This is a genomic window from Burkholderia sp. BCC1972, from assembly GCF_905339605.1.
Taxonomy (GTDB): Bacteria; Pseudomonadota; Gammaproteobacteria; order Burkholderiales; family Burkholderiaceae; genus Burkholderia.
Genome location: NZ_CAJPGH010000015.1, coordinates 1 through 115,343, shown reverse-complemented (window position 1 = coordinate 115,343; position 115,343 = coordinate 1). Strand labels below are relative to the sequence as shown.

Below are 115,343 nucleotides of genomic sequence, written 5' to 3'. Positions count from 1 at the left end.
AGCGGGCTGTACCGCGCGGGCGTCGGCGTCAGTGCGTACGAGCTCGACCTGTTCGGCCGCGTGCGCAGCCTGTCCGATGCGGCGCTCGCCGAGTATTTCGCGACGGCCGAGGCACGGCGCACAGTCCGCATCGGCGTGATCGCCGAAGTGGCCGGTGCGTATGTCTCGGAACGCTCGCTGCACGAACAGCTTGCGCTCGCGCAGCGCACGCTCGACGCGCGCGAACGCATGGCCGCGCTCACGCAGCGCCGCTACGCGGCCGGCACGAGCGACGCGATCGAGCTGCGCTCGGCCGAGATGCTGGTGGCATCGGCGCGCGCGTCGCAGGCCGCGCTGCAGCGCGAGCATGCGCAGGCCGTGCGGGCGCTGCAATTGCTGGCGGGCGATTTCGCGCGCAACGTGCCCGGCGATGCGACCGCGCTCGACGGGCTGGCGATCGCGCCGGTGGCGCCCGGCGCGCCGAGCGAACTGCTCGAGCGGCGTCCGGACATCCGGCAGGCCGAGGCGCGGCTCAAGGCCGCGAACGCGCAGATCGGCGCCGCACGCGCGGCGTTCTTCCCGCGCATTGCGCTGACGACCGACTACGGCTCGGTCAGCGACGCGTTCTCGAGCCTGTTCGCGGCCGGCACGAGCGTGTGGACGTTCGCGCCGCGCATCACGCTGCCGATCTTCGCGGGCGGCCGCAACCGTGCGAACCTCGACGTCGCGAATGCGCGCAAGCACATCGCGGTCGCCGAGTACGAGAAGACGGTGCAGACCGCGTTCCGCGAAGTGGCCGACGCGTTCGCCGCGCGCGACTGGATCGATCGCCAGCTTGCCGCGCAGCAGGACGTGTATTCAGCCGACGGCGCGCGGTTGAAGCTCGCCGAGCGCCGCTATGCGGGCGGCGTCGCGACGTATCTCGAACTGCTCGACGCGCAACGCAGCACGTACGAGTCGGGGCAGGAGCTGATTCGGCTCAAGCAGCTCAGGCTCGCGAATGCGATCGCGCTGTACCGCGCGCTCGGCGGCGGCTGGGCGCCGGCAGCGGCGGAGGCCGCGGCTTCCGCGTGATGGGTGTGTCGTCGCCAGGCGCTGCCGTGTGCCGGGTGACATGACGGCGGCCGTACGATCCGACGTGCGGCCGCCGCTTCGATAGTCGTGCGGCCGCCGTAGCGCCGATCGCTATCGGTGCATTCCTTCGCTGTCCAGCGAACTACTTCGATGTTCTTCATCTCGCGGCGGGGCGGAAGTGCGCCTTCTGCGGCAACCCGCATCCGGCGGCCGGCCGTATCGCCCACCGACGCAAACGTATGCGCCGCATCTTCGTCTTTCCATCTCGTCCATCCAGGCCGGCGAATCGAGTTCCGATTGCTGCGCATTCATGCGATTTACGATCGTGAATTGATGATCGAATTAATCAATGAATTGGAATTAATGAGGGCGGCAAAGTGTCGCAGCAAAACGTTTGTATTCTTTTCGCAATCGTTTGCGCGGCAAATTGGCATTGATGAAATACCCTGGTTAATTTCCTGTCAGTTGAAAATGATTTGATATGGGCGTTGCCGCTGAGCAACGATGGCGGCATTGGACAATATTTTGTCTTTGGGGTGATGGATATCGGTCAGAGTCAATGCCGGCAAGGGCAGGCGGGTCGCGGTCGGTTATCGGAAGAAATTTCCCTTAATCTTCAATTGGTTCCGGAAAACTAAAAAGGACCGCGGATAAAAAGGTGCTGGATTGAAAATCGGGTGGAAATAATGTGATCCCGGAGGGGTGAATCGAACATTGTCAGATGCATTTGACAATGATTTACAGAAATCTTTCATGATTATCTCGATAATGCCGCCTCGTGTCGGACGGGAGCCACCATGCGCTGCCGTTTGTGTCCGCCACGTCGTCCAATCCATTTGCAGTCCTTACGGGAAACGTCATGAAAAAATCCATCCTGTCCGCCGTCGCACTCGCGGCCCTGTCCACCTCGGCCTTCGCAGCGGGCACCGGCACGATCAACTTCACGGGCGAGATCGTCGCGGGCGCATGCGGCATCGATGCGAACTCGGTCAACCAGACCGTGGAACTGGGCAAGGTGCCGACCAACAAGTTCAAGCAAGCCGGCGACAAGTCGGATCCGGTGTCGTTCGACATCAAGCTGACCGACTGCGACACCAGCATCGCGCAGAACGCGTACTTCACGTTTACGGGCACGTCGAGCGCAGGTCAGCCGAAGCTGCTCGCCACGATCGGTTCGGCAAGCAACGTCGGCATCCGCCTGCAAGCCGCGTCGGGCGAATACCTCGACAACGGCGCCGAGCAGAAGGCACCGACGCTGCTGCAGAACGGCACGAACACCGCGCGCTTCGCAGCGATGTACGAATCGACGGCAGCCGGCGTGACGCCGGGTACCGCCAACGGCGTCGCGAACTTCACGGTCCGCTACCAGTAAGCCGCCGTACCGGGGAAGGGTGCGCGCACCCTTCCTCGTTCGTTGTTCCTCCTTTTCCCCCTCCCTGGACTTCCGGTAGCACCGCGTGCGAATCAGACATTCCTTCCTTTGCGTCTCCGTGCTGGTGGTCGGCAGCCAGAGCCATGCGACGGAATTCAATTCGTCGTTCCTCGACATCGATGGAACGAGCAATGTCGACCTGTCGCAGTTCTCGCAGCCGGACTTCACGTTGCCCGGCGAGTACATGCTCGACGTGCAGGTCAACGACCTGTTCTACGGGCTGCAGGCGATCGAGTTCATCGCGGTCGACGCATCGGGCGCGGGCAAGCCGTGCCTGCGGCCGGAGCTCGTCGCGCAGTTCGGGCTGAAGCCGTCGCTCGCGAAGGACCTGCCGCGCTTCCAGGGCGGGCGTTGCGTCGATCTCGGCGCGATCGAAGGCGCGACCGTGCGCTACCTGAAAAGCGACGGCCGGCTCAGGATCACGATTCCGCAGGCCGCGCTCGAGTTCACCGATTCGACCTACCTGCCGCCGTCGCGCTGGTCCGAAGGGATTCCGGGCGCGATGCTCGACTATCGCGTGATCGCGAACACGAACCGCAACTTCGGTACGGGCGGTAGCCAGACGAATTCGATCCAGGCCTACGGGGCGGTGGGCGCGAACTGGGATGCGTGGCGCTTTCGCGGCGACTACCAGGCGCAATCGAACGTGGGCAACAAGGCGTATGCGGACCGCACGTTCCGCTTCAGCCGGCTGTATGCCTTTCGTGCGCTGCCGTCGATCCAGTCGACGGTGACGTTCGGCGACGACTACCTGACCTCCGACATCTTCGACACGTTCGCGTTGACGGGCGCGTCGATCCGCAGCGACGACCGCATGCTGCCGCCGTCGCTGCGCGGCTATGCACCGCTGATCTCGGGCGTCGCGCGCACCAACGCGACGGTGACCGTGTCGCAGGCCGGCCGCGTGCTGTACGTGACGCGTGTGTCGCCGGGCGCGTTCGCGCTGCAGAACATCAATACGAGCGTGCAGGGCACGCTCGACGTCGCGGTCGAGGAAGAGGACGGCAGCGTGCAGCGCTTCCAGGTGACGACGGCCGCCGTGCCGTTCCTCGCGCGTGCCGGGCAGCTGCGCTACAAGGCCGCGGTCGGCAAGCCGCGGCTGTTCGGCGGCGCCGGCATCACGCCGTTTTTCGGCTTCGGCGAAATCGCGTACGGCTTGCCGTTCGACGTCACGGCGTACGGCGGTTTCATCGCCGCGTCGGGCTACACGTCGATCGCGCTCGGCGTCGGCCGCGATTTCGGCGCGTTCGGCGCGCTGTCGGCCGACGTCACGCATGCGCGGGCGAAACTGTGGTGGAACGGCGCGACGCGCAACGGCAACTCATACCGCATCAACTATTCGAAGCACTTCGACGGGCTCGATGCCGACGTGCGCTTCTTCGGCTACCGCTTTTCCGAGCGCGAATACACGAACTTCGCGCAGTTCTCGGGCGACCCGACCGCATACGGCCTCGCCAACAGCAAGCAGCGCTACTCAGCGACGCTGTCGAAGCGTTTCGGCGACACGTCGACCTATTTTTCCTACGACCAGACGACCTACTGGGAACGCGCGAACGAGCAGCGCGTCGGCCTCACGCTGACGCGCGCGTTCTCGATCGGCACGCTGCGCAACCTGAACGTGAGCGTGTCGGCATTCCGCACGCAGAGCGCGGGTGCAAGCGGCAACCAGGTCTCGATCACCGCGACGTTGCCGATCGGCGGCCGCCACACCGTCACGTCGAACCTGACGACGGGCAGCGGCAGCACGAGCGTGAACGCGGGCTACATCTACGACGATCCGAATGGCCGCACCTACCAGATCAACGCGGGCGCGACCGACGGACGCGCATCGGCGAACGCGAGCTACCGCCAGCGCTCGTCGGCGTATCAGCTGACTGCGCAGGCATCGACGCTCGCCAACTCGTATGCGGCCGCGTCGCTCGAAGTCGACGGCTCGTTCGTCGCGACGCAGTACGGCGTGTCCGCGCATGCGAACGGCAATGCGGGCGACACGCGCTTGCTGGTGTCGACCGACGGCGTGCCCGACGTGCCGCTGTCCGGCACGCTCACGCATACCGATTCGCGCGGCTACGCGGTGCTCGACGGCATCTCGCCATACAACGTGTACGACGCGACTGTGAACGTCGAAAAGCTGCCGCTCGAAGTGCAGGTGACGAACCCGATCCAGCGCATGGTGCTGACCGACGGCGCGATCGGCTTCGTGAAGTTCACAGCCGCGCGCGGCAGCAACCTGTACCTGACGCTGACCGACCGGGCCGGCAAGCCGCTGCCGTTCGGCGCGTCGGTGCAGGACGCGGCGAACGGCAAGGAACTCGGCATCGTCGGCGAAGGCGGGGCGGCGTTCCTGACGCAGGTTCAGCCGAAATCCACGCTGGCGGTGCGAGCGGGCGAGCGGACGCTCTGCACGATCGACGCACTGCCGAACCAGCTTCAACTCGAAGGCACGCCGATCCCGGTGACGTGCCAGACGCCCGGCGAGTCGCATGCAGCGGCCGCGCGGGCCGAACGATGATTTCACGGATCCAGCGATGAAGAATCTCTTTTCCCTTTCCTTTCCGCGGCGCGCGCTGTGCGCGTTCGCGGCCTGTGGCGCGCTGCTCGCCGGCGCCGCCCATGCGGCGATCGTGCCCGATCGTACGCGCGTGATCTTCAACGAAGGCGAACCGGCCGCGGTCGTCACGATCACCAACAAGAGCACGACGTACCCGTATCTCGTGCAGTCGTGGCTCGAGGACGCGAAGGGCAACAAGATCACGTCGCCGCTGATGGTCGTGCCGCCGCTGCAGCGCGTCGAGGCGAACGAGCGCAACGTGCTGCGGATCGCGAAGCTGCCGGGCACCGAGCTGCCGGCCGATCGCGAATCGGTGTTCTACCTGAACATCCGCGAAGTGCCGCCGAAGACCGATACGCCGAACACACTGCAGATCGCGCTGCATACGCAGATGAAGCTGTTCTACCGGCCGAAGGCCGTGCAGCCGGCGCGCGACGAGGACTGGACACTGCCGATGACGCTGCGCGTCGATTCGGCTGCACACAAGCTCGTGTTCGACAATCCGACGCCGTATCACATCACGATCGTCGACCTGGCGTCGGGCGCGCAGAAGACGCCCATGCCGCTGGATCCGGTGATGGTGAGCCCGATGAGCACGGCCGACGTGCCGTTCAAGGCCGCGACGCCGTCGACGCTGTTCGTCACGCATATCGATGATTACGGCGGCCAGGTCGCGATCGAGTATGCGTGCGAGGCCGGGGCTTGCAAGAGCGTGAAGAAATGAGCGGGGGCGCGAGACAACGCGTGTCGCCGCTCGCGACGTGGCTGCGCTGGGTCGTGCTCGCGGTGCTGATCGCGGCCGTGCAGCCGGCGTGGGCGCTGCGCTGCCTGGCCGACGGCGGCGCGGATTCGCTCACCGAGCCGATCGGCGGTGTCGCATCGTATCCGACGGATGCGCCGGACGGATACGTGATCTGGGTATCGCCGCCACGCACGACGACGGGGTATTGCTACAAAGACTACGGCGGGGCCGCACTGAACTTTGCCGAGCAGGTTTACTTCTATGCGAACCCGAGATCGCAGGATCCCGCTGCATGGGGGCTCGAGATCGGCATTCGCTATGGCGGCCGGGACTATTTCGGCCTGGGCAGCGGGCCGAGCGCGCGCGTGGAAACCACCACCACCGTTGGCACGTGTTCGCAATGGAACTTCGACCGCGGGCTCTGCCCGAAGGTGCCGCTCAGCATCACCTATCAGGTGGTGGTGCGCAAGAAGGGCCAATGGATACAGCCGCCGAACGATATCTATGCGGTCTTTCAGTTCGACGGCAGGGGCGGCCTCAACGCGGCTCGATCGAGTTTCCAGTACCGGTTGAGCGGGTTGTCGCGTCTGAAGCCGACACCCTGCCTCGTCGACGTGCTGGTGACGCCTGAACCCGGCATCGTCAATTTCGGTCAGGTGCAGACCACCGGCAACGGCTTCCTGCCTGCCGTGCCGCGCCGGCGGTTCTCACTGTCGCTGTCGAAGAAATGCAGCATCCCGATTCGCGTCGACGGCTATTTCGAGGCGACCAAAGGCACCGTGCAGAACGGTTTGCTGGTGCCGGCGAAGGACAGCAACTTCGGGATCGGCCTCGAGGACAGCCAGGGCAAGGCAATCGACTTCAACAAGCAGTTCACGCTCACACAGTTTGCGGCCAACGTTGCGAATCAGACCGTGTTGCTCGATGCGGTGCTCAAGTCGTTCGGACCACCGAAGATCGGGCCGTTCGACGCGGCCGCCACGATCCGGATTTTCCTGTATTGAGCGTTGTGCGGCCTGAGCGGTGCGCGCCGCGCAACATGCTGCCTGCACGGGATTTTTCATTGATGTACTGACGGAGGAGAAGGGGATGCATCCGAGACGCAGTATCGTCGCGGCCGTGCTGGCCGTGTCGGCAATGAGCGCGGTTCATGCGCAGACGGTATCGGCCGGCGGTTATTCGCTGACGGTGTTCGGGGACCTGGGCGGGCCGCGTGACATGCAGTACAACGGCAATGCCGTCAGCGCGGACGGCAAGACGATCATTGGTTTCTACTGGAGCGAAGCTCAGCCCGGTGGCTCGATGGCGTTCTCGTGGTCGGCCGCGACGGGCTGGCAGCGGCTGGCCGCGCCAGCGAACGCTTACGACTCGCAGGCACAGACGGTGTCTGCCGATGGGCAGGTGATCGGCGGCTCGATCAGCGCGCGCCAGGCGGACAGCAGCAACCTCGATCGATGGGCGGTGCGATGGCCCGGCGACGGTCGCACGCAGAAACTCGTTCCGGATACGGCGGGCTGGGGCGCATGGGTCGACGTCGCGAACCTCGCCGGCACGAGGATGACGGGCAGCTTCACGGCGGCAGGTGGCCGGAATGCACGGTTCATGTGGGACCAGCCGACGGGTTTCCGCGAGTTGCCGCCGGGCGGCGACTATCTCGTGCACCTGCTCGCGATGACCTCGTCCGGGAATGCCGCAGCCGGGTTCGCCGGCAATGTCGACGGCGTGTATGGTTCGCGTGCGCTCCTTTGGACAGAACGAATCGGCGAACGACTGTTGCCGACGATCAACGCGGGCGTGGCCAGAATGGATCTGGCCCGTGGCGTGACCGAAGACGAACGCACGATCGCCGGCTCGCTCGGCACCCTGGTAGCCACGCCGGATGGACAACAACGGGTCGATTCGGAGGCCGTGCTGTGGACGAACGGCGGCGACAGCATCCAGCGGCTCGGTTTTCTTGACGGCGACGACAGCAGCTACGCGTTGTCGATCAGCATGGACGGGCAGGTTGTCGTCGGTGGCTCGAGCAACGGGCAGACCGGTGTCGAGCGCGTCTTCGTGTGGACGCCGCACAGCGGCATGCGCAGCCTCGTCGCGTTGCTCGAAGGGGCCGGCCTGTCGGTCGGCACGCTGAACCTGGCCAACGTGATCGGCGTGAGCCCCGACGGGCAGACCATCACGGGGCAGGGCTATCGGGAAGACGACCCCGACGGGAAACCGCAGTTCTGGCAAGTGCACATCGATGCGGCAACACTGCGCGCGTTGCGGCCGGCGAGCCCGGGGGCCGATGCGTTGCGGGTGCGGGCGGCGCAGCCGAAGGCGATGGCGGTGTCACGCACGCTGGCGGCGCAGCCGAAGGCGGCGATGCAGCGAAGCGTCTGCCGCATGCCCGTCACCCCGGCGCGGCTCGCGTCGTGCCGGCTGCTGTTGCCGGCCGCGCGCTAGCGAGCATGGTCGCATGCAGGTGAAGCGGTGAAACGAGGCGCCGGGTTGACGGCGCCTTGTTTCACCGCGAACGCCGGACGAACCCGCGTCCCATCCGCCCGGACAACGATTCCGCCAATTGTTCAGACAAATCCCGACAACTGAAAGGGTCATCCGGTAATCGGATTGAGAATGATTTGCGTTTACGTTAAATTGCGCTATCTCGGAATTTGACGGAGCAGATCGATGGCGATGGCGGAAGTGCTCGACCGACCGGCGGCGGCAGCGGCGAACCCGTTCCTCGGCAGTTGTCCGGACCTGCCGCCGCGCGCCGCGCCGCGGCCGCGTCGTGCGTCGGAACCCCGCGCGCAGGGCGCGCTGCTCGACGTGCTGATCTCGCATCGTTCGATGCTCGTCAATGTCGCGCGCGGCTTCGTCGGGTGCGCGAGCCGCGCCGAGGACGTCGTGCACGACGTGTTCGTGAAGCTCGTCGAATTCCCGAACCAGGATGCGGTGCGCCAGCCGGTCGCCTACGTGACGCGGATGGTGCGCAATGCGTCGATCGACGCATGCCGCCGGCAAAGCCTCGAAAACGTCTATCACACGGAAGAGGACGACGGCTTCGACGTGCCGTCGCCCGAGCCGACGCCGGAAGCCGCGCTGATGACGCGCGATACGCTGCGGCGCGTGTGGGCCGCGCTCGACGACCTGCCGGCACGCAGCCGCGCGGCCTTCGAGATGGTGCGGCTGCGCGAGGAGACGCTGCAGACCGCGGCGCGCGCGCTGAACGTGTCGCAGACGCTCGTGCATTTCATGGTGCGCGATGCGGAGCGTCACTGCGCGGATTGCCTCGACGCATGCCAGCGCGGCGTCGCGTGTCCGGTGTTCCTGGGCGGCCGTGCACGGCGGCGGTAAAAAAACGCGCCGGCCAATCGTCTATCTGACAGGAGCGGCCGAAACCGCCGCTTCGCTTCCTTCAACCGCCCAGCGATTTCCGATCATGACGCAAGCCCCGACGCCTTCCGCCGACACCGACGATCTCGTCTACACGGTCGTCATCAACGACGAAGAACAGTACTCGATCTGGCCGACGTTCCGGCCCGTACCGGCCGGCTGGCGCGAGGTCGGCGTGAGCGGCCCGAAAGCGGACTGTCTCGCGCACATCGAGGCAGTCTGGACCGACATGCGCCCCGCGAGCCTGCGCCGCGCGATGGACGGCGAGCGCGCGTCGCGCGCATCGTGACCTGCTGCGCCGCGTTTCCGGCGCGCCACCTGAAGAGGACGTTGCATGACCCTGCTTTCGTTGCCGACGCTCGACGACCTGCGTATCGAGCCGGGGCTGCCCACCGTCGTGTCGCCGCGCGGCAGCGACGGAATGTCGATCGACGACGTCGCGCCGCTGGCGCGCGAGATCGCGGCCGACACGCTCGAACGGGCGGGCGGCGTGCTGTTCACGGGCTTCCACGTGCCGTCGATCGATGCGTTCCAGCAGTTCGCGGCATCGTTCGGCGATCCGCTGATCGGCTATGAATATGCGTCGACGCCGCGCAGTCAGGTCGAAGGCGCCGTCTACACGTCGACCGAATACCCGCCGCACCGTGCGATTCCGCTGCACAACGAGCAGTCGTACACGCGCGAATGGCCGCTGCGGATCTGGTTCCACTGCGCGCTCGCCGCGCCGAAGGGCGGCGCGACGCCGATCGCGGACAGCCGCGCGGTGTATCGCGCGCTCGATCCGGCGCTGGTCGCGCGCTTCGAGAAGCGCGAGCTGCTGTACGTGCGCAATTTCGGGCAGGGTCTCGACCTGCCGTGGCAGCAGTCGTTCGGCACCGACGAGCCGGCCGAGGTCGAACGGATGTGCGCGGCGCGCGGCATCGAATGCACGTGGCGCACCGGCGACGACGGCGAGCTGCTGCTGCGCACGCGCGAACGCTGCCAGGCCGTCGCACGCCATCCGCGCACGGGCGACCGCGTGTGGTTCAACCAGGCGAACCTGTTCCACCTGTCGGCGCTCGACGACGACATGCAGGAAGCGCTCGTCGATGCGGTCGGGCTCGAGAACGTGCCACGCAACGTGTACTACGGCGACGGCGAACCGCTCGAGGCCGACGCGCTCGCGCAGATCCGCGGCGTGCTCGACCAGCAGCGCATCGTGTTCCCGTGGCGCACGGGCGACGTGCTGATGCTCGACAACATGCTGACCGCGCATGCGCGCGACCCGTTCGAGGGGCCGCGCAAGGTGGTCGTCGCGATGGCGCAGAGTCATACGGTCCCGCGTGACCGAACGGAGGATTGATGACGCGTAGTACCGCCGCGCTTGCCGCGCGCGGGCTGTCGGTAGGATATCGCGACCATGTCGTGATCGACGGGCTGGACCTGTCGATCGCGGCCGGCCGCGTCACCGCGCTGTGCGGACCGAACGGCTGCGGCAAGAGCACGCTGCTGCGCACGCTCGCGGGCCTGCAGCCCGCGCGTGCCGGCCATGTCGAAGTGAACGGCCGGCCGCTCGCGTCGTTTCGCCGTCGCGCGCTCGCGCGCGAGCTGACGATGCTCGCGCAGTTCAACCAGATTCCGTCGGGCCTCACGGTGCGCGAACTCGTCGCCTACGGGCGCTATGCGTACGGCGGCTTCCTGCGCAGCCTGTCGCGGGCCGACCATGCGGCGATCGACGAGGCGCTCGACACGAGCGGCCTCGCCGGCGACGCGGAGCGCGACGTCGGCGCACTGTCGGGTGGGGAACGCCAGCGCGCGTGGATCGCGATGGCGCTCGCGCAGCAGGCGCCGATCGTGTTGCTCGACGAACCGACCACCTATCTCGACATCCATCACCAGCTCGACATCCTCGACGCACTGCGCACGCTGAACCGGTCGCGCGGGCTGACGATCGTGTGGGTGCTGCACGACCTGAACCAGGCTGCCGCGTACAGCGACGAAATCGTGCTGATGCGCGCAGGCCGTCTCGTCGCGCAGGGCACGCCCGACGCGATGCTCGATCCCGCGCGGCTGCGCGCGGCGTTCGGCGTCGAGATGCTGAAGCTCGCGCATCCGCAGACGGGCGCGCCGATGTGCGTGCCGGCCTACGGACCGACCGCCGACGGCGCGCCGCAGGCGGCCGTCGTCTTCGACCGGGATCTCGCCGTATGACGACGTTCGCGATGCGCAAGCGCCTCGCGGCGACGGGGAAGGGCGCGGCCACGGGGCGGGCCGGCGCGATCGCGTCCGGCCTCGTCGCGCTGATCGCGCTACTTGCGGCGCTGCGCGTCGCGCCCGACCTGCGCGTGTGGTGGGACGCGGCGCCCGGCAGCGATGCCGCGTCGCTCGCGCACGTGTTCCTGTTCGACCTCAACCTGCCGCGCGTCGCGGCCGCGCTCGTCGCGGGCGGCTGCCTCGGCATCGCGGGCGCGCTGTTCCAGTCGCTCACGCGCAATCCGCTCGCGTCGCCCGACCTGCTCGGCGTGACGGGCGGTGCGCAGCTCGGCCTGCTCGCGGCGATGCTCGTGCCGGCGCTGGCCGGCGTCGCGTCGGTGCCGCTGCTGTTCGTCTGCGGGCTCGCTGCCGCCGCGTGCGCGATCGTCGCGGCCGGCGGCTGGCGCGCGACGCCGTTGCGGCTCGTGCTCGCGGGCAGCGTGTGCATGCTGCTGTTCGCCGCGCTGTCGACGCTCGTGCTCGCGTTCTTCGAGCAGAACATCGCGGGGGCCGCGCTGTGGACCAACGGCAGCCTGTACCAGCCGGGCGCGACGGGCCTCGCGCTCGCCGCGCGCTGGCTCGTCGTGCCGCTGGTTGCGTTGCCGTTCGTGATCCGGCCGCTGAATCCGCTCACGCTCGGCGACGACGCGGCGGCTGCGGCCGGCGTGCGCGTCGATGCGACGCGGCTCGCCGCGACGATCGTCGCGGTCGCGTTCACCAGTGTCGCCGTCAGTATCGCGGGCCCGCTGTCGTATGTCGGGCTCGTCGCGCCGAACCTGCTGCGCCAGGTGCGCGGCGCGCGTGCGGCGCGGCTCGGCGTGCTGGTGCCGCTGTCGGCGCTCACCGGCGGCGCGCTCGTGCTCGTCACCGACAGCGCGGTGCTCGCATCGGGCTTCGACGCGACACTGTCGACCGGCGTCGCGATCGCGCTGGTCGGTACGCCGCTGATGCTCGCGATGATCCGGCGCGGCGCTGCGTGGTCGGGCGTGCTGCATGCGGATGCCGAACGCGCGGCGGGCGGCGGCTCGACGCGGCTCGTCGGCTGGCTCGAACGGCTCGGCTGGCCGCTGCGCACGGCGCTGTTCGTCGTGGCCGGCCTGCTGGTCGTGCTGGCCGGCGTATCGGCCGGCCCCGAATGGTTGTCGCCCGCGCGCTGGTCGGCTGCGCTGTCGGGCCAGGATGCGCTCGCGCGGATGCTGATCGACCTGCGCATGCCGCGCCTGCTGTGCGCGCTGCTCGCGGGTGCGCTGCTCGCCGTCAGCGGCGTCGCGATGCAGAGCGTCGTGCGCAACCCGCTCGCGGGCCCCGAAGTGCTCGGCGTCACGCAGGGCGCGGGGCTCGTCACGCTGTTCGCGCTGTCGACGTGGCCGCTGATGGGCCACGTGACGCTTGCCGCCGCCGCGCTGATCGGGGGTGGCCTGTCGCTCGCGATCACGCTCGCGCTGAATCACCGGCATCGCTATGCGCCGCTCGCGGTCGCACTGACGGGTATCGTGATCGGCGCGTTGTGGACCACGCTCGCGCAATGGCTGATCACGCAGGAAAGCGTGCAGCCCGCGCGTTTCGTCGTGTGGCTCGTCGGCGGCACGTATGGCCGCAGCTGGGGCGAGGTGTCGATGCTGTTGCCGTGGTGCGTGCTCGCGATGCCCGTGTTCGCATGGCTCGCGAAGCCGCTCGACATGCTCGCGCTCGGCGACGACCAGGCGGCCGCGCTGGGCCTGCCGGTGGCTGCGTTGCGGCCGCTCGCGCTGACGATCGCGACGCTCGCCGCGTGCGCGGCCGTCGCGGCGGTCGGGCCGGTCGGCTTCATCGGGTTGATGGCGCCGCACGTCGCGACGATGCTCGGCGCGCGCCGGCATCGCACGCGGCTGTGGCTCGCGGCGGCATGCGGCGCGTTGATCCTCGGTGTCGCGGATCTCGCCGCGCGCACCGTCGTGGCACCGCGCGAGGTGCCGGCCGGCGTGCTGACCGCGCTGATCGGCGCGCCGTACCTGCTCGGGCTGCTGATCCTCGAGGGGCGCCGCGCCCGGCGCGCAGGGCGATGATTCCGGTGCTCGACGACACGCGCGCCACGCGATTCTCGGCGTTCGCGCCGGAACCATTCGCCGAGCATCTCGACGTCGTCTGGCTCGGCATGCCCGACGATGCACACGTGCACGTGCCGGGCCGCATCGTCGTGCCCGTCAGCGCGTTGCCGGGGCACCGCGACGCCGTGCTCGCCGCGATGGTCGACCATTACGGCGGCGATCCCGCGCAGCATGCGCGCGCGCTGATGTCGCAATGGAGCAAATACTATTTCGGCCGTGCGGCGCCGGCCGGTGTCGTCGCCGCGCTGACGCTCGGCCGGCCGCTCGACATGCACCCGGAGCGCACCTTCGTCGCACTCGACGACGGGATGCCTGCCGCGCTGTATTTCGCAAGCGATGCGCTCGGCGCGCCGTGCGACGATCCCGCGCCGCGCTATGCAGGGCTCATCGCGCATCTCGGCGCGGTGATCGACCTGCTCGCGGCGATGGGCCGCGTCACGCCGCGCGTGCTGTGGAGCAACGCGGGCAACCTGCTCGACTATCTGCTCGGCACGTATCGTTCGCTGCCGTGCGCGGCCGATCCCGTCCGCGATGCGGACTGGCTGTTCGGTTCGGCCTGCGTGCACGGCGAATCGAATCCGCTGCGAATGCCCGTGCGCGACGCCTTGCCGCGCTCGGCGCTGCTGCCGACGCCGTTTCGCGCGCGCCGCGTGTGCTGCCTGCGCTACGAAATTCCTGGAGAAACGCAACTGTGTGGAAGCTGCCCCCTGCTACTGACGATGGACGACGCGGCGCTGGCCGAGCAGGACGCGATCCGGTGACGCACGCCGGCCGCCGGCATGCGCTCGGCGCACTCGCGGCGGCACTCGGCGCCGCGAGCTGCGGCGCGTTTCCCGCATCGGTTTCAGCAGCGGTTGCCGTTGCCGACGACGCGCGCGGCGCGCAGGGCGCCGTGTCGCTGGCCGGCAACCCCGTCGTGTCGCAGGCGAGCGCGAGGATGCCCGTGCGGCCGCAGCGCGTGGTCGCACTCGACTTCATGTTCGCGGAAAGCGTGGTCGCGCTCGATATCGTGCCGGTCGGGATGGCCGATACGGCGTTCTACCCGGGCTGGCTCGGCTACCGGAGCGAGCGGCTCGCGCACGTGACCGACGTCGGCTCGCGGCAGGAACCGGGGCTCGAGGCGATCGCGGCGGTCAAGCCCGATCTCGTCATCGGCGTCGGCTTCCGCCATGCGCCGATCTTCGACGCGCTCGACCGGATCGCGCCGACGATCCTGTTCCAGTTCAGTCCGAACGTGTCCGACGGCGGGGTACCCGTCACGCAGCTCGACTGGATGCGACAGATTTTCCGGACGATCGGTGCGGTGACGGGGCGCGACGCGCGTGCGCAGGCGGTCGATGCGCAACTCGACGCCGGCATCGCGCGCAACGCGGCGCGGCTCGCGGCCGCGGGCCGCAAGGGCGAGCGCATCGCGCTGCTGCAGGATCTCGGCTTGCCCGATCGTTACTGGGCCTATACGGGCAACAGCACGTCGGCCGGTCTCGCGCGTGCGCTCGGGCTCGATCCGTGGCCGAAGAAGCCGACGCGGGAAGGCACGCTGTACGTGACGTCGGCCGACCTGCTCCGGCAGCGCGACCTCGCCGTGATGTTCGTGACCGCATCGGGGCTGGACGTGCCGCTGTCCGCGAAACTCGACTCGCCGGTGTGGCGTTTCGTGCCCGCGATGAAGGAACACCGGATCGCACTGATCGAACGCAATATCTGGGGGTTCGGCGGGCCGATGTCGGCGCTGAAGCTGGCCGACGTGATGACCGACACGATGCTGACGCTGCCGGCGGTGCGCAAGACGTGATGGGCAGGGTATCGCGATCGGTGTGACCGGCGCGTCGCGCATCGGTAATTATTCGCTTCCGAAATGCAAATCGCCGACGCACTGCCATGGCAGCGCGTCGGCGTTTTTTATCGACTATTTCTCTTAAACACTCAGCGCATCGACGCCATCCTGCGCACGCAGGCGTGCGGGTTGCGTGTCGCTGACGATGCGCCCGTTGTCGAGCTTCAGCAGCCGGTCGGCGAGATCGAAGTAGCGGTCGTCGTGCGTGATCACGATCACGGCCTTGCCGCGTGCACGCAGTTCGGGCAGCAGCTGTTCGTAGAACACGGCCTTGAACGACGGGTCCTGGTCGGCTGCCCATTCGTCGAACAGGTAGAACGGCCGGTCCTCCAGGTATGCGACGACGAGCGCGAGCCGCTTGCGCTGCCCGGTCGACAGCGCGCGCGTCGAGAACGCGCCGTCGACCACTTTCACCTTGTGGTCGAGCGCGAGCTTCGCGACGAGCGCGTTCGCCCGTGCATCGGCCTGTGCGCGCGACGGATCGTCGGGGTCGACGATGCCGAGCAGCGCGTCGAACAGGTGGAAATCGTTGAAAACCGCACTGAAGCGCTGACGGTAGGCCGCGCGCTCGCGCCAGCCGATCGTGCGGCCGTCGACCTCGATCGTGCCTTCCTCGGGCTCGTAGAGCCCCGTCAGCACCTTCGCGAGCGTCGTCTTGCCGCTGCCGTTGCCGCCGACGATGAACACGAGTTCGCCCGGCTTGATCGTCAGGTCGATCGGCCCGATGCTGAACATCCGTTCGTCGCGTTCGTGGAAGTACGCGTGCGTGACGCCGCGCAGCGTGACGGCGCCGGCCGGCGGCACGTCGGGTGCGTCGGCCGCGGGCGGCACCGTGCGCAGCGCGCCGAATTCGGCCATCACGCCTTCGATCCGCGTGAGCGACACGCGTGCGGCATTGACGGTCGGCAGGTTGTTCAGCAGGCCGTCGAGCGGCACGAGCATGAACAGGAACACGACGACGTAGCCGGCCGCCGCGGCCGGGTCGGCATGCACGCCGAGCTGCGGCCAGAACGACGCGACGCCGAGGAAGACGTAGAACAGGAAGATGATCCAGCCGACCCCGACCGCATACGCGCTGAACGCACGGCGGCGGTGGTCGCGCACTTCGCCGATCGCGGCGCCGAGCTGGCCGTCGACGAACTGGCGGGCGCGCGCATCGTGCAGCTTCAGCTCCTTCGCGCCGGAGAACAGCGAGCCGAGATAGCCGAACAGGCGGTCCTGCGCGTGGCCGGCCGCTTCGAGCGACGCGATCGCGCGGCGGTCGCCGGTGTGATAGCCGAGCGAGCCGGCGATGATCGCGGCCAGCGCCAGCAGGCAGACGGGCCACGACAGCCACGCGAGGTAGCCAAGGCAGCCGAACACGATCGAGCCGTGCATGACGAGGTTCGGCAGTGCGAAGAACAGCATCGACACGTTGGTCGCGTCGTCGGTCAGCACCGACTGCACGGGCGCCGCGCCGATCCGCTCGATGTCGCGCAGCTCGGCCGCGCCGACGCGCCGTGCGAGATGCACGCGCAACCGCGCCATCGTGTCCTGCGACAGGCGGGCGAACAGCGTGCCCGACACGATCCGCGTGACGAGCGCGATCACTGCACACAGGGCGAAGCGCCACGCGAGCGACGCGTCGGCGGCGCCCGGCTGCGACAGCGCGCGGTTCAGCGTCGCGACGAGCAGCACGCTCGCGATGCCGTTCAGCACGCACGCGGTGAGCGCCAGCGTGAACGACACGCGGCTTTCGCGCAACAGCGCAAGGATCAGGCGCGCGGCGGGGCGGCCGGGGGAGGCGTCGAGGGACGGCGGGGAGGAAGGCTCGTGGGCAGCTGTCATCGGCAACGTCGGTAAAGGGAAGGCAGGCAAAAAAACGCGGAAACGGCAAATCTGACGCGAAAGCCGCGGGCGAGGCGGGCCTCGTTGCGGCTTTCCTCCCTGATAGACGAACGGGCCACGCAAATATTTAGCAGCACCGTCAAAAAAAACGGCCGCACGCACTTTGCGCGCAAAACGGTAAAAAATCGGCCGCGTCGTTCGTCACACCAGTGAAGCCGCCCCAAGCGGCCCCGAGACTTGGCCGAAGCGGCCGGACCGAAGGACTTCACGCACATGACGAGTTTCCCGACTGCGCTGCATCACCGAATCCGCGAACTGGCGCGCCTCGCGCCCGACGCACCCGCCATCGCGGCTCCTTTCCAGAATGACCTGCGCCTGTCGCGCGGTGCACTCGACGCACGTGCGTCGCACCTCGCCCGGCAACTGCGCGCGGCCGGCGTCGGCGCGGAAGTGCGGGTCGGCGTGTGTATCGAGCGTTCGTGCGAACTGTTTGTCGCGCTGCTGGCCGTATTGAAGGCGGGCGGCGTGTTCGTGCCGCTCGATCCGCGTCATCCGGCCGCACGCCTCGACTGGATCGTCCGGGATGCACAGCTGCGGCACGGCATCGTCGATGCGGCCGGTCGTGCGGCGCTCGGCACGCCGTTCGAACACGCGTTCGATCCGGCAACCGCAACCGCGGGCGAGCCGGCCCTCGGTGCGGACCATGAAGAAGCCGTGCCGGTCCACCCGCGTTCGGCCGCCTACATGATCTATACGTCGGGCTCGACCGGCACGCCGAAGGCGGTGGTCGTCGAGCACGGGCCGCTTGCCGCGCATTGCGCCGCGCTCGCTGCCGCGCTGCCGATCGAGGCCGGCGACCGTCTGCTGCATTTCGCGTCGGTCAACTTCGATGCCGCGCATGAATGCTGGCTGGCGCCGCTCGCGATCGGCGCGAGCATCGTCGTGGCGCCGCCGCAACCGTTCGCGCCGGAGGCCGCGCATGCGCTGCTCGTGCGCGAGTCGGTCAACGTGGCCGCGTTCCCGCCTGCCTACCTGCGCGAATTCGCGGCCGTTGCCGCGCGCGACGGCGTGCCGCCGGCGCTGCGCGTGCTCGCATTCGGCGGTGAAGCGCTGCCGCAGCAGGCATTCGAATTCGTGCGCGGCACGTTCCCGTCGGTACGCCTGATCAACGGGTACGGGCCGACCGAGGCCGTGATCTCGCCGATGCTGTGGCCGGTCGAGCCGGGCGAGACGCCCGTGCTGGCCGCGGACGACGCGTATGCATCGCTGCCGATCGGCCGCGTGATCGGCCCGCGCGTCGCGCGTGTCGACGGCGCCGCGGACGACGGCGCGGGCGAGTTGCTGCTCGGCGGCGTCTGCGTTGCGCGCGGTTATCACGGCCGTCCGGCCTTGACGGCCGAACGCTTCATTCCCGATGCGGACGGCGAGCCCGGCGCACGCGTCTACCGCACCGGCGACCTCGCACGGCTGCGCGACGACGGCGCATTCGACTATCTCGGCCGCCTCGACGATCAGGTCCAGGTGCGTGGCGTGCGCGTGGAGCCGGCGGAAATCGCCGCGTGCCTGCGCTCGCATCCGGCCGTGGCCGACGCGGCCGTGGTGGCCGAGACCGGCAACGGTCCGACGCGGCTGATCGCGTGCGTCGCGCTGCGCGCGGCGGCCGACGATGCGGCATTGAAGGCGCATGTGGCCACGCAATTGCCGGCTGCGTGGCAACCGCACCGGTTCGTGCGCTGCGACGTGCTGCCGTATACGTTGAACGGCAAGCTCGATCGTGCCGCGTTGCGCGAGCGGATTGCGGCTGCCCGCGACACGACGCAAGGTGCCGGCGATGCGCCGCGCACGCCGACCGAACAGCAGATCGCCGGCTTCTGGCAGACGCTGCTGGGCCTCGATGCCATCCCGTCGCGCGACGACCGGTTCTTCGCGCTGGGCGCCGATTCGCTTGCCGCGATGCAGTTGCAGGCCGCGATCCGTGCGGCCATGCGCGTGAACCTGCGGCTGGACACGTTGTTCGCCGATCCGGCGCTCGCCGAGCTGGCCGAGCAGGTCGATCGTGCGGAGCGCGAGACCGGCGAACCGCTGGCTGCCATCGGCGCGCGCCGTGCGCCGGCCGATGCGGCTGCCTCGCGCGCACCGCATGTCGACCGTGCGGCCTCGCTCGCGCAACAACGCTTCTGGGTGCTCGCGCAAACGCGTGACGCGAGCGCCGCGTATCACATCGCCGCGCACTGGACGATCGACGGCGCGCTCGACCGCGACGCGCTGCAGCGCGCGCTCGATCACGTGATCGGGCGTCACGAAGCGTGGCGCACGACGCTCGTCGACAACGACGACGGCGTCGTGATGCAGCGAATTCATGCGCACTTGCCGGTGTCGATCGCCGACGTCGACTTGCGCGACCAGCAGCCGGCCGCGCGCGATGCCCAAGCCGCGCGTCTCGCCGAACGCGACGCGGCCGAGCCGTTCGACCTCGCGCGCGGCCCGCTGCTGCGCGCGACGCTCGTCGCGCTTGCCGATAACCGCCACCGCCTGCTGCTGACCGCGCATCATGCGATCACCGACGGCTGGAGCTCGCGCTGCGCGTTCGACGAGCTGTCGGCTGCGTATCGCGCGTATGCCGAAGGCCGCGAACCGTCGCTGCCCGACCTGCCGATCCAGTACGCCGACTATGCGGACTGGCAGCGCGCCATGCTGGCCGGCGGCGAGGGCGCACGCCAGCTCGACTACTGGCGCGACGCCCTGCGCGACGTGCCGGGCCCGCTCGCGCTGCCGGTCGACCGCCAGCCGGGCGCCGTGCGCACGCTGCAGGGCGCGCGCGTGTCGGTGCGCCTGCCCGACGCGGTCGCGGCCGACGTGCGGCACCTCGCACGCGACGCGCAGGCCACCGTCTTCACGGTGCTGCTCGCCGCGCTCGATGCGTGGCTGTCGCGCCTGACCGGCGCAACGGACGTCGTCGTCGCGGTGCCGGTTGCGCACCGCCAGCGTCCCGAAACGCGCGCGCTGCTGGGCCTGTTCCTGAATACGGTCGCGCTGCGCGTGCAAGTGGCGCCGACGCTGCCGTTCCGCGCGCTCGTCGATGCGGCGCGCACGGCGGCGCTCGACGCGGTGGCGCACCAGGACGTGCCGTTCGAGCGTGTCGTCGATGCGGTGAAGCCGCCGGTCAGGCGCGGCGACGAATGGCTGCGCGTGAAGTTCGCGCAGCAGTTCGATGCGCGGCACGACAGCGTGCTGCCGGGCGCGACGGCAATCGCGACGCCGGGGCCCGACCTCGCCGCGCGCTTCGACTTCGCAGTCGATTTCACCGACGATGCAACCGGCATCGAACTGGTCGCGGCCTATGCGACGGACTGCATCGACGCGGACACCGCGCGCGCCTGGCTCGACAGCTATGCGGCGCTCGTCGGCGCGGCCGCGCGCGATCCGCAGCACACGACGGCCGCGCTGCCGTGCGACGCATCGGCCGCATCGCGCCAGCCGCGCGACGGTCGCGCATTGTGCATCGAGCACGCCGACATCGTCGCTGCGTTCGCGCGGCAGGCGGCTGCATATCCGCATCGCATCGCGCTGGCCGACGCATCGGCATCGCTGACGTTCGCCGAACTCGACGACGCGTCGAACCGCGTCGCACGCGCACTGATACAGCGCGGCGTGAGCGCCGAAGCGTCCGTGATCGTCTGCATCGAACGGTCGGCGCGTTTCGTCGTCGGCCTGCTGGGCGCGCTGAAGGCCGGCGCGCTCGCCGTGCTGCTCGATCCGGCGCAGCCGGCCGCACGACTCGGCGCCGCGGCAGCCGACTGCGGCGCGCGCTGGGCGCTCGTCGCGGACATCGCCGCGTGGCCGGCCGGCATCGCCACGCAGCCGCTCGACGTCGACACGCTCGCGCAGGATGCGACGCTCGCCCATGCGGCCGGCGTGCGCGTCGCGCCGCATCCGGAACAGGGCGCGTACCTGATCTATACGTCGGGCTCGACCGGCACGCCGAAGGGCGTCGTCGTCTCGCACGGCGCACTGGCCGACTACGTGCAGGGGATGCTCGACGAACTCGCGTTCGCACCGGACGCATCGTTTGCGATGGTGTCGACCGTCGCGGCCGACCTCGGCCATACGTCGCTGTTCGGCGCGCTGTGCGCGGGCCGCACATTGCACCTGCTGCCGGCTGCCTGCGCGTTCGATCCGGACCTGTTCGCCGACGAAATGCGTCGCCGCGAAGTCGGTGTGCTGAAGATCGTGCCGAGCCACCTGCAAGCGCTGCTCGACGCGCGCGTGCCGGCCGACGTGCTGCCGCGCCACGCGCTCGTGACGGGCGGCGAAACGCTCACGTGGGCGCTCGTCGCGCGCCTGGCCGCGCTCGCGCCGGCCTGCCGCGTGATCAACCATTACGGGCCGACCGAAGCGACGGTCGGCGCGATCGCCTGCGACACGGCGTCGGTTGCCGCCGAGGCACGCGATCCCGCGAGCGGCGTGCCGCTCGGCCTGCCGCTGCCGAATGCACGTGCGCTCGTGCTCGACGCGTTCGGCGCGTGCGTGCCGGCCGGTGCGACGGGCGAGCTGTATCTCGGCGGGCCGGGTGTCGCGCGCGGCTATCTCGGCCGCCCGGCACAAACCGCCGAGCGCTTCGTACCCGATCCGTTCACGCCCGGTGCACGGCTGTATCGCACGGGCGACCGCGTGCGGTTGCGCACGGACGGCCGGCTCGCGTTCCTCGGCCGTATCGACGACCAGGTGAAGATCCGCGGCTACCGCGTCGAACCGGGCGAAGTGAGCGCGGCCGTGCGCGCGGCCGGGCCGGTCGCACAGGCCGAAACGCTCGCGATCGAACACGACGGCCGCTTACGGCTCGCGACGTTCGTCGTGATGCGCGACGGCGCGGCATTCGACGAAGCCTCCGTGCGTGCAGCGCTCGCGGCGACGCTGCCCGACTACATGGTGCCTGCGCAGTTCGTCGCGCTGGCTCGGCTGCCGGTGACGGCGAACGGCAAGATCGATCGCGCGGCATTGCGCGAACTGGCTGCCGCACCCGTTGCGGTCGCGTCCGGTGACGCACCGCGGGGCGCGGTCGAAACCGTGCTCGCCGAAGTCTGGCAGGCCGTGCTGAAGGCACCGAACGTCGGCCGCGACGACAACTTCTTCGAACTCGGCGGCGATTCGATCCTCGTGCTGCAGGTGATCGCCCGTGCGCGCAAGCGCGGCGTGCGCTTCACGCCGAAGCAGGTGTTCGACGGCCCGACCGTCGCCGAACTCGCGCGCATCGCGAAGACTGACGACGCGGCCGCTGCCGTACCGCCCGCGAGCGCGGTCACGACGTCAGCTGCGACGCCGGCTGCCGCGCCGGTCCTGACGCCCGCGCAGCAACGCTTCTTCGCGCTCGATATCCCGCACCCGGGCCACTGGAACCAGTCGGTCGCGTTCGACGTGCGCGGGGCGTTCGATGTCGACGCGTTCGCACGCGCATTCGACGCGTTGCTGTCGCATCACGACGCATTCCGCCGGCGCTTCGCGCGTGGTGCGGACGGCACGTGGCAAGCGAGCGACGCCGCGAAGCCGTACGACGCATTGCCGTTCGTCGAAGTCGCCGCCCGCGACGACGCAGACGCGCTCGCGCGCTTCGACGCGTTGCAGCGCCGTCTCGATCTCGGCCGCGGGCCGCTCGCCTGCGCGTGCGCGGCGCGGCTGCCGGACGGTTCGACGCAGCTTTATCTGGCGATTCACCATGCGATCGTCGACGGCGTGTCGTGGCGCATCCTGCTCGACGATCTCGACACGGCCTATCGCGCCGCATACGATCGCACGCCGGTCCGCCTGTCGCAGCCGGGCCTGCGCGCCGACGCCTGGGCCGCACGGCTCGCGCGTGCCGCGACGGAACCGGCGTCGCCGTTCGCGGACGAAGTCGCGTACTGGGTCGGCATGGCACAGGGCGGCGATGTCGTACCCGATCATCCCGACGCTGCGGCGACGAATGCCGATGCGGCCGTCGTCGTGCAGACGATCGATGCGGCATTGACCCGCGCCGCGCTGACCGACGCGCATGCGGCCTATCGCACGCAGGCGATCGAAGTGCTGGGTGCGGCGCTCGCGCTGGCACTCGCCGGCGCACGCGATGCCGCGTCGTGCCGCGTCGAACTGGAAGGACACGGCCGCGAAGCGCTGTTCGACGACGCGGACGCGAGCCGAACGATCGGCTGGCTGACGAGCCATTACCCGGTGACGCTGCCGGTCGCGGCGACCGCGCGCGACACGCTGTGCGCGGTCAAGGACACGCTGCGCGCCGTGCCGCACAAGGGGCTCGGCTTCGGCGTGCTCGCCCATTACGGCGATGCGGCGACGCGTGCGGCGCTGGCCGCCGTGCCGCGCCCGCGCGTCACGTTCAACTATCTCGGCCAGTTCGACGCGCCGCGCGATGCGACGCTCGTGCCGCGCTTCGGCGGCACCGGCGTCGAGCGCGATCCGCAAGGCCCGCTCGGCAATACGCTCGCGATCCACGCGTACCTCGACACGGATCGCGACGGTGCACGCACGCTGAAGGTGCACTGGGTCTACGGTGCGCCGCAGTTCGAACGCGCGACGATCGATGCGTTCGCCGAACGCTTCGCGTCCGCGCTGCGCGAGCTCGTCGACGCATGCGCGTCGCGCGTCGCGCATCGCGGTGCCGGCGCGACGCCGGGCGATTTCCCGCTCGCGCGGGCCGCGGGCCTCACGCAAGCCGCGATCGAACGCACGCCGCTCGACTGGCGCGCGATCGACGACGTGTATCCGCTGTCGCCGATGCAGCAGGGCATCCTGTTCCATGCGCTGTTCGCGCCGGGCCACGCGAGCTACGTGAACCAGCTCGTCGCGACCGCGACCGCGCTGGACGCAGACCGGCTCGCCGCCGCGTTCGACGCGTCCGTTGCTCGTCACGACATCCTGCGCACGAGCGTGATGCCGGACGAGGCTGCGCCGCTGCAGTGCGTGCATCGTCACGCCCGGATGCCGGTCGAGCAGCTCGACTGGCGCGAGCGCGGCGACGCGCTCGACGCCGATTTCGACGCTTGGCTCGCGGCCGACCGCGCGCGTGGTTTCGACTGGCGCGAGCCGCCGCTGATGCGGCTCACGCTGATCCGTGTGTCGAACGACGCATGGCGCGTCGTGTGGACGCGTCATCACGTGCTGCTCGACGGCTGGAGCACCGCGCGCCTGCTCGCCGACGTGCTGCGCGACTATCGCGACCCGGATGCCGTGTCGCCGTTCGCGAGCCGTCCGTCACTGCGTTACCGGGACTTCATCGCATGGCTCGGCACGCGCGACCGCGAGGCCGACGAGCGCTTCTGGACCGAGCGTCTCGCCCGCCTGGACGCGCCGACGCTGATTGCCGAACGCACGGCCGATCGCGCCGATGCCGAGATGGCCACGTGGCGCGCGACGCTCGATGCGGACGCGACGACGCGCGTTGCGCAGACGGCGCGTGCATTGAAGCTGACCGTCAACACGCTGGTGCAGGGCGCATGGGCGCTCGCGCTGCAGCGGATGACGCACCAGCCGGCCGTCGCATTCGGCGCGACCGTCGCGGGCCGTCTCGACGCGCTCGCGGACGTCGACGCGGTGCTCGGCCTGTTCATCAACACGTTGCCGGTGATTACCGCACCGGCTCCGCAGCAACCCGCGGCCGACTGGCTGCAAGCGCTGCAGCGCGAGAACGCGGCCGCCGCCGAGCATGCGCACACGCCGCTCGCCGACATCCAGCGCTGGGCGCGCGGAGCGGGCGGCGCACTGTTCGACACGCTGGTCGTGTTCGAGAACTACCCGGTCGACGACACGGCGCGCGACGCCGATCCGCGCGCGTTGGCATTGAGCGGTGTACGCAGCATCGAAGCGACCGACTTCGCGCTGACGCTGGTCATCGAAAGCGGCGCCGAACTGACGATCGACTACGGTTACGACACCGCACGCGTCGATGCACGGCAGGTCGAGACCTGGCACCGTGCGTTCGCCTGCGCGCTCGATGCGCTGGCGCGCACGCCGGACGCGCTGCTCGGCACGCTGTCGATCGCCGACGATGTCGCCCGCGACGCGCTGGCGCTCGCCCACGATACGGCGCGCGCATGGCCGGCGCCGCAACGGCGGCCGCTGCACCTGCAATTCGCCGACGCGGCGCAGGCGACGCCCGACGCGGTCGCGCTCGAATATGCCGACGCTCACGGCGGCGTGCATCGCGCGACCTATCGCGAACTCGACGTGGCGACGTCGCGCATCGCGGCCGCGCTGCGCCGGCGCGGCGTGCAGCCCGACACGCCGGTCGCGCTGTGCGCCGAGCGTTCGTTCGACATGGTGATGGCGCTCGTCGGCGTGCTGAAGGCCGGCGCCGCGTACCTGCCGGTCGCCCCCGACTATCCGGCCGAGCGCATTGCGTACCTGCTGCGCGACGCGCGGCCGGCCGTCGCGATCACGCAGGCCCATCTGCGCGAGCAGGTCGAGGCCGCGCTGGGCGAGGGCGCCGACACGCAGTTGCTGACGGTGGCGGACCTGCTTGCCGACGATGCGGGCGACACGCCCGCGAGCGAGGCCGCCGCGATCGACGACGCGCAGCTCGCGTACCTGATCTACACGTCCGGCTCGACCGGCAAGCCGAAAGGTGCCGGCAATACGCACGGCGCGCTGGCGAACCGGATCGCGTGGATGCAGCACGCGTACCGGCTGACGCGCGACGACGTCGTGCTGCACAAGACGCCGTTCGGCTTCGACGTGTCGGTCTGGGAATTCGTGTGGCCGCTGGCGATCGGCGCGAAGCTCGCGATCGCCGCGCCCGGCGACCATCGCGACCCGGCGCGTCTCGCGGCCGCGATCCACGCGCACGGCGTGACGGTGCTGCATTTCGTGCCGTCGATGCTGGCCGCGTTCGCCGCACATCTCGACGACTTCTCGGCCGCCGCGCAATGCGACAGCGTGCGCCTGATCGTCGCGAGCGGCGAGGCGCTCGCACCCGAACTCGTCGCGAAGATGGCGCGCCTCTTGCCGAACGCGACGCTCGTGAACCTGTACGGGCCGACCGAAGCCGCGATCGACGTGTCGCACTGGACTTGCGGCCCCGCCGACGCGCACGCGGTCGCGGTGCCGATCGGTCATCCGATCGCGAACCTGCAACTGCACGTGCTCGATGCCGCGTGGCAGCCGGTGCCGGCCGGCGCGACCGGTGAACTGTATCTCGCGGGCGCGGGCCTCGCGCGCGGCTACCTCGGCCGTCCGGCGCTGACCGCCGAGCGCTTCGTGCCCGATCCGTTCGTGCCTGGCGCGCGCATGTACCGCACCGGCGACCTCGCGCGCCGGCGTGCCGACGGCGCGCTCGACTACCTCGGCCGCGTCGACACGCAGGTGAAGCTGCGCGGCCAGCGGATCGAGCCGGGCGAGATCGAAGCGCTGCTGCGCGCGGCGCCCGGCGTGAACGATGCGGTCGTGATCGTGCGCGACGAGCAACTGATCGGCTATGTCGCCCGTGGCGACGCAGGCCCGCTCGACCGCGCGGCGCTGCTCGACGCACTGCGCGCGCAACTGCCGGCCTACATGGTGCCGTCCCAGCTGATCGAGCTCGACGCGTTGCCCGTCACGCCGAACGGCAAATGCGACCGCCATGCGCTGCCGGCCCCGGTGCGCGAAACGGCCGAAACCGTCGAACTCGCGACCGATACCGAGCGCGCGCTCGCGGAGATCTGGCAGCGCGTGCTGCACGTGGACGCGATCGGCCGCGACGGCGATTTCTTCCTGCTCGGCGGTCACTCGCTGCTCGCGACGCAGGCCCATGCGCAAGCCAACCTGCACTGGGGGCTCGCGCTGCCGCTGCGCACGCTGTTCGACACGCGCACGCTGGCGCGCTGCGCGGAAGCGATCGACGCGGCGTGCGCGGCGCGCGGCGCGACCGATGCGGCGAGCGCGATCGACGCGCTGCTCGGCGAACTGGAAACCCAATAAGGACGACGGATGACGAAGGTTCAACCCGACTGGCTCGCGCTCGCGACGCGTTTCGCGCAACTGCCCGACGCGCAGCGCGCGGTCTTCATCGACAAGCTCGGCGCGGCCGGCATCGACTTCCGCGTGCTGCCGATCCCGCCGCGCACGCCGCGCAGCGATCGCGTGCCGGCGTCGTTCGCGCAGACGCGGCTGTGGCTGCACGCGCGGCTGATCGATGCGCCCGATGCGTATCACATCACCGAGCGCCTGGCGTTGACGGGCCCGCTCGACGTGCATGCGCTGCGGCTCGCCTGCGATGCGCTGATCGCCCGTCATGAAGCGTTGCGCACGACCTTCGACGAAGCGCAGGACGGCGTCGCGCAGACGATCCACGCGCCGCTGCGCTGCCCGTGGCGCGAAACCGATCTCGAGGCGCTGCCGGACGCACAGCGCGTGGCGCGCGCGGAAACGGTCGCGACGGCCGACGAAGCCGAGCCGTTCGATCTCGGCACGGCACCGCTCGTGCGTGCGCACCTGGTGCGCTTCGACGCGACGCATCACTGGCTCGCGCTGACCGTGCATCACATCGTGTCGGACGGCTGGTCGTCGGGCGTGATGCTCGAAGAACTTGCGGCGTTCTATCGTGCGTATGCGTCCGACCGGCCGGTGCCGCTCGCGCCGCTGCCGATCCAGTACGCCGACTACGCGCTGTGGCAGCGCCGCTGGCTCGATGCCGGCGAACGTGATCGTCAGCTCGCGTTCTGGCGCGAACGGCTCGATCCGCAACGCGGCGTGCTGACGCTGCCGGGCGCGATGGCAAGGCCGGCACGCCGCAGTGCGCGCGGCGCGCGCCATGTGTTTTCGCTCGACGCGCGCGTCGGCGCGCAACTGCGTGCCTTTGCCGCTGCGTCGGGCGCGACGCCGTTCGCCGTGCTGCTCGCCGCGCTCGATGCGCTGCTGGCGCGTGCGACCGGCGACGCGCGGATCTGCGTCGGCGTGCCGGCCGCAAACCGCGAGCGCGCGGAAGTCGCCGGGCTGATCGGCTTCTTCGTCAACACGCTCGCGATCGACGTCGACGTGCCCGCGCACGGCGATTTCTCGTCGCTGGTCGCGCGCACGCAGCGCGCGCTCGTCGACGCGCAGATGCACCAGGACGTGCCGTTCGAGCAGGTGGTCGACGCGCTCGGCGTGCCGCGCAGCGCGAGTCACCATCCGCTGTTCCAGGTGATGGCCGCGTATGGCGAACGCCGTGCGCTGCCGGCGCTCGGCGCGGCTTCGGCCGCGTTGCTGCCTTCGGGTACGCCGTCCGCGAAATTCGACCTGACGCTGTCCGTCGAGGCGACGCCGGACGGTACGTTCGATGCGGCGTTCATCTATGCACTCGATTTGTTCGATGCCGACGCGATCGCGCGACTGGCCGCACGCTTCGTCACGCTGCTGACCGATGCGCTTGCACGCCCCGACATACCGGTCGGCGATCTCGACTGGCTGCCCGCCGCCGAACGCGCGCAGCTTTTTGCGTGGAATGCGCCGGCAGGCGCGACCGAAGGCGAACCGTTCGTCCCCGTGCATGTGCGCATCGCCGCGCACGCCCACGCGCGGCCTGACGCTCGCGGTGTGGCCGATATCGACCGCGCGCTGACACGCGGCGAAGTCGACGCCCGTGCGGCGCGCCTGGCGCGTCACCTGGTCGAGGCCGGCGTACGGCCCGAGATGCGCGTTGGCGTCGCGCTGCAACGCTCGGTCGACCTGCTCGTCGCGCTGATCGCCGTACTGAAGTCGGGCGCCGCGTTCGTGCCGCTCGATCCCGCGCATCCGCGCGAACGGCTCGCGCAGATCGTCGGCGACGCGAACATCGCGCACGTGCTGACCGACGGCGCGAGCGCCGCGTCGCTGCCCGCATTGCCGGCGCTGCGCGACTGGCGTGCCGATGCGATCGATACGCTCGACGAAGCTGCACACGTCGCGCTGCCGGACGTGCTGCCGGGGCACGCGGCCTACGCGATCTACACGTCGGGTTCGACCGGCAAGCCGAAGGGCGTGATCGTCGACCATGCGTCGTTCGCGCTGCATTGCGCGGCGATCGCCGCGCGCTACGGCGCGGGCGAGAACGACGTGTTCCTGCTGTTCCAGTCGGTCAACTTCGACGGCGCGCACGAAGGCTGGTTTTCGCAATACATGTCGGGTGCCGCCGTGTCCGTGACGGCCGACGTGCTGTGGCCGCCCGCGCAGACCTGCGCGATGATGGTCCGCGACGGCGTGACGATGACCTACGTGCCGCCCGGTTGCGCCGCGCAGCTCGCCGAATGGGCGCTCGCGCACGGTGCGCCGCCGACGCTGCGTTCGCTGACCGTCGGCGGCGAGGCGACCTCGCGCGAGGCGTTCGCGCTGCTGCGCCGCGCGTTGCCGAACGTGCGCGTGGTCAACGGCTACGGCCCGACCGAGACGGTCATCACGCCGACGCTGTGGATGTTCCGGCCCGGCGACGATCTCGCGAAGCTCGGCGACGCCGCGTATCTGCCGATCGGCACGCTGGTCGGCGCGCGTACGGCCCACGTGCTCGACGAGCGGCTGCATCCGCTGCCGGTCGGCGTGATCGGCGAACTGTACCTGGGCGGCGAGGGGATCGGCGTCGCACGCGGCTATCTCGACCGTCCTGCACTGACGGCCGAGCGCTTCGTGCCCGACCCGTACGGTGCGCCTGGCGCGCGGCTGTACCGCACCGGCGACCTCGTGCGCCGCCGCGCGGACGGCGTATTCGACTTCATCGGCCGCGTCGATCACCAGGTGAAGCTGCGCGGGCTGCGCATCGAGCTTGGCGAGATCGAAGCGCAACTCGCCGCACACGACTCGGTGCGCGAAGCCTGCGCGGTCGTGCACGTGCAGGGCGTGCTCGCGCAACTGGTCGCGTATGTCGAGCTGACTGCCGATGCGCAGGCGGCTGCACAGCCGGTCGAAGCCGCGACGCTCGATGCACACCTGCGCCGCACGCTGCCCGACTACATGGTGCCCGCGCAACTGATCGTGCTCGACGCGCTGCCGCGCAACGCGAACAGCAAGGTCGACCGCGCGCGGCTGCCGGCGCCGGTGCGCGTCGAACGCGCATACGAGGCGCCGCACGATGGCGACGAAGCCGCGCTCGCGGCGATCTGGTGCGACGTGCTGAATCTCGAGCGTGTCGGCCGTGGCGATCATTTCTTCGATCTCGGCGGCCATTCGCTCGCCGCCGTTCGCGTCGCGACGCGCGTGGCCGAGCGGCTCGGCCGCGACGTCCCGGTGCGTGCGCTGTTCGAGACGCCCGTGCTGGCGCAGTACGCGCTGCAGGTGGCCGATGCGCCGCGCGCCGTGCATGCCGGCGCCGCAGCGCCGGGCGTCGCGGTGGCCAGGCCCGATGCGCACGGCGTGTGGCCGCTGTCGCCCGCGCAGCTCGGCCTGTGGTTTCTGTGGCGCGCACAGCCGGACAGCGCCGCGTACAACATTCCGGTTGCGCTGCGCGTGCGCGGCCCGCTCGACGTCGATGCGCTGCGCGCCGCGTTCTCGGATACGGCCGCCGTGCATCCGGCGCTGCGCACGCGACTCGTTGCGCGCGACGGCGCGCTGCCGGGCCAGCGAATCGATGCGGACGTTTCTGTCGAACTGCCGGTGATCGACTTGTCGACGCAAGCCGATGCGCTTGCCCGCGCGGCCGCGCTGACCGACGAGGATGCACTCGCGCCGTTCGACCTCGCGGCGGACGCGCCGCTGTGGCGCGCCCGCGTGCTGCGGCTCGGTACGGACGACCACGTGCTGTCGGTGACGATCCATCACATCGTGTCGGATGGCGAATCGATCGAGCTGTGGCTCGATGCGGTGCGCGCACGCTATGTCGCCCGTGTGCAGGGCAGCGCCATGCCGGCCGACGAGGCCGTCCAACCGGCCGCCCAACTGGCCGTCCAACCGGCGGTACCGCTCGTGCTGCCGGCACCGTGCCATCCTGCCCGCGTCGCGTATTGGCAGGATGCGCTGGCCGATCTGCCGTCGCGCGTGCTGCCGCAGCGCATGGACGCGCCGGCCGACCCGCAATGGCGCGCCGCCCGCATCGCGTTCGAATTCGATGCGCACCTGATCCGCGCTGCACGCGGCGCCGCATCGGCCGCGCACGCGACGCTGCCGATGCTGCTGCACGCGGCGCTCAATACCGCGCTGTTCCGCACGACGGGGGCGGCCGACCAGCCGGTCGGCGTGCTGGCGTCGACGCGTGAGCTCACCGGCGACGCGGCGCGCGAAGCGCTCGGCCTGTTCATCAACTCGGTCGTCGTGCGCACGCGGATCGACCCGGCTGCCCGCCGCGCAGAAGTGCTGGCGCAAGTGCGCGACACGGCGCTTGCTGCGTACGCGCATGCCGACGTGCCGTTTGCCGACGTCGTCGCCGCGCTGCGCGTACCGCGTGCCGCGCAGGCCAATCCGCTGTTCCAGGTGATGTTCAACTACCTGCGTCCTACCGGCGCCGCCGCGCGCGACTGGGCCGGCCTGTCGCTCGCCGGATTCGCCGACGTGCGCCATCGCGTCGTGTTCACGCTGGAGCTGGACGTCGTCGAGCACCCGGACGGCCGCGTGAGCGCCGCGTTCTCGTATGCGGACGAACTGCTCGACCGACGTTTCGTCGAGGCGCTCGTCGACGTCTATCACGACGAAGTCGCCCGCTTCGCCGGCGCGCCGGAAGCGGCGCTCGGTGTGCCGGACGCACGCGTGGCCGCGCACGCCGCGTTCAGCACCCAGGCAGGCGCGCAGGCACGGGGCCACGCACCGTCGTCGCACGCGGCGGTCGTACTCGCGGCCTTGTGGTCGGACACGTTCGCGACGGCCGCGCCCGAGGCCGATGCGGACCTGTTCGAGGCCGGCGCGACGTCGTTCGACGTCGTGCGCTTCGTCGACGCGGCCAGCCGTGCCGGTCATGCGCTGACGGTCGCCGACGTGTTCGCGGCGCCGACGCTCGCGGCCCTCGGCGCACGGCTCGCTGCACGAGCGGAAACAGGACAGGAGGCGCGCCATGCTGGCTGAAGTCCGTCCGGACGGATTCACGATGCTCGATACGTACCGCCTCGCGTTCGCGGACGGCCTGTTCGCGATGCGCGACGGCACGGAGATCCGCGTCGCGCAGGGCGACGGCATCGGCGCGCAGCTGCTGCGTGCGCAGCTCGGCGACGACGGCGCACTGCGCCTCGTCGCCTACAACCATCGCGCGGCGCCGGCCGACCAGCGCCGTGCGCTGCTGGCGGCGCTGGCCGCGGCATTCTCGGACAGTGCACGCCACGCGGCGATCCGGCTCGATCCGGCCGCGTGGCCGGCGGTCGCGCTCGATGCGTTGCGCGCGAGCGGCGTGCTCGCCGACGCCGGCCGCTGCGTGCGCGACGGCTGGGCGCAACAGGCCGACCTGTGGCTCGTCGGCCCGCACCTGCCGTGCGCGACGCTGCCGATGCTCACCGATGGCCGGCGTCATCCGCGCCGCCCGCCCGCGCCGCGCGGCGACGTCTACGCGCGCGACCTGCCGGCGCTCGGCGTGCGCTTCACGTTGCGCGGCTGGCAGCCGGCGGAGGACGCCGAACGGCTCGCGCGCTGGTTCGACGAACCGCGCGTGCACGACGGCTGGCCGGGCGCATGCCCCGTGCAATGCGGCACCGAAGGCGCGCCAGGTATCGCCCCCGACGCCGATCCGCACGTGACGCCGCTCGTCGGCTGCTTCGACGGCGAACCGTTCGCGTACTTCGAGGCCGTCTGGCTGAAGGAAGACGCGCTTGCGCCGCACGTCGCGGCACGCGACTACGACCGCGGGCTGCGGATGCTGGTCGGCGAGTCGCGCTGGCGCGGCCCGCAGTGCGTGGCCGGCTGGCTGCCGTCCGTCGTGCATTACCTGTTTCTCGACGACCTGCGTACCGAAGCGGTCGGCTGTGCCGTTCCGGCTGGCCACGCGCGGGTTGCCGACCATCTCGCGCGGCATGGCTTCGCGCGGCAGCGCCGCCTGGCGCTGGCCGACGCGCAGCCGCTGTGGATGCGCACGCTGCGCGAGACGTTCTTCTCCGGCCGTCACGTCTGACGGGCCGGATTCACCGACAAGGGAACTGAGACATGCAGAGAGAAACCGTATTCGACCTGATCGGCGTCGGCTTCGGGCCGTCGAATCTGGCGCTGGCCGTGCGCCTCGCGGAGCGCAGCGGCGCGCGCACGTTCGCCCATTGCTTCGTCGAGCGCCAGCCGGAATTCGGCTGGCATCGCGGGATGCTGCTCGACGACTGCCGGATGCAGATCTCGTTTCTGAAGGATCTCGTCACGATGCGCGATCCGAAAAGCCGCTACACGTTCATCAACTACCTGTTCGAACGCGGCCGCCTGAACGAATTCGTCAACCTGAAGAACTTCTACCCGACCCGCGTCGAATTCCATGACTACCTGAGCTGGGTGGCCGACGCGTTCGACGACCGCGTTCACTACGGCGAGACCGTGCTGGCGATCGAGCCGGTACGCGGCGACGGCGCGACGATCGACGCGCTGCGCGTGCTGTCGCGCGACGCGGCCGGCCACGAGCGCCAGCGTGTCACGCGCGCACTGTCGGTCGGCGTCGGCGGCACGCCCGCGATTCCCGACGCGTTCGCCGCGCTCGGCCGCGACCGCGTGATCCATTCGTCGTCGTACCTGACCGACATCGACCGGCTCGTCGCGTCGCCCGACGGCGAGCGCCGCCGCGTCGCGGTGATCGGCGCGGGGCAGAGCGCGGCCGAGGTGTTCATCGATCTCGCGCGCCGCTTCCCGCACGTCGATGCGAGCCTCGTGATGCGCGCAGGCGCATTGAAGCCGGCCGACGACAGCCCGTTCGTCAACGAAATCTTCAGTCCCGAGTTCACCGATGTCGTCTATGCGCAACCGCACGACGCGCGCCGCGCGCTGCTCGAGCGCTATCGCGACACGAACTACGCGGTGGTCGACCGGCCGCTGATCGAGCAGATCTACGAAATGCTGTATCTGCAGCGCATCGACGGCACGCCGCGCCACGCGCTGCTCGCGAACAGCGCGATCGAGGCCGCGGTGCGCACGGCCGACGGCCGCGTCGAGCTGACGCTGCGCGACCGGATGAGCGGCGCCACGCGCGTCGAGCGCTTCGATGCGCTCGTGCTCGCGACCGGCTACCGCCGCGACACGCATTCGGCGCTGCTCGAAGGGCTCGCGCCGCACCTGGGCGATGCGCTCACGCGCGGCGACGTCACGCGCGACTACCTGCTCGCGACGCCCGAGCACTTCACGCCGCGCATCTACCTGCAAGGCTGCTGCGAAGACAGCCACGGCTTGTCCGACACGCTGCTGTCGGTACTGGCGCGCCGCGCGGACGAAATCTGCGCGTCGCTCGAAGACGGGATCGCGTCCGCCCATGACGAAGGCGCGACCCGGGCACTGCATGAAAAACGACGGGAAAACGGGGTGAGCGCGGGCCGGATGGCTTTCGCTCTTTGACAAAGGCGCGGTCGGAGACCGCATGAAAAAAGTGGAGCAGAGAAAGATGGAGTGGGCAACAGGCACGCGTTTGCGTGCGATCGCAGCCGCGGCAAGCGTGGCGTTCGGGATGGCGGCGGCAGGGCACGCATACGCCCAGACGGCGCCGGCCGTGAACGCAGGCGCCGCGGCGTCGGCCGGCAGTGCGCAGAACGGCGCGACGACGAGTACGTCGACCGGCGCGCAAAACGGCACGCTGCCGGCGATCACCGTCAACGCGGCCTCGGCAGGCGACGGCACGGTCGGGCTCGTCGCGAAGCGCAGCAGGAGCGGCACCAAGACCGACACGCCGCTCAACGAGATCCCGCAGACGATCAACGTCGTCACCGCGCAGCAGATCGAGATGACCGGCGCCACCGACGTGAACGCGGCGCTGCGCTACGTGCCGGGCTTCTCGTCGTACGGTTCGGACAACCGCTCGGACTGGTACGCGGCGCTGCGCGGCTTCACGCCGACCGCCTACGTGAACGGGCTGCAGGTGCCGAACACGATCAACCTCGCGAGCTGGCGCGTCGATCCGTACATGATCGACAGCATCAGCGTGCTGCGCGGGCCGACCTCGGTGCTGTACGGCGCGGGCGACCCGGGCGCGATCATCGACGTACAGACCAAGCTCGCCGACGGCGAGCGCGTGCGCGAAGCCGGGGTGCAGATCGGCAACTACGCGCGCAAGCAGTTCATGATCGACGTCGGCGACAAGCTCGACCCGGACGGCAAGTACGCGTACCGGTTCGTCGGCGTCGCGCGCGACGGCAATGCGCTGACCGGCCCGAACAACGACCAGCGCGTCGCGCTCGCGCCGTCGTTCCGCTGGCGCCCGGACGCGGATACGTCGCTGACGCTGTCCGCGACGTACCTGCAGGACTGGGGCGACATCTCGTCGAACTTCGTGCCCGCGCAGGGCACGGTGCTGCCGAACCCGAACGGCCAGATCAACAAGGACGTCTACGAAGGCGACGGCGCCTTCAACTACTACCGCAAGAAGCAGTGGTCGGTCGGCTACCAGTTCGAGCGCAACCTGACGCCGGCCTGGACGTTCCGCCAGAACACGCGCCTGATGCACCTGTCGCTCGACAACGGCTCGGTGTTCGGCAACGGCTTCGTCGACGGCAGCACGACCGACGTGTCGCGCTGGGCCGGCGTGTTCCAGATGAACTACAGCCGCTTCGACATCGACAACAACCTCGAGGGCCGCTTCGCGACGGGCCCGCTGCAGCACACGCTGCTGCTCGGCTTCCAGTACAACCGCCAGACCGCGACCGACAGCGAGTGGCTCGCCGCCGCGCCGCCGCTGAACATCTACAACCCGGTGTACCAGCCCGTCACGACGGCGGTGTTCACGCCCGACGCGACGTTCCGCACCAACACGTACACGACGATGAACACGTTCGGCCTGTACGCGCAGGACCAGATCAAGTGGAACCGCTGGACGCTGACGCTCGGCGGCCGCGAGGACTGGGTCAACATGCGCCAGGACGATCGTGCGGCGGGCACGTCGACGAAGGCGGACGTCACGGCGTTCACCGGCCGCGTCGGCCTCACGTACCAGGGCGACTACGGGCTGTCGCCGTACATCAGCTACGCGACGTCGTTCAACCCGCTGATCGGCGTGAACCTGCTCGGCGGCGGGCTGCCGCAGCCGACGCGCGGCAAGCAGATCGAGGCCGGCCTGCGCTGGCAGCCGCCCGGCAAGAACCTGATGCTGAACGCGGCGATCTACCAGATCAACCAGACCAACGTGCTCACGCCGGCGCTGCCGAGCCAGGACAACACCGGCACGAAGTCGGTGCAGACGGGCGAGGTGCGTTCGCGCGGGATCGAGCTGAGCGCGACCGGCAAGGTCACGCGGAACCTGTCGGTGATCGCGTCGTACGTCTATCAGGACGTGAAGAACGTGCAGGCCAACGACGTCTCGCTGAACAACTGGCCGGTCGACATTCCGCGTCCGCGCCAGATGGCGTCGCTGTGGACCGACTGGACCTGGCACACGGGGCCGCTCGCGGGCTTCGGCCTCGGCGGCGGCATTCGCTACCAGAGCGCGTCGGCCGGTGCGGCCGACAACTCGCTGACGGTATCGAGCGTCACGCTGTTCGACGCGGGCCTGCATTACGACATGCGTAACTGGCGCTTCGCCGTGAACGGGACGAACCTGTTCAACCGCCATTACATCAGCGGTTGCCAGTCGATGAACGTCTGCGTGTTCGGGACCGACCGCACGGTCATCGCGACCGCGAAATACAACTGGTGACGTTGCGTGCCGCGGCCAGCCGGCCGGCCTTCGTGGCCGGCGCGGGCCGGCCGCGGCGCCTTCGTCCGCTTTTCCACGACGCCTCCATGCCGAAGAAAAATCTCGTCTACATCCAGTCGCTGCGCAACGGCGCGGCCGATCGTGCCGGCCAGCCGGTCGCCTATCGCGGCGGCACGCGCTACATGAAGGCGCCGCTCGAATTCCTCGTCGAGCGCCTGAACGATTCGTCGCTGGGCGAACGCTATACGTTGCAGGGCGTGATCGTCGACGACGACGAAGGGTCGCCCGCCGACCGCGCGAAAGTCGCCGACTACGGCTTCGCACGCACGCCGGGCCGGCCGTGGATCCTGCCGGAAGGCCTGACGGTGCAGGGCCGGCCGGTCGACGAACTGTTCTGCACGATTGCGTCGACGTACCGGCGGCTGCCGCGCGACGCGCGCGAGCGCGTGGCCGGCAAGCAGGCGTTCGAGCGACGCCTGCTCGAGCGTCTGCTCGAACTCGACGCCGACATCGTCGTGCTCGACGGGCTGCTCGTGATCCTCGACGAGCTCGTGCGGCCCGGCGCGCGCTTTCACCGGCGCATCGCCAACATCCACCCGGGCATCACGGCCGACGATTCGCCGTATCAGCGCCGCGGCGCGTGGGCGACGCTCGACGCGCTGCACGGCGCGCGCGGCGAACGGGTCGACTGGGCGAGCGGCACGACGTCGTCCGTCGCGCCCGTGACGATGACGGGCGCATCGTTTCACTACGTCGACAACGGCATCGATTCCGGCGAGGTGATCAGCGACGTGCTCGACACGCCGATCGCGCCGGACGACACGATTCTCGAACTGCGCTGGAACAACTTCCAGCGCAGCCTGTTTCCGGCGCTCGAGCGGGGGCTGCACGTCCTCGCCGACCGCCACGACGCGGGAGTACTTTGATGGAAGACACGCTGACGAAACCGGCCGGCGCCGCCGACGCCGTCGAAGGTGAGGTGGCTGCCGCGCTCGACGGCGCCGCGCAGAGGCAGGGCGTGTCGATCGTCGAGCACACGCTCGATGCATGGCGGCCCGACGATGCGCCGGACGCGCTGCTCGCGGCATTCGTCGCGCTGTTCAACACCGACACGCGGCACGACATCGCGATGATCTCGGTGCCGCTCGCCGGCGCGGACGCGGCAGCCGTCGAGTCGTACGTCGCGCGTGCAGTGCGCGAGGGCGTGATCGACGGCGCGCAGGTCGCGGGCGACACGCTGCGGCTCACCGTATCGCGGACGACGTTCTGGCAGAACCCGCGGCCGTGGCTGAAGGCGCCTGCATCGGGCGGGATGCCGCTGCGCTACGCGATCACGGACGGCCACCGGCATCCGGTGCGGCCGCCGTCGCCGGCCGGCGAGATCTATGCGCGATACATGCCGCAGGTCGGGATGACGTTCAGCCTGCGCACCGTCGACATCGACGCGCACGCGGACCTGTTCAGCGGCTGGATGAACCTCGATCGCGTCGCGCATTTCTGGGATCAGCGCGGCACGCGCGACGAGCATGCGGCGTATCTCGCCGAGCGGCTTGCCGATCCGCACATGCACCCGATGATCGGCTATTTCGACGACACGCCGTTCGGCTATTTCGAGTTCTACTGGGCGAAGGAGGACCGTCTCGCGCCGTTCTACGACGCGCACGACTACGATCGCGGGCTGCACCTGCTGATCGGCGACTCGCGCTTCCAGAGCGCCGGCAAGCTGCATGCGTGGTGGAGCGGGGTGCTGCACTACATGTTCGTCGACGAACCGCGCACGCAGCGGCTCGTCGGCGAGCCGCGCGTCGATCACGTGCGGCACATCGCGTACATGCACCGGCTCGGGTTCTACACGCTGAAGGAGTTCGACTTCCCGCACAAGCGGGCAGCGCTCACCGTGATCGAGCGCGATACGTTCTTTGACACTTTCCGGTTACCGTGACGGGGCGCCGCGCGCAGCGTCGATGCGGCGTTGCGCGCGGCCTTGCGATGCGTGTGCATTAGCCGTCCGGGATATGGACCGCGCGGCCTGCGTCGTGAAGAATGGATCGCTCCTCTCATCGACGACAGGCCGGCAGCATGAATCAGACATCCTCGACAACGTGGGACGCAACGGCGAATTCGCCTCCCGCTAAATTGACATATGCCAGCATATGTCTAGAATGGGCGCATCGTACTCCCATGGAGTGGCTCATGCGCACCGTTTCCATTTTCAAGAATGCCCGTAACCAGGCCATCCGCATCCCGAAGGACATGGAGTTCGAAGGGGTGACCGAACTCGAGATCCGCCGCGAGGGCGACACCTTGCTGCTGCGGCCGGTACGGCCGACGTGGCTGTCGTTCGCGAACGAACCGCTGGTCGATGCCGATTTCCTTGCCGAGCGCCCGGCCGTCATCGAGCCCGGTCGCTTCGACCTGTCCGGCGATACCGACGCGCCGACGGAGTCCAGCCGGTGACCACGCTCTACATGCTCGATACGAACATCTGTTCGTTCATCATGCGCGAACGGCCGCCCGTGGTGCTGTCGCGGCTGCAGTCGTGCGTGAATGCGCAGCACCGGATCGTCGTGTCGGCCATCACCTATGCCGAGATGCGGTTCGGCGCGGTTGGCAGGAAGGCGTCGCCGAAGCATGCGGAACTCGTGACGGCCTTCATCTCGCGGCTGGACGGCGTGCTGTCGTGGGATACGGCGGCAGTCGATGCCACGGCCGCGATCCGCGCGGATCTCGCCGCGCGCGGCACGCCGATCGGCGCAAACGATGCGTCGATTGCCGGGCATGCGATCGCGGCGGGCGCGGTGCTCGTCACGAACAACGGCCGCGAATTCGGCCGTGTCGCGGGGTTGTCGCTCGAGGACTGGGCGGCATGAACACGTCCGGCCGAAAGTGCGATGACGTCGCTGCTGCTCCGCGACGCATCATGCGTGCGGAGCGGGCGAATCGACGAGAAACGCGCGGCGGAACGCATCGAGATACCGGTCGGCGTCGTCGTTGAATTCACCCGGCAGCGACGCGAACGCACGGGCCAGCAGATCCTGGCCGAGCGTCGTGTAAGTCGCTTCGTCGGACAAGAGCGTGCGGACGGCGTCGCGCGTTTGTGGCGAAGCGATCCGTTTCGCATCTCGTGCGAGCAGCCCGGCCGCGGCAAGGCCCGGCTGGAATGCATGCACTTCCAGAAGGTCCGGCGCGGCATCCCAGATTCGTTCGCGATTGCCGGCGTCGTGGTAATGACGCAGCAGGAACAGCAGGTCGTATGCGTCGCTGTTCTGGCGCGCGCGCCGGTCCTTCCACGCGAGCAATTTCAGCAACGCAAGCGCAGGCAGGCTCGCCACCGGCACCACGTTGTCCGCACCGATCGACACGGCCAGTGCGGTATCGACCGCTTCCTGAAAGCCCAGCACGGTCAGCACGAATTCGCCGCCCGGCGGCCAGGCGATCTCGCCTGGTGTTGTTTCGAGCGGCCCGAACGGCACGAGATCGAGCTCGGTGCGAAAGCCGTGCGTGCCGCTGTCGAACAGCAGTTTCTGCTGCTGTTTGGGCGCACGCGTGAATTGCCCCGTCGCGACGAGTGCGTCGACGAGTTGCGCGTGAAACGGCCAGCTCACCGCGCACACGGCAACGTCGACGTCCCGTGTCGCGCGCACGGGCCGGATGCCGTGGACGTGCCACATCAGGATGTCGCGCGCGGTTGCGCCGGCGACGACGAAGGCTGCGTCGAGGCGCGCGCAGGCCGTGCCGACCGCTTGCAACAGCGCGACCGCTGCCGGTTCGAGCGGCCGGCTTGCGTCGACTTCAAGCGGGCGGATGGGCGAGGTATCGGTCATGAATCCGTTCGGCGGCGGTGAGATTGCGGCTGTCCCCGGACGACACGAGATCCGCGTAGATCAGCAGTGGCGGCACGAGCGGCACATCCTGCTCGCGCCAGTCGAGCGCCGGCGAGCGCGGCCAGAATGCTTCGAGGATTTCGACGTCGCCTTGCTCGTCCGGGCGCAGACGCGCCTGCAACAGCAGCCGGTTCGACACCGCGCCGTGCGTATAGACGGTGATCGCGGCAGGCTTCAGATCGTGCGTCAGCAGATCGGCCGCCGGCTCGCCGCCGAGCTGCGCATCGAAGGCCGCGAAATCGAAACTGCGCCACCAGTCGGGCGTCATGCCGGCAAACCGGCGGCTCGGCAGTTTCGCGCGCAAGCGGCTGGGGTACAGCGAAGCCCACTCCTGCACGAAGCGCGGCCAGTCGGGAATCAGGCGCTCGCCGTTGCGGCGCTGCCCGACCAGGCCGCGCGCGATCAGGTCGTCCATCGCGAGATTGACGGTGCCGAGCGCGACGCCCGACACCGCGGCAATTCCCCGGTACGGCTGTGCGACGAGGCCCGGCTGCGTCGCGAGGGCGAACATCACGGCCAGCCCCTTCGGCGTGGTTGCGCGCGACGCGTGCCGGCGTGGCGCGCGTGCCGGTTTCGGCCGGCCAGCGATCATGATGGTTGCCTCCGGCTGGATCAGGCAGGTGTTGCCGGCGACGTCGAGAAACGGGATGCCCTGGTCGATCAGCGCGGCGGCCAGTTCGGCCGAAAGATGCGGCGTGACCAACATCAGCGGCCGCTCGCCGGGCTTCGTGGCATCGCCGCCGCGACGGCGCAACGCCGCGAGCGCGGCCGTCAGCGATTCGGTCCGCAGGCTCACGGCGACCGGCATGTCGAATACGTGCCCGGCCACGTCGAAGCGGATCATCGCGTCGGCGCGCGCAGGGTACGCAGCCGGCACCCGCACGGGCCGCGCGCTGAAGCGCCGGGTTGCACGGCCGAACGCGGCGCAGGCGTCGTCGAGCACGTGCTGTTCCGACAGAGGGAGAGGAGCGTTCTCTGGCATCAGGGAGGATCGCTTGTTCACTTTTTTGTTAGCGTACACAAAAAATGTACAACCGTCAAAAAATGAACAAGAATCTGCAACCCTTTGATATGCAGGAAGTATTTCCGATATTTGAGCGAGCATCTCCGGATCCTCCTGGGCGGAAAATCGACGTGGAACGCGCAGTTTCACGTATCCGGGCCATCAGCGGCAGTCGTCCGGATGGCCGGCTGGCACCGACTGCGAGAGCGATGTTTTCACATGGCAACCACCAGTTGCTACCGTGACGACTTTCCGTCTGCCAGGTTGCCATCGAACGGACTATCCTTGCGTGCACATTCCCCCGCACACCAGGAGACGACACCGTGGCGCACAGCGTGATCCCCGCAGGCCTTGCCGATGAAATGATCGAGATCCGGCACCGCATTCATGCCCATCCCGAGCTGGGTTTCGAGGAATTCGCGACGAGCGACCTCGTCGCCGCGCAACTGCAGTCGTGGGGCTACACGGTGCATCGCGGGCTCGGCGGTACCGGCGTCGTCGGGCAGTTGAAGGTCGGCGATGGCGCGCAGCGCCTCGGCCTGCGCGCCGACATGGACGCGCTGCCGATCCACGAGGCGACCGGGTTGCCGTACCAGAGCACGATCGCCGGCAAGATGCATGCATGCGGCCACGACGGCCACACGGCGATGCTGCTCGCGGCCGCGAAGCATCTCGCGCGCGAGCGCCGTTTCTCGGGCACGCTGAACCTGATTTTCCAGCCGGCCGAGGAAGGGCTCGGCGGGGCGAAGAAGATGCTCGACGAAGGGCTGTTCGAGCAGTTCCCGTGCGACGCGATCTTCGCGATGCACAACATGCCGGGCTTTCCGACCGGCCAGTTCGGCTTCCTGCCGGGGCCGTTCATGGCATCGTCGGATACCGTCGTCATCGACGTGCAGGGCCGCGGCGGTCACGGCGCGGTGCCGCACAAGGCGATCGATCCCGTCGTCGTGTGCGCGCAGATCGTGCTGGCGCTGCAGACGATCGTGTCGCGCAACGTGTCGCCGCTCGACATGGCGATCGTCACGGTCGGCGCGATCCACGCGGGCGAGGCGCCAAACGTGATTCCCGATCGCGCGCAGATGCGCCTGTCGGTGCGTGCGCTGAAGCCCGAGGTGCGCGACCTGCTCGAAACACGCATCAAGGAAGTCGTGCACGCGCAGGCCGCCGTGTTCGGCGCGACCGCGACGATCGACTACCAGCGCCGCTACCCGGTGCTCGTCAACGATGCGGAGATGACGGCGTTCGCGCGCGGCGTCGCGCGCGAGTGGGTCGGTGAAGCCAATCTGATCGACGGGATGGTGCCGCTCACCGGCAGCGAGGATTTCGCGTTCCTGCTCGAAAAGCGGCCGGGCTGCTACCTGATCATCGGCAACGGCGACGGGGAGGGCGGCTGCATGGTGCACAACCCCGGCTACGACTTCAACGACGCGGCGCTGCCGACCGGCGCGTCGTACTGGGTCAAGCTGGCCGAGGCGTTTCTGGTGTGACGGAACCGGATTGCGCGTCGTGCGCGATCGTTCAGAACGCCTCTCCGCCGAACAACGCCACGACCGCATCCGGATTCGACGGCCAGTACATGTGCATGTACGTCGCGACGATCGCACCGTGGCGATAGACGGCTTCGCCGCTGCCCGGCGCGCCGTCGGGACGCGCGGCGCTCGCGACCGGCTCCAGCGGCGTCGCGAGCCGCGAATAGTGGAACGTATGCCCGCGCATCGGCCCGGTGCGCGTGTCGAGCTGCTGCATGCCGAGCGCCGCGAACCGGCGCTGCATCGTTGCCTGGCCCGGCAGCACGCCGAGCATCGGCGTCGTCGAGCCGTCGACGTCGGTCAGCGATTCGCACAGATACACCATCCCTCCGCATTCCGCGACGATCGGCCGGCCGGCCGCCGCATGCGCGCGAATCGCCCGCGCGGTCGCGGCATTTGCCGCCAGCGTCGCCGCATGCAGTTCCGGATAGCCGCCCGGCAGGAATAGCGCGTCGCAATCGTCGGGCACCGGTTCGTCGACGAGCGGCGAGAAGAACCGCAACTGCGCGCCGAGCGCGTCGAGCAGCGCGAGATTCGCCGGATAGATGAACGAAAACGCCGCATCGCGCGCCACCGCGATCCGCTTGCCGGCGAGCGAGCGCAGCAGCGGCGCCGAGGCGTCCGGTTCCGCGAACGCGACGGCCGGCGGCAATTCGGCGAGCGCCGTCTGCGCGAGCACGTCGGCCGCGCGGTCGAGCCGCGCGTCGAGATCGTCGATGTCGGCCGGCTGGTGCAGGCCGAGATGCCGCTCCGGCAGCGCGATGCCCGCATCGGCCGGGACGTGCCCGAGCCAGCGCAGGTCGCCCGGCAGCGCCTGTTGCAGCAGTTCCGCATGCCGCGCCGAGCCGACGCGGTTCGCCAGCACGCCGTGAAACGGCAGCTCCGGCCTGAATCGCGCGAGCCCGAACGCGATCGCCGCGAACGTCTGTGCCATCGCCTTCGCCGAAATCACCGCGACGACCGGCACGCCGAACGCGGCCGCGAGATCGGCACTGCTCGGCGTGCCGTCGAACAACCCCATCACGCCTTCGATCAGGATCAGGTCCGCTTCGCGCGCGGCATCGGCAAGCAGCGCGCGGCAACCGGCCTCGCCGACCATGCCGAGGTCGAGCGCATGCACGCTCGCGCCGCTTGCGCGTTCGAGCAGCATCGGGTCGAGAAAATCCGGCCCGGTCTTGAACACGCGCACGCGGCGGCCGAGCCGGCGGTGCAGCCGCGCGAGGCCGGCCGTCACCGACGTCTTGCCCTGGCCCGACGCGGGTGCGCTGACGAACAGCGCGGGGCAGGCCGGCACGCTCAGAACTCCACGCCGCGCTGCGCCTTCACGCCTTGCTCCTTGTACGGATGCTTGACGAGCCGCATTTCGGTGACGAGGTCGGCCGCGTCGATCAGCGCATCGGGCGCGTGCCGCCCGGTCACGACGACGTGCACCGAATCCGGACGCGCGACGAGCGTCGCGAGCACTTCGTCGAGCGGCAGGTATTCGTACTTCAGCACGGTGTTCAGCTCGTCGAGGATCACCATCCGGTAATCGCCGCTTTCGATCATCCGGCGCGCCTCGTCCCAGCCCTTGCGCGCGGTCGCGATGTCGGCGTCGCGGTTCTGCGTATTCCACGTATAGCCGTCGCCCATCGTCACGAAATCGCATTCCGCGACCGCGCCGAGGAAGTCGCGCTCGGACGTGTGCAGCGCGCCCTTGATGAACTGCACGACACCGAGCCGCATGCCGTGGCCGAGCACGCGCACGGCCATGCCGAACGCAGCCGTGCTCTTGCCCTTGCCGTTGCCGGTATTGACGATCAGCAGGCCCTTTTCCTGGGTGGCGGCGGCCTGCTTCTTCTCGTGGCCGGCGCGGCGGCGTTCGGTCATCCGTTGATGGGATTCGGCATCGGTCTTCATCGGAAATCGTCCTGTCGAAAGCGAAACAAAGGGTTCAGAGCGGGCCGGCGAGCGCGACCGTCACGCCGTCCCGGATGGATTTGGGGCCCAGCAACCTGCCGTGCGGCGCCGCGAGCTGCGCGCAGGGTTCGGCCACACCGGCAACACCGAAGCGTGCAAGCGCGGCGTCCGACGGGCCGCTCACGGCGAGTTCGGGATGGCTCGCCAGCCGCACCGCGTCGAATGCGACGAGCGGCCAGCCGCGGCGCGCGCACAGCGTGCGCAGCGCACGGGCACGCGCCTTGTCGGCGAGCGTCGCGACGAGCGCCGGTTCGGCGGCCGGGTAACGCGCCAGCGCCGCGCGGATCGCGGCATCGAGTTGCGCGGCCGTGACGCCCGTGCGGAAACCGATGCCGAGCGCGACGCGCATCATGCGTGGCCGCCGAGCGCCGCACGCACCGCCGGATCGTCGGCGAGCGCCGCGACGCGGCCGATCACGGCGATCGCCGGCGAACCGAGGCCGGTCGTGCCGACGCGTTCGACGAGGCTGTCGAGTGTCGCGAGCACGTGCCGCTGTTCCGGGCGTGTCGCATTCTCGATCGCCGCGCACGGCGTATCGCCGGGCACGCCGCCGGCGCGCAGCGCGGCGGTAATCGCGTCGAGCCGGCGAATGCCCATGTAGATCACGAGTGTCATGCGCGTGGCCGCGAGCGCGCGCCAGTCGGGCTCGTCGACGCCCGCGCCGTGGCCCGTGACGAAGATCACGCCCTGCGCGTCGCCGCGCTGCGTGACCGGAATGCCGAGCGCGGCCGGCGCCGCGATACCCGCGGTGATGCCGTTCACGATCTCGACCGGAAAGCCCGCCGCGCCCAGCGCGACCAGCTCCTCGCCGCCGCGGCCGAACACGAACGGATCGCCGCCCTTGAGCCGCGCGACGCTGCGGCCCGCCCGCAGGTGCGCGAGCATCGCGGCGACGATCGCTTCCTGCGGCGTCGACGCATGGCCGCCGCGCTTGCCGACGTGCTCGATCTGCGCGCCGGCGCGCGCATGGCACAGCACGTCGGGGTTCACGAGATCGTCGACGAGCAGCACGTCGGCCATGCCGATCGCGCGCACGGCCCTGAGCGTCAGCAGGTCGGCATCGCCGGGGCCGGCGCCGACGAGCCATGCGCGGCTCATTGCACGCGGCACGGCACGCACCGTGTCGAAACAGTGGAACAGAAAAGGCGGGCGGCACATCGGCGGCCGGCGGGCAGGCAGTGCATGGCGAATCGGGTGAAGCTCGCGCGAACGCGGGCGGAATGCGCACCCCATCCGTCCCCCGCGGATCGGGCGTTCGGCGAGCATCGCGCTCGCCCCTTGCGTCGGCCGGTATCCGGGCTGGCCGCTTGCCAGGCCGCAGCCTTCCCGCCCGGCTGAAGGGCAGTGGCATCGAGGGCGGCCTGGGCGCAGGCGCGGGAAAGCGCGTCGCGCGGGCGGCGTACCGTTGCGGGGACAGCACAGGCCGGGCGGATGGCCGCCTCCTGTTTCCCGTTTAACTGCATGCACGGAATGCGCATGCGAGCACCGAACGCGGCGCATACGATAGCACAGGGCTTGCGGCGCGCAAGCCCCGGCGGGCCGGCTGCGCGGGGCGTCGGCGCGGCCCGCGCGGTCAGAACTTGTACGCCGCCGTCAGCGTGAACGTGCGTGGCGAACCGGGCATGATCTGCGCGAGGCTCGTCGCATTCGCATAGTAGTCACGATCGGTCAGGTTGACGGCCGCCAGCGTCACCTCGAAGTCACGCGTGCGATATCCGGCCTTGCCGTCCCAGCGGACGTAGGCGGGCAGTTCGAGCAGGTTGTCGCGATCCGCGTAACGCGCCCCTTCGTACACGAGCCCGAGTTCGGCGAAAAATCCGCGCAGCGGCGCATGGCTGACGAACAGGCTGCCGTTCGCCCCGGACACGCCCGCCGAGCGCTTGCCCGCGTACTTCGGCTCGGCGTCGACCACCCGCGCGTGTTGCCAGCCGATGCCGCCACGGACGAACCAGTCGCCCACGAGCCGGCCGGCGACGCCCAGTTCCAGGCCGCGATTGCGCTCGAGGCCGGTGAGGTCGAAAAATCCCGGCCGAACCGGATCGGCCACGCGGCGGTTGTACAGATCGAGCTGAAACAGCGCGAGCGTCGTGCTCAGCGCGCCGTCGCGCCAGTCGCTTTTCACGCCGATCTCGTATTGGCGGTTGTATTGCGGGCCGAGATCGTTGGCGTTGCCGCGCGCGTCCGGCGTGATGCCGATCAGGTCGCCGCCGACCGGCGCGAAGCTCTTGCTGTACGACGCATACACGCTGTGCGCGCCGACCGGCGACCACACGACGCCGAGCCGCGGGCTCCAGGCCGTCGTCGTGCGCCGCGAATGCAGACCGTTCAGCGCGTTGGTCGAAGCGACGTCGAAGCGTTCCCCACGCAGGCCGCCGAGCAGCTTCCACGCTCGGCCGAGGTCGATGCGGTCCTGCGCGAAGATTGCGTAGTCGCTGACACGGTGGCGATTCATCGCATACGGGCGCGGCGCCGAGCCGGCCAGTGCGAAACGATCCGGTCCGCCGATCGGGACCGGCGCCGCGTCGGCCTGCCAGAGCGTCGGGCTGCGTTTCTGCCAGCCGTATTCGATGCCGAACAGCAGATGATGCAGCCCCGGTCCGGTCGCGACCTTGCCGCCCAGTTCGATGCCGGTCTGCACGTTGAGATGCGTCATGTCCTGCAGGTAGCGCGCTCGCTGCACGCGCCGATAGTCGCGCGGCTTCGTGACGTAGCTTTGCGTGACGTAGGTATTGTCGAAGGTGCTGCGCAAATCCAGCACGCCCAGCGTATGACGCAGCTCCCAGCCGTCATCGAACGCGTGCGTGAAGACCGAGCGCCAGTTCATGTTCGCGTCGCGGATGGTGTCGCGGCCCGCCGCGCCGAAGAAGGTTGCGCGCCGCGCGGACGGCAGCGAGTACGCGACCGGCTTGCCGGCCGCGTCGAGCACGGCGACCGGCGCCGGCATGCCGCGATCGGGCACGCGTCGGTACGCGTCGTATTCGAACTGCAGCAGCCAGCTGCGCCGCGCGCCCCGCCATTTGATCGACGGCGCGACGTACTGGCGCGTGCCGTCGACATGGTCGCGGAAGCTGCCCGCGTATTCGCGTCCGGCATTCAGCCGCACGCTCCATGCGCTCGACAGGGTCCGGTTGAGATCGACCGACGCACCGAGCCGCCCATAACTGCCGGTCGCCGCCGACAGATGTCCGAAGTTTTCCGGCAGCGGCTGCTTGGTGATCCGGTTGATGACGCCGCCGCCGCTGCCGCGCCCGTACAGCGCCGCCGCCGGCCCCTTCAGTACTTCGACGCGTTCGATGTTGCCGAGACTGCGCACGTATTGCGCGTCGTCGCGCATGCCGTCGAGCAGCAGGTCGCCCGCGGCGGAAAAGCCGCGAATGCGGAACGAATCGAAGCGCGTATCCGACGTATTGGACACACCCGGCACACCGGCCAGCGCGTCGGCCAGCGTGCGGCCGCCATAGGACAGCGTTTCCTCGACCGCGACGCTGTCGATCGTTTGCGGTACGTCGCGCGGATGGCTCGCGGTGCGGGTTGCCGTGCTCACGCTTTCGGCGCGCGGATCGTTTGGGTGACGGCGGCTGCGCACCTCGACCGCGGGCAGTTCGTCGTCGAATTCGGCCGCCGGGGCGGGGAAGGAGGCGACACCGGCGATCGAGCACAGCGACAGGGCCAGCACAGGAAAGTGCCGCCCGGATATCTGTCGTTTCGACATGAAGATTTAAGGATGACTGAGTGATTGCCTCACATTGCCGTTGCGCAGTGGTTTCGTTGTTGTCGGGTGAAGTTTATCTCGACTAGTTGAAAACGACAATCATTCGCGTTCGCCGCCGGCTGCTCGCCTTGACGCTCCCCGCACCGCCGCCTACACTCGCACGCGTTTTGGTGCTCGCGCGTGCCGCTCCGGCGCGCGCAGTTAAACGGGAAACAGGGAGCCTGCCTGCACCGCAGTCGAGCCAACCTGTGCTGCCCCCGCAACGGTAAGCGAACGTGTCGCGCGCAGCGCGATGCAGCGCCGCTTCGCCGCCTGCCGCGTGCCGCGTGCAGGCGGACGACCGCCACTGGATGCCGCGCGCATCCGGGAAGGCGAAGCGGCGTGTTCGCCAGCCCGGATACCGGCCTAAACGTTGGGGTTCAGCGCCGCGGGGAGGCGGCGCATCGTCCACGGCCGCAGCAGGCCCGACGCCCGGTGTTTTCCGCTTCCTCCGCCGATCTGCCCCCGCGCGAACGCGCCCGGGCCGGCACGGCGAACGGCAGGCGGCGCGGGCAGGGCCGGCGGCAGCCGTGTTGGCATTCACGATGTCGACCGTTCGCAAGGAAGCGTCATGTCCGATTCGTTGTTCCGCCCGTCGTGCGGCTGTCCGCGCGGATCACGCGGCGATCTTCCTGCGCTTCGCCCGATGAATTGCCTCGCCGCCACCGACGCGACGATCCCGTCCTGATTCCTTCTTCGACACCAGACCTACCATGACCCTACGCAAGCTCCCCGTCACGATCGTCACGGGCTTTCTCGGCAGCGGCAAGACGACGCTGATGCGCCACATCCTGCAGCACGCCGAAGGCCGCCGCATCGCGGTGATCGTCAACGAATTCGGCGAACTCGGCATCGACGGCGAGATCCTCAAGGGCTGCGGCATCGGCTGCGAGGATGCCGACGGCGCGCAGGGCGAAGCGGCGGGCCAGCTGTACGAACTCGCGAACGGCTGCCTGTGCTGCACCGTGCAGGAAGAGTTCTATCCGGTGATGGAAGCGCTCGTCGAGCGCCGTGCGGACATCGACCACGTGCTGATCGAGACGTCGGGTCTCGCGCTGCCGAAGCCGCTCGTGCAGGCGTTCAACTGGCCGACGATCCGCAACAGCTTCACGGTCGACGCGGTCGTGACCGTCGTCGACGGGCCGGCCGCCGCGAGCGGCCAGTTCGCGGAAAACCCGCAGGCCGTCGACGCGCAGCGCCGCGCCGATCCGAACCTCGACCACGAATCGCCGCTGCACGAACTGTTCGCCGACCAGCTGTCGTCCGCCGATCTCGTGATCGTGAACAAGGCCGATCTCGTCGGCGACGCGGAATTTGCGCAGATCGAAACCGCGATCCGCGACGAGATCCCGCCGCAGGTGAAGATCGTGCGCGCGACGCGCGGCGAACTCGATCTCGCGATGCTGCTGGGCCTCGAGTCGGCATCGGAAGAAACGATCCACCTGCGTCACGACCATCACGGCTCGGCCGACGACGGCGATCACGATCACCATCACGACGATTTCGACTCGGTGGTCGTGTCGGGCGACGCCGGCACGCGCGAAGCCACGATCGCCGCGCTGCAGCGGGTCGTCGAAGCGCACACGATCTACCGCGCGAAGGGCTTCGCCGCGCTGCCCGGCGCGCCGATGCGGCTCGTGATCCAGGGTGTCGGCCGCCGTTTCGACAGCTATTTCGACCGCCGCTGGCAGGACGGCGAAACGCGTGCGAGCCGCTTCGTGCTGATCGGCGAGGATCTCGACGCGGCCGCGCTGCAGCGCGCGTTCGACGCTGCGTGCACGGCCGAGCCGCAACAGGCGTAACGCACGATGCATCTGCTGCGCACCACGCCGGGCGGCTTCGTCGACGATACGCAGGGCGTCGTCCGGATCGACCAGCAGCCGGCCGACATCGTGATCCTGAGTTCGGCCGACACGACGCTGTCGCTGCTCGCGAGCGTCGTGCCGCAACTGCCGGCCGGTTTCCCGAGCGTGCGGCTCGCGAACGTCACGTTCCTGCGCCAGCCGGCGTCGGTCGATTTCTATGTCGACGACGTGCTGCGCCACGCGAAGACGGTCGTGATCGATCATCTCGGCGGCGAAACGTACTGGCCGTACGGGATCGAGCAGGCCGTGTCGCTCGCGTCGAAACGCGGGCAGCGGCTCGCGATGTTCTCGGGCGACCTGCAGGAAGATCCGAACCTCGTCGCGAAGAGCACCGTCACGCCGGATCTGTGCCGGCTGTGGTGGCGCTATCTGCGCGAGGGCGGCGCGCACAACGCCGGCGCACTGCTGCGCAGCATTGCCTTCCACACGCTCGGGTTCGGCGACGAACCCGAGCCGCCGCGCCCGCTGCCGGCCGCCGCGCTGTATCACCCGGCGCGCGACCGCGCGAGCGTCGACGACTGGCGGCCGCGCTGGACGCCCGGCGCGCCCGTCGTCGCGATCCTGTTCTATCGCGCGCACTGGCAGGCCGCGAACACGGCCGTGTTCGACGCGCTGGCCGACGCGCTGATCGACGCAGGGCTGAATCCGCTGCCGGTCGCGGTGACGTCGCTGAAGGATGCGGTGAGCCGCGAGGTCATCACGCAGCTCTGCGACACGCACGGCGTCGCGCTCGTGCTGAACACGACCGCGTTCGCGGCCGGCGCCATCGACAGCCCCGAACATGACGTGCTTGCCGGCGACGCGCCGGTGCTGCAGGTGATCCTGTCCGGCGGCAATCGCGATGCGTGGGTGGCCGACAACCAGGGCCTGCATGCGCGCGATATCGCGATGCACATCGCGCTGCCCGAAGTCGACGGGCGCATCGTCACGCGCGCAGTGAGTTTCAAGGGGCTCGCGTATCGCTGCCCGCACACCGAGGTCGACGTCGTGCGCTACCAGCCGGACGCCGAGCGGATCGCGTTCGTCGCGGCGCTCGCGCGCGGCTGGTGCCGGCTGCGCACGCTCGACAACGCCGACAAGCGTGTCGCGCTGATTCTCGCGAACTATCCGCAAAGCGAAGGGCGGATCGGCAACGGCGTCGGGCTCGACACGCCGGCGTCGGCGCTGCGCGTGCTCGCGGCGCTGCGCGATGCGGGCTATACGGTGGCCGACCTGCCGCCCGACGGTGACGCGCTGATCGCGCAACTCACCGAAGGCGTGACCAACGACGCGGCCGTGCATGCGCTGCGCCCGGCGTTTCAGAGTTACGCGCTGGCCGACTACGTCGCGCGTTTCGCGCGGTTGCCGGCCGCCGTGCGCGACGCGCTGAACGAACGCTGGGGGCCGCCCGAAGCCGACCCGACGCTGCGCCACGGGCGCTTCACGATCGCCGGCTGGCGCGCGGGCAACGTATTCGTCGGCATCCAGCCGTCGCGCTCGCGTGGCGAGAACGACTACGCGAGCTACCACGACGCGGATCTCGTGCCGCCGCACGCGTATCTCGCGTTCTATTTCTGGCTGCGCGATGCCTATCGCGTCGACGCGGTCATCCATCTCGGCAAGCACGGCAATCTCGAATGGCTGCCGGGCAAGAGCGTCGCGCTGTCCGACGCATGCTGGCCCGACCTCACGCTCGGGCCGCTGCCGCACCTGTATCCGTTCATCGTCAACGATCCGGGCGAGGGCAGCCAGGCGAAGCGCCGCGCGCAGGCCGTGATCGTCGATCACCTGATGCCGCCGCTCACGCGCGCGGAAAACTACGGCCCGCTGCAGGACCTCGAGCGACAGGTCGACGAATACTACGAAGCGCTGATGGTCGATGCGCGGCGCGCGAAACTGCTGCGCAAGACGATCCTCGCGACGATCGCCGAGCATCGTCTGCATGACGAACTGAGCGTGTCGCCGCCGCGCGATGCGGGCGACGAGGATGCGCTGCTGACGCGCGTCGATGCATGGCTGTGCGAACTGAAGGAAGCGCAGATTCGCGACGGGCTGCACGTGTTCGGCCTGTCGCCGGCCGATCGCCAGCGCCGCGACACGCTGCTCGCGCTCGCGCGCTTTCCGGTCGGCGACGGCAAGGGCGCACGGGCGGGGCTGATCGGCGCGCTGGCGCGCGATCTCGCACTCGGCGACGACTTCGATCCGCTCGCGGCCGACTGGGCCGCGCCGTGGGGTGGCCCGCGCCCGGCGATCCTGCAGGCGCTCGATGCATCGCCATGGCGCCATGCGGGCGATACGCGCGAGCGGCTCGAACGGCTCGCGCAGCAATGGCTGGACGGGCTGTGCGCGCCCGACGGCAACACGGGCGCCGACGCGACGCCGCCCGGCGCATGGCCCCATACGCTCGCGGTGATCGGGCGCGTCCGCGCGACGCTGCTGCCGGCGCTCGACGCGTGCGGCGGCGAGGAAATGCGCCAGCTGCTGCGCGGGCTCGACGGCCGCTTCGTGCCGCCGGGGCCGAGCGGCTCGCCGTCGCGCGGCCGCCCCGACGTGCTGCCGACCGGCCGCAACTTCTACTCGGTCGATACACGTGCCGTGCCGACCCAGGCCGCATGGTCGCTCGGCCTGAAATCCGCGCAGCAACTGATCGAGCGCCATCTGCAGGATCACGGCGACTATCCGCGCGCGATCGGCCTGTCGGTATGGGGCACGGCGACGATGCGCACCGGCGGCGACGACATCGCGCAGGCGTTCGCACTGATCGGCGTGCGACCGAAATGGGCGCACGGCAGCCATCGCGTGACCGACTTCGAAATCCTGCCGATCGAGATCTTCGACCGGCCGCGCATCGACGTGACGCTGCGCGTGTCGGGCTTCTTCCGCGACGCGTTCCCGAACCTGATGCACCTGTTCGACGCGGCCGTGCAGGCCGTCGCCGCGCTCGACGAGCCCGAGGAACTGAACCCGATCCGTGCGCGCATCGAGCGCGAACGCGCGAAATGGGTCGCGCAGGGCGTGCCGCCCGACGAAGCGCGACGCCGCGCCGGCTGGCGCGTGTTCGGCGCGCGGCCGGGCAGCTACGGCGCGGGCCTGCAGGACCTGATCGACCAGCGCCGCTGGCAGACCGACGCCGATCTGGCCGATGCCTACCGCCAATGGGGCGGCCATGCGTATGCGCAGAACAGCGCGGGCGACGCGGCGGCCGACGTATTCGGCGAGCGGCTCGCGACGATCGACGTCGTCGTGCAGAACCAGGACAGCCGCGAGCACGACATCCTCGATTCGAACGACTACTACCAGTTCCAGGGCGGGATGACGGCGGCCGTGCGGCACCTGTCCGGGCAGCAGCCGAGCATCTATCACGGCGACCATGCGAACCCGGTCGCACCGAAGATGCGCACGCTGCGCGAGGAAATCGCACGCGTGATCCGCTCGCGCGTCGTCAACCCGAAATGGCTCGACGGCGTGAAGCGGCACGGCTACAAGGGCGCGGCCGAGATGGCGGCGACCGTCGACTACCTGTACGGCTATGACGCGACCGCGCGCGTGCTGTCCGACCACCAGTACGCGCTCGTCGCCGACGCGTACCTGTTCGACGACGCGACCCGCGCGTTCCTCGAACAGCACAACCCGAAGGCGCTGCACGGCATCTGCGAACGCTTCGTCGAGGCGATGCAGCGCGGCCTGTGGCAGCAGCCGGGCGACTATCGCGAGCGGATCGAGGCGGTCTGGCTCGCGAGCGAACAACTCCAGGAAGGGGGACGGCGATGACCGATCCGACGATGCACCGCGCGCGCGCGGTTTTTCCGTTTGCGGCGCTCGTCGCGCAGGACGCGCTGCAGCAGGCGCTGCTGCTCGCCGCGATCGACCCGTCGCTCGGCGGCGTGCTCGTGAGCGGGCCGCGCGGCACCGCGAAATCGACCGCCGCGCGCGGCCTGGCGGAACTGCTGCCTGAAGGGCAATTCGTCACGCTGCCGCTGTCGGCGAGCGACGAGCAGGTGACGGGCACGCTCGATCTCGCGCATGCGCTGGCCGAAAACGGCGTGCGTTTTCGGCCCGGCTTGCTGGCTCGTGCGCATCTCGGCGTGCTGTACGTCGACGAAGTGAACCTGCTCGCCGACGGGCTCGTCGATACGCTGCTCGACGTCGCCGCGAGCGGCGTGAACATCGTCGAGCGCGATGGCGTGTCGCATGCGCACGACGCGCGTTTCGTGCTGGTCGGCACGATGAATCCCGAGGAAGGCGAGTTGCGGCCGCAACTGCTCGATCGCTTCGGGCTGATGGTTGAGCTGGAGAACTGCTTCGACGCGGCCCACCGCGAGCGGATCGTGAAGGCGCGACTCGCGTTCGATCTCGATCCGGACGCGTTTCGCGCGCGTCACGCGGCGGCCCAGCGGGAACTCGCGGACCGGATTCATGCGGCGCGCGCGCGGCTGCCGGCGCTCGATTTCGACGATGCGGTCCATGCGCGCGTCAGCGCACTGTGCATCGACGCGGCCGTCGACGGGTTGCGGGCCGATCTCGTGATGCTGCGCGCCGCGCGTGCGCTGGCCGCGCTGGAACAGGCCGACGCGGTGACGGTGTCGCATGTCGAGCGCGTGGCGGAAGCGGTGCTGCGGCACCGGCGCCATGCCGGTACGCCGCCGTCGCACGGATCGTCGCAGCACGGTGGCGAGCGCGATGCTCATTCGCCGCCGGATGCACGCCGGCAGTCCGACAACCGGCACGGCGAGACACAAGGCGATGCATCGGCATCCCAGGGCGACTGGGGCTACTTGCCGCCCGAGCCGGCCGGCCTGCGCGACGTCAAGAGCGTGGTGCCGCTGCCGCTAAAAAAACGCTGAGCCATCGAGCCGGCGCCGCCGCGAACGCCGTTCGCGGTCCTCGATGGCAGGCAGGCGCGGCCGCGCGCGTACCGGGTGCGGTACCCGCCGGCACGGCCGTCGCGTGGCCGGCGACGCTCGCCGCGAAACGTGTCGGCAAGCTGCATCACGATCATCTGCGCTTCCGGAAACGCGCGGGCACGCCGCATGCGCTGCATTGCTTCGTGCTCGACTGTTCGGCGTCGATGCTGTCGCACGACCGGCTCGCGCTCGCGAAGGGGCTGATCGTCGCGTATTTCGACCAGGCCGCGCGCGACCGCGTCGAAACCGCGCTGATCTGCTTCGGCGGTCAGGGCGCCGCCCGGCGATTCGGCCCGGCCGTGCCGCGCTGGTGGAATGCGCGCTGGCTCGAACCCGTGGACGGCGGCGGCGGCACGCCGCTCGCGGACGGCATCGCGGCCGCCGCGCAACTGCTCGCGCGCGATGCGCGGCGCGCGCCCGGCAAGCAGCGCTGGCTGTGGGTGCTGTCCGACGGGCGTACGCGCGAGACGCCGGCCAAGCCCGCGGCGGCCGATCACGTCGTATTCGTCGACTTCGACGATGCGGCCGTGCGGATCGGGCAGGGCGCGCGGCTCACCGCCGCATGGGGCGCGCAGTGGACGACGGCCGACGCGCTTCGCACGGATCTTGCGGGCTGATGGCCGGCCGGCGGTGCGTTATGATCGCCGCTTCTGCTTTCTGCCCACTGGAACAACCCGCCATGCAAGTACTGGTCGATGCCGACGCGTGTCCCGCCGTCATCAAGGACATGCTGTTTCGCGCCGCGCGTCGTGCCGAAATCTGCGTGACGCTGGTCGCGAACCAGTTCCTGCGCACGCCGCCGTCGCCGTTCATCAAGGCGATCCAGGTGCCGGCCGGCTTCGACGTGGCCGATGCGCGCATCGTCGAACTGGCGGAAGCCGGCGACCTCGTGATCACGGCCGACATCCCGCTGGCCGCCGCCGTCCTCGACAAGGGCGCGCATGCGCTCGACCCGCGCGGCAACTGGTTCAGCCGCGAGAACATCGAGGAACGCCTGTCGACGCGCGCGATGATGGACCAGTTGCGCAGCGCGGGCATCGACACGGGCGGGCCGGCGCCGTTCAGCGCGCGCGACGGCAAGGCGTTTGCGTCGCAACTCGACCGGTTCCTGGCGCGGCACGGCAAGCCGTAATCGACGGCGCGTTTGGGCGGCCCGGCCGAACCGGGGTGCGGTTTTCTGCCGACGCTGATATCGTGGCACGAACCCCCAACACAGGAGTGCACGCGTGTCACCGACCCAACTTCTCGTTCCCACCTATACGCAGATGCTGCGCGCGCAATCCGCGTGGCTCGACAAGGCCGTCGCGCACCGGCAGGCCACCGGCGCCGAGCCCGACGCGGTGATGACGCTGAAGCTCGCGCCCGACATGTATCCGCTCGCCGCCCAGGTGCGGTTCTCGTGCTTCCAGGCGATGGAGCCCGTCTACCGGCTGCGCGGCGAAGCGCTGCCGGCGGCGCTGCTGGCATTGCGCGAGGCAGGATGGAACGCGGATGCGCAGCCCGGCTCGCCGGACGACGCGCAGGCGATCATCGCCGGCACGCTGGCCTTTCTCGGCGAACTCGCGCCGGATGCGCTCGACGGCGGCACCGCGCGGCCGATCGCGCTCGAACTGCCGAACGGGATCGCGTTCGACATGACGGGCGAACAGTACGCACGCGACTGGGCGCTGCCGCAGTTCTACTTCCACGCGATCGCCGCGTACGCGATCCTGCGTCATCACGGCGTCGAGCTCGGCAAGGCCGACTACGTGCCGCACATGCTCGCGTACGTGCGGCCCGGTACGATTCCGCAAGGTTGAGCGAGCCGTCATCGGGCCACCGCGACGCGACATGACACGGGCACTGTTCATCTGCAGCCGCAACCGGCTGCTCAGCCCGACGGCGGAAGCCGTGTTCGCCGCATGGCCCGGCATCGAAACCGACTCCGCGGGCCTCGCGCCCGACGCGGATGCGCGGCTGTCCGCCGAGCAGCTCGACTGGGCCGACGTCGTGTTCGTGATGGAGCGCGCGCACAAGGCACGGCTGTCGACGCTGTTCGGTGCGCACCTGAAAGGCAAGAAGATCGTCTGCCTCGACATTCCCGACCGCTACGCGTTCATGCAGCCCGAACTCGTCGCATTGCTCGAACGCAAGGCCGGCCCGTTCCTGCGCGTGTGACCGGCACCGGCTTGGGCGGCACCGCCGTCAACGAAGCGGGCCGTTCACGATCGCCGAAAAACAGTCGAGACGCAGCAGCTCGATGATCTTGCGCGTCGGCACGCTCGCATGGAGTGTGTCGAGCCGGTCGACGGTGAACCACTTGCAGCGTGCGATCTCGTTGCTCGCGCGCGGCGTCAGGTGCGCGGGCACCTCCGCCACGAACACGTGATGGAGTTTCGTCAGCCCGCCGAACTGCACCGCATAGTCGAGCGCGAGCCCCTCCAGCCGCGTTTCCTCGGCCAGCTCGCGCTGCGCGGCTTCGAGCGGCGTCTCGCCGCGCCGGATCGTGCCGCCCGGCAGCGACCAGCGCGATGCCGTGCGGGCGACCAGCAGCACGCTGCGGCGCTGGCGGCACACGATCGTGGCGCGTTCCTTGGTGACGGCGAGGGTATCCGGCCCGGTGCTCATGTTCGGCAAAACAGGTGCTGAATCGTGGAGAAGGTGCACGCCGGCGGCCGGTGGTCCGGCAGCGGGCCGCGGCGGCGTACAGGCCGCCGCACGGATGTTACCGGCCGTTCATGACAGTTCCGTGCACGGCGCAGCGCGCCGGGTGCCGCATCACGCGTGTGTGTAGATCCCGCTGCGCGCCGGCTTCGCGTGGCGCGAATGGCGACGCGTGTGAACGGCGCGCCGATGATGCGGCGATGGCGCCGTCGCGTGCCGGCGCGCAGGCGCGGGCCGGGCGGTGGGAGCACCGGCCTGCGGTGCGGCGGCGGGCATCCCGGTTTGTCCCTCGCCAAAGTGAAAAGTCTGATTTTGCGCGTGCGCGACGCCGAGCGTCGACGCTAGCACGAAAGCCGCCAGCCACATCCGTTTCATGAAAAATTCCGCCTTGCTTTTGTCAGTTGAACGTCGTCCGCCAGCTTAGCGAAGGGCGGGGCGCCACCGCAACCGGCCCGCGTTCGGTGTCGTCCCCAGTTGCGGTCGGCGACGTTATCCGCGCGGCAGCCGGGTGCACCCGGGCTTGACAACATAATTCCTGAGTGTGAATATAAATTCACATACAAGAATTATTCGTCGAATCCGGATGGTTGCACGCCAGGAGCGCCGACCGCCGGAGCCGGCAGTCCGATCAACCGGAACCAGGAGCGGGACGCATGTCGGAACACGAGCAGCAGGGCGCGCTGGCGGGATTGCGCATCATCGACCTGTCGCGGGTGCTGGGCGGCCCGTACGCGACGCAGATCCTCGCCGACCACGGCGCGGAGGTGATCAAGGTCGAACCGCCGTCCGGCGACGAGACGCGTACCTGGGGGCCGCCGTTCGACGGCGACACCGCGTCGTATTTCCTCGGCGTGAACCGCAACAAGCTCGGTATCGCGCTCGACCTGACGCAACCGGCCGACCGCGAGCGGCTGCTCGGCCTGCTCGAGCACGCGGACGCCATCGTCGAGAACTTCAAGATCGGCACGATGGAGCGCTGGGGGCTCGGTTTCGATGCGCTGCATGCGCGGTTTCCGCGCCTCGTCCATTGCCGCGTGTCGGGTTTCGGCGCGGACGGCCCGCTCGGCGGGCTGCCCGGCTACGACGCGGCCGTGCAGGCGCTCGCGGGGTTGATGAGTGTCAATGGCGAAGCGGGCGGCGCACCGCTGCGCGTCGGCGTGCCGATCGTCGATCTCGTCACGGGGCTGAACGCGGCGCTCGGCGTGCTGATGGCGCTGCGCGAGCGCGATGCGAGCGGCCGCGGCCAGTTCGTCGAATCGACGCTGTTCGACTGCGCGCTGTCGATCCTGCATCCGCATACGCCGAACTTCTTCCATTCGGGCAACGCGCCCGTGCGCACCGGCAACGCGCATCCGAACATCACGCCGTACGACAGCTTCCCGACGGCGGGCGTCGACATCTTCCTGGCGGTCGGCAACAACGGGCAGTTCGCGGCGCTGTGCGACGTGCTCGGCACGCGCGGCTGGCTCGACGATCCGCGTTTCGTCGACAACCGCGCGCGCAGCGCGAACCGCGCCGCACTGCGTGCACTGCTCGAAGCGGCACTGGCCGCCCACGACGGTGCAGCGCTCGCCGAGCAGCTGATGCGCCGCGGCGTGCCGTGCGCGCCGGTACTCGGGCTCGATGCGGCACTCGATCATCCGCATGTCGCGCATCGGGAGATGAAGGTCGAGCTGGGCCGACATCGCGGCATCGCGTCGCCGATCAAGCTCGGCCGTACGCCGGCGACGTACCGCCGGCCGCCGCCCGCGCTGAACGAACACGCGGCGCAGGTGTTTGCGGACGACGACAACCACAACGACCACCGGGACTGACCGGCATCGCGGCCGCCGGCCGCGCGGACCGGCACGCCATCATTCGGACATCCCGCCGGCTCGCGCACGAACGACGCATGCCGGCTGAAGAGGAGACGCATCATGCTCGCATGGATCGGCGCGATCGCCATCGTCGCGCTGTTCGGCCTGATCATCACGAAGCGGCTGTCGCCGCTCGTCGCGCTGATCGTCGTGCCGGTGGCCGCGTCGCTCGCGGCCGGCTTCGGATTGGCGACCGGCAAGTTCATCGTGCACGGCGTACAGAACATCGGCCCGATCGCCGGAATGTTCGTTTTTGCGATTCTATTTTTCGGAATCCTAACTGATGCAGGGATGCTCGACCCGATCATCGCGGGCGTATTGCGCGTGATCGGCTGCCATCCGCCGCGCATCGTGATGGGCTCGGCGCTGCTCGCGCTGCTGATCCACCTCGACGGCTCGGGCGCCGTCACGTTTCTCGTCACGCTGCCGGCGATGATGCCGCTCTACACGCGGCTCGGGATGGACCGGCGGATTCTCGCCTGCGTCGCGTCGATGGCGGCCGGCGTCAACTTCCTCCCATGGGTCGGGCCGATGCTGCGCGCATCGGCGGCGCTGCACATTCCCGGCTCGGCGATCTTCACGCCGATGATTCCGGTACAGATCGTCGGGCTCGTGTTCGTGTTCGGCACCGCATACGTGCTCGGCGTGCGCGAGGCAAAGCGGCTCGGGCTCGACCGTGCCGGCGCGGCGTCGCTGGCGATCGCGCCGCGCGAGCTGACCGACGCCGAACGCGCATTGCGCCGGCCGGATCGCTTCGGGATCAACGTCGCGCTGACGCTCGTCGTGCTCGTCACGCTGGTGTCGGGCATCGTCGACCCGATGGTGATGTTCATGCTCGGCACGGTCGCCGCGCTCGTGATCAACTACCCGGACGTGCAGGCGCAGCGCGAGCGGATCGACGCGCATGCGAAGGCCGCGCTGATGATGGCGAGCGTGCTGCTCGCGGCCGGCGCGTTCACCGGCATCATGTCCGGCACGGGGATGCTGAAGGCGATGGCGGAAGTCGTCGTCGCGCACGTACCGGTCGAGCATGCGCGCCACATGCCGTTCGTGCTCGGGCTGCTGTCGATGCCGCTCAGCCTGCTGTTCGACCCCGATTCGTTCTACTTCGGCGTGCTGCCGGTGCTCGCGGAGAGCGGCAAGCTGCTCGGCGTGCCGCCGATCCAGATGGCGCAGGCCGCGCTGCTCGGCCAGATGACGACGGGCTTTCCGGTGAGCCCGCTGACGCCCGCGACGTTCCTGATCGTCGGCCTGACCGGCGTCGAGCTCGCCGAGCATCAGAAATTCACGATTCCGTTCCTGTTCGCCGCCACCGTGCTGATGGTGTTCGCCGCGGTCGCGACGGGCGTGTTTCCGCTATGAACGGCCGAGCCGTTCACGTTCCCCGGGAGAGCAGTCCATGCAGTTCGACCTGACCGACGACCAGCGCGCGATCGAAAGCGCGATCGAGAAAATCTGCGAGCGCTTCGGCGACGACTACTGGCTCGAACGCGATCGCGCGGGCGGGTTTCCGGCCGATTTCCACGCGGCGCTCGCCGAAGCCGGCTGGCTCGGCATCGCGATGGACCCGGCTCACGGCGGCGCCGGGCTCGGAATGACCGAGGCCGCGCTGATGATGCGCACGATCAGTGCATCGGGCGCCGGCCTGTCCGGCGCGTCGGCCGTGCACATGAACATCTTCGGGCTGAACCCGGTGCAGGTGTTCGGCAACGACGCGCAGAAGGCACGCTTCCTGCCGCCGCTGATCGCCGGGCGCGACAAGGCGTGCTTCGCGGTGACGGAACCCGACGCAGGCCTCGACACCACGCACCTGAGCACGCAGGCGCGCCGCGACGGTGACGACTACGTGCTGAGCGGGCGCAAGATCTGGATCTCGACCGCCCAGGTCGCGAACAAGATGCTGATCATCGCGCGCACGACGCCGCTCGACCAGGTCTCGAAGCCGACCGAGGGGCTGAGCCTGTTCTATACCGACCTCGATCGTTCGCGCGTCGAGGTGCGTGAAATCGAGAAGATGGGCCGCAAGGCGGTCGACTCGAACATGCTGTTCATCGACAACCTGCGCGTGTCGCGCGACGACCTGATCGGCAACGAAGGCGACGGCTTCCGCTACCTGCTGCACGGGCTGAATCCCGAGCGGATCCTGATCGCAGCGGAGGCGATCGGGCTCGGGCAGGCCGCGCTGCGCCGCGCGACGCAGTATGCATGCGAGCGCGTCGTGTTCGGCCGGCCGATCGGGCAGAACCAGTCGATCCAGCATCCGCTCGCACAGGCGTGGATGCAGCTCGAGGCCGCGTGGCTGATGGTGATGAAGGCCGCGACGCGCTACGACGCGGGGCAGTCGTGCGGCGCGGAGGCGAACGCGGCGAAATACCTCGGCGCGGAAGCCGCGTTCCAGGCGTGCCAGACGGCCGTCGCGACGCTCGGCGGCATGGGCTACGCGAAGGAATACCATGTCGAGCGCTACCTGCGCGAGTGTATGATTCCGAGGCTCGCGCCCGTGAGCCCGCAACTGATCCTGTGCTACATCGCGGAGAAGGTGCTCGGGCTGCCGAAGTCGTACTGACCGGACCGACCCGGCGGCCGGCCCGGCGCTCGGTTTCCCGTTCCGATTCAAACGCTCGCCATGGACGTCAAACTCGTTGCCCGCACGCTCGACCTGTTCGAGCTGTTCGCCGCCGAACGGCGGCCGCTGCCGCTCACCGAACTCGCGCGCCTGCTCGATGTGCCGCCGTCGAGCTGCCTCGCGATGGCGCGCACGCTCGTGAGTCGCGGCTATCTGTACGAAGTGCGCAAGCGCGGCGGTTACTATCCGACGCGGCGCCTGCAGACGATCGCCGCCGCGATCGACGCGACCGATCCCGTCGTCGACATCGTGCATCCGCACCTCGTCGCGCTGCGCGACGCGAGCCGCGAGACGGCCGTGCTCGGCAAGATCCACGGCGTGTCGGTCACGTACCTCGACGTCGTCGAGTCGGAGCAGGCGATCCGCTATACGCGCCAGCCGGGCGAGCTGCGTCCGCTGCACGCGAACTCGATCGGCAAGGCGATTTTCGCGGAACTCGCCGGCGACGCGCAGCAGGCGCTCGGCGCGCAACTGCCGTTCGAACGCTTCACCGACGCGACGGTGGCCGACCTGCCGGCGCTCGTCGCGCAAACCGCGCGGTTTCGCGAACTCGGCTGGGCCGAGAACTTCGGCGAGAGCGCGCCCGAGCTGTCGGCGATCGCGGTCGCGCTGACGCTCGACGGCGACTGGTACGGGCTGTCGGTCGTCGGGCCGACCGAGCGGATCCGCCAGCATCGCGACACGCACGCGGCGCTGCTCGTCGACGCGAAGGCGCGGCTGCTGGCCGAGCACGCGCGCGGGTAGGGCGGGCCGCCCGCCGGCGCGATCCTGCCGCACCGGAAGCGACCCGCCGCGCGTCACACGCGAGCGCGTCGCGACGTCACGATTTCACCCACACGCCGCCCGCGCTCGGGTTGTCGCCCTGCGTCCACCATTTCGCGCAGTACTTCGCGCCCTGGTACATCACGCAGGTGCCGCCCTGGTAGGCGGTCGTCGCCGACCACACCGGCGAGCCGCCGCCGACCGGCTTCCATACGGCCGCCTGGCCGGGCACGTCGCCCTGTGTCCACCATTGCGCCTGGTAGGTCGTGCCCTGGTAGGTGACCGTCGCGCCGGCCGTATAGACCTGGCCGGCCGCCCACGGTGCGCCCGGCTGCGGCGTGCCGCCGCCCGAGCCGCCGCCGTAGTTCGGATCCTGCGTGACGCCTGCGCCCCATTTGCCGTCGAGCTGCTTGAAGATCGTCGCGAACGCGTACGGCTGCTGCGCGACGCCCGAGCAGGTCGGCGACGCATACGTGCCGCCGGACGGGCACGCCTGGTCGCGGCCGACCGACCAGTTGCCGAAGAAGCCGTAGCCGTTGCTGACCGCAGCGTTCAACACACTTTGCGCATTCGCGAGCGTGAAGGTTTCGCCCTGCACGTCGTTCACGCCGATCATCGGCGTGACGCCGACCATCTGCCACAGCTGCGCATTCGTCTTCGGCCGGCCGGCCGACTTGAACGCCGTGTCGAGCTGCGAATACAGCGCCTGCGCGGCGCTGATCGCGGCGGCGCCCATGTCGATGTTCGCGGGGCCGTAGTCCATCGCCATCACGTTCACCGCATCGAACGCGGCCTGGTTGGAAATCGCCGCATTGACGACGTTCAGGCCGTCCTGCGTGAGCCCGGTCGGCATCGTCGGCAGCGTCAGCGTGACGTGCAGCGGCTTGCCCTTCGCCGCATAGTCGGACTGCAGCTGCGCGACGGCCTGGAAGTTGCGCGCGACCGCTGCCGTGTCCTGCTGCGACGCGCCCTCGATGTCGAAATCGATATGCGTGAGGCCGTACGTATCGATCACGGTCTGGTACGCAGTTTTCAGCGCGGGGACCGTCGAGCATGCCTGCATCAGCGGCGTGCCGTTCGCGCCGCCGAACGACACGGCGACTTCGCCGCCCTTCGCACGGTAGCTCGCGATCGACGTCGACAGCGCGGTCAACAGGCCGCCGCTCGCGCCGTTGCCGATCGGCTGCACGCCGCCCCACGACGGCACGCAGCCGTTGCCCGCGACCACGAACGCGAGCGTGAATTGCTGGATGCCTTGCCGGACGCCGATCTGGTCGACGAGCGGTGTCGGATAGAGCGTCACGTCGACGAAGGGCGCATAGACGCCGGCGCCCTGGGACACGCTCGCCACTGCAAGCAGACAACCCGCGGCAATGGCACGCGGGATGAAACGCGGCAACACATTGTTGTTCATTGTGTTCTCCAAGTGGAAGAGGGATACGCTGGCCTGCGTATCGCCGCCGGTCGGGCGACCGGGCATGCCCGGCCGGCGGCGTGCCCATCTTGGAGGATTCGCGCCGAATAGTGAATGCTTAGGTGTTCTTTTTGTTATTTGATTTCCGATACGTAACGATCTTGCCGATTCGACACAGTTGCGCAACGCGGGAGGCGGGTGAATTTCCCGATCGGCACGCTGCAGCGCGGTACGCGCCGCTTACGTCGATGCAGGCAGCGCCTGCGAGCGAGCCAATGCAACGAAACGCTCGACGCAGGCCGACGAATACGGCTCGTTCCACGATACGATCTGCTCGACCGCGCGCGTGCCGGCGAGCGGCACGTAGACGACGCCCGGGCGCTGCAGCGTCGCCGTGAAGCCCGGCACGATCGCGATCCCGCGTTCGGCGGCGACCAGCGACACGAGCGTCGCGATCTGCGCGGCAGTGGCCCCGATCCGCGGCGCGAATCCGGCCTGCGCGCACAGGTCGTCCAGCGCGGCGGTCAATGCCGAACCGTAACCGGGCGGAAAGGTCACGAAGGTTTCGCCGGCCAGTTCCGCGACGTCGAGGCTCGCACGGCCCGCGAGCGGATTGCCGGCCGGCACGGCCGCGACGAGCGGTTCGCGCGACACGACGAGCGATGCGACGGGCATGCCGGGCGCGCCGTCCCACGCCCAGCCGAAGCCGACGTCCATCGCGCCGTCGGCGATCTGCTGGCGCTGGCTGGCGGTCGCCGCCTCGCGGAACGCGAGTTCGACATCGGGCATCGTGCGGCTCGCGGCGCGGATCACGTCGGGGAACGTATCGGACATCGGAATCGAACTCGCGTAGCCGATCACGATGCGCCCGGCGATGCCCTGCGCGATCTTGCGCGCACTTGCCTCGGCTTCGGCGGCCGCGCTGACGACGTGGCGCGCATGGTCGAGGAACAGTTCGCCTTCCGGCGTGAGCCGCACCGCGCGCGTCGAACGCTCGAACAGTCGCACGCCGAGCTCGCTTTCCAGCGCGGCGATATGGCGCGTCAGCGGCGGCTGCGCGACGCGCAGGCGCAAGGCCGCGCGGCCGAAGTGCAGTTCGTCGGCGACGACCACGAAATAGCGGAGGCGGCGCAGGTCGAGCATTGTTGTCGTTCCGGTATCAATGACGATGAAAACGGTATTGGCGTGCTCGCGGCGCGCTCGTCAGACTGTCGTCATCGACGATCAGGCATTTCCGATGAACGACAGGACCACGCGCATCGCGTTCTTTCTCTGCGGCTTCGCCGCGTTTCTCAATCTCTATTCGACGCAGGGCATCCTGCACGAACTCGCGGCGGCCTTCGGCGTCAGCGCAGAGCGCGCAGGGCAGGGCGTGAGCGCGACCACGGCGGCCGTCGCCATTATCGCGCCGTTCGTCGGCGTGCTGGCTGGCCGCATCGAGCGGCGCGTCGCGATCTCGCTGGCGGCGGTGGCCGTCGCGCTGCCGGTCGTGTGGTCCGCGCATGCGGCAGGTTTCGCGTCGTTTCTCGGCGCGCGCTTTGCGGCCGGGCTGGTGATGCCGTTCATCTTCGCGCTGTCGATCGCGACGATCGGCGAACGCTTCGATCGCGGCACGTCGGCCGAGATCGGCGCGCTGTTCGTCGCAGGCACGACGCTCGGCGGTTTCGCCGGCCGTTTCGTCACGAACCTGCTGACGTCGATGTGGGGCTGGCGGCATGCGCTCGACGTCGTCGCGGCGCTGTGTCTCGTCACGGGCGTCGCGATTTACGCGAGCCTGCCGGCATCTGGCGCGGTCGCCCGGCCAGCGCCCGGCAACGACGCGCATGCGGGGCCGTCGTGGTGCATCGTCATGCGCGGCCCGCTGCTCGCGTCGTTCGCGATCGGTGCCTGCGTGCTCGCATCGCAGGTCGCGACGTTCACGTTCGTCGGCCTGCGGCTCGCGCGTGCGCCGTTCGGCTTCGGCACGGTCGAGATCGGCGCAATCTATGCGGTGTTTCTGGTCGCCGTGATCGTGACGCCGCTGGCCGGGCGCGTCGCGCGGCATCGCGGCCCGCGCGCGCCGGGGCTCGCCGCCGCCGCGCTCGCGATCGGCGGCGCATTGCTGACGCTGTCGGACAGCGTGCCGGTGATCCTGGCCGGCCTCGCGCTCGGCTCGAGCGCCGTGTTCGTCGAACAGGCGTCGGCCAATACGTTCATCTCGCACGCGGCGGCGAACGCGCGCTCGACGGCGATCGGCATCTACCTGTCCTGCTACTACTTCGGCGGCAGTCTCGGCTCGATCCTGCCGGTGCCCGGCTGGCATCGCTGGGGATGGGCCGGCTGCGTCGCCTTCGTGGTCGTCGCGCAGGCCGTCGTCGGCATACTCGTGTACCGGTTCTGGCGCACCGGCAGCACGGCAGGCGTCGCGCATGCCGGCGCGTGCGACGGCACGCTCACGCGCTAGCCGCGATCAGCGATACCAGCGCGGCGTGTAGACCCATTCGCGCGCGTTGCCGATCGCGAAGCGCCGCGTCGTCGACGACCCGACGATCACCATCGTCCGCATGTCGACCTGGTCGCTGCGCAGTGCGCCGAGCGTCGTTGTCGTCAGCGTTGCGCCCGGCCGGCCGATGTCACGACCGAGCACGACCACCGTCTCGGCCGCGCGATGCGCGCGCACGACGTCGAGCGCACGGTCGAGCTGCCACGGTCGCGCACGCGAGATCGGGTTGTAGAACGCCATCACGAGATCGGCTTGCGCCGCATGCCGCAGGCGCGTCTCGATCACGTCCCACGGCTTCAGGTTGTCCGACAGCGAAATCGCGCAGAAATCGTGACCGAGCGGCGCGCCGGCTTGCGCGGCCGTCGCAAGCGACGCCGAGATACCGGGCTCCACGCGCAGGTCGACTGCGGCCCATTGCGGGTCGCGCGCTTCGTCGAGCGCTTCGAGCACGGCTGCGGCCATCGCGAACACGCCGGGGTCGCCGGACGACACGACCGCGACGCGCCGGCCTTCGGCCGCGAGTTCGAACGCATGGCGTGCGCGCTGCATTTCCTCGCGATTGTCGGTGCCGTGCACGCGCTGGTCGCTGCGGAACGGGCCGGCCATGTTCACGTAAGTCGTGTAGCCGAGGATGTCGGTCGCTTGCGCGAGCGCGGCGCGGGCGGCCGGCGTGAGCCATGCGGCACCGCCCGGGCCGAGGCCGAGTACGGTCAGGCGCCCGCGCGCGCGGCCGAGCGTGGCGGGATCGACAGGATGCGACGCCACCGCGCACGCAAGGCCGTTCGATGCCGGACGCAGCGTATGCGCGACACGCAACGTGCGGCCGAGCAGCGTGGCCGCATCGGCAGGCGCGTCGCTGTCGGCATCGACGAAACGCAGCGGCACGTCGAGTGCTCGCGCGGCTTCCTCCAGCGCGGATTCGCCGATCGCCGATGCCGGCGCGACGAGGGCGGCGAGTGCGAGCCGCGCGAGACCTTGCCCGGCGAGCATGGCGTCGATGCGCACGGCGAGCGCTTCGCCGGCGTGCACGGCATCGGCGGCGAAGCCAACGACCACGCTGCGCGGATGGATCACGAGTTCGTCGCGTGTGCCGCGCCATGCGTCGGGCGTCACGCGGATCGCATGCGCGGCCGCATCGTCGCGCGGCAGCGCGACCTCGTCGAGCCACGCCGCTGCGCCGTCGACGCGCGTCGATGCACCGGCAAGCAGGTCGGACACGAAGCGCTTGCCCTGCGCGAGATCGGCCAGCGCATAGCCTGCGGGCGGATTGAGCACGCAGGCGCCGAAGCGCAATTCACCGCTGGTCGTGATGGCTGGCGCGACGCCGACGCATTCGGCGATTTCGCGCGCGATCACGTTGACGCCCGTCAGCCCGCCGAGCAGCGGCACGACGGCCGAGCCATCCTCCGCGACCGCGAGCACGGGCGGTTCGACGCCCTTGTCGGCGAGCGCGGGCGCGAGGCAGCGGATCACGATGCCGGCCGCGCACAGCGCGACGATCGGCAAGCCGCGCGCATAGAGTTCGCGCAGGTGTGCGCCGAGTTCGTCGAACGGCACGTCGGCATCGACGCGCGACGCGAGGCCGTGCACGCTTGCGCCCGGATAGCGTGCCTGGATGCAGCGCGCGGTGTCCAGCGCGCCCGCGCCGAGAATCACGATCGCGGGCGGGGTCGTCATCCTTGCCATTTTTCCCCCGGCACGACGAGCAGCGAGAAATACGGCGATGCCATCGGGTCGACTTCGTCGAGCGGCACGATGCGCTGGTTCGCCATCGTCGCGCGCTCGACGTACAGCGCGCGTTTCGCGAGCCCGAGTTCGTCGAGCACGCGCCGCACCTTGTCGAAATTGCGGCCGAGCTTCATCACGACGGCCGCGTCGGCCCGTGCGAGCCGCTCGCGCAGCTCGGGTTCGGGCAGCACGCCGGACAGCACCGACAGGCTCTGGTTGCGATAGACGAGCGGCTGGCCGAGCACGGCCGTGCCGCCGAGCATCGCGCACACGCCCGGGATCACCTCGGTGTCGTAGCGTGGCGCGAGGCGGTCGTGCAGGTACATGTACGAGCCGTAGAAGAACGGGTCGCCTTCGCAGATCACCGCGACGTCGCGGCCTGCATCGAGATGCGCCGCGACGATTTCGGCGGCCGTATCGTAGAAGTCGGCGATCACCGTCTCGTAGCAGAGCGGCGGCGGCAGCGCCTCGGTCGTCACCGGATAGATGAGCGGCAGTTGCGTCTGCCCGTCGAGCAGGTGCGCTTCGACGATGCCGTACGCATTGCCTTTCTTGCCCTTCGCGACGAAATACGCGACCACCGGCGCCGCCTGCAGCACGCGCAACGCCTTGATCGTCATCAGTTCAGGATCGCCGGGGCCGACGCCGACCCCGAACAGCCGTCCGCGCGCGGTCGTCACTCGACCTCCGTCGCGAGTGCATTGACCGCGGCGGCGGCCATCGCGCTGCCGCCGCGCCGGCCGAGCAGCGCGACGTACGGCACGCCGCGGCTGTCGGCATCGAGCATCGCCTTCGATTCGGCCGCACCGATGAAGCCCACCGGAAAACCGAGGATCAGCGCGGGGCGCGGCGCGCCGGCATCGATCATGTCGAGCAGGTGGAACAGCGCGGTCGGCGCATTGCCGATCACGACGACGCTGCCCGCGAGATGGGGGCGCCACAGCTCGAGCGCGGCGGCCGAGCGCGTGTTGCCGAGATGGCGCGCGAGATCGGGCACCTCGGGCTCGCCGAGCGTGCAGATCACGCGGTTGGCCGCAGGCAGCCGTGCGCGCGTGATGCCTTCGGCGACCATCCGCGCATCGCACAGGATCGGCGCGCCGGCCGCGAGCGCCGTACGGCCCGCCGTGCCCGCGCCGGCCGAGAAGCGCAGGTCGTAGACGACATCGACCATCCCGCACGCATGGATCACGCGCACCGCGAGTTTCTCGAGGTCGGGCGGAACCTGCGACAGGTCGGCCTCGGCGCGGATCGTCGCGAACGACTGGCGGTAGATTTCCTGCCCGTCGCGAATGTAGTCAAGCATCGGTGGTGTCCTGGCTGTGCCGCGCGCCCGTCAAACGGGCCGCGGCCTGGTCAATCGTCAGATGGCGCGCGAGCGGGGCGCCGAGGCCCTCGGCCGCGTCGCGCCGGTAAAGGTCGTAATGCGCGGGCGCTACTGCAACGAGCGTGTGCGTCGCGGGATGCGGCAGCGCGCAGTGGCGTTCGCACCCGGTCAGGTGCACGTCGACCGGCTGGCCGATGCGCGCGGCGAGTGCGAGCGCGTCGCGTTTCGTGTCGGCGCGCGCTTTCGCGCAGCCTGCGCTGCCGGCGCAGGCGACGAGCGTCGCGAGCGGGTCCGTCGGCCGGCACACGAGGCCGATCGACGCGAGCGCGTCGAGCGTGGCCGCTGCGCGTTCGTTCGGCACGCCATGGAGAAACACGCCTTGCCACGGCGTCATCGACAGCGTGCCGTCGCCGCCGGCTTCGGCCAGCGCGGCAAGCTGTTCCAGCTGCGTCGCGTCGAGCCGCCCGAGTATGCATTGCGCGCCGACGTTGCAGCGGGCCGGATCAAGCGACGGGCGTACGCCGAAACGCAGCTTCGGGTCGGCACTCGTGCGCCGCCAGCCGGCGAGCGCGGGATCGGCCGTGAGCGGGAAGGGCAGGCCGTGCTGCGCGTGATCTAACAACGCACGTTCGCCGGCTGTCGCGAGCACGGCGCGCATCCGCGTGACATCGGCCGGCGCGAGATCGAGGAACGCGAGCAGCAGCGCGCGGACCAGCGCGACGGCCTGATCGGGCGACACATCGACCGACGCGGGCCGGTCGCCCTCCGCGACGGGCGGGCAACCGGCCAGCCCGGCCGCCATGCGTACCGCGCCGTCCGCGCGGCGCCACGCGGCGAGCCAGATGTCGTGCGGATGATCGAGCGCCGCGACCGATTCGCCGCCATCGAGCAGGATCGAGAATTTCGGCGACAGCTCGCCGCGGCGCGGCTCGCCGGCCAGCATGTCGAGCAGCGGAATGGCGAGCGCGCGGCTGTCGACGAGTGCGGCGGGATCGTGCCCGGCGAGCGGGCTGAGCAGGAGGTTGCGGACGTCGTCGCTCGCGGCGAGCGCGGCCGTATCGGCGCTCGAGCCTGCCGTCGCATCGACGCGCGGGCCGAGCCCCGCGTCGAGCAGGGCGCGCGTCAGCGCATCGGCGGCGCCGTCGCGAATGCCGCGCAACTGGAGATTCGCGCGATTGGTCGCGTCGATCGCGCCGGAGCCGTATTGGCGTGCTGCATCGGCAATCGCGCGCGCCTGGCGCGCATCGAGCCGGCCGCCCGGCAGCTTGATCCGGCACAGCCCGCCGTCGGCGGCCGCGACCACGCGCACGAGCCCCGGGCAAGCCGACGGGCGCACGACGGGCGACGCAGGAATCGAATCGGGGGCGGAACTCAACGGGATACCGGGACAGTGTCGCGCCGCGGCCAACGCATCGGTACACCCCGCCCGACGCCGACTGGCACGCACGCACTTTCTGGCCGGCAGGTCTCCTGGCTGACAGGTCGGCGCCGGCTCCCGGCCTTCCCGGTGAAACCAGTGGCATGAGGGGGAGATCGGCTCGCTGTCTACAGTTGCGGGGGCAGCCACAGCGGCGCGCGGCGCGCCCTGTGTTCCCTCTTCGGCCCCGAAGGGCACCGGCGAACGAACGGCCGTAGGATACCCGATTTCGACCGCGATTCGCGACCGGATGGCCGTTTGCGGCGGGCGAAACGGGCAGCGGCCGTGCGCCGGCGGGCCGGCAGATGAAACGCGGGAGGGAACACGGTACCATGCCGTTCTTTGCAATGCGGACGGCGGCGCCGGCGCTTTCGCGGCCGGGCGGCGACACGATGGAATCGAACGATGGGGAAGAGTGCATGACGGCGTGGCTGACGGTAGTGGGCATCGGCGACGACGGTTACGCGGGGCTCGGCCGCAGCGCACGGCGCGCGCTGCTCGACGCGACGCTCGTGGTCGGCGCGAAGCGGCATCTCGACATGCTGCCCGCGCGGCTGCCGGCCGCGCGCGAAGCGTGGCCGTCGCCGTTCGACCTGGCGGGCGTGCTCGCGCGGCGCCCGTCGCCCGTGTGCGTGCTCGCGAGCGGCGACCCGATGCTGTTCGGCGTCGGCGCGACGCTCGCGCGCCAGCTTTCCCCCGACGAATGGCGCGCGCTGCCCGCGCCATCGTCGCTGTCGCTCGCGGCCGCGCGCCTCGGCTGGACGCTGCAGGACGTCGGCGCGGTCTCGCTCGTCGGCCGTCCGCTCGCGACGCTCGCGCGGCATCTGCTGCCGGGCCGGCGCCTGTTCGTGCTGAGCGCCGACGGCCGCACGCCGGCCGCCGTCGCGGCCGAACTCGCCGCGCGCGGTTTCGGGCCGACGCGCCTCAGCGTGTTCGAACATCTGGGCGGCCCGCTCGAGCGGCGTCTCGACGGCCTCGCGCAGGACTGGACCGTCGCCGAAACGGCCGCGCTCAACCTGATCGCGCTCGACTGCCAGGCCGGCCCCGACGCGCCGCGTCGCGCACTCACGCCCGGCCTGCCCGACGACGCCTATCGTCACGACGGCCAGCTCACCAAGCGCGACCTGCGCGCGATGACGCTCGGCCGCCTCGCGCCCGCGCCCGGCGAGCTGCTGTGGGACGTCGGCGCGGGCAGCGGCTCGATCGGCATCGAATGGATGCGCGCGCATCCGTCCTGCCAGGCGATCGCGATCGAAGCGCATGCGGAACGGCAGCGCTTCATCGAGCACAACCGCGACGCGCTCGGCGTGCCGGGCCTGCAGCTCGTCGCGGGTCGTGCGCCCGATGCGCTTGCCGGGCTTGCCACGCCCGACGCGATCTTCATCGGCGGCGGAGCAACGGCGCCCGGCGTGCTCGACGCGTGCTGGGCGTCGCTGAAACCCGGCGGCCGGCTGGTCGCGAACGCGGTCACGCTGCAGGGCGAGCTGGCGCTCGCCGCGTGGCGCGACGCGCACGGCGGCACGCTCACGCGCGTGTCGCTCGCGCATGCCGAACCGCTCGGCCGCTTCGACACGTGGCGCCAGCCGCTGCCCGTCACGCTGTACGACGTGCGCAAGCCCGACGCGGCCGAGATGGCCGATGCGATCGACGCGGCCGGGTCACTGAGCCCGGCGAACCCGGCAAACGCCACGGACGCGTGATGCGCGACGAAACCCCCGAACAGCCCGCGCCGCTACGGTTCGGCTATACGACCGGCAGCTGCGCGACCGCGACGTCGCTCGCGGCGGCCCGGCTGCTGCTCGCGGGCCACGCGGACGACGCGGTCGAGATCGTGCTGCCGAAAGGGCAGCGCGTGATGATGCGGCTCGCGTTCTGCCGGACCACGGCCGACGGCGCCGAAGCCGGCACGATCAAGGACGCCGGCGACGATCCGGACGTCACGCACGGTGCGCTGATCGTCGCGCGCGTCGCGCTCGCAGCCGCGCCGGGCGTGCGTTTTCACGCGGGGCCCGGCGTCGGCACGGTCACGCGCGCGGGGCTGACGCTGCCGGTCGGCGAACCGGCGATCAATCCGGTGCCGCGCCAGATGATGACGACGCACCTGGAAGCGCTGGCGGCCGAACAAGGCTACGCAGGCGGCTTCGACGTGACGATCGGCGTCGAAGGCGGCGAGGCGCTCGCGCTGAAGACGATGAACCCGCGCCTGGGGATCGTCGGCGGGCTGTCGATCCTCGGCACGACCGGCATCGTGCGGCCGTTCTCGTGTTCGGCCTATATCGCGTCGATCCACCAGGGTATCGATGTCGCCCGCGCAAACGGCATCGCGCATATCGCCGCGTGCACGGGCAACGCAAGCGAGGACGCGATGCGCGCGCACTACCACCTGCCCGACATGGCGCTGATCGAGATGGGCGATTTCGCGGGCGCGGTACTCAAGCACCTGCGGCGCGCACCGGTCGCGCGGCTGTCGATGTGCGGCGGCTTCGGCAAGCTCAGCAAGCTCGCGGCCGGCCACCTCGACCTGCACAGCCGCCATTCGAGCATCGACCTGCCGCTGCTCGCGCAATGGGCGGCCGAAGCCGGCGCGAGCGATGCGCTGCAGGCCGCGATGCGCGCCGCGAACACGAGCCAGGAAGCGCTGAAGCTGGCACGGGCCGACGGCGTGCCGCTCGGCGATCTCGTCTGCGCGCAGGCGCTGCGCGTCGCACGCGACATCGTGCCGCCGTCGGTCGCCGTCGAAATGTTCGCGATCGACCGCCAGGGCCGCTTCGTCGGGGAAGCGCGATGAGCGCGCGCATCCTGCTGCTCGGCGGCACCGGCGATGCGCTGAAGATTGCACGCGCGCTCGGCCCGCATCACGTGTACAGCCTGGCCGGACTCGGCAAGGTGCCCGACGACCTGCGCTGCGACGTGCGCGTCGGCGGCTTCGGCGGCGCCGCCGGGCTGGCCGCCTATCTGCGCGATGCCGGCATCGGCCTCGTGATCGACGCAACGCATCCGTATGCCGCGCAAATCAGCGCGAACGCCGCTGCCGCGACCCGCGACGCGGGCGTGCCGCTCTGGGCGCTGCGCCGCGCGCCCTGGACGCCGCAACCGGGCGACGACTGGCGGATGGTCGCCGACTGGGCCGGCATCGAAGCCGCGCTGGCGCCGTTCAGGCGGCCGCTGTTCACGCTCGGCCGCGCACCGCTCGCGCACCTCGACACGATCCCGCCGCACCAGTTCTGGCTCGTGCGCTGCCTCGACGCGCACCCCGGCAACGCGCAGGCGCAGATCATCGCCACGCGCGGGCCGTTCACGCTCGACAGCGAGCGTGCGCTGTTCGCGCTGACGGGCATCGACGTCGTCGTCAGCAAGAACAGCGGCGGCGCGGCCACCGAGGCCAAGCTCGATGTCGCACGCGAACGCAGGCTGCCGGTCGTGATGCTGCGGCGGCCGCCGCTGCCCGATGCCGACCGCGCGTTCGACTCGGTCGCGGCACTGCTCGACGCACTCGATCCGGCCGCGCGCGCATGACGCGGCGCGGCGGATCATCCAAAGAATTGACGGAGAATTTTCGATGACGGTGTATTTCATCGGCGCGGGCCCCGGCGACCCGGAGCTGATCACGGTGAAGGGCCAGCGCCTCGTGCGCACGTGCCCGGTGATCCTGTATGCGGGCTCGCTGGTGCCGGCGGCCGTGCTCGACGGTCATCGCGCGGAGCAGGTCGTCAATACGGCCGAGCTCGACCTCGACGCGATCGTCGCGCTGCTCGCGGCCGCGCATGCGAAAGGGCAGGACGTCGCACGCGTGCATTCGGGCGACCCGTCGCTGTACGGTGCGATCGGCGAGCAGATCCGCCGGCTGAAGGCACTCGGGATTCCCTACGAAATCGTGCCGGGCGTGACGGCCACGGCTGCGTGCGCGGCGACGCTCGGCGTCGAGCTGACGCTGCCCGGCGTCGCGCAGACGGTGATCCTCACGCGCTTCGCGGGCAAGACGACGATGCCGGAAGGCGAAACACTCGGCTCGCTCGCCGCGCACCGCGCGACGCTCGCGATCCATCTCGGCGTGCGCCATCTCGCGCGCATCGTCGACGAGGTGCTGCCGCATTACGGCGCGGACTGCCCGGTCGCGGTGATCTATCGCGCAAGCTGGCCGGACGAGGAGCGCGTGACGGGTACGCTCGCGGACATCGCCGGCAAGGTGCAGGGCACGCAGATCGAGCGCACCGCGCTGATCCTGATCGGACGCGTGCTCGACGCCGAAGGGTTCGCGGATTCGACGCTGTACGCGAGCGCCGGCTGATCACGCGCGCGCCGGCCCGGGCGCGGCGTGCCGTTCGCGCAAGTGTGTGTAGAGCGCCGCGCCGATCGTGATCGCGCCGCCGACGAAATAGACCGGCGATGCCGATTCGCCGAGGATCAGGATCGAAGCGGCGATACCGACGACGGGAATCAGGTTGAGCACGACCACGCTCCAGTACGACGGGTTGTCGCGTGCGCCGTGAAAATAGAACAGGAACGCGAGCGTGAACTGCAGCACGCCGATCGCGAGCGCGGGCCACACGGCCGACCATGGCGGCAGGCGGTGCAGCCCATGGCTGCCGTCCGCGTCGACGCCCAGCAGTACGAGCGCGAGCACCAACGAACCAACCTGCTGGATCAGCAGCATCGCCGTCGCGGAAGGGATCGTCACGGCCTGCGTCGACAGCGACACGTACAGCGCGGCCACCATCACGCCGGCGAATACGAACGCGTCGCCGCGCAGCGATGCACGGCCGTCCGCCGATGCATCGCCGAGCGTGATGACGACCACGCCCATCAACGCGACGACACCGGCGACCAGCAACCGCCGGTCGATCCGGAACCGGAACAGCACGATGTTGAATGCGAGGATACCGAGCGGCTCGAGCGCAAAGATCACTGCCGTATGCAGCGCGGACGTCGATTGCATGCCGACGAACCCGAGGTAGTACGCCCCGCACGGTTCGAGCATGCCGATTAGCGCGACGATGGCAACCTGCGCCGGAGCAAAGCCAAGGCCGGCCAGGCTGACACGTTGTGCCGCGGCGAGACACGCGAGCACCGCGACGCTGGCGGCGACCTGCAGCACGATCAGCCACGCGGGCGACAGTGCAGGCAGCGCCATCTTGCTGAACGGAATCGCGACGCCCCAGCACAGCGTCGCCATGATCAGGCATCCGGTCTTGCGCGCGCTGTCGTTCATGCATGGACTCCACGGGGCAGATCGCATCGGCACGTAGAATGCGGACGTGCGGCTGACATCGTCGAAACGATGATTTAAATTATATGCGTGACGCACACATATACTAGGAGCACATCCGTGAAAAGGCAACGGCTGAACAATCTGCTGGGCGCGCTCGCGCTTGCGCTGAACGACCGGGTAGAGGACGCGATCGCCCGCGAAACCGGGCTGCACGGGTCGAGCGCGGATGCGCTCGTGCTGTTGTCGCAGGCCCATGCGCTGACGATCGACTCGCTGGCGCGGCAATTGATGCTCGTGCATTCGTCGGCCGTGCGGCTCGCCGAGCGGATGGCGCAGGAGGGGCTCGTCGAGCGCGAGCCCGGCGAGGACAAGCGGACGGTCGTGCTGACGCTGACCGAGGCCGGGCACGCTGCGGTACAGCAGATCCTGGCCGCACGCGGATCGGCGATCGCGGATGTCACGCGCACGCTGACGCCCGAGCAATGCGCGCAACTGATGCCGATCTGCGAGCAACTGGTCGGCACCTTGGCCGACGACATGCACAATGCGATCCGCGTGTGCCGGCAGTGCGACGAGGATGCGTGCGACTTGCGGCGCTGTCCGTCGGAGCGGGCTTACCGGCGGTTCGCCGCGGAACGGGACGCGGGCGGCTGACGCGGGAGCCCTAGGCGCGCGCCACCTGCCGCGCCAGCCGCGGCGCAAACCCGGCCGCCAGCGCGAACAGCACGACACACAGGCACGCCATCGCGATCCACGCGGGCGTCAAATCGGCGAGATGCTGGCGCACGATGCCTGCCGCGAACGGGAACAACCCGGCGATCAGATAACCGATACCCTGCACGAACCCCGTCAGCGATGCGGCATCGGCCGGCGTCGCCGCATGATCGACGGTAACGATCAGCGACAGCGGAAACAGCGCACCGATCCCCGCGCCGAGCAGCAGTGCAGCCGGCAGCGCGAGCGCGTCGGGCGCAGCCAGCATCACCAGCAATCCGACGAACAGCGACGCGATCGCCGCATGCAGCGCGGGCCGGCGATCGGGCAGGCGGTCGATCGTCGCCGAGATCGTCAGCCCCGCGACGACTTCCGCGAGCGTCACGCCGCCGAGCAGGCTGCCGGCCGCCGTCGGCGACCAGCCGAGCCGCATGTAGTACGGCGGCAGCCACGCGAGCACGAGCGTGTAGGCGCCCGTCGCGATGCCGAAGAACAGCGCGAGCCGCCACGCGCGCGGCGAACGCGACGGCCGCGCCTGCGACGTCGAGGCCGGCCCGGCCGCGAACCCGTCGCCGCCGCGGCTGGCCAGCGGCCAGGCCAGCGCGGCAACCGCCGCCGGCACCGCCCAGCCCGCGAGCGCGGCGAGCCAGCCCCAGCGTGCTGCCGCGAACGGCGCGACGACGCTCGCGAGCACCGCGCCACCCATGATCGACGTCGAATAGACGCCCATCGCGCCGCCGATGCGCGTCGCGAAATGCGCCTTCACGAAGCCGGGCAGCAGCGCCTGCACCATCGCGATCCCGACGCCCGCGCAGCAGGCGCTCGCGAGCAGCAGCCACGCGTGCTGCGCGCCGATGCGTGACACGCAGGCCAGCCCGATCAGCGCGACACCGAGCCAGACGCCGCCCGCGATGCCGGTCACGCGCTGCAGGCGCCGTGCGCTCAGCGCGCCGAGCCCCATCAGCAGGATCGGGATCGTCGTCAGCAGGCTGGCCGCACCGTCGCCGATGCCGGTCGTGCGCTGGATCATGTCGAGCAGCGGGCCGACCGCGGCGAGCGCGGGCCGCAGGTTCAGCCCGACGAGCACGATGGCGGCAAGCCGCCATCCGGGGGAAGTGAAGCGATTCATGCAAGGCCCTCGATATCGATGCGCGGTCGCCGACGGGGCGCCGCACGTTTTCAGGTAAAGTATCTCGACATCAAGATAAATGCTGATTTATCTCGACGTCAAGATAACTGGTGAGCCGAGGAGGGTTAATGGATCGAGCCGCGCACGCGCTCGCGCAATGGCGCGCGGAACGTCCGGATCTCGACGCAACGTCGATGGTGGTGATGGGGCGGCTGCAGGAAGCCGCGCTCGTGATCGCTCGCGACCGTCTCAATCCGCTGTTTGCGCGCTACGGGATGCAGCCGGGCGAATTCGATGTGCTCGCGACGCTGAGGCGCAGCGGGGCGCCGTTCGCGCTGACGCCGACCGCGCTGTACGACGCGTTGATGATGTCGTCGGGCGGGATGACCGCGCGCATCGACCGACTGCAGAAGGCCGGCTGGGTCGAGCGCCGGCCGAACCCGGCCGACGGACGCGGCACGCTCGTCGCGCTGACGGATGCAGGGCGAGCGCTGATCGACGAAGCAGTTGTCGCGCATATCAACAATCAGCGCGCGTTGCTGGCTGTGTTGTCGGCGGCAGAACAGGTGCAGTTGTCGGAACTGCTGGGGAAGTTGCTGGCGGGGCTGGAAGGTGGGGCGCCGGAAGGGGAGGAAGGGACGTCGCGTTGAAGAATGCGTGATGGAAGCGTGCGCGGCGGGCAGAAAAATTCTTCGTTAATTTTCGTGGACGTCGCTTGCCGACCTTCAAGAGACGCTCGAAGTTGCTGGGAACGGCCGTTCAAAACATACAGCTTTATACCTACAGCAGGGCTGCCTTCTACTTTTCGAGCCTGCGAAGCATGATCTGGCCGAGCTCTGAAGGTTGTCGCAACAACGATTCGCGCAATGGCCTCTCGTAATTTAGATCAGTCGACTCAAGCCCGTGCACGATGCTCCAGAAGACTCCAGCACCATCATCCTCGGGAAATCGTTCAAAAATGCGAAACAGGACCGGCAAACAAGCGATCGATACATCTCCCTGCCAAAGCTCCGATAAGAGCGTGTCTAACTTGCGCCAGTCGCCTGCGGGGTTAGGCTTAAACTGGTCGATTTCCAAGAGAATTTCGTTTAGCGGACGACTCATCGTTAGTCTTGTGCGGAGCTACGGAGGGAGACGGGCGGAGTTATAAACGCCGCTCGTGGCCGATCTGAGCCGATAAACGATCGACTCAGGCGCATTGGTTATAGTGGTTTCTTATGTCGCCGCAGGCGCGATCAAACCTCTCGTAGTATTCGGCACAGAACCGTTCCTCCTTCGACGACAAGTGCAATAACGCGAGGAGATTTGCTGCATTATTCGGGACAGCAAAGGCTCCGAGTTCATGCAGGGCCTCAGGGTACAACTCCCTCATTGGTTCGAGAGTGCCGGAGTTTCGAACGGCGTAGTCAACGACCCACATGCTGTAGACGACGCGTTCGATCAGCGTCAGGCTGTTGAAACCCTCAAGTGATTCTTTCTGAATGACACGGTTTCCTTCGTCAATCAACCACGTTTCCATATCGAGTTTCATAGGCGGGTCGGAACAGATAGGATAGCTGCCTTGGGGCAAGGTGTTGTTTGGGGGTATGAAAGGTGTCGCCCTAGACGTGTTGCAATCGACGAAATTGTCAGCAATCTAGCCCCGCCTGTCGAGTGTCCGTTTGTGGCCGAACACCGACATTCCTCCCCGGAAATTTGCGATGAACCAAAAAATACCCGCCGCGCAATGCGGCGGGCCTGAGCGGACAGCGGGCCGCACACAGCGGCCCCGTACGGCCGCGCGCGTCAACCCCGCGCCGGAATATTAAGCCCGCGAGCAACAGCCGGACGCGCAACAAACGCGTCGAGCACCCGCTTGACGTTCCGGAATTCGCTGAAACCGACCAGGTCGCCCGCTTCGTAGAAGCCGACGAGGTTGCGCACCCACGGGAAGATCGCGATGTCGGCGATCGTGTAGGTATCGCCCATCACCCACTGGCGGTTCGCGAGATGCGCGTCGAGCACGCCGAGCAGGCGCTTCGACTCGTCGACGTAGCGGTCGCGCGGACGCTTGTCCTCGAAGTCGCGGCCCGCGAACTTGTGGAAGAACCCGACCTGGCCGAACATCGGCCCGATGCCGCCCATCTGGAACATCACCCACTGGATCGTCTCGTAGCGGCCCGCGAGATCCTTCGGGATCAACTGGCCGGTCTTGTCCGCGAGATAGATCAGGATCGCGCCCGATTCGAACAGCGGCAGCAGCTTGCCGTCGGGGCCGTTCGGGTCGATGATCGCCGGGATCTTGTTGTTCGGGTTCAGCGACAGGAATTCGGGTGACAGCTGGTCGTTCGTGTCGAAGCGCACGAGGTGCGGCTCGTACGGCAGGCCGGTTTCCTCGAGCATGATCGACACCTTGACGCCGTTCGGCGTCGGCAGCGAGTAGAGCTGGAGACGGTCGGGATGCTGGGCCGGCCACTTGTGCGTGATCGGGAAGGCGGACAGGTCGGGCATGAAGGTTCGCTCGTCGAAGTGGAGGATCCGCGCTCCGTCCGAGCCGCCGCGCTCGCGCGCGATCCGCGGCGCGGCGGCGGGCCGGAGCGCGCCGAAAACGCCCACTGTAGCCGATCCCCGGAATCGATGCAGGCGTCGGCCGCCGCCGCCCCGCGCGCAGCCGTCAGAAGTTGTGCCGCAGCCCGATCATCGCGGCCGTCGTGCCGACGCCGGGCGCGACCGGCTGCCCGTACACGAGCATCTGGTTCATCGTGCCGCGGTTGTTCACGCGGCCGACCTGCGCATAGACCATCGACCGCTTCGACAGGCTGTAGTCGGCCGTGAGCACGACGGCCGTCGAACGGTTCTCCGAGCGGTTGCGGTCCTTCAGGTAGTACACGGCCGACGTGACCTGCAACGCGGGCGTGAACCGATAGCCGACGCCCGCCGACAGCATGTCGAGGTTCACCTTGTCCGCATGCGACGGATTCCTGCCGTTGCCGTACGACGCCGACACCGAAAAGTCGCGGATCGTGTATTTCGCGCCGACGTAGACGAAGCGGTTGTTGTCGACGCCGGTCGGCGCGACGCCCGGCGCCGGGCTCGTGTCGTGGCCGTTGTAGTAGACGGCCGATGCGTTCAGCCCGTAGTTCGCATACCTGAGCACGACGGATTCGCGCGTGCCGCCCTGGAACTTCCCGGCCACGCCACCGGGCGCGTATTCGAGCGCGATCGACGCGCCTGCGAACGTCGGCGACTGGTAGACGAGCGCATTGCTGTCGTACAGCGCGCCGATCGCAGCGTTGGTGCTCGTCCCCGACCAGCCGGCCGCCGTGTTCAGGCCGAGCCACGCGATCAGCACGCTGCCGAAGAACTGCGCGTTGCGCACGTCGGTGTCGGCCATCGCGTAGATCATCGGCACGATCTGGCGGCCGGCGGTGAACGTGCCGAACGGGCCCGACACGCCGAGCGACGCGACCTGGTTGAAGATCGCGACGGCGCCCGGCGTGTCGCTCAGCTGCATCCTGCCGGTGCCGCTGTCGAACGAACCCTGCAACTTGAAGTTGATCTTGAAGCCGCCGCCGATGTCCTCGCTGCCCTTGATGCCCCAGAAGCTCGAATAGATGCCGCCGTCCTTCATGCGGAACACCTTGCCGGTATTCGGCGCGCTCGGGCTGAACGACGCGGCCGACGTGCTCTGGTACAGCAGGCCCGAGTCGATCACGCCATAAAGCGTGACGGAGGATTGCGCGTGCGCGAATGCAGAACAGCCGGCAAGCGCCGCGAGCGCGGCCAGTTTCGTCTTCATGAAGTCTCCAGGGTCGTATTGAACCGGACGGGATCGAGCCCGTCCGGGCGAAGCGGGGAAGCATCGGGGCGGGCGGGCCGGCGCGACAGGCGACGCCGGTGCGGGCCGTGCGCAAAGATTACGCAACGGCGCACGGCCGCTCCCCCCCATGCGCGGGGGGCAGGGTTACGGAGAATCGGAAGGGAGGGACGGACAGCCGGGCCGCCACGGGCAGCCGGCCCGGACGGGCGTCAGGGTGCGCTTTCGAGCAGCCCCAGCACCAGCGCGCGGCGCACGGCGTGCTTGCGCGAGCTCGCGTCGAGCTTGCCGAACAGGTTCTTCAAGTGCCATTTCACGGTTTCCTCGCCGACGGCGAGGGCAACCGCGATCTCCTTGTTCGACAGGTTGCGTGCGAGCAGTTCGAGGATCGCGCGCTCCTTCGGCGTCAGCACGACGCTCGGCACCGCGCGCGGGCTCGCCGCGCCGCGCGGCGCGGGCGGCACGATGCGCGGCTGCGGCAGCGCGTGCCGTGCGGGGCCGTCGCCGGCAGCCGCTTCGTCGCCGACGCGACGCGCCCAGTCGGCGACGGCCGGATGCGCGTCGGCAAGCGTGCGCGTCAGCCCGAACATGTCGGCGAGATTCATCGCCTCGTCGAGCAGCGCGCGGCCGCCGCGTCCCGACTGTTCGAGCGCGAACGCGCTGAGCGCCATGATCTCGATGCGCTCGCGCCCCATGTTCATTTCACGCGCGAGCACGGCTGCTTCGTCGAGCGCCGCGCTCGCATCGTCCCAGCGTCGCGCGGCCAGCGCCGCACCCGCGTGCGCGGTCGCCTGCAGCAGCACGACGGGGCGCCGCCACAGCGGCCCGTGCAACGGAAATTCCGTCGCGGCGATCGCGTCGATCCGCTCGACGAGCGCATGGCAGGTCGCCTCGCGATAGCGCGCCGCGTGAATGCGCACCTGTTCGGCGAGGCTCGCGACCGACAGGCGCGGCAGCCGGCGCGCGACACCCATCGCGTCGAGCGCTTCGAGCAGGTCGATCGCGCGATGTTCGACACCGCGCAGCAACGCGATGCGTGCGGCCGTGAGATAGCCGAGCAGCACGGTATCGGGCGTGCCCGCATGCTCGAGCACGTCGAGCCGGTTCGCCAGCAGCGCGGCGGCCTGGTCGACGCGGTCGGCCTCGTACGCGATGGCCGCGCACATCGCCGCGAGCATGCAGGTCAGCGGATGGCGGCGCCCGAGATCGGCCTCCGCGCGCGCCAGCGCCGGCGACAGCACGTCGTCCGCGAGCCGGATCTGGCCTTCGCGCAGATAGCTCAGGCCCGTGATCAGCTCGCCCCAGCGCGCGACATAGCCGAACCCGGCCGCCGTTTCGCCGCGCGGCGCGGCCTGCTGGAAGCGGCGCGCCTGCGCCGGTTCGCCGACGATGATCGCGCGCGCCGACAGCCGGTTCGCGTGCATCTGCGCGAGCCACGTCGCCGCCGGCGGCGCGAAGTCGGCCCACGGCTCGAACAGCTCGACGAAACGGTCGATCTCGTCGGCGTAGTACGCAGCCGCGCTGAGGATCAGCGCGCATTCGTAGCGCATCGCGGCCGGCGTGCGGCTATCCGCGAGGATGCCCGCGATCTGGCGCTGCGCCTCGACATGACGCTCGCCGAGCGCCAGCGCCCATGCGACCGCGATCCGCAGCGTCGGGCGCTTGTCGAGCTCCGCGTCGGGCAGCAGCGCGAGCCAGTCCAGCACGTCGTTGATGCGGCCCTGCTTGATCGCATCCTCGAGGCAGCGCTGCGCGAGCGCATACGCCGTCTCGAACTGGCCGGCCGCGTACGCGTGGCGCGCGGCTTCCTCGGTCATCCCGTGTGCATCGAGCCATGCCGCCGCGCGTGCGTGCAGCGTGCTGCGCTCGGCGTCGGCGCGCGTGGCGAGGCGGTCGCGCAGCGTGTCGCGCACGAGCGGATGCAGCCGGCACCAGTCCGACTCGTCCGATGCGATGAACAGCGGCGTGTCGCGCGCGAGGCGTGCGAGTCGGTCGGGCGCCTGCGCATCGTCGAGCAGCGCAGCGCACAGCGACGGATGCAGGCGATCGGCGACGCTCGTGCGCGTCAGGAACGCGGTGTCGTCCGCCGACTGGTTCGCGAGCAGCAGTTCGACGAGCCGGTCGCGCGTGCCGTCCATGCGTGCGGCGAGCGCATCGACGGCCTGGCGCGGATCGGCCGAGCGCGCCATCGCGGCCATCGCGAGCTGCAGCCCGAGCGGCCAGCCGTCGACGCGTTCGAACAGACGCGCGCACGCGTCGGCGTCCACCCGTTGCGCGAAGCGCGCGCCGACCAGCGCGATCGTCTCGTCGAGCGTGAAGCGCAGCCAGTCGGCGCCCGCGAGCGTGCATTGCCCGCCGGCCAGCAGATCGCCGGCCGCGTGATCGAGCCCGCGTCGTGCGGCGACGACGACATGCAGGTTCTGCGGCGCGTTGTGCAGCACGTAGGTCAGCGCGTCCAGGCCGGCGGCCGGCAGCCGCTCGGCATCGTCGACGATCAGCAGTGCGTCGATCGACAATTGCGCGACTTCGGCGAGCCACGCGGTCAGGCCGTCCAGCGCGCGCGCCGCACCGCCCGGAACCAGCCGCCCGAAGCCGGGCCGCGCGCAACCGGTGCGCACCGCCTGCACGAGCCCCTGCAGCAGCCGCTGTGCATCGTCGCGCTCGTCGGCCGACAGCCACACGACCGCGCGACCGAACGCGAGGGCCTCGCGGCGCCATTGCGCGAGCAGCGACGTCTTGCCGTAACCGGCCGGCGCCTGCACCAGCGTGACCGGCCGGCCGTCGAACGCCGGTGCGGCAAGACTCAGCCGCGCGCGGGCGAGCAACTGCGCCGGCACGCGCGGCGCGGTCGTCTTCAAGACCAGTTCGGTGGGGGGCGCGTCGGCGCGATCGGGTGGGTGGGCCATCGGGGCAGCAGTCGGAGTCCGGCGATGCCGTGCGGGCCAGCGTCCGGGGTGGGCGTGGGGGGAAGGATCGGCCGAACCGCGTTCGCCCGTCAATCCCCCCCGCGACGAGTGGGGCCGCACCGGCGCCGCGTCGATAGCATGGGTTCCGATGCATGACGAACGCCGCGAGGAGGGCACCCATGAAGATCGTATCGACCGGCGCGCGGCGCAGCGCGCCGAGCGCCGGATAAGCGGCGCGGCGCGATGTACCGCCATCTGCTCGTGATGGTCGACGGCGTGCCCGGCGGCATCGACGCGATCGGCCATGCGCTCGAACTGGCGCGAGCAGTCGGCGCGCGGGTCACGTTCGTGCTGTCCGGCACCGCGCCGGACTCGCGTTTATCCGGAGCGCGGCTGCCGGAACACGGTGCGAAAGTGGAAGCCGCCGCCCGGGCGCAGGGCCTGTCTCATGCGATCGCGGGGGCCGGCCATCCGGGGGCCGGCCATCCGGCGGCCGGCGATCCGACAAGCGATGACGCCTCGCCCGGCGCGCTGGCTGGCGAGCTCGGCTGCGACCTGATCGGCGTCGCGGCGCTCCCGCCGGATGCCGATGCGGCGAAACGCGCGCTGCGGCAGCACCTGCTCGCGACGAGCGCCGTGCCGGTACTGGTGTGCTCGTCGCACCGGACGCCCGCCGAAGCGCGCGTGATGGCGCGTTGTCTCGATGTGCATCGCATGGTCGGCGTGCTGCTGCAGGCGCTGATGGCGTGCGGTACAGACGCGAACGAACCGCTGCGGCTGGCGATCGACGCCAGGCGTGCACTGGCCTCGCTCGCCGCGCTGCAGCACGCGCGTTTCGGCACGGCCACCGAAGCGCGGCTCTTCGCGGCATTGCGGGTCCGCGCGGAGTGCGTCGCGGCCGAACTGGACGAACTCGACCGCCAGCGGCAGCGCGACGCGCAAGCGCTCGGCGAGCTCGCCCGGATCGCCGCAGACGGGCTGCCGTCGGCCGCGTTCGACACGGCGCTGGCCCGCTATGCGCACGGCGCGTTCGAGCAGATGGGGCGGATCGAAGGCGTGATTTTCCCGGCCGCGCGGCGCTACCTGGGCGACGCCGACTGGAACGAACTGGACGAACCGCTGGCGGACCGCGCTACTGCGACGCCGCCGGGCATGAATGAACCCGACGATGCGCGACGCGCATCGGAGTGACACCCTACGGAGAACACGATGGCACATGCAGTGCGATTCCACGAAACCGGCGGCCCCGACGTGCTGCGCTGGGAGACAGTCGACGTCGGCGATCCCGGCGCCGGCCAGGTGCGGCTGCGGCACGAGGCCGTCGGCCTGAATTTCGCCGACACGTACTTCCGCAGCGGCCTGTATCCGGTGCCGCTGCCGGCCGGCATCGGCGTCGAGGCGGCCGGCGTGGTCGAGGCCGTCGGCCCGGGCGTGACGAACGTCGCCGTCGGCGATCGCGTGACCTACACCGGCTTCCTGAACACGCTCGGCGCGTACAGCACCGAACGGCTGATCCCGGCCGCGCCGCTCGTCCGGCTGCCGGCCGGCATCTCGTGCGAAACGGCCGCCGCGATGACGATGCGCGGGCTCACGTCGGCCTACCTGCTGCGCCGCATCCATGCGTTCGCGCCGGGCGACGCGATCCTGCTGCATGCGGCCGCCGGCGGCGTCGGGCTGATCGTGTCGCAATGGGCGAAGCTGCTCGGGCTCACGGTGATCGGCACCGTGTCGAGCGAGCACAAGGCCGCGATCGCCCGCGCACACGGCTGCGACCATACGATCGACTACAGCCGCGAGGATGTCGCGAAGCGCGTGCGCGAACTGACGGACGGCGCGGGCGTCGACGTCGTGTTCGACAGCGTCGGCAAGGACACCTTCGAAGGCTCGCTCGATTCGCTGAAGCGGCGCGGGCTGATGGTCTGCGTCGGCACCGCGTCGGGACCGATCCCGCCGTTCGATCCGCAGCGCCTCGCGATGAAGGGCTCGCTGTACCTGACGCGCCCGGCGCTGGCCGACTACATCGCCGATCCGGCCGAGAAGAACGACCTGGCCGGCGAACTGTTCGCGCACGTCGCGGCCGGCCGCATCAGGATCGAGATCAACCAGCGCTATGCGCTGCAGGACGCCGCGCAGGCACACCGCGATCTCGAATCGCGCAAGACGACCGGTTCGTCGGTGTTCATCGTCTGAGGAGACGCGCATGCGAGTCGAACCCCTGACCTGCGCGATCGGCGCGGAACTGCTGGATGTGAGCCTCGCCGACGCCGTGCACGACGACGGCCTGGTCGCCGAGATCCGCGCGCAGCTGCTGCGGCATCGCGTGCTGTTCCTGCGTGACCAGGACATCACGCGCGCCGAGCATGTCGCGTTCGCGCGGCGCTTCGGCGAGCTCGAGGATCATCCGGTCGCCGGCAGCGATCCCGAGCACCCGGGGCTCGTGCGGATCTACAAGTCGCCCGACCAGCCGAACGACCGCTACGAGAATGCGTGGCACAGCGATGCGAGCTGGCGCGTGGCGCCGCCGTTCGGCTGCGTGCTGCGCTGCATCGAGGGTCCGCCGGTTGGCGGCGACACGATGTGGGCGAACATGGTGCTCGCGTACGAGAACCTGCCGGATCACGTGAAACAGCAGATCGCCGACTTGCGCGCGCGCCACAGCATCGAGGCGAGCTTCGGCGCGGCGATGCCGATCGACAAGCGGCTCGCACTGAAGGCGCAGTACCCGGACGCCGAGCATCCGGTCGTGCGCACGCATCCCGAAACCGGCGAGAAGGTGCTGTACGTGAATGCGTTCGCGACGCATTTCACGAACTTCCACACGCCCGGCCGCGTGCGCGTCGGCCAGGACGCGAATCCTGGCGCCGGCCAGTTGCTGCACTACCTGATCAGCCAGGCATTTATCCCCGAATACCAGGTGCGCTGGCGCTGGAAGAAAAACAGCGTCGCGATCTGGGACAACCGCAGCACGCAGCATTACGCGGTGATGGACTACCCGCCGTGCGTGCGCCGGATGGAGCGCGCGGGCATCGTCGGCGACGTGCCGTTCTGAGCACGAGCGCCCCATAACCGATCCGCAACGCTGCACACGACGCGCCGGGCCCGCCGCCCGGCACGGCGGGATACGCACGCCCGTACGCCCGCAACACAACGATTTCCACTGGAGGACGACATGCAATTTCTCGACGATTCGCTGCACCCGGAAAACCAGGACAAGGTGGTCATCACGGTCGCGCCGTACGGCCCCGAATGGATGCCGGCCGATTTTCCGGAAGACATTCCGGTGACGATGGACGAGCACGTGCAGAAGGCCGTCGACTGCTACAACGCAGGCGCGACCGTGCTGCACCTGCATGTGCGCGAGCTCGACGGCAAGGGCAGCAAGCGGCTGTCGAAATTCAACGAGCTGCTCGGCCGGCTGCGCGAAGCGGTACCCGACATGATCCTGCAGGTCGGCGGCTCGATCTCGTTCGCGCCGGAAGGCGACGGCGCCGAAGCGAAATGGCTGTCCGACGACACGCGCCACATGCTCGCGGAATTGACGCCGAAGCCCGACCAGGTGACGGTCGCGATCAACACCGTGCAGATGAACATCACCGAGCTGATGAACCGCAACGACATCGCCGGCACGTCGCTGAACGAAGCCGCGCTGTGGGACGCGTACCGAGAGATGACGGTGCCGGCCGGCCCCGGCTGGGTCGACGAGCACTTGCGCCGCCTGCAGGCGGCCGGCATCCAGCCGCATTTCCAGCTCACCGGCATGCATGCGCTCGAAACGCTCGAACGGATCATCCGGCGCGGCGTCTATCGCGGCCCGCTGAACGTCACGTGGGTCGGCATCGGCGGCGGCTTCGACGGCCCGAATCCGTACAACTTCATGGAATTCGTCCGGCGCTGCCCGGACGGCGCGTGCATCACGCTCGAATCGCTGATGAAGAACGTGCTGCCGATCAACACCGTCGCGATGGCGCTGGGCCTGCATCCGCGCTGCGGGATCGAGGACACGCTCATCGACCAGAAGGGCAACCGGATGACGTCGGTGCAGCAGGTCGAGCAGTGCGTGCGGATCGCGCGCGAACTCGGCCGCGACATCGCGACCGGCAAGGAAGCGAAGGCGATCTACCGGATCGGCGTGCAGTACGACGGCGTCGACGAAACGCTCGCGCAGCTCGGGATGGCACCGAACCGCCGGCCGGGCCAGCTGAGCGTGCCGCTGCGCGCGGCCTGACGCGCCGCGCAGCCGGGCGGCCCGCGAGCGCCGCCCGCCGATCGATGTGGTGCGGCACCCATCCTCGCGCGGCGCGCGAGGCAAGCTCCGCCGGACGGAGCGGCGCCGCGCAAGCCGCGCCGGCGCATGGCCGCCCGGTGCCGGAGGAGACACGCATGTTGATTCATCACGTCGAGCCGTCGCTGCAGGACCTGACGGCCACCGAGCGGCGCGCGCCTGCGTATGCGTGGCTCGTGTTCGGGCTGACCGTCGGGCTGCTGCTGTCGGACTACATGTCTCGGCAGGTGCTCAATGCGGTGTTTCCGCTGCTCAAGCACGCGTGGGCGCTGTCGGACACGCAGCTCGGCTCGCTCTCCGGCGTCGTCGCGCTGCTGGTCGGCCTGCTGACGTTTCCGCTGTCGGTGCTCGCCGACCGCTTCGGGCGCGTGCGCAGCATCGTGCTGATGGCCGCGCTGTGGAGCGTCGCGACGCTCGGCTGCGCGCTGTCGACCAATTACGCGGAAATGCTCGTCGCGCGCGGCCTCGTCGGGCTCGGCGAAGCCGCGTACGGCAGCGTCGGCGTCGCGCTGATCCTCAGCATCTTTCCGGCCCGGCTGCGTGCGACGCTGACGGGCGCGTTCATGGCCGGCGGCGCGTTCGGCTCGGTGTTCGGGATGGCGCTCGGCGGGCTGGTCGGCGCGCATCTCGGCTGGCGCTGGTCGTTCGGCGTGATGGCCGCGCTCGGCATCGTGCTGCTCGTCGCGTATCGCTGCGTCGTGACCGAGCGGCGGCTCGCCGCGTGCCGTATCGAACCGTGCCGGCGCGATGCCGACGCGCCGCGCGGCCTGCGCGGCAGCGTGCGCGCGCTGATGTCGGGGCTGTTCGCGTCGCGCTCGGTGATCTGCGCGTATCTCGGCAGCGGGTTGCACCTGTTCGTGCCGGGCGCGCTGTTCGCGTGGCTGCCGAGCTACCTGAACCGCTACTACGCGATGGCGCCCGACCGCGCGGCCGTGCTCGCGGCCGGCTTCGTGCTGATCGCGGGCGTCGGGATGGTCGGCTGCGGCATCGTCACCGACCGCGTCGGGCGTGCCGACGGCTCGCGCAAATGGCTGACCGCGATCGCCTATTGCGTGCTCACCGGCGTTTGCCTCGCGGTCGCGTTCCGGCTGCCGCCGGGGCCGCTGCAGCTCGCGCTGATCTGCGCGGGCATGCTGGTCGGCGCGGGCGCGTCCGGCGCATCGGGCGCGATGGTCGCGAACCTGACGCCGGCCGCGATCCACGCGTCGGCCTTCGCGACGCTCACGCTCGCGAACAACCTGCTCGGCATGGCGCCGGGCCCGCTGCTGACGGGGTGGGTCGCCGATCGCGCCGGCCTCGTCGGCGCACTGCAATGGATTCCCGTCGTGCCGCTCGCGGCCGCCGTGCTGTTCGCGATCGGACGCGCAAGCTACGCGGCCGATCTCGCACGCGCCGAACGCGAACGGCACGCATCCCGACTTTCCTGAACCCTCCCGGAGGCTGCATGACCCTGGCGACCACGCCCACCATCCTGATCGTGCCCGGCTTGCGCGATCACGTCGACGACCACTGGCAGACGCATCTCGAACGGCGCCTGCCGAATGCACGTTCCGTCGCGCCGCTCGAAGCCGACAAGCTGAGCCGCGCCGCACGCGTCGCGGCACTCGATGCGGCGCTCGCCGCGATCGACGGCCCCGTGATTCTCGTCGCGCACAGCGCGGGCGTGATGATCACCGTGCACTGGGCGCGGCAGGCCACGCGCGCGATCCACGGCGCGCTGCTGGCAGCACCGGCCGACCTCGACATGCCGATGCCCGCCGGCTATCCGCCGCCCGACGCGATCGACGCGCATGGCTGGACGCCCGTGCCGACGCAGCGGCTCCCGTTCCCGAGCATCGTCGCCGCGAGCCGCAACGATCCGCTCGCGCGCTTCGAGCGTGCCGAAGCGTTCGCGGCAGGGTGGGGCAGCAAGCTCGTCGATCTCGGCGAGGTCGGGCATCTGAACCCGGCCTCCGGGTATGGCGAGTGGCATGACGCCGAACGGCTGATCGGCGAAGTGGCGGCGCTCGGCGCGGCCTGACTGAATATCGCTCCACCACGCGCCGGCCCGGCCGGGTTCCGGCGCGCCTCCCGTCGCCATCGGCCGTGATGCGGACGCGAACCGATGCCATCTCGTCACTCATCGAGATATGACGTCCTAACACGCGGTCCATTCGGCGCCGCGACGCTCCACCATGCCGGTCAGGACGCCAATCGTCATCAAACGGAAGGTTTTTGTCAGGGAAAGTCCCGCCCCGCGCGCCGTGGTTTTTTGTTGACCGACATCGTATAACGCCGTCATGATTTCCTGAAAAGAAAGGTCCCATCCACCGACCGAAGTGAGAAGACATGAACACCACCACGATCGCTCGCCGTGTCCGCCGGATCGCACTCGCACTGGGTTTCACGCTGTCGGCCGCGGCGGCCGTTGCCGCTCCCGTGTCACTGAACATCGTCGACGTCGCGGGCAACCTGCAGCTCACGCAGAAGGCCATCGAGGCGTTCCGGGACAAGAACCCGACCCTCGTGTCGAACGTCACGTTCACCAATGCGCCGGCACCGCAGCTGCCGGGCAAGATCAAGGCGATGCAGGCGGCGGGGCGCTCCGACATCGACCTCGTGCTGACCGGCACCGACGCGCTGGCCGCCGGCATCGAACAGAACCTGTGGCAGAAGCTGCTGCCCGACAACGCGGCCGCGTTACCCGGCGTGCTCGACAAGTACGCGCCCGGCCCGCGCAAGATGCAGGATCTCGCGCAGGGCTTCGGCCTCGAGGTCACCTACATGCCGGCCGGCCCGCTGCTCGAATACAACCCGGCGAAGGTCAGCGACCCGCCGAAGACGCCCGATCAGCTGCTCGCCTGGTGCAAGGCGCACCCGAACAAGCTGATCTATGCGCGTCCGGCGAATTCGGGCCCCGGCCGCACGTTCCTGATGGGGCTGCCGTACGTGCTCGGCGACAAGAATCCGCAGGACCCGATCAACGGCTGGGACAAGACCTGGGCGTTCCTGAAGGCGCTGAACGATTGCGTGCCGTACTACCCGGGCGGCACGTCGGCGGTGATGAAGGAGCTCGGCGAAGGCACGCGCGACATGACCGTGACCGTCACGGGCTGGGACCTCAACCCGCGCGCGCTCGGCATCGTCCCGGCCGAGTTCAAAGTCCAGGCGTTCGACAACATGACGTGGGTCAACGACGCCCACTACATGGTGATCCCGAAGGGCGTGCCGAAGGAAAAGCTCGACGTGCTGTTCAAGCTGATGAACTTCCTGCTCGAACCGGCGCAACAGGCGATGACCTACGACGACGGCTACTTCTATCCGGGCCCGGCGGTGAAGGGCGTGACGCTCGAGATGGCGCCCGCGCACAGCCAGGAGGTCGTGCGCAAGTTCGGCCGCCCCGAATACGCGAAGCTGCTCGCCGATCGCCCGCATGTGCAGCCGCTCAACGCGCAGGCGATGGTCGCCGCGTTCCAGAAGTGGGATCGCGAGATCGGCTCGCAAAAGTCGAAGTGACGCCTGAACCGGCGGGCGCCGCGGCGCCCGCGTCGATGGAGTTCGCGCAATGAAGCACAGTTTCGAACGGTTGCGGCTCGACGGCGTGTGCCGCAGTTTCACCAATGCGGAAGGCGCGCAGGTTGCCGCGCTGAACGGGCTCGACCTCGAGATCCGGCGCGGCGAATTCATCGCGCTGCTCGGCCCGTCGGGCTGCGGCAAATCCACCGCGCTGAACTGCATCGCGGGGCTGCAGCCGCTGACGAGCGGCGGCATCTGGCTCGACGACACGCGCATCGACGTGCTGCCGCCCGAGCGCCGCGGCTTCGGGATGGTGTTCCAGAACTACGCGCTGTTTCCGCACATGTCGGTGCTCGACAACGTCGGCTTCGGCCTCAAGATGCGCGGCGTGCCGAAGCAGGAAACGCGGCGGCGCGCGCAGCAGGCGCTCGATCTCGTGCAGCTCGTCGGCCACGAGGGCAAGCTGCCGGGGCAACTGTCGGGCGGGCAGCAGCAGCGCGTCGCGATTGCGCGCGCGATCGTGATCGAGCCGCCGCTCGTGCTGATGGACGAGCCGCTGTCGAACCTCGACACGAAGCTGCGCATCGAGATGCGCGCCGAGATTCGCCGCATCCACACGCAGCTCGAACGCGCGACGATCTACGTGACGCACGACCAGGACGAGGCGCTGTCGATGGCCGACCGCATCGTCGTGATGAAGGAGGGCGTCGTGCAGCAGGTCGCGTCGCCGAAGGACGTCTACACGCGCCCGCACAACCTGCACGTCGCACGCTTCATGGGCTACCGCAACGTGCTGCCGTTCACGCTCGAGGGGATGGCCGGCGATGACGTTCGGGTCGCGGCGGGCGGCGTACGGCTCACGGGCGTGCCGATGGCCGGCTTCGACGCGAAGGACGTCGTGGTCGCGCTGCGCCCCGACGACATCGAGCGCGCGGACGAGGGCGGCGACAACGCATTCGACGCGACCGTCGAAACGGTCGAATACGGCGGCCGCGACTCGCTGATCCGTGCCGTCACGCCGTTCGGCGCGATCTGGGCGCGCGTCGCCGGCGAATTCGCGGAAGGCGAGCGGTTGCGGCTGCGCGTCGCGCCTTCGCGCACGCTCGTCTACGCAGCGGAGCCCGCATGAGCACGCTCGCGTCCGGCGCGCCGCGCGACGCGAAGGCCTGGCTCGTCACGCCCGCGCTCGCGTTCATCGCCGCACTGTTCATCTACCCGTTCGCGTACGGCCTCGTGCTGTCGTTCCAGCCGATGAACGGCGGCGGCGCGCTCGCGAACTACGTGCAGTTCTTCACCGATACCGCGATGTGGCCGACCGTGCTCGTCACGCTGAAGCTCGCGGTACCGGCGACGCTGCTCAACGTCGGCATCGCGATACCCGTCGCGTTCGCGCTGCGCCGCAACTCGCCGTACCAGAAGTTCGTCACGACGCTGCTCGTGATTCCCGTCACGCTCGGCACGGTGCTCGTCGCCGACGGGATGCTCACGTATTTCGGGCCGAACGGCTGGTTTCCGCAGGCACTGCAGGGGCTGCACCTGTACACCGACGAAGTGCGCCTCACGCACAACTACTGGGGCGTGCTGCTGTCGCTGATCGTGTCGGGCTTTCCGTTCGCGTTCCTGCTGATGCTGTCGTACATCAGCGGCATCGACCCGACGCTCGCACGCGCGGCCGCGACGCTCGGCGCGAACCCGTGGCAGCAGTTCCGGCAGATCTACCTGCCGCTGCTCGTGCCGGGGCTCACGATGGCCGCGTGCCTGTCGTTCGTGCAGGCGTTCTCGGTGTTCCCGTCGGCCGTGCTGCTCGGCGCGCCGGCCGGCCCGACGCGCGTGATCTCGATCGCCGCGGCCGAAGCCGCGTTCGAGAGCTACGACTACGCGCTCGCATCGGCGATCGCGATCGTGATGGGCTTCGTCCAGCTGCTGGTGGTCGCGTCGATGCTCGGCGCACGCCGCTTCTTCTATACGGGCGCGGTCACGGGAGGCAAGGGCTGATGGCGACCGACAATCATGCCGCGCGCACCTGGCCGCCGAAACACGACGCGCCTGACGTACGGCCTGTCGATGCAAGGAAACCGCACCGGATGAAAAGCAATCTCGCCGGCCGTGCCTGGAAGGCGCTCGTCTGGGGGCTGATGGCGTTCTTCCTGCTGAACGTGATGCTGCTGATCGCGACCGTCGCGGTGAACTCGGTCGCGACGCGCTGGTTCGGCACGCCGCTGCCGCAGGGCTTCACGCTGCGCTGGTACGCGAAGGCGTGGGAGGACTTCCAGCTCGCGAGCGTGCTGTGGGTGACCGTCGAAGTCGTCGGTGCGGTCGTGCTGCTGTCGATCGCGCTCGGCGTGCCGGCCGCCTATGCGCTCGCGCGCGTGCAGTTTCGCGGCAAGCGCTTCGCGCTGCTGGTGTTCCTGCTGCCGCTGATGGTGCCGCCCGTCACGTACGGGATCCCGATGGCGACCGTGATGTACAAGATCGGGCTCGCGGGCACGCTGCCGGGCGTGATCCTCGCGAACCTCGTGCCGGCGCTGCCGTTCGTGATCCTCGTGATGACGCCGTTCATCGAGCAGATCGACCCGAACCTCGAATCCGCCGCGCGCATCTTCGGCGCGAACACGTGGCGCTATTTCCGCTACGTGCTGCTGCCGCTGCTGGTGCCCGGCATGCTTGCGGCCGGGCTGCTCGTGCTGGTGCGCACGATCGGAATGTTCGAGCTGACGTTCTTCACCGCGGGACCGAGCACGCAGACGCTCGTCGTCGCGCTGTATTACGCGGTGTTCTCGACCGGCGTGCGCGCGCCGCAGTCGATCGACGCAATGGCGATGATCTACATGGCCATCACGCTCGTCTGGGTCGTGATCGCGCTGCAGTTCGTGAGCCCGACGCAACTGGTCAGCCGCGTGAAGCAGGAGCGGCAGTAGGCCAGCGCGTCACGTGGCCGCGCCGGACGTCCGTGCAATTGGTTACAAATGGATACCGCGCCCGGCACGCGGACGTTGCAGACTACGCGCGTTCACCCGATCGACGGATATCCATGAAGTTTCAAACGCTGCTGACACTCGCCGGCGCCTCGACGCTGCTGGCCGCCTGCAACCTGCTCCACGACGGTCCCGGATCGAGCGACGTCGACGCCGCCGTGCGCCGCGCGCTCGAAGCGGAAAACCACGGCGGCCTGAACGCGCTGTTCGGCCAGCCGCTGCCCGTGTCGGCCGATGTCGTGTCGGCCAAGCCCGACGGCGACTGCAAGAAGCTCGGCGATCGCACGTACTCGTGCGACGTCATCGTCACGTGGCGCAACGCCGATTACTCGCCGTCGCGCGCGAACCTGACCTTCGTGAAGGCCGCCGACGGCTCGTGGCAGACGTCGGGCGTCGATGCGGCGCTCGTGACGGGCACCGCGAAATCGCTGATCGACCATATCGGCAAGGCGTGGCCGGGCAATGCGGCGAGCGGCGCGTCGGCGCCGCAGTGACGCGCCGGCGGCCAGCCTTCTTTTCCTTCTCCTGGTGGGCGGCCTCGTTCCGGCAGGCCGCGCCTTCCCGCTCCTTTGCCTGAAAAGGGCACGATCACCTGGCCCGATCTCGCTTGAATGCATCCTCGGTATGCAGGCCGACTTATAGGGAAAACCCTTATTTCGAGATATAATCACGGCCTAAGAGAAAGGTCGAACCATGCCTGAACGTTTCCAAACCCTTGAAAAATTTGTGTTTTCCCTCGTCGTGATGTCCGCCGTGATGTGCTCGGCATTCCTCGCGTACGAGCGTCACCCCGAGATCAAGATCGCGCTGCACGAAGGCGAAGCGCTGATGCGCGAGAGCGCCAAGTACTCGGTGATCTGCTCGCCGTCCAAGGTCGATCCTTGCGTCGAGATGTCCGCTTACTGAACGGTTTTTCGGACTTGTTCGATGTCTTCGGTGATCTGAATGCCTTGAAGTCGCGTTCTTGGGACGTTCAGAAACCGGCCGCAAGATAGGGCGGATGCACGAACCCGTTACGTGCCGAGTCGCTGGCGTAAGCAGCCACCGAATTCAGTCGGCCCCGCTTCGAGCAATCGAGCGGGGCCGTTGCGCTTTTGCGCGTGGCGCGACACGACATGCCGCGGCTGTCCGGATTCACGCGGCAGGCCGATGCAGCCTGCGCGGCACACGGGCGGCGTACCGGAAGCGGTGCGCCACCCGTGCAACCCGACGGGGTCGGGAAAACCATGACGCCCGTGGCTTGGCCGCCGGCCTGACCGCCGCCGACAGCCCACGCGGTCATGCTCGATCGGCCGGCATGAACGCCGGCCCGTGAAACACGCGCACAGGGTTCCCGCGCGCCAGCGCAAAGTGTTGCATCCGCCGCTGACGGCGCGCATCGGACGCGTGACGATCGGCTTCCTGCTGCAATCGCACCTGCAGCAACTGCAGCGCCAGACGCTTGTTCGCATGCTGGCTGCGCTCGCTTTCCACGCGCACCGACAGGCCGGTCGCGACATGCGTCGCGCGGATGGCCGAGCTCGTCTTGTTCACGTGCTGGCCGCCCGGCCCGCGTGCGCGCATCGCTTCGAACCGCACGTCGCCGTCCGGCAGCGGCTGCGCCTCCGCACAGCGCGTGACGCCGATGAACCAGTTCTTGCGCGGATGGCGCAACCGGTACGGGCTCGTGCAAATCCACTGCAGTGTGCCCGTCCACCGGTCGGCAAGTGTCGGGGCCGCATCGCCGTCGAGATCGAGCAGCACCGAACGCAGCGTGCCGGGCCGTTCGCCCGGCTGCGCATCGAGGACCGTCACGACGACGTGCCGCGCATCGGCTTCCGCCTGCAGGCGCCGCAATGCGTGCGCCGCGGCGAGCTGGCATTCGAGCGGACCGTGCGCCGAGGAAATCTGCATCAGCATCGGCAGCCCTCCCCGGACGTCTTGTAGGTCAGCACCGGCGCGAGCCGTGCCAGCCTGCGCAGCAGGCCGGCCGCCTCGAGCGCGTCGACCACGCTGTCGATCGGCTTGTACGCCTGCGGCGCTTCCTCGTACAGCAGTTCGCGGTCTTCACAGACGACGTGGCTGCCGAGCGGCGTGCGCGTGAGCTGCGACGGCGTGAAGCGCCGCTCGAGGCGGCCCTTGCAATCGCCGCGCGCCCATTTGCGGCCCGCGCCGTGCGCGAGTGATGCGAGGCTCGCCGCATCGTCGGGCCGCACCGGCGCGACGAGGTAGCTGTAGTCGCCGCGCGAGCCCGGAATGACGACGGGCCCCGCGTCGGCCGGCGTCGCGCCTTTGCGATGCAGCCAGCCCGGCTCGCCGTCGATGTTCGTGCGGCTCACCAGGTTGTGGTTCACGTCGAGCACGCACCGGCCGTCGCTGCGCCAGCGCGCCAGCATGCGCCGCGCGATCAGGTCGCGATTCGCGATCGCATAACGCAACGCCGCGTCGTGCCATGCAAGGTACGCCGCGCATGCGGCATCCGGCTCGTCGAGGCCGTTGTAGCCGTGCTCGCGCATGTGCTGCTCGAGAATCGACTGGCCGAAGCCGCGCGACCCGCTGTGCACGAGCAGCAGCAGGCGCTCTCGATCGAGACCGAGCGCCGCGACCGCGTCGGCGTCGTACACCGTCTCGATCCGCTGCGCCTCCGCAAAGTGATTGCCGCTGCCGATCGTGCCGAGCGACGCGGCGAACGCGTGACCGGCGAATCCGGCGGCCGCGATCAGCGGCTGCCAGCTTGCATCGGGCGTGGCGTCGATCGAGCCGAGCCGGCTCGCGAGCTTCGACGCGCTGGCGCGCCGCGCATCGAGCGCGGTTTGCCACAGCGCCATCCCGCAGCCGATGTCGCCGCCGATCAGCGCCGGATACAGCCGGCCCGCCGAAAAGAACGCCGCGCCGACCGGGTAGCCGCGTCCGGGGTGAAGATCGGGCATGCCGGCGACGCGCCGCATGCCGGGGAGGGTGGCAGCCAGTTCGAGCTGCCGGATGGCCTCACCTTCGATCCAGGTGGTCGGGCTGGCGCACAGCGTGATGCGTTCGCCCAGGTATTGCATGGAATTGCCCATGGAGGTTTCCGTTCGATGAAAAGGAAGAACGGCGGGCCATGGCGCGGGCAGCGCACGCATGCGCGGCCCGACATCGGAAGTCGGGAGGGAGGCGGCACGACCGGATCGGGGCGACCCGGCTCATCGCCATGACGACGATGCGTCGTGCTGCGTTGCGTGAACGATGAAACGGACGGACGCGAAAAACCCGGACTACGACCCGCGACGGGAGGAGCGCTGGCGTGACGTCATGATGTTCTTCTCCTTGCGAGTGAGGGGTTGATCGGAATGGCGGCGACTCTAGCATGTACGCAACGGACGCAGCAAGCGAGTGATCCGGCCTTGCCGATGGAATTTCGATTCGATGTGGCGAAAAACATACATATAGGATTCCGGATCATTTGCGCGGCGATGGCGTGCGCGGCGCGCCCGAGCAGGCATACGGCGCATGCGGACGACCACGACCGACACACATGACGGCGCTTGACAGCACAAAAGCCGTTTCGTAGCATCCGCCTGCTTCATCCCTGAACCCTCATCGAACCGGTGATCCAAGTGCCCGCAAACATTCGTCCCTTCGCCTGATACGCCGACGACTGCCGTCCCGGCCGCGTGTCGTCCTGCCTATTTCCGTCTGCGTCGCAGCGCCGGAACGATGATCGCAGGGCCGCGCCCGGACCCGCACTGACACCGCAACGCACTCCCATCCGTTCGTTCACGTCGTCGGCTTTTTCCCTGTTTCCGGAGAAAGACCATGACGCTGGATTTTCGCGCCTACGCGCAATCGCTCGACCTCGCCCGCTACCCGCGCACGCCGCATCTTGAAGGCTCGCGCCTGCAGGACGGAGACGAAGGTCACGACCACATTCCGTATCGCACGCTCGCCGGCGCGCACATCGTCGTCGAGGAAAAGCTCGACGGCGCGAACACCGGCATCAGCTTCAGCCCCGCCGGCGAACTGCTGCTGCAGTCGCGCGGCCACTATCTGGCCGGCGGCGGCCGCGAGCGGCAGTTCGGTTTCGTGAAGACCTGGGCCGCGGCCCATGCCGGCTGGCTGCTCGACCGCCTCGGCGATCGCTACGTGATGTACGGCGAGACGATGAGCAAGAAGCACGCGGTGTTCTACGACGCGCTGCCGCACCACTTCTTCGAGTTCGACGTGTTCGACCGCACGACGGGCCGCTTCCTGTCGACGCCCGCGCGTCGCGCGCTGCTCGCCGACGGGCCCGTGCTGTCGGTGCCCGTCTTGTACGAAGGCGTCGCGCCGGCGCGGCTGGCCGACCTCAAGGCGCTGCTCGGCCCGTCGCTCGCGAAGACGCCGGACTGGCGCCGCGCGTTCGAGGACACCGTGCGGCGGCAGGGGCTCGACCTCGCACGGGCATGGCAGCAATGCGACAAGTCGGAGCGCTCCGAAGGGCTCTACGTGAAGGTCGAGACGGACGACACGACGACCGGGCGCCTGAAGTGGGTGCGCCACGACTTCGTGCAGGCGATTCTCGATTCGGCACGCCATCACTCGGAGCAGCCGTTCATCCCGAACCTGCTCGCACCCGACGTCGACCTGTATGCGCCGCACCCGACCGTGACATGGCAATCGGTCACGGCCGCGCATCCGAAAAAATGAACACGGAACAGCCGATCGCCGTTTCGGAAGGAGTATTGATCATGAAGTACGAACAGTTACAGGCACTCGTGCCTGCGCCCGGCCGGCAGCCGGACTATCACGCGTGCCTCGCGGCGTTTCCCGCGCTCGAACAGGCGAAGACGACACCGCAAGAGCCCGCCCATCACGGCGAAGGCGACGTGTGGACGCATACGATGATGGTGATCGATGCGCTGCTGGCGCTGCCCGGTTATCAGGCTGCTTCGCGCGCCGACCAGGAAATCGTGTTCCTGGCCGCGCTGCTGCACGATATCGCCAAATCGAGCACCACCGTCGTCGATCCCGTCACCGGCGCGATCGGCCATCCCGGCCACTCGCGCAAGGGCGCGATCGATGCGCGCATCGCACTGTGGGATGCCGGGATGCCGTTCGCGGCGCGCGAGGCGGTCTGCCGGATGATCGCCGTGCACCAGGTGCCGTTCTTCGCGATGAGCGGGGCGCGCCACGGCACGCCCGAGTTCATCGCGCGCGAGCTGTCGTGGCAGGTCAGCATTCCGCTGCTGTGCCTGCTCGCCGAAGCCGATATCCGCGGGCGCATCTGCAACGATACGCAGCGCGTGCTCGACAACATCGAGCTGCTGCGCGAACTCGCGCGGGAAGAGGGCTGCTACGGCCAGCCGCGCGCATTCGCTGACGCGCACACGGCGCTCAGCTATTTCCGCGGCGCGGACGTGCACCCAGACTATCCGCTGTTCCGCACGCCGGGCTCGCAGGTCGTCGTGATGTCGGGGCTGCCGGCATCGGGCAAGAACACGTGGGTCGCGCGGCATCATCCGGATCTGCCGGTCGTGTCGTTCGACGATGCGCGCGATGCGTTGGGGCTGCGTCACGGCCAGAACGAGGGCGCGGTGGCGCACCATGCGGTCGACGCCGCGAAGGCGCTATTGCGCGAGCGGCGCCCGTTCGTGTGGAACGCGACGAACCTGTCGCCGCTGATGCGCAAGAAGACGCTCGACCTGCTGTATGCGTACGGCGCCGACGTGACGCTCGTCTATCTCGAACAGCCGCGCGCGGAGTTGCTGCGCCGCAACGCACGGCGCGACACATCGCTGACGAACCGCGCGCTCGAGGCGATGCTGTTGCGCTGGGATCTGCCGCTGCCCACCGAGGCACATGCGGTGCGGTACGAGGTCTGATGCGGCAATGTCGTCGCACGTGCCGGTAAGCCGGTTGTCACCGGCGGCGTACCGGCATGCGCATCATGCCAGGCACACGGCCGCGCAGCCGATCCGGAACAGGTTCCCGGCAGGGGATTTCATCGTGGATTCCAGCTTCAATGCGCGACGATGATGAATGCCGTGAGCGCGATCGGGAGCAGCGCCACGCCAAGCAGGCCCACTGCGCCGTCGGCCGCTATCGTGAGCGGCGACAGCGCGAGCTTCGCGCCCCGGCCGAGCAGCGACGGCCGCTCGATGACCTCGACGTTGTAAGGATGATTGAACGCCTGCGGAATCGACGACGGCGTGACGTCGTTCGGCTGGTAACGCGTGCCGCTGATCGTGCCGCGCTCGGTCAGCCGGTAGCGCTCGTCCTTGAAACCGTCGGCGACCGCGCGCGCACGCAGTTCGGAGCCGGGCGGGGCATCCTCGCTCGAAAGCTCCAGGATGTAACGCCCGGAGATCTTGTCGCCGTGCGTCTCGAAATCGTCGAAATCGGTATGAAGCCTGGGGCGATAGGGCGCCGTGAGGTTGACGGCGAGGGCAGGCGGCACATCGAAGATGTAGTGGTACTGCTTGCCGATCACGACGAGTTTCTTCCCGTCGGGGCTGATCAGGAACGCCGACAGCGTTTCCCGGTATTCCGGATCCTTCATCATGCGATCGGTGATCGGCCCGATCTTGACGTCGGAGCAGCCGGCGAGCATGCCGGACGCCGCCACGGCGGGCAGCGCGAGAAATGTTCTTCTTTTCATGTGTGCTGTGCTTATGTTGTTGGTTATTCAGCGGAACCGCTTGAATGTCGGACCCCGCGTTCAATGAACGCGGCACCCTGACGGCCGTTCGTGCGGTTTCTCGTCTGCGCATTGTAGGGCCAAATCCACGCGCGCGGCATCCCCCGCAAGGCGGCTGGCCCACGTGCGGTAGACTGCACGCTCGCTAGCCCGCCACCCACGAGACGACCGCCCGCGCACCACACAGACCATGGATCGAATCGATGCGATGAAGGTGTTCGTCGCCACGCTGGACGAGGGCAGCCTCGCGGGCGCGGGGCGACGGCTCGGCCGGTCGCCGGCGGCAGTCAGCCGCGCGATCGCGTTCCTCGAGGAACACACGGGCACCGCGCTGCTGTACCGCACCACGCGGACGATTCGGCTCAGCGAGGCCGGCGAACGCTACGCGGCCGCGTGCCGCCGCATCCTGTCCGACCTGGAAGAAGCCGACATGCTGGTCGCCGACGAACGCTCGGCGCCGCGCGGCATGCTGACGGTCACCGCGCCCGTCGCCGCAGGTGAAGACGTGCTGCGCGCGCTGCTCGACGCATTCATCGAACGCCATCCGGCCGTGTCGATCCGCCTGCAACTGCTCGACCGTCCCGTCAGCCTGATCGACGAAGGGATGGACGTCGCGCTGCGCATCGCGCACCTGTCCGATTCCACGCTCGTCGCGATTCCGGTCGGCTCCGTGCGGCGAGTCGTCGTTGCGTCGCCCGACTACCTGGCGGCGCATCCGGCGATCGACGCACCGGCCGATCTCGCGCAGCACCGGATCATCTCGATGACGCACTTCGGACTCGACTCGTGGAGTTTCCCGCCGTCGGGGCCGTCGGCAGTGCCGCAGGTCGTCCAGTTCGCCCCGCGCTTCATCATCAACACGATCCGCGGCGCGGTCGCGTCGGCCGTCGCCGGTCACGGCGTCACGCGACTCTTTTCCTATCACGTCGCCGAACAGGTCCGCGACGGCGCGCTGCGGATCGTGCTGCGCGACAGCGAACATGCGCCGCTGCCGATCCATCTCGTCACGCCTCACGGGCGGCTGGCGGTGCCGAAGGTACGCGCGTTCGTCGATTTTGCCGCGCCGCGCCTGCGCGAGCATTTCGCGCGGCTGGCGGCCATCACCGACGACAATTGAACCGGCATGCGGAAGAATGACTTTCGCAGGACGGAGATTCTCCCGATATTCGACTCAATCTAGACTTTCTTCAACCGACGGACACGCAGGGCGTCCGTCCAGCGAATGGAGGTCGACATGCATCAAGCACTTCTGGATCAACTGCACGCGCGTGCAGTCAATGCTTGGTCCGGCACGGTGCGCCCGATTCCCGCGAGGAGCGCGCGATGAGCACGACCGTCCACGCGCCAGCCGCCACGCCCGCCGATCGACCCGCCGCGAGCTATGCCGAACGCAACGCGCACTACTGGCGGCGCAATCTCGCCGTGTGCGTCTTCGGGTCGTTCACGACGCTCGTCAGCCTGAGCATGCTGCTGCCGTTCCTGCCGCTGTACGTGCGGCAGCTCGGCGTCGACTCGCAGTCGGCCGTGATCCAGTGGTCGGGCATCGCATTCGGTGCGACGTTTCTCGGCACGGCCGTCACGGCGCCGCTGTGGGGCCGCCTCGCGGACCGCTTCGGCCGCAAGCCGATGCTCGTGCGCGCGGCGATCGGGATGGCGATCGTGATGTCGCTGATCGGCGTCGCGCACAACGTGGTCGAACTGGTCGCGCTGCGGCTGATCGCGGGGCTCGTCGGCGGCTATGCGTCGGCGTCGACCGTGATGGTCGGCACGCAGGCGCCGCGCGAGCGCGCGGGCTGGGCGCTCGGCATCCTCTCGACCGGCGCGCTCGCGGGCAACCTGGTCGGGCCGCTCGTCGGCGGATTGCTGCCGGGCTGGGTCGGCATTCGCGGTACGTTCTTCGCCGGAGGCGCGATGATCGCCGTCGCCGCGTTGCTAACGATCTTCGTCGTGAAGGAAGACTTCCACGCGGGCACCGACGCGAAAACGCGCATCGCCGGCGCGGCCGCAGGCTCCGCGCACCGCACGAATCGCGCGGTAGTCGCCGCGTTGCTGGTGACCGCGACGATGGTGCTGCTCGCGAACATGTCGATCGAGCCGATCATCACGGTCTATATCGGCGGCCTCGGCGTAAGCGGCGACCACGTCGCACGTGTCGCCGGTGTCGTGATGGCGTGTTCGGCACTCGGCAGCATGCTGACGGCCGCGCGGCTCGGCGCGCTGGCCGACCGGATCGGCAGCTGGAACGTGATCGTCGGCTGCCTGCTGCTGACCGCGCTCGCGATGGTGCCGCAGGCGTTCGTCACCCACTGGTGGCAGCTTGCCGCACTGCGCGGGCTGATGGGCATGACGCTCGCGGGGCTGCTGCCGTCGATCGGCAAGCTCGTGCGGCAGTCCGTCGACGAGCGTGCGACGGGACAGATGCTCGGCTACCTGCAGTCCGCGCAGTTCAGCGGGCAGGTGATCGGCCCCGTGATCGGCGGGCAGATCGGCGTCGCGTTCGGCCTGCATTCGGTGTTCTTCGTGACGGGCGCGCTGCTGGCCGCTTGCGCCGGGCTCGCACATTCGGCACGCGGCCGCTAGCGGCTGGCCCGCGGATCGACGCCTGGCGTAGGATGGGCGCAGCGGCTCGCGCCGCATCCGGAAGCCAGCGGCACCGCATGGCCGCCCATCGTTTTCTCGCGACCGGCTGCGCGCGAAGTCCGACCTACGCGCGTCGATCCGAACCCGACTCACGCGCTTCGGCCTGCATGCAGCCGAAGCGTTTCGATCACGGATATCGCAGGAGGCAAGCGACATGAATCAACCGACCCACAACCGGACGCTGTTGCGCACGCTCGGCATCCGCGCACCGATCGTCCAGGCGCCGATGGCCGGCGTCAGCACGCCGGCGCTGGCCGCCGCCGTATCGAACGCGGGCGGGCTCGGCTCGCTCGGCGTCGGCGCGACCAACGCCGACGGCGCGCGCAAGATGATCCGCGACACGCGCGCGCTCACCGGCCGGCCGTTCAACATCAACGTGTTCTGCCACAGCCCGGCTCGCGCCGATGCAGCGGTCGAACGCGCGTGGCTCGACTGGCTTGCGCCAGTGTTCCGCGAATACGGCGCGACGCCGCCCGCGTCGCTGGCGGAGATCTACACGAGCTTCATCGCGGACGCCGCCATGCAGGCGATGCTCGTCGAAGAAAAACCGGCCGTCGTCAGCTTCCATTTCGGGCTGCCGTCCGCGGACGTGATCGCCGCGCTGAAGCACGCGGGCATCACGCTGTTCGCCTCCGCGACGAATCTCGACGAGGCACGGCAGATCGCCGCCGCGGGCATCGACGCGATCGTCGCGCAGGGCATCGAAGCCGGCGGGCATCGCGGCGTGTTCGATTCGACCGCGCACGACGATCGCCTCGGCACGTTCGCGCTGACGCGCCTGATCGCGCGCGAATGCGCGCTGCCCGTGATCGCCGCCGGCGGCATCATGGACGGCGAAGGCATTGCCGCCGCGCTCGCGCTCGGCGCGCAGGCCGCGCAGCTCGGCACCGCGTTCGTCGCGTGCCCGGAAACGTCGATCGACGACGGCTATCGCCGCGCGATCCTCGGCGACGCTGCGCGCCGCACGACGCTGACAGCCGCGATCTCGGGCAGGATCGCGCGCGGCATCGCGAACCGGCTGACCGCGCTCGGCGACGACCCGCACGCGCCGGCCACGCCCGCGTACCCGATCGCCTACGACGCGGGCAAGGCGCTGCACGCGGCCGCGAAAGCGCGGGGCGAATTCGGCTACGGCGCGCAGTGGGCCGGGCAGGCCGCGCCGCTGGCGCGCGCGCTGCCGGCCGCCGAACTGTTCGCCGCGCTCGAGCGCGAAACGCGCGCGGCGATCGAGCGGCTGCAGCACGCGCTGGACTGATCGCGCGAGCCGGAGATTTGCAATGATCTGTATCTGACCGGACCGCGGATACAGCGCGATACAACCACCGCGCGCGGGTTCGCTATAAAGCAGGCATGACCTCTTCCGGAGTCCATCATGTCTGCCACGTGGTTCAAGGGATCCTGCCATTGCGGGGCCGTCAAGTTCGAAGTCAGGACGGCCATTACGCCGGCCGTCCGCTGCAACTGCAGCCTGTGCCGCCGCCGCGGCGCGCTGATGAGCCCGATGTTCGCTGCCGCCAGCCTGAACATCGTCGAAGGCGAGGGCGCGCTGACGTGCTACCGCTTCAACACACGCACGGCCCGTCACTATTTCTGCAGCCGGTGCGGCGTCTATCCGTTCCATCAGACGCGCAAGGACCCGGCATGCTGGCGCGTCAATCTCGGCTGTCTCGACGGCATCGATCCGTACGCGCTCGACGCGACGGTCGCCGACGGCGCGAGCCTGTCGGTCGTGGAGGACGCATGAAACGCTGGCTGATGATCCTGCTGTTTGCCGCAGGCGGGCTCGCGACCGAAATCGCGCATCCGGTGCAATGCTCGCTGCTGTCGATCAGCCGCCGGCAGACCGGCAAGCGCCGCGGGCAGGGCTGACGTCACACCGGTTCATCGAGGCTGATTATCATGCTTCCGATAAGATCGCATGCGATATATAATGTGTTTGTGTGCGACCGTTCACGTCGCTGGAGGAAGCCCATGAAACCGACCGAAACCCCATCGATCGCCGCGCCGAAGCTGTCCGAGTTCCTGTGCTTTGCGATCTATTCGACGAACCTCGCGTTCGGCAAGGCGTACAAGCCGATCCTCGACGAGCTCGGCCTCACGTATACGCAATACATCACGATCATCGCGCTGTGGGAGCAGGACAACCAGACCGTCGGCCAGCTCGGCGAGAAGCTGTTCCTCGAATCCAATACGCTGACGCCGATCCTGAAGAAGCTCGAGGCGATGGGCTACCTGGAGCGGCACCGCGATCCGTCCGACGAACGCCAGGTGCTCGTCAGCCTGACGAAAAGCGGCCGCCGCGTGCGCGAGAAGGGCCTCGACATGGATCTGGTCGAAGCCACCGGGTTGAAGCCGGACGAATTCGCGAAGATGCAGAAGGCGATCGTCACGCTGCGCGGCAACCTGATCCGCTCGACCGAAGCATAAGCCGATGAACCACCTGCGGCCGGCGCGTGCCTCGCGTCGGCCGCGTCGTCATGCGTGCGCGTCGCCCAGCACCAGCAGGCGCATCTCGCGACGCACGACGAAACCGAGCGCGACGTAGCGCTCGATCGCCACCTGGTTCGTCGTGAGGACGTGCAGGAAGGGCGTTTCCGATCGCGCGCCGATCGACGCAATCAACGACCGGATCAGGCGCGCCGCAAGGCCTTGCCGCCGAAACGCGGCATCCACGCACACGGCGCTGATCTCCGTATACCCGTCGAGTTGCATCCGCTCGCCGGCCATCGCGGCCAGCCGGCCCTCGCTGCGCACGCCGATATAGCGGCCGAGCTCGAACGTGCGCGGGCCGAACGGGCCCGGCTGCGCGGCGGTGGTCAGCGCGAGCATGTCCGGCACATCGGCTTCGCCGAGCGTGACATGCTCCGTTTCATACGCCGGATCGGGTGTTCCTTGCCAGACCATTTGCAGCAGCGCCGCGCGCCGGATGACCGGCAATTCCGCAGGCGGTTCGATCTCGTCGGGCGTCACAAGCGCCGTTGGCCCGTGCGCGGCAACCAGTTCGCGCAGCGCGTCGAACGAGGCCGCGCTCGTGTCGGCGATCGCGGCAAACGGCGCGACGGCCGCTGGAAATCGCCATACGTGCTCATTGCCGAGCGCGAAGCGGCGCTGCTTGCCCGTGAGTGCATTCCAGACAACCCGGTCGAGCGCGTGCGCATCGCCTGTCGCGTTTCCGGTCGTAGCATCCCGCATCGGGTGCTCCTCGATTGATGGTGGGGTGCCGCACAGCATAGACCTGTTCGGTCGAACAGGTAGTGCCGTCGATCCAGATTCCGTCACCTCAACGATAAAAGCGCATGCGATTACATCGCATGCGCTTTATATGATCAGGATGGGCGACTGTTTTCGTCGCGCCGTGCTCAATGACCGAAATAAATCGAGCGCTCGGCCGTGCGAACCTCGTTGCGGCTGCCGGATTGCGTCGCGCTGCCGGCATCGCTCCCGTAACCGGCTGCCTGCGCGTCGGCCGCGACGGCACCGCTGTCGTGAATCCGGCTCAGCGCCGCCTGGATATTGGCCGGATAGTTCGGATCGTTGGGACGGTTCGGCAGGTAGCCGGCCTGCTGCAGCGCGGCCAGTTCCGCGCGCACCTGCGCACGCGTGACGGTGGTTTCGCTGGCGAACGCCGGTGCTGCAACGGCGGCCGACACGGCGACGAGGAGGGCGGCAATCAGTCGGGTCTTCATCATGTACCTCGAGACGGAAACGGGGATTCAGGGGATGCGCACCGGACGCCGGCCATCGGCGCCGTTCGCGGATTCATTCAATGGCCGAAGTAGATCGAGCGCTCGGCGATGCGCGTCGCAGGCCGGCTGCCCGACTGCGTCGTGGCGGCAGCGTCGCCGCCGTAGCCGGACGACGTGGACGAATCGGCCGCCACGGCGTCGTTCGCGTGAATGCGTGTCGACGCGGCTTGCAAGTCATCCGGGTAGTGCGGATCGTTCGCACGGCCCGGACGATAGCCGGCCTGTTCGAGCTGGACGAGCTCGGCACGCACCTGCGCACGGGATACGACGGCCTCGTCGGCAAACGCCGGTGCGGCAGCGGAAGCGGAAACAGCCACGAGAAGGGCAGCGATCAATTGGGCTTTCATCATTCACCTCGACAAAGTAGAAACGGGAAAGGAATCTGGGTTCACGTACCGGTGCGGCGCTCAATGACCGAAGTACACCGACCGCACGGCCACACTGACCGCAGGCCGGCTGCCCGACTGCGTCGCGGCGGCGCCGTTGCTACCGTAGCCCGAAGCCGGCACGTTGGCCGCAATGGCATCGTCGGCGTGGTTCTGCGTCAGCACGGCCTGCAGATCGTTCGGATAGGTCGCGTCGGTGGCGCGATTCAACGGATAGCCGGCCTGTTGGAGTTGAGCGAGCTCGGCACGCACTTGTGCACGCGTCACGGTGGTTTCGCTGGCGAACGCCGGTGCGGCAACAGTGGCCGAAACAGCAACGAGAAGGGCAGCGATCAATTGGGTTTTCATCATTCACCTCGACAGGAAAGGAATCGGATCTTCGGCAGGGCGGCCTTCGGCCGCCCGCTACAACGTTCAGGCGATACGGATGTCGACGTCGATGTTGCCGCGCGTCGCTTTCGAATACGGGCAGGTCTGGTGCGCGGCGTCGACGATCTGCTGCGCGACGTCACGGTCGAGCCCCGGCACGCTCACGTTCAGCCGGGCCTGCAGGAAGTACGCGTTGCCGCCGGTGCCGAGATCCACTTCGGCGTCGACCGCGAGATCGGCCGGCAGCGTCACCTTCGCGGCACGCGCCGCAAGCTGCATCGCGCCGATGAAACAGGCCGACCAGCCGGCTGCAAACAGCTGTTCCGGGTTGGTGCCGGTGCCGGCACTGCCCGGCGACGACAGCTGGATGTCGAGGCGGCCGTCGGAACTGCGCGCCGCACCGTCGCGGCCGCCGGAAGTCGTATGCGTCTTGCCCGTGTACAGCACTTTTTCGATCTTGCTCATCATTTGCTCCGTCAGTTGTCTGGTTTGTTTCAGATGCGATTCGATCGCATGCGACGCAGTTTGGTCGCGTCGAGCCCCGTCGTCAAGCGCATTCGATTAAATCGCATGCGATATTTTGTATTTCAATGTATCTGGAACGTGTCTCGCCTTTCTGGACAAGGCTTTCGGATGATCAAGCCCCGATATCGAATAGATCGACGACTGGGCCGACATTCGGGCAGGGCACACGCAAACGCTCACGAGAGTGTGAAATGGCCACCCCGCAGGGCGGCCGCTCCGTCACGCTGCGTCGATCTCGGCGATCACGACGAGGATCACGGCCGCATCGGCCGGCAACTGACGCTGGGAAAACGCGGAACGCGCGTGTCCGGCCTTGTTGCCGAGCACGGCGGCGAACAGGTCGGATGCCCCGTCGATCACGGCCGGCTGCCCGAAAAAGCCGTCGGCCGAACTGACGTGCCCCTCGACGCGCACGATCTTGCGCAACCGATCGAACCCACTCAGATGCTTGCGGATCTGCGCGAGCACGTTCAGTGCCGCCAGCCGGGCAGCGTGCTTGCCTTCGTCGACGCTCAACTGCTCGCCGACGCGGCCGGTATAGGCGACCTTGCCGTCGACGAGCGGCAATTGGCCCGACACGAACAGCAGGTTGCCGGCTTCGCTGACGGCCGTATAGCTGCCGAGCGGCGTCGGCGGTTCGGGTAACGTGAGGCCGAGTTCGGCCAGCTTCTGTTCGACGGTCATGTCGTACTCCTGGGAGATCAATGGTTCGGGTGGCCGGAAGTGCCTGTCAGTCACTGTAGTCAGGCGCCCGAAGCCGGTAAATGTCAGCCGCGCAATTGATTCGGGACGCCATGTAACGAATCACGCGCGTGGCGCTGGCTGGTTTCCCGCGCGATATTCATGCACACTCGTTGCTCCATCGCGCACCACATGCGGAAGACGGCAGGAACCGCCCCATGCAACGTAAATTCGACGACCTGCTGCTGGGCAGCATCGAGCTGTTCTGCCTTGCTGCCGAACTCGGCAGCTTCACGCTGGCGGCCACCGCGGCGAGCGTCACGCCGGCCGCGGTCAGCCGGTCGGTCGCGCGGCTCGAGGAGCGTCTCGGCGTGCGGCTGTTCGTGCGCACGACGCGGCAAATTCGCCTGACCGATTCCGGCCGGCGCTATTTCGAGCAATGCCGCGATGCGCTGTCGCAGCTCGTGGACGCGGAACGCGAAGCGACCGGCCAGCAGGCGACGCCCGCCGGCGTGCTGCGGATCAGCATGCCGACACCGTACGGGCACTATCGCGTGCTGCCGCTGTTGCCCGCGTTTCGCGAGCGGTATCCGGACGTGCGCGTCGAAACCCACCTGAGCAACCGAAACATCGACTTCGCCGAGGAAGGCTTCGATCTCGCGATCCGCGGCCGCGCGCCGGCCGATTCGAACCTGGTCGCGCGCAAGCTGGAAGATGCCGAACTCGTGATCGTCGCGACCCCCGACTACCTGAAGCGCGCGGGCATGCCGACCGCAATCGACGACCTGCATGCGCACGAGTGCATCCAGTTCGAACTGCCAAGCAGCGGGCGGCCGATTCCCTGGCTGTTCGACGACGGGTCGGACGAACTCGACGTTGCGACGACCGGCAGCTACGGCACCTCGGGCGACGTTCTGGCCGGCGTGACGCTCGCACGTAGCGGCGCGGGGCTGTTCCAGACCTACCGCTTCATCGTTGAACAGGATCTGCGCGCCGGCACGCTCGTGGAAGTGCTGCCCGGCCTTGGCGGCCGGTCACGGCCGTTCATGCTGCTGTATCCGCATGCGCGCTATCTGTCGTCGCGCGTGCGCGTGTTCGTCGATTTTCTCGTCGAGCAACTGGCGCGTGCGCCCGCCAAACAGGCGGGCCGCGCACGCGTCAAGCGCGCCACCGTACGGCGCTAGGCCGGCCGGCGCGTCATCCCGATGCCGAGGCTCAATGCCCCGCGCTCTGGCCGCCGTCGACGTGCAGGATCTCGCCCGTCACGAACGGCGCCGAATCCAGATACAGGATCGCGTCGACGATGTCGCTCATCTCGCCCATGCGGCCGACCGGATGCAGCGACGCGAGCGTCGCATGCGTGTCCGGCGCATGCATCGGCGACTTGATGACGCCGGGCGACACCGCATTCACGCGGATGCCGGCCTTCGCATACTCGATCGCGAGCGACTTCGTCGCCGCATTCAGCCCTCCTTTCGTCAGCGACGCGAGCACCGACGGCACGTTGCTGTTCGCGTGATCGACGAGGCTCGTCGTGATGCTCACCACGTGGCCTCCGCCATGTTTCTGCATCGCGTCGATCGCACGCTGCGTGACGTGGAAGAAGCCGTCCAGGTTGACGCTCGTGATCTGCGCGTAGTCGTCCGCGGTGTATTGCGTGAATGGCTTCGCAATGAACACGCCCGCGTTGTTGACGAGCGTGTCGACGCGGCCGAAGTGTTCGATTGCTGCGTCGACCACGCGGCGCGCGACGGCCGGATCGCCGATGTCGCCCGCGACGGTAACGAGATCGGGATCGTTCGACGGGCCGATCGAGCGGGACGTCGCGACGACGCGATGGCCGCGTGCGCGAAATGCGTTGACCGTTTCCGCACCGATGCCTTGCGATGCGCCGGTGACGATGATGACTCTGGATGTGCTCATGATGTGCCTCGACAGGTGAATGGTGTTCGGCTTCAGTGCCGACCGGATCGATGAATCCGATGGGCAGACTGTAGGCGCGCCGGTCGCGATTTCGAACACCCACCGTGGAGCAACAGTCTTGCGTCGCGGGAACAAATGCGGGGGAGGCTGGTTGCCGCAGTGGCAACGGAAGCGCCGCCGCTTGCGCCTTGCTGGTCGGAAAATCGGCGTCGCCGATCGACGTCGCGCTCAAGTGCCTCATTGCGGTGCGTACGACTGCTGACGCGTGGCGCGATCTCGGCGAAGAGACCGATTTTCCGGCGACTCGACGCGCGGATTTGGCTGCCACGAAACGCGTAGTTGGATAAACCCATGCGCCTATCCGGATAACTTTTCTTATCATAATATACTCATTAAAAATCCAAACTTGCGTCCATGGAAACGCGCTCGACCCGACACGCTCCTATGCCCTGATGTCGAATGTGACCCCCGTCAGGGCAGGGGAATTGCCGTAAAAGCGTGTTCGCAGTGGTCGGTGTGCATTGAAGTCGCTCTTCGGCGATTTCGCGAAGCGGGCGTAACAAGCGGCCATGAAAGAGGGCGCGCAAGCGTTGGCGTCGGCCACCGCGTTGATGCCGCGCAATCGCATCTGGCGAGGAGGTGTGCGGTTGCATCGCCGATGGCTTCGTCGTCGATGTGGCCGCACGATGTCGTGCATGCGATGCACGCCAGCCGCCTGACCGGACGCCGCCTATAATCGCTATCAACCTTTCCAGGAAATCGCGGTTACAAGGTGAGGGGGTGTCCAAATGGGAGAGTGCCGTTACATCTGTTCGCGCGTCGTCCTCGCAAGCTCGATCGCTGGTCTGACAATACTGGCGGTTCCGGTACACGCGTACGCCGAGGATGCCCCTTCGAGTAGTTCATCGAGCGGGCTCAAACCATCGGAGAGAACGCTCAACGTCTATGCGGTGTACGGCGACGGACGCGCGACCGAGGGTGGCGATATGCATTGGCGTGCGTACGAAGTCGGCTTCGGTGACGTCTTGAACGATTATTGGTCGGTCTACCTCGCGTACATGAATGAGGGGCATCCGCTGAATCACCACCGTGACGGTTTTGCCGCTCTGGGTTCGTTTCGTTGGCCGGTCGGCAGTCGTGTGGCGCTCGAATTTTCGGCGGGCCCGTATTTCAGCATGGACACGACCCATGTCGACGACCAGCCACGCAATGACAAGCGCTGGGGCGTGCGCGCGTCGGCAGCGGTGCGGTATTACGTCGTTCCAAAGCGCTTCTTCCTCAAGGTGCAGTACAACCACGTCCAGATGATTGGCGGCTTCAATTCCGATGCGGTGCTCTTCGGCATCGGCTCGGATTTCGGCGGCGATCCTGGCCCGGCGTTTTCGGACGGCAAGACGCAGGTCAGCGTTTGGGCCGGTACGTCGCAGACGAACCGTCCTCAAGTGCCGATCGAAAAGGGATACATGGTCGAAGTCAAGCGGCCGCTCGGCAATGCGTGGGCCTATTCGGCGAGCTTCATCTACGAAGGCAACAATGGCGTTGCCGGCCGACGAGGCGTGGCCGCGCAATTCTGGTACGTCGCGCCGATCAGGAGCAAATGGACGCTTTCGGCAGGTGTCGGCCCGTATCTCTCGCGGGATCGGGACGATGCCTCGGGCAGGACGCGACTCAATGCGTTGCTCAGCGCGCAAGTGACCTATCAGGTCACGAACGATTGGGCGGCGAGCTTGCGCTTCAATCGTGTCGCAACCCGCAACGACAAGGACCAGGACATGTTCATGGTCGGCGTGGCGCGTAATTTCTAGGCGTTCGTTCTTCTGCGCCGGTTCATTCTGTCGAGAATGCGTTGACGCTTGCATCCGTTCGTTCCAGCCACCGCAGCCTCCGGCGCCGGACAACCGGCGGCCGGACAGCTTACGCGGCCCGAAAGCGGACATTTCTAACTGGCTCAAACCGGACATTACTAAATGGCCGTTACATACAA

Annotated in this window: 98 protein-coding genes and 3 riboswitches (1 of these 101 running past the window's edge); of the genes, 64 read left to right on the top strand and 34 right to left on the bottom strand. The window is 69.1% G+C overall.

Annotated features, from left to right (window positions below; all coding sequences use genetic code 11):
• The 14 genes from U5798_RS21635 to U5798_RS21570 all read left to right on the top strand — a co-directional run.
• Positions 1–1,053 carry the 3' portion of an efflux transporter outer membrane subunit gene (locus tag U5798_RS21635; protein WP_322083192.1) on the top strand. Its footprint begins 408 nt before the window's first position, so 1,053 of the gene's 1,461 nt are visible here — the last part of the coding sequence; its start codon lies beyond the left edge, outside the window; its stop codon occupies positions 1,051–1,053.
• A gap of 150 nt (positions 1,054–1,203) precedes the next feature.
• On the top strand, positions 1,204–1,533 hold the full coding sequence (locus U5798_RS21630) for a hypothetical protein (RefSeq protein WP_322083145.1): 330 nt from the start codon (positions 1,204–1,206) through the stop codon (positions 1,531–1,533).
• A gap of 379 nt (positions 1,534–1,912) precedes the next feature.
• The gene (locus U5798_RS21625; RefSeq protein ID WP_124451619.1) at positions 1,913–2,425 is read left to right on the top strand and encodes a fimbrial protein; all 513 of its coding nucleotides are present in this window, start codon (positions 1,913–1,915) and stop codon (positions 2,423–2,425) included.
• Positions 2,426–2,543: 118 nt separating this feature from the next.
• Positions 2,544–4,997 carry a fimbria/pilus outer membrane usher protein gene (locus U5798_RS21620; RefSeq protein ID WP_322083191.1) on the top strand — a complete coding sequence of 818 codons (2,454 nt, stop codon included), beginning with the start codon at positions 2,544–2,546 and terminating at the stop codon, positions 4,995–4,997.
• A 16-nt stretch (positions 4,998–5,013) separates the two neighbouring features.
• On the top strand, positions 5,014–5,760 hold the full coding sequence (locus tag U5798_RS21615; RefSeq protein ID WP_322083144.1) for a molecular chaperone: 747 nt from the start codon (positions 5,014–5,016) through the stop codon (positions 5,758–5,760).
• A complete protein-coding gene (locus U5798_RS21610) occupies positions 5,757–6,782 on the top strand; it encodes a fimbrial protein (protein WP_322083143.1) in 1,026 nt (341 codons plus the stop codon). The genes U5798_RS21615 and U5798_RS21610 overlap by 4 nt, the downstream gene beginning before the upstream one ends.
• Positions 6,783–6,867: 85 nt before the next feature.
• Complete coding sequence (locus U5798_RS21605; protein ID WP_322083142.1) at positions 6,868–8,220, top strand: calcium-binding protein; 1,353 nt, start codon at positions 6,868–6,870, stop codon at positions 8,218–8,220.
• A gap of 225 nt (positions 8,221–8,445) precedes the next feature.
• Positions 8,446–9,114: an RNA polymerase factor sigma-70 gene (locus U5798_RS21600; RefSeq protein ID WP_124451628.1), complete on the top strand. Its 669-nt coding sequence runs from the start codon at positions 8,446–8,448 to the stop codon at positions 9,112–9,114.
• 85 nt (positions 9,115–9,199) lie between these two features.
• A complete protein-coding gene (locus U5798_RS21595) occupies positions 9,200–9,442 on the top strand; it encodes an MbtH family protein (protein ID WP_059234271.1) in 243 nt (80 codons plus the stop codon).
• A gap of 45 nt (positions 9,443–9,487) precedes the next feature.
• Positions 9,488–10,495, top strand: coding sequence for a TauD/TfdA family dioxygenase (locus tag U5798_RS21590; RefSeq protein WP_322083141.1), 1,008 nt, complete (start codon positions 9,488–9,490; stop codon positions 10,493–10,495).
• On the top strand, positions 10,495–11,343 hold the full coding sequence (locus U5798_RS21585; RefSeq protein ID WP_322083140.1) for an ABC transporter ATP-binding protein: 849 nt from the start codon (positions 10,495–10,497) through the stop codon (positions 11,341–11,343). The genes U5798_RS21590 and U5798_RS21585 overlap by 1 nt, the downstream gene beginning before the upstream one ends.
• Positions 11,340–13,430: a Fe(3+)-hydroxamate ABC transporter permease FhuB gene (fhuB, locus tag U5798_RS21580; RefSeq protein WP_322083139.1), complete on the top strand. Its 2,091-nt coding sequence runs from the start codon at positions 11,340–11,342 to the stop codon at positions 13,428–13,430. Before U5798_RS21585 ends, fhuB begins: the two co-directional genes overlap by 4 nt.
• A complete protein-coding gene (gene fhuF, locus U5798_RS21575) occupies positions 13,427–14,233 on the top strand; it encodes a siderophore-iron reductase FhuF (protein ID WP_322083138.1) in 807 nt (268 codons plus the stop codon). The genes fhuB and fhuF overlap by 4 nt, the downstream gene beginning before the upstream one ends.
• Complete coding sequence (locus U5798_RS21570) at positions 14,230–15,264, top strand: iron-siderophore ABC transporter substrate-binding protein (protein WP_322083137.1); 1,035 nt, start codon at positions 14,230–14,232, stop codon at positions 15,262–15,264. The genes fhuF and U5798_RS21570 overlap by 4 nt, the downstream gene beginning before the upstream one ends.
• A 123-nt stretch (positions 15,265–15,387) precedes the next feature.
• On the opposite strand, the gene U5798_RS21565 is transcribed toward U5798_RS21570, so the two are convergent.
• Positions 15,388–17,133: a cyclic peptide export ABC transporter gene (locus U5798_RS21565; RefSeq protein ID WP_322083136.1), complete on the bottom strand. Its 1,746-nt coding sequence runs from the start codon at positions 17,131–17,133 to the stop codon at positions 15,388–15,390.
• Positions 17,134–17,406: 273 nt separating this feature from the next.
• On the opposite strand from U5798_RS21565, the gene U5798_RS21560 reads away from it, so the two are divergent.
• The 9 genes from U5798_RS21560 (at position 17,407) to U5798_RS21520 (ending at position 39,693) form a co-directional block, all read left to right on the top strand.
• A complete protein-coding gene (locus tag U5798_RS21560) occupies positions 17,407–27,075 on the top strand; it encodes a non-ribosomal peptide synthetase (protein ID WP_322083135.1) in 9,669 nt (3,222 codons plus the stop codon).
• A 9-nt stretch (positions 27,076–27,084) separates the two neighbouring features.
• Complete coding sequence (locus tag U5798_RS21555) at positions 27,085–32,094, top strand: non-ribosomal peptide synthetase (protein WP_322083134.1); 5,010 nt, start codon at positions 27,085–27,087, stop codon at positions 32,092–32,094.
• Positions 32,084–33,127, top strand: a complete 1,044-nt coding sequence (locus tag U5798_RS21550; protein ID WP_322083133.1) for a GNAT family N-acetyltransferase — start codon at positions 32,084–32,086, stop codon at positions 33,125–33,127. The genes U5798_RS21555 and U5798_RS21550 overlap by 11 nt, the downstream gene beginning before the upstream one ends.
• Positions 33,128–33,159: 32 nt before the next feature.
• Positions 33,160–34,536, top strand: a complete 1,377-nt coding sequence (locus tag U5798_RS21545) for a lysine N(6)-hydroxylase/L-ornithine N(5)-oxygenase family protein (RefSeq protein ID WP_124451648.1) — start codon at positions 33,160–33,162, stop codon at positions 34,534–34,536.
• 22 nt (positions 34,537–34,558) lie between these two features.
• Complete coding sequence (locus tag U5798_RS21540) at positions 34,559–36,823, top strand: TonB-dependent siderophore receptor (RefSeq protein ID WP_322083132.1); 2,265 nt, start codon at positions 34,559–34,561, stop codon at positions 36,821–36,823.
• 86 nt (positions 36,824–36,909) lie between these two features.
• Positions 36,910–37,749, top strand: coding sequence for a N(5)-hydroxyornithine transformylase PvdF (locus U5798_RS21535; protein ID WP_124451652.1), 840 nt, complete (start codon positions 36,910–36,912; stop codon positions 37,747–37,749).
• Entirely contained in the window at positions 37,749–38,765 is a 1,017-nt protein-coding gene (locus U5798_RS21530) for a GNAT family N-acetyltransferase (protein ID WP_124451654.1), read from the top strand. The genes U5798_RS21535 and U5798_RS21530 overlap by 1 nt, the downstream gene beginning before the upstream one ends.
• Before the next feature lie 251 nt (positions 38,766–39,016).
• On the top strand, positions 39,017–39,280 hold the full coding sequence (gene vapB, locus U5798_RS21525; protein WP_322083131.1) for a type II toxin-antitoxin system VapB family antitoxin: 264 nt from the start codon (positions 39,017–39,019) through the stop codon (positions 39,278–39,280).
• Positions 39,277–39,693 (top strand): PIN domain-containing protein, encoded by a 417-nt coding sequence (locus U5798_RS21520; protein WP_322083130.1) that lies wholly within the window; start codon positions 39,277–39,279, stop codon positions 39,691–39,693. Before vapB ends, U5798_RS21520 begins: the two co-directional genes overlap by 4 nt.
• 48 nt (positions 39,694–39,741) lie before the next feature.
• Here U5798_RS21520 and U5798_RS21515 read toward each other — a convergent pair whose 3' ends face one another.
• Together U5798_RS21515 and U5798_RS21510 are read right to left on the bottom strand one after the other, a co-directional pair.
• A complete protein-coding gene (locus U5798_RS21515; RefSeq protein ID WP_124451660.1) occupies positions 39,742–40,647 on the bottom strand; it encodes a nucleotidyl transferase AbiEii/AbiGii toxin family protein in 906 nt (301 codons plus the stop codon).
• Positions 40,616–41,689, bottom strand: a complete 1,074-nt coding sequence (locus tag U5798_RS21510; protein WP_322083129.1) for a type IV toxin-antitoxin system AbiEi family antitoxin — start codon at positions 41,687–41,689, stop codon at positions 40,616–40,618. Before U5798_RS21510 ends, U5798_RS21515 begins: the two co-directional genes overlap by 32 nt.
• Before the next feature lie 344 nt (positions 41,690–42,033).
• Here U5798_RS21510 and U5798_RS21505 point away from each other — a divergent pair, with 344 nt between their 5' ends.
• Entirely contained in the window at positions 42,034–43,197 is a 1,164-nt protein-coding gene (locus tag U5798_RS21505; protein WP_322083128.1) for a M20 aminoacylase family protein, read from the top strand.
• A 31-nt stretch (positions 43,198–43,228) separates the two neighbouring features.
• Here the strand turns inward: U5798_RS21505 and U5798_RS21500 are convergent, their stop codons facing one another.
• The 5 genes from U5798_RS21500 to U5798_RS21480 form a co-directional block, all read right to left on the bottom strand.
• Positions 43,229–44,533: a cobyrinate a,c-diamide synthase gene (locus U5798_RS21500; RefSeq protein ID WP_322083127.1), complete on the bottom strand. Its 1,305-nt coding sequence runs from the start codon at positions 44,531–44,533 to the stop codon at positions 43,229–43,231.
• A 2-nt stretch (positions 44,534–44,535) separates the two neighbouring features.
• Positions 44,536–45,138, bottom strand: coding sequence for a cob(I)yrinic acid a,c-diamide adenosyltransferase (cobO, locus tag U5798_RS21495; RefSeq protein ID WP_124451668.1), 603 nt, complete (start codon positions 45,136–45,138; stop codon positions 44,536–44,538).
• A 34-nt stretch (positions 45,139–45,172) separates the two neighbouring features.
• Positions 45,173–45,550: a cobalamin biosynthesis protein gene (locus U5798_RS21490; RefSeq protein WP_322083126.1), complete on the bottom strand. Its 378-nt coding sequence runs from the start codon at positions 45,548–45,550 to the stop codon at positions 45,173–45,175.
• A complete protein-coding gene (gene cobA, locus U5798_RS21485) occupies positions 45,547–46,356 on the bottom strand; it encodes a uroporphyrinogen-III C-methyltransferase (protein WP_415859509.1) in 810 nt (269 codons plus the stop codon). The genes U5798_RS21490 and cobA overlap by 4 nt, the downstream gene beginning before the upstream one ends.
• Positions 46,357–46,465: 109 nt before the next feature.
• Positions 46,466–46,703: riboswitch (cobalamin riboswitch) on the bottom strand.
• 68 nt (positions 46,704–46,771) lie between these two features.
• Positions 46,772–48,910: a TonB-dependent siderophore receptor gene (locus U5798_RS21480; RefSeq protein ID WP_322083124.1), complete on the bottom strand. Its 2,139-nt coding sequence runs from the start codon at positions 48,908–48,910 to the stop codon at positions 46,772–46,774.
• 151 nt (positions 48,911–49,061) lie between these two features.
• Positions 49,062–49,334: riboswitch (cobalamin riboswitch) on the top strand.
• A gap of 328 nt (positions 49,335–49,662) precedes the next feature.
• On the opposite strand from U5798_RS21480, the gene cobW reads away from it, so the two are divergent.
• The 7 genes from cobW to U5798_RS21445 all read left to right on the top strand — a co-directional run bounded on the left by cobW (position 49,663) and on the right by U5798_RS21445 (position 57,854).
• A complete protein-coding gene (gene cobW / locus U5798_RS21475; protein WP_322083123.1) occupies positions 49,663–50,751 on the top strand; it encodes a cobalamin biosynthesis protein CobW in 1,089 nt (362 codons plus the stop codon).
• A gap of 6 nt (positions 50,752–50,757) precedes the next feature.
• A complete protein-coding gene (cobN, locus tag U5798_RS21470) occupies positions 50,758–54,564 on the top strand; it encodes a cobaltochelatase subunit CobN (RefSeq protein ID WP_322083122.1) in 3,807 nt (1,268 codons plus the stop codon).
• Complete coding sequence (locus tag U5798_RS21465; protein WP_322083121.1) at positions 54,561–55,637, top strand: ATP-binding protein; 1,077 nt, start codon at positions 54,561–54,563, stop codon at positions 55,635–55,637. Before cobN ends, U5798_RS21465 begins: the two co-directional genes overlap by 4 nt.
• Before the next feature lie 140 nt (positions 55,638–55,777).
• Positions 55,778–56,314, top strand: a complete 537-nt coding sequence (locus U5798_RS21460) for a vWA domain-containing protein (RefSeq protein ID WP_322083190.1) — start codon at positions 55,778–55,780, stop codon at positions 56,312–56,314.
• Between the two features lie 62 nt (positions 56,315–56,376).
• Positions 56,377–56,829, top strand: a complete 453-nt coding sequence (locus U5798_RS21455) for a YaiI/YqxD family protein (protein WP_322083120.1) — start codon at positions 56,377–56,379, stop codon at positions 56,827–56,829.
• Positions 56,830–56,923: 94 nt separating this feature from the next.
• Positions 56,924–57,496, top strand: coding sequence for a DUF1993 family protein (locus tag U5798_RS21450; RefSeq protein ID WP_124451684.1), 573 nt, complete (start codon positions 56,924–56,926; stop codon positions 57,494–57,496).
• 31 nt (positions 57,497–57,527) lie between these two features.
• Positions 57,528–57,854: a low molecular weight protein tyrosine phosphatase family protein gene (locus U5798_RS21445; protein WP_322083119.1), complete on the top strand. Its 327-nt coding sequence runs from the start codon at positions 57,528–57,530 to the stop codon at positions 57,852–57,854.
• 27 nt (positions 57,855–57,881) lie between these two features.
• On the opposite strand, the gene U5798_RS21440 is transcribed toward U5798_RS21445, so the two are convergent.
• Entirely contained in the window at positions 57,882–58,304 is a 423-nt protein-coding gene (locus tag U5798_RS21440) for an NUDIX hydrolase (protein ID WP_322083118.1), read from the bottom strand.
• A gap of 150 nt (positions 58,305–58,454) precedes the next feature.
• The gene (locus U5798_RS21435; protein ID WP_322083117.1) at positions 58,455–58,715 is read right to left on the bottom strand and encodes a hypothetical protein; all 261 of its coding nucleotides are present in this window, start codon (positions 58,713–58,715) and stop codon (positions 58,455–58,457) included.
• A 278-nt stretch (positions 58,716–58,993) separates the two neighbouring features.
• On the opposite strand from U5798_RS21435, the gene U5798_RS21430 reads away from it, so the two are divergent.
• The 4 genes from U5798_RS21430 (at position 58,994) to U5798_RS21415 (ending at position 63,566) form a co-directional block, all read left to right on the top strand.
• Complete coding sequence (locus U5798_RS21430; RefSeq protein ID WP_322083116.1) at positions 58,994–60,154, top strand: CoA transferase; 1,161 nt, start codon at positions 58,994–58,996, stop codon at positions 60,152–60,154.
• A gap of 102 nt (positions 60,155–60,256) precedes the next feature.
• Positions 60,257–61,558 carry a CitMHS family transporter gene (locus U5798_RS21425; protein ID WP_124451694.1) on the top strand — a complete coding sequence of 434 codons (1,302 nt, stop codon included), beginning with the start codon at positions 60,257–60,259 and terminating at the stop codon, positions 61,556–61,558.
• Between the two features lie 37 nt (positions 61,559–61,595).
• Positions 61,596–62,762, top strand: a complete 1,167-nt coding sequence (locus tag U5798_RS21420; protein ID WP_322083115.1) for an acyl-CoA dehydrogenase family protein — start codon at positions 61,596–61,598, stop codon at positions 62,760–62,762.
• 60 nt (positions 62,763–62,822) lie between these two features.
• Complete coding sequence (locus tag U5798_RS21415) at positions 62,823–63,566, top strand: IclR family transcriptional regulator (protein ID WP_322083114.1); 744 nt, start codon at positions 62,823–62,825, stop codon at positions 63,564–63,566.
• Positions 63,567–63,642: 76 nt separating this feature from the next.
• Here U5798_RS21415 and U5798_RS21410 read toward each other — a convergent pair whose 3' ends face one another.
• The gene (locus tag U5798_RS21410; protein ID WP_322083113.1) at positions 63,643–64,998 is read right to left on the bottom strand and encodes a chitinase; all 1,356 of its coding nucleotides are present in this window, start codon (positions 64,996–64,998) and stop codon (positions 63,643–63,645) included.
• A 240-nt stretch (positions 64,999–65,238) separates the two neighbouring features.
• On the bottom strand, positions 65,239–66,141 hold the full coding sequence (locus U5798_RS21405; protein WP_322083112.1) for a LysR substrate-binding domain-containing protein: 903 nt from the start codon (positions 66,139–66,141) through the stop codon (positions 65,239–65,241).
• 94 nt (positions 66,142–66,235) lie between these two features.
• Here U5798_RS21405 and U5798_RS21400 point away from each other — a divergent pair, with 94 nt between their 5' ends.
• Positions 66,236–67,441: an MFS transporter gene (locus U5798_RS21400; RefSeq protein ID WP_322083111.1), complete on the top strand. Its 1,206-nt coding sequence runs from the start codon at positions 66,236–66,238 to the stop codon at positions 67,439–67,441.
• Positions 67,442–67,447: 6 nt separating this feature from the next.
• Here U5798_RS21400 and cobJ read toward each other — a convergent pair whose 3' ends face one another.
• Genes cobJ through cobG form a run of 4 tightly spaced genes read right to left on the bottom strand, consistent with a single transcriptional unit; the run spans position 67,448 to position 71,868 of the window.
• On the bottom strand, positions 67,448–69,157 hold the full coding sequence (gene cobJ / locus U5798_RS21395; RefSeq protein WP_322083110.1) for a precorrin-3B C(17)-methyltransferase: 1,710 nt from the start codon (positions 69,155–69,157) through the stop codon (positions 67,448–67,450).
• On the bottom strand, positions 69,154–69,888 hold the full coding sequence (locus U5798_RS21390) for a precorrin-2 C(20)-methyltransferase (protein ID WP_322083109.1): 735 nt from the start codon (positions 69,886–69,888) through the stop codon (positions 69,154–69,156). Before U5798_RS21390 ends, cobJ begins: the two co-directional genes overlap by 4 nt.
• Positions 69,885–70,511: a precorrin-8X methylmutase gene (locus U5798_RS21385; protein ID WP_175878997.1), complete on the bottom strand. Its 627-nt coding sequence runs from the start codon at positions 70,509–70,511 to the stop codon at positions 69,885–69,887. The genes U5798_RS21390 and U5798_RS21385 overlap by 4 nt, the downstream gene beginning before the upstream one ends.
• A complete protein-coding gene (gene cobG, locus U5798_RS21380) occupies positions 70,504–71,868 on the bottom strand; it encodes a precorrin-3B synthase (protein WP_322083189.1) in 1,365 nt (454 codons plus the stop codon). Before cobG ends, U5798_RS21385 begins: the two co-directional genes overlap by 8 nt.
• Positions 71,869–71,974: 106 nt before the next feature.
• Positions 71,975–72,166, bottom strand: a riboswitch (cobalamin riboswitch).
• 202 nt (positions 72,167–72,368) lie between these two features.
• Between cobG and cbiE the strand changes: the two genes are divergently transcribed.
• The 4 genes from cbiE to cobM are packed head-to-tail and all read left to right on the top strand — an operon-like array spanning position 72,369 to position 76,237.
• A complete protein-coding gene (gene cbiE / locus U5798_RS21375) occupies positions 72,369–73,649 on the top strand; it encodes a precorrin-6y C5,15-methyltransferase (decarboxylating) subunit CbiE (protein ID WP_322083188.1) in 1,281 nt (426 codons plus the stop codon).
• On the top strand, positions 73,649–74,737 hold the full coding sequence (locus U5798_RS21370) for a cobalt-precorrin-5B (C(1))-methyltransferase (RefSeq protein ID WP_322083108.1): 1,089 nt from the start codon (positions 73,649–73,651) through the stop codon (positions 74,735–74,737). The genes cbiE and U5798_RS21370 overlap by 1 nt, the downstream gene beginning before the upstream one ends.
• Positions 74,734–75,465, top strand: a complete 732-nt coding sequence (locus U5798_RS21365) for a cobalt-precorrin-6A reductase (RefSeq protein ID WP_322083107.1) — start codon at positions 74,734–74,736, stop codon at positions 75,463–75,465. Before U5798_RS21370 ends, U5798_RS21365 begins: the two co-directional genes overlap by 4 nt.
• Positions 75,466–75,508: 43 nt before the next feature.
• Positions 75,509–76,237, top strand: coding sequence for a precorrin-4 C(11)-methyltransferase (gene cobM, locus U5798_RS21360; RefSeq protein ID WP_322083106.1), 729 nt, complete (start codon positions 75,509–75,511; stop codon positions 76,235–76,237).
• On the opposite strand, the gene U5798_RS21355 is transcribed toward cobM, so the two are convergent.
• Positions 76,238–77,158 carry a DMT family transporter gene (locus tag U5798_RS21355; RefSeq protein ID WP_185658163.1) on the bottom strand — a complete coding sequence of 307 codons (921 nt, stop codon included), beginning with the start codon at positions 77,156–77,158 and terminating at the stop codon, positions 76,238–76,240.
• 117 nt (positions 77,159–77,275) lie between these two features.
• On the opposite strand from U5798_RS21355, the gene U5798_RS21350 reads away from it, so the two are divergent.
• Positions 77,276–77,812: a MarR family winged helix-turn-helix transcriptional regulator gene (locus tag U5798_RS21350; protein WP_185658164.1), complete on the top strand. Its 537-nt coding sequence runs from the start codon at positions 77,276–77,278 to the stop codon at positions 77,810–77,812.
• 10 nt (positions 77,813–77,822) lie between these two features.
• Here the strand turns inward: U5798_RS21350 and U5798_RS21345 are convergent, their stop codons facing one another.
• A complete protein-coding gene (locus U5798_RS21345; RefSeq protein ID WP_124451724.1) occupies positions 77,823–79,001 on the bottom strand; it encodes an MFS transporter in 1,179 nt (392 codons plus the stop codon).
• A 128-nt stretch (positions 79,002–79,129) separates the two neighbouring features.
• Between U5798_RS21345 and U5798_RS21340 the strand changes: the two genes are divergently transcribed.
• Positions 79,130–79,651: a MarR family winged helix-turn-helix transcriptional regulator gene (locus tag U5798_RS21340; RefSeq protein WP_124451726.1), complete on the top strand. Its 522-nt coding sequence runs from the start codon at positions 79,130–79,132 to the stop codon at positions 79,649–79,651.
• A 148-nt stretch (positions 79,652–79,799) separates the two neighbouring features.
• On the opposite strand, the gene U5798_RS21335 is transcribed toward U5798_RS21340, so the two are convergent.
• The 5 genes from U5798_RS21335 to U5798_RS21315 form a co-directional block, all read right to left on the bottom strand.
• Positions 79,800–80,078, bottom strand: coding sequence for a hypothetical protein (locus U5798_RS21335; protein WP_322083105.1), 279 nt, complete (start codon positions 80,076–80,078; stop codon positions 79,800–79,802).
• A 112-nt stretch (positions 80,079–80,190) separates the two neighbouring features.
• On the bottom strand, positions 80,191–80,532 hold the full coding sequence (locus tag U5798_RS21330) for a hypothetical protein (protein ID WP_059814393.1): 342 nt from the start codon (positions 80,530–80,532) through the stop codon (positions 80,191–80,193).
• 254 nt (positions 80,533–80,786) lie between these two features.
• Entirely contained in the window at positions 80,787–81,491 is a 705-nt protein-coding gene (locus tag U5798_RS21325; RefSeq protein WP_322083104.1) for a glutathione S-transferase N-terminal domain-containing protein, read from the bottom strand.
• A gap of 163 nt (positions 81,492–81,654) precedes the next feature.
• A complete protein-coding gene (locus U5798_RS21320; RefSeq protein WP_322083103.1) occupies positions 81,655–82,779 on the bottom strand; it encodes a porin in 1,125 nt (374 codons plus the stop codon).
• 230 nt (positions 82,780–83,009) lie between these two features.
• The gene (locus U5798_RS21315; protein ID WP_322083102.1) at positions 83,010–85,703 is read right to left on the bottom strand and encodes a LuxR C-terminal-related transcriptional regulator; all 2,694 of its coding nucleotides are present in this window, start codon (positions 85,701–85,703) and stop codon (positions 83,010–83,012) included.
• A 243-nt stretch (positions 85,704–85,946) separates the two neighbouring features.
• Between U5798_RS21315 and U5798_RS21310 the strand changes: the two genes are divergently transcribed.
• The 6 genes from U5798_RS21310 (at position 85,947) to U5798_RS21285 (ending at position 92,005) form a co-directional block, all read left to right on the top strand.
• A complete protein-coding gene (locus tag U5798_RS21310) occupies positions 85,947–86,894 on the top strand; it encodes a universal stress protein (protein ID WP_322083101.1) in 948 nt (315 codons plus the stop codon).
• An 18-nt stretch (positions 86,895–86,912) separates the two neighbouring features.
• On the top strand, positions 86,913–87,893 hold the full coding sequence (locus tag U5798_RS21305; RefSeq protein WP_124451741.1) for a quinone oxidoreductase family protein: 981 nt from the start codon (positions 86,913–86,915) through the stop codon (positions 87,891–87,893).
• A gap of 10 nt (positions 87,894–87,903) precedes the next feature.
• Complete coding sequence (locus U5798_RS21300; protein ID WP_322083100.1) at positions 87,904–88,752, top strand: TauD/TfdA dioxygenase family protein; 849 nt, start codon at positions 87,904–87,906, stop codon at positions 88,750–88,752.
• Between the two features lie 120 nt (positions 88,753–88,872).
• A complete protein-coding gene (locus U5798_RS21295) occupies positions 88,873–89,928 on the top strand; it encodes a 3-keto-5-aminohexanoate cleavage protein (RefSeq protein WP_124451745.1) in 1,056 nt (351 codons plus the stop codon).
• A 155-nt stretch (positions 89,929–90,083) separates the two neighbouring features.
• Positions 90,084–91,412, top strand: coding sequence for an MFS transporter (locus tag U5798_RS21290; protein ID WP_322083099.1), 1,329 nt, complete (start codon positions 90,084–90,086; stop codon positions 91,410–91,412).
• 17 nt (positions 91,413–91,429) lie between these two features.
• A complete protein-coding gene (locus U5798_RS21285; RefSeq protein WP_322083098.1) occupies positions 91,430–92,005 on the top strand; it encodes an RBBP9/YdeN family alpha/beta hydrolase in 576 nt (191 codons plus the stop codon).
• Positions 92,006–92,122: 117 nt separating this feature from the next.
• Here the strand turns inward: U5798_RS21285 and U5798_RS21280 are convergent, their stop codons facing one another.
• Entirely contained in the window at positions 92,123–92,266 is a 144-nt protein-coding gene (locus tag U5798_RS21280; protein WP_185658165.1) for a hypothetical protein, read from the bottom strand.
• A gap of 47 nt (positions 92,267–92,313) precedes the next feature.
• Between U5798_RS21280 and U5798_RS21275 the strand changes: the two genes are divergently transcribed.
• The 6 genes from U5798_RS21275 (at position 92,314) to U5798_RS21250 (ending at position 97,361) form a co-directional block, all read left to right on the top strand.
• Positions 92,314–93,480, top strand: a complete 1,167-nt coding sequence (locus U5798_RS21275) for an ABC transporter substrate-binding protein (RefSeq protein ID WP_124451751.1) — start codon at positions 92,314–92,316, stop codon at positions 93,478–93,480.
• A gap of 49 nt (positions 93,481–93,529) precedes the next feature.
• Entirely contained in the window at positions 93,530–94,609 is a 1,080-nt protein-coding gene (locus U5798_RS21270) for an ABC transporter ATP-binding protein (protein ID WP_124451753.1), read from the top strand.
• Positions 94,606–95,475, top strand: coding sequence for an ABC transporter permease (locus tag U5798_RS21265; RefSeq protein WP_124451755.1), 870 nt, complete (start codon positions 94,606–94,608; stop codon positions 95,473–95,475). The genes U5798_RS21270 and U5798_RS21265 overlap by 4 nt, the downstream gene beginning before the upstream one ends.
• Positions 95,475–96,398 (top strand): ABC transporter permease, encoded by a 924-nt coding sequence (locus tag U5798_RS21260; RefSeq protein WP_322083097.1) that lies wholly within the window; start codon positions 95,475–95,477, stop codon positions 96,396–96,398. The genes U5798_RS21265 and U5798_RS21260 overlap by 1 nt, the downstream gene beginning before the upstream one ends.
• A 113-nt stretch (positions 96,399–96,511) precedes the next feature.
• The gene (locus tag U5798_RS21255) at positions 96,512–96,949 is read left to right on the top strand and encodes a hypothetical protein (protein ID WP_322083096.1); all 438 of its coding nucleotides are present in this window, start codon (positions 96,512–96,514) and stop codon (positions 96,947–96,949) included.
• A gap of 199 nt (positions 96,950–97,148) precedes the next feature.
• The gene (locus U5798_RS21250; protein WP_047900698.1) at positions 97,149–97,361 is read left to right on the top strand and encodes a hypothetical protein; all 213 of its coding nucleotides are present in this window, start codon (positions 97,149–97,151) and stop codon (positions 97,359–97,361) included.
• 372 nt (positions 97,362–97,733) lie between these two features.
• On the opposite strand, the gene prfH is transcribed toward U5798_RS21250, so the two are convergent.
• Together prfH and U5798_RS21240 are read right to left on the bottom strand one after the other, a co-directional pair.
• On the bottom strand, positions 97,734–98,348 hold the full coding sequence (prfH, locus tag U5798_RS21245) for a peptide chain release factor H (RefSeq protein WP_322083095.1): 615 nt from the start codon (positions 98,346–98,348) through the stop codon (positions 97,734–97,736).
• On the bottom strand, positions 98,348–99,496 hold the full coding sequence (locus U5798_RS21240) for an RNA ligase RtcB family protein (protein WP_322083094.1): 1,149 nt from the start codon (positions 99,494–99,496) through the stop codon (positions 98,348–98,350). Before U5798_RS21240 ends, prfH begins: the two co-directional genes overlap by 1 nt.
• A 733-nt stretch (positions 99,497–100,229) precedes the next feature.
• Between U5798_RS21240 and U5798_RS21235 the strand changes: the two genes are divergently transcribed.
• Positions 100,230–101,099 carry an RNA ligase family protein gene (locus tag U5798_RS21235; protein ID WP_322083093.1) on the top strand — a complete coding sequence of 290 codons (870 nt, stop codon included), beginning with the start codon at positions 100,230–100,232 and terminating at the stop codon, positions 101,097–101,099.
• Between the two features lie 41 nt (positions 101,100–101,140).
• Positions 101,141–102,274 (top strand): AAA family ATPase, encoded by a 1,134-nt coding sequence (locus U5798_RS21230; RefSeq protein ID WP_124451765.1) that lies wholly within the window; start codon positions 101,141–101,143, stop codon positions 102,272–102,274.
• A gap of 137 nt (positions 102,275–102,411) precedes the next feature.
• Here the strand turns inward: U5798_RS21230 and U5798_RS21225 are convergent, their stop codons facing one another.
• Positions 102,412–103,050 carry a 5-formyltetrahydrofolate cyclo-ligase gene (locus U5798_RS21225; protein WP_322083092.1) on the bottom strand — a complete coding sequence of 213 codons (639 nt, stop codon included), beginning with the start codon at positions 103,048–103,050 and terminating at the stop codon, positions 102,412–102,414.
• A gap of 229 nt (positions 103,051–103,279) precedes the next feature.
• Between U5798_RS21225 and U5798_RS21220 the strand changes: the two genes are divergently transcribed.
• From U5798_RS21220 to U5798_RS21195, 6 genes are all read left to right on the top strand, one after another.
• On the top strand, positions 103,280–104,206 hold the full coding sequence (locus U5798_RS21220) for a LysR family transcriptional regulator (protein WP_124451769.1): 927 nt from the start codon (positions 103,280–103,282) through the stop codon (positions 104,204–104,206).
• Positions 104,207–104,412: 206 nt separating this feature from the next.
• On the top strand, positions 104,413–105,669 hold the full coding sequence (locus U5798_RS21215; RefSeq protein WP_322083091.1) for an MFS transporter: 1,257 nt from the start codon (positions 104,413–104,415) through the stop codon (positions 105,667–105,669).
• Positions 105,670–105,883: 214 nt separating this feature from the next.
• Entirely contained in the window at positions 105,884–106,984 is a 1,101-nt protein-coding gene (locus tag U5798_RS21210) for a nitronate monooxygenase (RefSeq protein WP_322083090.1), read from the top strand.
• A gap of 117 nt (positions 106,985–107,101) precedes the next feature.
• The gene (locus U5798_RS21205; protein ID WP_124451775.1) at positions 107,102–107,473 is read left to right on the top strand and encodes a GFA family protein; all 372 of its coding nucleotides are present in this window, start codon (positions 107,102–107,104) and stop codon (positions 107,471–107,473) included.
• The gene (locus U5798_RS21200) at positions 107,470–107,598 is read left to right on the top strand and encodes a hypothetical protein (RefSeq protein ID WP_322083089.1); all 129 of its coding nucleotides are present in this window, start codon (positions 107,470–107,472) and stop codon (positions 107,596–107,598) included. The genes U5798_RS21205 and U5798_RS21200 overlap by 4 nt, the downstream gene beginning before the upstream one ends.
• 102 nt (positions 107,599–107,700) lie before the next feature.
• The gene (locus U5798_RS21195) at positions 107,701–108,156 is read left to right on the top strand and encodes a MarR family winged helix-turn-helix transcriptional regulator (RefSeq protein ID WP_124451777.1); all 456 of its coding nucleotides are present in this window, start codon (positions 107,701–107,703) and stop codon (positions 108,154–108,156) included.
• 48 nt (positions 108,157–108,204) lie between these two features.
• Here U5798_RS21195 and U5798_RS21190 read toward each other — a convergent pair whose 3' ends face one another.
• The 6 genes from U5798_RS21190 to U5798_RS21165 form a co-directional block, all read right to left on the bottom strand.
• Positions 108,205–108,921 carry a GNAT family N-acetyltransferase gene (locus U5798_RS21190; RefSeq protein ID WP_322083187.1) on the bottom strand — a complete coding sequence of 239 codons (717 nt, stop codon included), beginning with the start codon at positions 108,919–108,921 and terminating at the stop codon, positions 108,205–108,207.
• A gap of 167 nt (positions 108,922–109,088) precedes the next feature.
• Positions 109,089–109,418 (bottom strand): DUF4148 domain-containing protein, encoded by a 330-nt coding sequence (locus U5798_RS21185; RefSeq protein ID WP_322083088.1) that lies wholly within the window; start codon positions 109,416–109,418, stop codon positions 109,089–109,091.
• A 74-nt stretch (positions 109,419–109,492) separates the two neighbouring features.
• On the bottom strand, positions 109,493–109,822 hold the full coding sequence (locus tag U5798_RS21180) for a DUF4148 domain-containing protein (protein WP_322083087.1): 330 nt from the start codon (positions 109,820–109,822) through the stop codon (positions 109,493–109,495).
• 60 nt (positions 109,823–109,882) lie between these two features.
• Positions 109,883–110,209, bottom strand: coding sequence for a DUF4148 domain-containing protein (locus U5798_RS21175; RefSeq protein WP_322083186.1), 327 nt, complete (start codon positions 110,207–110,209; stop codon positions 109,883–109,885).
• A gap of 66 nt (positions 110,210–110,275) precedes the next feature.
• On the bottom strand, positions 110,276–110,695 hold the full coding sequence (locus U5798_RS21170; protein WP_322083086.1) for an organic hydroperoxide resistance protein: 420 nt from the start codon (positions 110,693–110,695) through the stop codon (positions 110,276–110,278).
• A 279-nt stretch (positions 110,696–110,974) separates the two neighbouring features.
• Positions 110,975–111,439: a RidA family protein gene (locus U5798_RS21165; RefSeq protein ID WP_322083085.1), complete on the bottom strand. Its 465-nt coding sequence runs from the start codon at positions 111,437–111,439 to the stop codon at positions 110,975–110,977.
• Between the two features lie 215 nt (positions 111,440–111,654).
• Between U5798_RS21165 and U5798_RS21160 the strand changes: the two genes are divergently transcribed.
• Entirely contained in the window at positions 111,655–112,620 is a 966-nt protein-coding gene (locus U5798_RS21160; RefSeq protein WP_322083084.1) for a LysR family transcriptional regulator, read from the top strand.
• A gap of 31 nt (positions 112,621–112,651) precedes the next feature.
• On the opposite strand, the gene U5798_RS21155 is transcribed toward U5798_RS21160, so the two are convergent.
• Positions 112,652–113,359, bottom strand: a complete 708-nt coding sequence (locus U5798_RS21155; RefSeq protein WP_124451788.1) for an SDR family NAD(P)-dependent oxidoreductase — start codon at positions 113,357–113,359, stop codon at positions 112,652–112,654.
• 788 nt (positions 113,360–114,147) lie between these two features.
• Between U5798_RS21155 and U5798_RS21145 the strand changes: the two genes are divergently transcribed.
• On the top strand, positions 114,148–115,164 hold the full coding sequence (locus tag U5798_RS21145) for a hypothetical protein (RefSeq protein WP_322083083.1): 1,017 nt from the start codon (positions 114,148–114,150) through the stop codon (positions 115,162–115,164).
• Positions 115,165–115,343 lie beyond the last annotated feature (179 nt).

Bases quoted from the DNA above. Each gene is read 5' to 3' on its own strand.
- U5798_RS21630 (WP_322083145.1), top strand. From the start codon at position 1,204: ATGTTCTTCATCTCGCGGCGGGGCGGAAGTGCGCCTTCTGCGGCAACC.
- U5798_RS21555 (WP_322083134.1), top strand. From the start codon at position 27,085: ATGACGAAGGTTCAACCCGACTGGCTCGCGCTCGCGACGCGTTTCGCG.
- U5798_RS21615 (WP_322083144.1), top strand. From the start codon at position 5,014: ATGAAGAATCTCTTTTCCCTTTCCTTTCCGCGGCGCGCGCTGTGCGCG.
- U5798_RS21195 (WP_124451777.1), top strand. From the start codon at position 107,701: ATGAAACCGACCGAAACCCCATCGATCGCCGCGCCGAAGCTGTCCGAG.
- cobN (WP_322083122.1), top strand. From the start codon at position 50,758: ATGCATCTGCTGCGCACCACGCCGGGCGGCTTCGTCGACGATACGCAG.
- U5798_RS21515 (WP_124451660.1), bottom strand. From the start codon at position 40,647: ATGACCGATACCTCGCCCATCCGCCCGCTTGAAGTCGACGCAAGCCGG.
- U5798_RS21420 (WP_322083115.1), top strand. From the start codon at position 61,596: ATGCAGTTCGACCTGACCGACGACCAGCGCGCGATCGAAAGCGCGATC.
- U5798_RS21250 (WP_047900698.1), top strand. From the start codon at position 97,149: ATGCCTGAACGTTTCCAAACCCTTGAAAAATTTGTGTTTTCCCTCGTC.
- U5798_RS21540 (WP_322083132.1), top strand. From the start codon at position 34,559: ATGAAAAAAGTGGAGCAGAGAAAGATGGAGTGGGCAACAGGCACGCGT.
- U5798_RS21370 (WP_322083108.1), top strand. From the start codon at position 73,649: ATGCGCGACGAAACCCCCGAACAGCCCGCGCCGCTACGGTTCGGCTAT.
- U5798_RS21625 (WP_124451619.1), top strand. From the start codon at position 1,913: ATGAAAAAATCCATCCTGTCCGCCGTCGCACTCGCGGCCCTGTCCACC.
- cbiE (WP_322083188.1), top strand. From the start codon at position 72,369: ATGACGGCGTGGCTGACGGTAGTGGGCATCGGCGACGACGGTTACGCG.
- U5798_RS21160 (WP_322083084.1), top strand. From the start codon at position 111,655: ATGCAACGTAAATTCGACGACCTGCTGCTGGGCAGCATCGAGCTGTTC.
- U5798_RS21550 (WP_322083133.1), top strand. From the start codon at position 32,084: ATGCTGGCTGAAGTCCGTCCGGACGGATTCACGATGCTCGATACGTAC.
- U5798_RS21355 (WP_185658163.1), bottom strand. From the start codon at position 77,158: ATGAACGACAGCGCGCGCAAGACCGGATGCCTGATCATGGCGACGCTG.
- U5798_RS21340 (WP_124451726.1), top strand. From the start codon at position 79,130: ATGGATCGAGCCGCGCACGCGCTCGCGCAATGGCGCGCGGAACGTCCG.
- U5798_RS21530 (WP_124451654.1), top strand. From the start codon at position 37,749: ATGGAAGACACGCTGACGAAACCGGCCGGCGCCGCCGACGCCGTCGAA.
- U5798_RS21425 (WP_124451694.1), top strand. From the start codon at position 60,257: ATGCTCGCATGGATCGGCGCGATCGCCATCGTCGCGCTGTTCGGCCTG.
- cobJ (WP_322083110.1), bottom strand. From the start codon at position 69,157: ATGACGACCCCGCCCGCGATCGTGATTCTCGGCGCGGGCGCGCTGGAC.
- vapB (WP_322083131.1), top strand. From the start codon at position 39,017: ATGCGCACCGTTTCCATTTTCAAGAATGCCCGTAACCAGGCCATCCGC.
- U5798_RS21445 (WP_322083119.1), top strand. From the start codon at position 57,528: ATGACACGGGCACTGTTCATCTGCAGCCGCAACCGGCTGCTCAGCCCG.
- U5798_RS21310 (WP_322083101.1), top strand. From the start codon at position 85,947: ATGTACCGCCATCTGCTCGTGATGGTCGACGGCGTGCCCGGCGGCATC.
- U5798_RS21255 (WP_322083096.1), top strand. From the start codon at position 96,512: ATGAAGTTTCAAACGCTGCTGACACTCGCCGGCGCCTCGACGCTGCTG.
- U5798_RS21590 (WP_322083141.1), top strand. From the start codon at position 9,488: ATGACCCTGCTTTCGTTGCCGACGCTCGACGACCTGCGTATCGAGCCG.
- U5798_RS21385 (WP_175878997.1), bottom strand. From the start codon at position 70,511: ATGCTTGACTACATTCGCGACGGGCAGGAAATCTACCGCCAGTCGTTC.
- U5798_RS21190 (WP_322083187.1), bottom strand. From the start codon at position 108,921: ATGCGGGATGCTACGACCGGAAACGCGACAGGCGATGCGCACGCGCTC.
- U5798_RS21225 (WP_322083092.1), bottom strand. From the start codon at position 103,050: ATGAAAAGAAGAACATTTCTCGCGCTGCCCGCCGTGGCGGCGTCCGGC.
- U5798_RS21405 (WP_322083112.1), bottom strand. From the start codon at position 66,141: ATGCTCGACCTGCGCCGCCTCCGCTATTTCGTGGTCGTCGCCGACGAA.
- U5798_RS21185 (WP_322083088.1), bottom strand. From the start codon at position 109,418: ATGATGAAGACCCGACTGATTGCCGCCCTCCTCGTCGCCGTGTCGGCC.
- U5798_RS21315 (WP_322083102.1), bottom strand. From the start codon at position 85,703: ATGGCCCACCCACCCGATCGCGCCGACGCGCCCCCCACCGAACTGGTC.
- U5798_RS21535 (WP_124451652.1), top strand. From the start codon at position 36,910: ATGCCGAAGAAAAATCTCGTCTACATCCAGTCGCTGCGCAACGGCGCG.
- U5798_RS21285 (WP_322083098.1), top strand. From the start codon at position 91,430: ATGACCCTGGCGACCACGCCCACCATCCTGATCGTGCCCGGCTTGCGC.
- U5798_RS21415 (WP_322083114.1), top strand. From the start codon at position 62,823: ATGGACGTCAAACTCGTTGCCCGCACGCTCGACCTGTTCGAGCTGTTC.
- U5798_RS21205 (WP_124451775.1), top strand. From the start codon at position 107,102: ATGTCTGCCACGTGGTTCAAGGGATCCTGCCATTGCGGGGCCGTCAAG.
- U5798_RS21510 (WP_322083129.1), bottom strand. From the start codon at position 41,689: ATGCCAGAGAACGCTCCTCTCCCTCTGTCGGAACAGCACGTGCTCGAC.
- U5798_RS21455 (WP_322083120.1), top strand. From the start codon at position 56,377: ATGCAAGTACTGGTCGATGCCGACGCGTGTCCCGCCGTCATCAAGGAC.
- U5798_RS21155 (WP_124451788.1), bottom strand. From the start codon at position 113,359: ATGAGCACATCCAGAGTCATCATCGTCACCGGCGCATCGCAAGGCATC.
- U5798_RS21295 (WP_124451745.1), top strand. From the start codon at position 88,873: ATGCAATTTCTCGACGATTCGCTGCACCCGGAAAACCAGGACAAGGTG.
- U5798_RS21480 (WP_322083124.1), bottom strand. From the start codon at position 48,910: ATGTCGAAACGACAGATATCCGGGCGGCACTTTCCTGTGCTGGCCCTG.
- cobW (WP_322083123.1), top strand. From the start codon at position 49,663: ATGACCCTACGCAAGCTCCCCGTCACGATCGTCACGGGCTTTCTCGGC.
- U5798_RS21305 (WP_124451741.1), top strand. From the start codon at position 86,913: ATGGCACATGCAGTGCGATTCCACGAAACCGGCGGCCCCGACGTGCTG.
- U5798_RS21330 (WP_059814393.1), bottom strand. From the start codon at position 80,532: ATGAAACTCGATATGGAAACGTGGTTGATTGACGAAGGAAACCGTGTC.
- U5798_RS21240 (WP_322083094.1), bottom strand. From the start codon at position 99,496: ATGGGCAATTCCATGCAATACCTGGGCGAACGCATCACGCTGTGCGCC.
- U5798_RS21325 (WP_322083104.1), bottom strand. From the start codon at position 81,491: ATGCCCGACCTGTCCGCCTTCCCGATCACGCACAAGTGGCCGGCCCAG.
- U5798_RS21270 (WP_124451753.1), top strand. From the start codon at position 93,530: ATGAAGCACAGTTTCGAACGGTTGCGGCTCGACGGCGTGTGCCGCAGT.
- U5798_RS21275 (WP_124451751.1), top strand. From the start codon at position 92,314: ATGAACACCACCACGATCGCTCGCCGTGTCCGCCGGATCGCACTCGCA.
- U5798_RS21200 (WP_322083089.1), top strand. From the start codon at position 107,470: ATGAAACGCTGGCTGATGATCCTGCTGTTTGCCGCAGGCGGGCTCGCG.
- U5798_RS21610 (WP_322083143.1), top strand. From the start codon at position 5,757: ATGAGCGGGGGCGCGAGACAACGCGTGTCGCCGCTCGCGACGTGGCTG.
- U5798_RS21215 (WP_322083091.1), top strand. From the start codon at position 104,413: ATGAGCACGACCGTCCACGCGCCAGCCGCCACGCCCGCCGATCGACCC.
- U5798_RS21435 (WP_322083117.1), bottom strand. From the start codon at position 58,715: ATGAAACGGATGTGGCTGGCGGCTTTCGTGCTAGCGTCGACGCTCGGC.
- U5798_RS21545 (WP_124451648.1), top strand. From the start codon at position 33,160: ATGCAGAGAGAAACCGTATTCGACCTGATCGGCGTCGGCTTCGGGCCG.
- cobA (WP_415859509.1), bottom strand. From the start codon at position 46,356: ATGTGCCGCCCGCCTTTTCTGTTCCACTGTTTCGACACGGTGCGTGCC.
- U5798_RS21595 (WP_059234271.1), top strand. From the start codon at position 9,200: ATGACGCAAGCCCCGACGCCTTCCGCCGACACCGACGATCTCGTCTAC.
- U5798_RS21600 (WP_124451628.1), top strand. From the start codon at position 8,446: ATGGCGATGGCGGAAGTGCTCGACCGACCGGCGGCGGCAGCGGCGAAC.
- U5798_RS21345 (WP_124451724.1), bottom strand. From the start codon at position 79,001: ATGAATCGCTTCACTTCCCCCGGATGGCGGCTTGCCGCCATCGTGCTC.
- U5798_RS21170 (WP_322083086.1), bottom strand. From the start codon at position 110,695: ATGAGCAAGATCGAAAAAGTGCTGTACACGGGCAAGACGCATACGACT.
- U5798_RS21175 (WP_322083186.1), bottom strand. From the start codon at position 110,209: ATGAAAACCCAATTGATCGCTGCCCTTCTCGTTGCTGTTTCGGCCACT.
- U5798_RS21290 (WP_322083099.1), top strand. From the start codon at position 90,084: ATGTTGATTCATCACGTCGAGCCGTCGCTGCAGGACCTGACGGCCACC.
- U5798_RS21400 (WP_322083111.1), top strand. From the start codon at position 66,236: ATGAACGACAGGACCACGCGCATCGCGTTCTTTCTCTGCGGCTTCGCC.
- U5798_RS21220 (WP_124451769.1), top strand. From the start codon at position 103,280: ATGGATCGAATCGATGCGATGAAGGTGTTCGTCGCCACGCTGGACGAG.
- U5798_RS21320 (WP_322083103.1), bottom strand. From the start codon at position 82,779: ATGAAGACGAAACTGGCCGCGCTCGCGGCGCTTGCCGGCTGTTCTGCA.
- U5798_RS21410 (WP_322083113.1), bottom strand. From the start codon at position 64,998: ATGAACAACAATGTGTTGCCGCGTTTCATCCCGCGTGCCATTGCCGCG.
- U5798_RS21300 (WP_322083100.1), top strand. From the start codon at position 87,904: ATGCGAGTCGAACCCCTGACCTGCGCGATCGGCGCGGAACTGCTGGAT.
- U5798_RS21260 (WP_322083097.1), top strand. From the start codon at position 95,475: ATGGCGACCGACAATCATGCCGCGCGCACCTGGCCGCCGAAACACGAC.
- U5798_RS21235 (WP_322083093.1), top strand. From the start codon at position 100,230: ATGACGCTGGATTTTCGCGCCTACGCGCAATCGCTCGACCTCGCCCGC.
- U5798_RS21265 (WP_124451755.1), top strand. From the start codon at position 94,606: ATGAGCACGCTCGCGTCCGGCGCGCCGCGCGACGCGAAGGCCTGGCTC.
- U5798_RS21605 (WP_322083142.1), top strand. From the start codon at position 6,868: ATGCATCCGAGACGCAGTATCGTCGCGGCCGTGCTGGCCGTGTCGGCA.
- U5798_RS21280 (WP_185658165.1), bottom strand. From the start codon at position 92,266: ATGACGGCGTTATACGATGTCGGTCAACAAAAAACCACGGCGCGCGGG.
- U5798_RS21230 (WP_124451765.1), top strand. From the start codon at position 101,141: ATGAAGTACGAACAGTTACAGGCACTCGTGCCTGCGCCCGGCCGGCAG.
- fhuB (WP_322083139.1), top strand. From the start codon at position 11,340: ATGACGACGTTCGCGATGCGCAAGCGCCTCGCGGCGACGGGGAAGGGC.
- U5798_RS21465 (WP_322083121.1), top strand. From the start codon at position 54,561: ATGACCGATCCGACGATGCACCGCGCGCGCGCGGTTTTTCCGTTTGCG.
- U5798_RS21180 (WP_322083087.1), bottom strand. From the start codon at position 109,822: ATGAAAGCCCAATTGATCGCTGCCCTTCTCGTGGCTGTTTCCGCTTCC.
- cobO (WP_124451668.1), bottom strand. From the start codon at position 45,138: ATGAAGACCGATGCCGAATCCCATCAACGGATGACCGAACGCCGCCGC.
- U5798_RS21365 (WP_322083107.1), top strand. From the start codon at position 74,734: ATGAGCGCGCGCATCCTGCTGCTCGGCGGCACCGGCGATGCGCTGAAG.
- U5798_RS21565 (WP_322083136.1), bottom strand. From the start codon at position 17,133: ATGACAGCTGCCCACGAGCCTTCCTCCCCGCCGTCCCTCGACGCCTCC.
- U5798_RS21430 (WP_322083116.1), top strand. From the start codon at position 58,994: ATGTCGGAACACGAGCAGCAGGGCGCGCTGGCGGGATTGCGCATCATC.
- cobM (WP_322083106.1), top strand. From the start codon at position 75,509: ATGACGGTGTATTTCATCGGCGCGGGCCCCGGCGACCCGGAGCTGATC.
- U5798_RS21440 (WP_322083118.1), bottom strand. From the start codon at position 58,304: ATGAGCACCGGGCCGGATACCCTCGCCGTCACCAAGGAACGCGCCACG.
- U5798_RS21560 (WP_322083135.1), top strand. From the start codon at position 17,407: ATGACGAGTTTCCCGACTGCGCTGCATCACCGAATCCGCGAACTGGCG.
- fhuF (WP_322083138.1), top strand. From the start codon at position 13,427: ATGATTCCGGTGCTCGACGACACGCGCGCCACGCGATTCTCGGCGTTC.
- U5798_RS21145 (WP_322083083.1), top strand. From the start codon at position 114,148: ATGGGAGAGTGCCGTTACATCTGTTCGCGCGTCGTCCTCGCAAGCTCG.
- U5798_RS21585 (WP_322083140.1), top strand. From the start codon at position 10,495: ATGACGCGTAGTACCGCCGCGCTTGCCGCGCGCGGGCTGTCGGTAGGA.
- U5798_RS21165 (WP_322083085.1), bottom strand. From the start codon at position 111,439: ATGACCGTCGAACAGAAGCTGGCCGAACTCGGCCTCACGTTACCCGAA.
- U5798_RS21210 (WP_322083090.1), top strand. From the start codon at position 105,884: ATGAATCAACCGACCCACAACCGGACGCTGTTGCGCACGCTCGGCATC.
- U5798_RS21490 (WP_322083126.1), bottom strand. From the start codon at position 45,550: ATGATGCGCGTCGCGCTCGGCATCGGTTTCCGCACGGGCGTCACGGCC.
- prfH (WP_322083095.1), bottom strand. From the start codon at position 98,348: ATGCAGATTTCCTCGGCGCACGGTCCGCTCGAATGCCAGCTCGCCGCG.